Annotated in this window: 114 protein-coding genes, 1 tRNA gene and 2 pseudogenes (2 of these 117 cut by a window edge); 63 read left to right on the top strand and 54 right to left on the bottom strand. The window is 60.2% G+C overall.

Translation table 11 applies throughout. The features are described 5' to 3' along the window. Together TU82_RS14460 and TU82_RS14455 are read left to right on the top strand one after the other, a co-directional pair. On the top strand, positions 1-307 hold the 3' portion of the coding sequence (locus tag TU82_RS14460; protein ID WP_057723847.1) for an HIT domain-containing protein. It extends 119 nt beyond the left edge of the window; the window shows 307 of its 426 coding nt (coding positions 120-426); the start codon falls outside the window, past its left edge; it ends in the stop codon at positions 305-307. A gap of 3 nt (positions 308-310) precedes the next feature. Next, positions 311-517, top strand: coding sequence for a SlyX family protein (locus TU82_RS14455; RefSeq protein ID WP_057723846.1), 207 nt, complete (start codon positions 311-313; stop codon positions 515-517). A gap of 72 nt (positions 518-589) precedes the next feature. Here the strand turns inward: TU82_RS14455 and TU82_RS29360 are convergent, their stop codons facing one another. After that, complete coding sequence (locus TU82_RS29360) at positions 590-1192, bottom strand: cold-shock protein (protein ID WP_005790922.1); 603 nt, start codon at positions 1190-1192, stop codon at positions 590-592. Between the two features lie 428 nt (positions 1193-1620). On the opposite strand from TU82_RS29360, the gene TU82_RS14445 reads away from it, so the two are divergent. From TU82_RS14445 to TU82_RS14335, 23 genes are all read left to right on the top strand, one after another. Next, complete coding sequence (locus TU82_RS14445) at positions 1621-2094, top strand: Dps family protein (RefSeq protein ID WP_003193874.1); 474 nt, start codon at positions 1621-1623, stop codon at positions 2092-2094. 181 nt (positions 2095-2275) lie between these two features. After that, the gene (locus TU82_RS14440) at positions 2276-2614 is read left to right on the top strand and encodes a ribbon-helix-helix domain-containing protein (RefSeq protein WP_057723845.1); all 339 of its coding nucleotides are present in this window, start codon (positions 2276-2278) and stop codon (positions 2612-2614) included. A gap of 171 nt (positions 2615-2785) precedes the next feature. Continuing rightward, a complete protein-coding gene (locus tag TU82_RS14435; protein WP_003193872.1) occupies positions 2786-3007 on the top strand; it encodes an FmdB family zinc ribbon protein in 222 nt (73 codons plus the stop codon). Between the two features lie 108 nt (positions 3008-3115). Further along, a complete protein-coding gene (aspS, locus tag TU82_RS14430) occupies positions 3116-4891 on the top strand; it encodes an aspartate--tRNA ligase (protein WP_057723844.1) in 1776 nt (591 codons plus the stop codon). 135 nt (positions 4892-5026) lie between these two features. Continuing rightward, complete coding sequence (locus tag TU82_RS14425) at positions 5027-5773, top strand: YebC/PmpR family DNA-binding transcriptional regulator (protein ID WP_057723843.1); 747 nt, start codon at positions 5027-5029, stop codon at positions 5771-5773. Between the two features lie 156 nt (positions 5774-5929). Further along, complete coding sequence (gene ruvC / locus TU82_RS14420; RefSeq protein ID WP_057723842.1) at positions 5930-6454, top strand: crossover junction endodeoxyribonuclease RuvC; 525 nt, start codon at positions 5930-5932, stop codon at positions 6452-6454. Positions 6455-6520: 66 nt separating this feature from the next. Then, positions 6521-7132, top strand: coding sequence for a Holliday junction branch migration protein RuvA (gene ruvA, locus TU82_RS14415; RefSeq protein WP_003175802.1), 612 nt, complete (start codon positions 6521-6523; stop codon positions 7130-7132). Further along, positions 7133-8191, top strand: a complete 1059-nt coding sequence (gene ruvB, locus TU82_RS14410; RefSeq protein ID WP_003175801.1) for a Holliday junction branch migration DNA helicase RuvB — start codon at positions 7133-7135, stop codon at positions 8189-8191. It abuts the gene before it with no gap. 246 nt (positions 8192-8437) lie between these two features. Then, complete coding sequence (gene ybgC, locus TU82_RS14405; protein WP_057723841.1) at positions 8438-8893, top strand: tol-pal system-associated acyl-CoA thioesterase; 456 nt, start codon at positions 8438-8440, stop codon at positions 8891-8893. Between the two features lies 1 nt (position 8894). After that, complete coding sequence (gene tolQ / locus TU82_RS14400) at positions 8895-9590, top strand: protein TolQ (RefSeq protein ID WP_053135845.1); 696 nt, start codon at positions 8895-8897, stop codon at positions 9588-9590. A 23-nt stretch (positions 9591-9613) separates the two neighbouring features. Next, entirely contained in the window at positions 9614-10066 is a 453-nt protein-coding gene (tolR, locus tag TU82_RS14395; protein ID WP_161793227.1) for a protein TolR, read from the top strand. Beyond that, positions 10066-11139, top strand: coding sequence for a cell envelope integrity protein TolA (gene tolA, locus TU82_RS14390; RefSeq protein ID WP_057723840.1), 1074 nt, complete (start codon positions 10066-10068; stop codon positions 11137-11139). The genes tolR and tolA overlap by 1 nt, the downstream gene beginning before the upstream one ends. 17 nt (positions 11140-11156) lie before the next feature. Next, positions 11157-12437, top strand: coding sequence for a Tol-Pal system beta propeller repeat protein TolB (gene tolB / locus TU82_RS14385; RefSeq protein WP_057723839.1), 1281 nt, complete (start codon positions 11157-11159; stop codon positions 12435-12437). 55 nt (positions 12438-12492) lie between these two features. Beyond that, complete coding sequence (gene pal, locus TU82_RS14380) at positions 12493-12993, top strand: peptidoglycan-associated lipoprotein Pal (RefSeq protein WP_003193861.1); 501 nt, start codon at positions 12493-12495, stop codon at positions 12991-12993. A 6-nt stretch (positions 12994-12999) separates the two neighbouring features. Next, positions 13000-13842 carry a tol-pal system protein YbgF gene (gene ybgF / locus TU82_RS14375; RefSeq protein ID WP_057723838.1) on the top strand — a complete coding sequence of 281 codons (843 nt, stop codon included), beginning with the start codon at positions 13000-13002 and terminating at the stop codon, positions 13840-13842. A 164-nt stretch (positions 13843-14006) separates the two neighbouring features. Beyond that, positions 14007-14654, top strand: coding sequence for a 7-carboxy-7-deazaguanine synthase QueE (gene queE, locus TU82_RS14370; protein WP_034128580.1), 648 nt, complete (start codon positions 14007-14009; stop codon positions 14652-14654). Between the two features lie 133 nt (positions 14655-14787). Beyond that, positions 14788-14863 (top strand) — tRNA-Lys (locus TU82_RS14365). Positions 14864-15229: 366 nt separating this feature from the next. Further along, positions 15230-16924: a 2-isopropylmalate synthase gene (leuA, locus tag TU82_RS14360; protein WP_057723837.1), complete on the top strand. Its 1695-nt coding sequence runs from the start codon at positions 15230-15232 to the stop codon at positions 16922-16924. A gap of 1 nt (position 16925) precedes the next feature. After that, positions 16926-17666 carry an AraC family transcriptional regulator gene (locus tag TU82_RS14355; protein WP_057723836.1) on the top strand — a complete coding sequence of 247 codons (741 nt, stop codon included), beginning with the start codon at positions 16926-16928 and terminating at the stop codon, positions 17664-17666. A gap of 205 nt (positions 17667-17871) precedes the next feature. Beyond that, positions 17872-19374, top strand: coding sequence for a TolC family protein (locus TU82_RS14350; protein ID WP_057723835.1), 1503 nt, complete (start codon positions 17872-17874; stop codon positions 19372-19374). Next, on the top strand, positions 19371-20543 hold the full coding sequence (locus TU82_RS14345) for an HlyD family secretion protein (RefSeq protein ID WP_057723834.1): 1173 nt from the start codon (positions 19371-19373) through the stop codon (positions 20541-20543). Before TU82_RS14350 ends, TU82_RS14345 begins: the two co-directional genes overlap by 4 nt. After that, on the top strand, positions 20536-22080 hold the full coding sequence (locus tag TU82_RS14340) for an MDR family MFS transporter (RefSeq protein WP_057723833.1): 1545 nt from the start codon (positions 20536-20538) through the stop codon (positions 22078-22080). The genes TU82_RS14345 and TU82_RS14340 overlap by 8 nt, the downstream gene beginning before the upstream one ends. 247 nt (positions 22081-22327) lie before the next feature. Beyond that, positions 22328-22795, top strand: a complete 468-nt coding sequence (locus TU82_RS14335) for an SRPBCC family protein (RefSeq protein ID WP_057723832.1) — start codon at positions 22328-22330, stop codon at positions 22793-22795. A gap of 101 nt (positions 22796-22896) precedes the next feature. Here TU82_RS14335 and thrS read toward each other — a convergent pair whose 3' ends face one another. Next, on the bottom strand, positions 22897-24810 hold the full coding sequence (gene thrS / locus TU82_RS14330; protein ID WP_057723831.1) for a threonine--tRNA ligase: 1914 nt from the start codon (positions 24808-24810) through the stop codon (positions 22897-22899). A gap of 182 nt (positions 24811-24992) precedes the next feature. Further along, the gene (locus TU82_RS14325; protein WP_057723830.1) at positions 24993-25706 is read right to left on the bottom strand and encodes an autoinducer binding domain-containing protein; all 714 of its coding nucleotides are present in this window, start codon (positions 25704-25706) and stop codon (positions 24993-24995) included. A gap of 361 nt (positions 25707-26067) precedes the next feature. Here TU82_RS14325 and nadA point away from each other — a divergent pair, with 361 nt between their 5' ends. Next, positions 26068-27126, top strand: a complete 1059-nt coding sequence (nadA, locus tag TU82_RS14320; protein ID WP_057723829.1) for a quinolinate synthase NadA — start codon at positions 26068-26070, stop codon at positions 27124-27126. 137 nt (positions 27127-27263) lie between these two features. Here the strand turns inward: nadA and TU82_RS14315 are convergent, their stop codons facing one another. From TU82_RS14315 to arcD (TU82_RS14265), 12 genes and pseudogenes are all read right to left on the bottom strand, one after another. After that, positions 27264-27752, bottom strand: coding sequence for an RDD family protein (locus tag TU82_RS14315; RefSeq protein ID WP_057723828.1), 489 nt, complete (start codon positions 27750-27752; stop codon positions 27264-27266). A 94-nt stretch (positions 27753-27846) separates the two neighbouring features. Further along, positions 27847-28062 carry a cold-shock protein gene (locus TU82_RS14310; RefSeq protein WP_057723827.1) on the bottom strand — a complete coding sequence of 72 codons (216 nt, stop codon included), beginning with the start codon at positions 28060-28062 and terminating at the stop codon, positions 27847-27849. Positions 28063-28454: 392 nt separating this feature from the next. Then, positions 28455-29579: a glycine cleavage system aminomethyltransferase GcvT gene (gene gcvT / locus TU82_RS14305; RefSeq protein WP_057723826.1), complete on the bottom strand. Its 1125-nt coding sequence runs from the start codon at positions 29577-29579 to the stop codon at positions 28455-28457. Positions 29580-29684: 105 nt separating this feature from the next. Continuing rightward, positions 29685-29762: pseudogene (locus TU82_RS27910) on the bottom strand (serine dehydratase beta chain); the annotation flags it as partial. A gap of 155 nt (positions 29763-29917) precedes the next feature. Further along, positions 29918-32755, bottom strand: coding sequence for an aminomethyl-transferring glycine dehydrogenase (gene gcvP, locus TU82_RS14300; RefSeq protein ID WP_057723825.1), 2838 nt, complete (start codon positions 32753-32755; stop codon positions 29918-29920). Positions 32756-32765: 10 nt separating this feature from the next. Continuing rightward, positions 32766-33149 (bottom strand): glycine cleavage system protein GcvH, encoded by a 384-nt coding sequence (gene gcvH / locus TU82_RS14295; protein ID WP_005790845.1) that lies wholly within the window; start codon positions 33147-33149, stop codon positions 32766-32768. A 430-nt stretch (positions 33150-33579) separates the two neighbouring features. Beyond that, positions 33580-35088, bottom strand: coding sequence for a sigma-54-dependent transcriptional regulator (locus TU82_RS14290; RefSeq protein WP_057723824.1), 1509 nt, complete (start codon positions 35086-35088; stop codon positions 33580-33582). Between the two features lie 220 nt (positions 35089-35308). After that, positions 35309-35671: a DUF5064 family protein gene (locus tag TU82_RS14285; RefSeq protein ID WP_057723823.1), complete on the bottom strand. Its 363-nt coding sequence runs from the start codon at positions 35669-35671 to the stop codon at positions 35309-35311. An 18-nt stretch (positions 35672-35689) separates the two neighbouring features. After that, on the bottom strand, positions 35690-36619 hold the full coding sequence (arcC, locus tag TU82_RS14280; protein ID WP_057723822.1) for a carbamate kinase: 930 nt from the start codon (positions 36617-36619) through the stop codon (positions 35690-35692). Positions 36620-36790: 171 nt separating this feature from the next. After that, positions 36791-37801, bottom strand: coding sequence for an ornithine carbamoyltransferase (locus tag TU82_RS14275; protein WP_057723821.1), 1011 nt, complete (start codon positions 37799-37801; stop codon positions 36791-36793). A 12-nt stretch (positions 37802-37813) separates the two neighbouring features. Next, complete coding sequence (gene arcA, locus TU82_RS14270; RefSeq protein ID WP_057723820.1) at positions 37814-39070, bottom strand: arginine deiminase; 1257 nt, start codon at positions 39068-39070, stop codon at positions 37814-37816. A gap of 25 nt (positions 39071-39095) precedes the next feature. Then, positions 39096-40523: an arginine-ornithine antiporter gene (gene arcD, locus TU82_RS14265; RefSeq protein ID WP_057723819.1), complete on the bottom strand. Its 1428-nt coding sequence runs from the start codon at positions 40521-40523 to the stop codon at positions 39096-39098. Positions 40524-40924: 401 nt separating this feature from the next. Between arcD (TU82_RS14265) and arcD (TU82_RS14260) the strand changes: the two genes are divergently transcribed. Next, a complete protein-coding gene (gene arcD, locus TU82_RS14260; RefSeq protein ID WP_057723818.1) occupies positions 40925-42352 on the top strand; it encodes an arginine-ornithine antiporter in 1428 nt (475 codons plus the stop codon). Between the two features lie 112 nt (positions 42353-42464). On the opposite strand, the gene TU82_RS14255 is transcribed toward arcD (TU82_RS14260), so the two are convergent. The 7 genes from TU82_RS14255 to TU82_RS14225 form a co-directional block, all read right to left on the bottom strand. Next, positions 42465-43814: a CoA transferase gene (locus TU82_RS14255; protein WP_057723817.1), complete on the bottom strand. Its 1350-nt coding sequence runs from the start codon at positions 43812-43814 to the stop codon at positions 42465-42467. A 37-nt stretch (positions 43815-43851) separates the two neighbouring features. Beyond that, complete coding sequence (locus TU82_RS14250) at positions 43852-45198, bottom strand: sensor histidine kinase (RefSeq protein ID WP_057723816.1); 1347 nt, start codon at positions 45196-45198, stop codon at positions 43852-43854. 69 nt (positions 45199-45267) lie between these two features. Next, positions 45268-45735: an LTXXQ domain protein gene (locus tag TU82_RS14245; RefSeq protein ID WP_057723815.1), complete on the bottom strand. Its 468-nt coding sequence runs from the start codon at positions 45733-45735 to the stop codon at positions 45268-45270. 120 nt (positions 45736-45855) lie between these two features. After that, positions 45856-46533, bottom strand: coding sequence for a response regulator transcription factor (locus TU82_RS14240; protein WP_057723814.1), 678 nt, complete (start codon positions 46531-46533; stop codon positions 45856-45858). 7 nt (positions 46534-46540) lie between these two features. Further along, the gene (locus TU82_RS14235) at positions 46541-46948 is read right to left on the bottom strand and encodes an SH3 domain-containing protein (RefSeq protein WP_057723813.1); all 408 of its coding nucleotides are present in this window, start codon (positions 46946-46948) and stop codon (positions 46541-46543) included. A gap of 105 nt (positions 46949-47053) precedes the next feature. Beyond that, on the bottom strand, positions 47054-47353 hold the full coding sequence (locus TU82_RS14230) for a YciI family protein (RefSeq protein ID WP_015885584.1): 300 nt from the start codon (positions 47351-47353) through the stop codon (positions 47054-47056). Between the two features lies 1 nt (position 47354). Beyond that, positions 47355-47948 (bottom strand): septation protein A, encoded by a 594-nt coding sequence (locus TU82_RS14225; RefSeq protein ID WP_057723812.1) that lies wholly within the window; start codon positions 47946-47948, stop codon positions 47355-47357. 87 nt (positions 47949-48035) lie between these two features. Here TU82_RS14225 and TU82_RS14220 point away from each other — a divergent pair, with 87 nt between their 5' ends. The 6 genes from TU82_RS14220 to rluB all read left to right on the top strand — a co-directional run bounded on the left by TU82_RS14220 (position 48036) and on the right by rluB (position 52977). Continuing rightward, complete coding sequence (locus TU82_RS14220) at positions 48036-48899, top strand: PHP domain-containing protein (RefSeq protein WP_057723811.1); 864 nt, start codon at positions 48036-48038, stop codon at positions 48897-48899. Positions 48900-48912: 13 nt separating this feature from the next. Further along, positions 48913-49542 carry an L-threonylcarbamoyladenylate synthase gene (locus TU82_RS14215; protein WP_057723810.1) on the top strand — a complete coding sequence of 210 codons (630 nt, stop codon included), beginning with the start codon at positions 48913-48915 and terminating at the stop codon, positions 49540-49542. Then, positions 49543-50361, top strand: coding sequence for a segregation and condensation protein A (locus tag TU82_RS14210; protein WP_057723809.1), 819 nt, complete (start codon positions 49543-49545; stop codon positions 50359-50361). A 12-nt stretch (positions 50362-50373) separates the two neighbouring features. Beyond that, the gene (gene scpB / locus TU82_RS14205) at positions 50374-51288 is read left to right on the top strand and encodes an SMC-Scp complex subunit ScpB (protein WP_057723808.1); all 915 of its coding nucleotides are present in this window, start codon (positions 50374-50376) and stop codon (positions 51286-51288) included. Between the two features lie 141 nt (positions 51289-51429). Further along, entirely contained in the window at positions 51430-51621 is a 192-nt protein-coding gene (locus TU82_RS14200) for a DUF1289 domain-containing protein (protein WP_057723807.1), read from the top strand. A gap of 144 nt (positions 51622-51765) precedes the next feature. After that, positions 51766-52977 carry a 23S rRNA pseudouridine(2605) synthase RluB gene (rluB, locus tag TU82_RS14195; RefSeq protein ID WP_057723806.1) on the top strand — a complete coding sequence of 404 codons (1212 nt, stop codon included), beginning with the start codon at positions 51766-51768 and terminating at the stop codon, positions 52975-52977. Between the two features lie 143 nt (positions 52978-53120). Here rluB and TU82_RS14190 read toward each other — a convergent pair whose 3' ends face one another. Together TU82_RS14190 and TU82_RS28920 are read right to left on the bottom strand one after the other, a co-directional pair. Beyond that, positions 53121-54080 carry a CgnE/CgnB domain-containing protein gene (locus TU82_RS14190; protein ID WP_057723805.1) on the bottom strand — a complete coding sequence of 320 codons (960 nt, stop codon included), beginning with the start codon at positions 54078-54080 and terminating at the stop codon, positions 53121-53123. A 73-nt stretch (positions 54081-54153) separates the two neighbouring features. Further along, a complete protein-coding gene (locus TU82_RS28920) occupies positions 54154-54291 on the bottom strand; it encodes a hypothetical protein (RefSeq protein WP_003237751.1) in 138 nt (45 codons plus the stop codon). A 647-nt stretch (positions 54292-54938) separates the two neighbouring features. Between TU82_RS28920 and TU82_RS14180 the strand changes: the two genes are divergently transcribed. The 3 genes from TU82_RS14180 (at position 54939) to arfB (ending at position 58179) form a co-directional block, all read left to right on the top strand. Further along, complete coding sequence (locus TU82_RS14180; RefSeq protein ID WP_057723804.1) at positions 54939-56354, top strand: amino acid permease; 1416 nt, start codon at positions 54939-54941, stop codon at positions 56352-56354. A 181-nt stretch (positions 56355-56535) separates the two neighbouring features. Then, entirely contained in the window at positions 56536-57672 is a 1137-nt protein-coding gene (locus TU82_RS14175) for a hypothetical protein (RefSeq protein ID WP_057723803.1), read from the top strand. A 93-nt stretch (positions 57673-57765) separates the two neighbouring features. Further along, positions 57766-58179, top strand: a complete 414-nt coding sequence (gene arfB, locus TU82_RS14170; protein WP_057724080.1) for an alternative ribosome rescue aminoacyl-tRNA hydrolase ArfB — start codon at positions 57766-57768, stop codon at positions 58177-58179. On the opposite strand, the gene TU82_RS14165 is transcribed toward arfB, so the two are convergent. The 3 genes from TU82_RS14165 to TU82_RS14160 all read right to left on the bottom strand — a co-directional run bounded on the left by TU82_RS14165 (position 58176) and on the right by TU82_RS14160 (position 60279). Then, complete coding sequence (locus TU82_RS14165) at positions 58176-59372, bottom strand: MFS transporter (RefSeq protein WP_057723802.1); 1197 nt, start codon at positions 59370-59372, stop codon at positions 58176-58178. The two genes, arfB and TU82_RS14165, sit on opposite strands and share 4 nt — an antisense overlap. A gap of 105 nt (positions 59373-59477) precedes the next feature. Next, a complete protein-coding gene (locus tag TU82_RS28915; protein ID WP_164484915.1) occupies positions 59478-59648 on the bottom strand; it encodes a hypothetical protein in 171 nt (56 codons plus the stop codon). 319 nt (positions 59649-59967) lie between these two features. Beyond that, positions 59968-60279, bottom strand: a complete 312-nt coding sequence (locus tag TU82_RS14160) for an Mpo1-like protein (protein WP_057723801.1) — start codon at positions 60277-60279, stop codon at positions 59968-59970. Positions 60280-60439: 160 nt separating this feature from the next. On the opposite strand from TU82_RS14160, the gene TU82_RS14155 reads away from it, so the two are divergent. Beyond that, a complete protein-coding gene (locus tag TU82_RS14155; RefSeq protein WP_057723800.1) occupies positions 60440-61498 on the top strand; it encodes an AraC family transcriptional regulator in 1059 nt (352 codons plus the stop codon). On the opposite strand, the gene TU82_RS14150 is transcribed toward TU82_RS14155, so the two are convergent. The 6 genes from TU82_RS14150 to TU82_RS14125 form a co-directional block, all read right to left on the bottom strand. Further along, complete coding sequence (locus tag TU82_RS14150; protein ID WP_057723799.1) at positions 61455-62909, bottom strand: TrkH family potassium uptake protein; 1455 nt, start codon at positions 62907-62909, stop codon at positions 61455-61457. The genes TU82_RS14155 and TU82_RS14150 overlap by 44 nt on opposite strands. Positions 62910-63661: 752 nt before the next feature. Further along, entirely contained in the window at positions 63662-65002 is a 1341-nt protein-coding gene (locus TU82_RS14145) for an imelysin family protein (RefSeq protein WP_057723798.1), read from the bottom strand. 124 nt (positions 65003-65126) lie between these two features. After that, positions 65127-67178 (bottom strand): putative bifunctional diguanylate cyclase/phosphodiesterase, encoded by a 2052-nt coding sequence (locus TU82_RS14140; RefSeq protein WP_057723797.1) that lies wholly within the window; start codon positions 67176-67178, stop codon positions 65127-65129. 204 nt (positions 67179-67382) lie between these two features. Then, positions 67383-67568, bottom strand: coding sequence for a hypothetical protein (locus TU82_RS14135; RefSeq protein ID WP_057723796.1), 186 nt, complete (start codon positions 67566-67568; stop codon positions 67383-67385). A 155-nt stretch (positions 67569-67723) separates the two neighbouring features. Next, the gene (locus TU82_RS14130) at positions 67724-68320 is read right to left on the bottom strand and encodes a superoxide dismutase (protein WP_003175739.1); all 597 of its coding nucleotides are present in this window, start codon (positions 68318-68320) and stop codon (positions 67724-67726) included. 177 nt (positions 68321-68497) lie between these two features. After that, the gene (locus TU82_RS14125; RefSeq protein WP_057723795.1) at positions 68498-69100 is read right to left on the bottom strand and encodes a LysE/ArgO family amino acid transporter; all 603 of its coding nucleotides are present in this window, start codon (positions 69098-69100) and stop codon (positions 68498-68500) included. 101 nt (positions 69101-69201) lie between these two features. Here TU82_RS14125 and TU82_RS14120 point away from each other — a divergent pair, with 101 nt between their 5' ends. The 10 genes from TU82_RS14120 (at position 69202) to TU82_RS14075 (ending at position 80641) form a co-directional block, all read left to right on the top strand. After that, a complete protein-coding gene (locus TU82_RS14120) occupies positions 69202-70095 on the top strand; it encodes a LysR family transcriptional regulator ArgP (protein WP_057723794.1) in 894 nt (297 codons plus the stop codon). Positions 70096-70147: 52 nt separating this feature from the next. Continuing rightward, entirely contained in the window at positions 70148-71146 is a 999-nt protein-coding gene (locus TU82_RS14115) for an NAD-dependent epimerase/dehydratase family protein (protein WP_057723793.1), read from the top strand. Between the two features lie 127 nt (positions 71147-71273). After that, on the top strand, positions 71274-72098 hold the full coding sequence (locus TU82_RS14110; RefSeq protein ID WP_057723792.1) for a hypothetical protein: 825 nt from the start codon (positions 71274-71276) through the stop codon (positions 72096-72098). Between the two features lie 329 nt (positions 72099-72427). After that, positions 72428-73687, top strand: coding sequence for a D-mannose isomerase (locus TU82_RS14105; protein WP_057723791.1), 1260 nt, complete (start codon positions 72428-72430; stop codon positions 73685-73687). Between the two features lie 104 nt (positions 73688-73791). After that, positions 73792-75078 carry an ABC transporter substrate-binding protein gene (locus tag TU82_RS14100; protein WP_057723790.1) on the top strand — a complete coding sequence of 429 codons (1287 nt, stop codon included), beginning with the start codon at positions 73792-73794 and terminating at the stop codon, positions 75076-75078. 157 nt (positions 75079-75235) lie between these two features. Beyond that, a complete protein-coding gene (locus TU82_RS14095) occupies positions 75236-76144 on the top strand; it encodes a carbohydrate ABC transporter permease (RefSeq protein WP_057723789.1) in 909 nt (302 codons plus the stop codon). Then, positions 76137-76982, top strand: coding sequence for a carbohydrate ABC transporter permease (locus TU82_RS14090; RefSeq protein WP_057723788.1), 846 nt, complete (start codon positions 76137-76139; stop codon positions 76980-76982). Before TU82_RS14095 ends, TU82_RS14090 begins: the two co-directional genes overlap by 8 nt. A 2-nt stretch (positions 76983-76984) precedes the next feature. Then, positions 76985-78145, top strand: coding sequence for an ABC transporter ATP-binding protein (locus tag TU82_RS14085; RefSeq protein WP_057723787.1), 1161 nt, complete (start codon positions 76985-76987; stop codon positions 78143-78145). Positions 78146-78349: 204 nt separating this feature from the next. Beyond that, a complete protein-coding gene (locus tag TU82_RS14080; RefSeq protein WP_057723786.1) occupies positions 78350-79696 on the top strand; it encodes a carbohydrate porin in 1347 nt (448 codons plus the stop codon). Between the two features lie 99 nt (positions 79697-79795). After that, positions 79796-80641, top strand: coding sequence for a D-hexose-6-phosphate mutarotase (locus TU82_RS14075; protein ID WP_057723785.1), 846 nt, complete (start codon positions 79796-79798; stop codon positions 80639-80641). A gap of 121 nt (positions 80642-80762) precedes the next feature. On the opposite strand, the gene TU82_RS14070 is transcribed toward TU82_RS14075, so the two are convergent. Continuing rightward, positions 80763-81623, bottom strand: a complete 861-nt coding sequence (locus TU82_RS14070; protein ID WP_170039859.1) for a MurR/RpiR family transcriptional regulator — start codon at positions 81621-81623, stop codon at positions 80763-80765. 220 nt (positions 81624-81843) lie between these two features. Between TU82_RS14070 and zwf the strand changes: the two genes are divergently transcribed. The 3 genes from zwf to TU82_RS14055 are packed head-to-tail and all read left to right on the top strand — an operon-like array spanning position 81844 to position 84693. Beyond that, a complete protein-coding gene (gene zwf / locus TU82_RS14065) occupies positions 81844-83310 on the top strand; it encodes a glucose-6-phosphate dehydrogenase (RefSeq protein ID WP_057723784.1) in 1467 nt (488 codons plus the stop codon). Beyond that, the gene (pgl, locus tag TU82_RS14060; protein WP_057723783.1) at positions 83297-84010 is read left to right on the top strand and encodes a 6-phosphogluconolactonase; all 714 of its coding nucleotides are present in this window, start codon (positions 83297-83299) and stop codon (positions 84008-84010) included. Before zwf ends, pgl begins: the two co-directional genes overlap by 14 nt. Positions 84011-84027: 17 nt before the next feature. Beyond that, on the top strand, positions 84028-84693 hold the full coding sequence (locus tag TU82_RS14055; RefSeq protein WP_057723782.1) for a bifunctional 4-hydroxy-2-oxoglutarate aldolase/2-dehydro-3-deoxy-phosphogluconate aldolase: 666 nt from the start codon (positions 84028-84030) through the stop codon (positions 84691-84693). Positions 84694-84834: 141 nt separating this feature from the next. Here the strand turns inward: TU82_RS14055 and TU82_RS14050 are convergent, their stop codons facing one another. Further along, positions 84835-86010, bottom strand: a complete 1176-nt coding sequence (locus TU82_RS14050) for an aminotransferase class V-fold PLP-dependent enzyme (RefSeq protein WP_057723781.1) — start codon at positions 86008-86010, stop codon at positions 84835-84837. 14 nt (positions 86011-86024) lie between these two features. Then, a complete protein-coding gene (locus TU82_RS14045; protein ID WP_057724078.1) occupies positions 86025-86261 on the bottom strand; it encodes a DUF3820 family protein in 237 nt (78 codons plus the stop codon). 205 nt (positions 86262-86466) lie between these two features. Between TU82_RS14045 and TU82_RS14040 the strand changes: the two genes are divergently transcribed. After that, complete coding sequence (locus TU82_RS14040) at positions 86467-86934, top strand: ferritin-like domain-containing protein (RefSeq protein WP_057723780.1); 468 nt, start codon at positions 86467-86469, stop codon at positions 86932-86934. Positions 86935-87030: 96 nt separating this feature from the next. Here TU82_RS14040 and TU82_RS14035 read toward each other — a convergent pair whose 3' ends face one another. The 3 genes from TU82_RS14035 to TU82_RS14025 form a co-directional block, all read right to left on the bottom strand. After that, positions 87031-88389: a sialidase family protein gene (locus TU82_RS14035; protein ID WP_057723779.1), complete on the bottom strand. Its 1359-nt coding sequence runs from the start codon at positions 88387-88389 to the stop codon at positions 87031-87033. Between the two features lie 260 nt (positions 88390-88649). Continuing rightward, positions 88650-89120, bottom strand: a complete 471-nt coding sequence (locus TU82_RS14030; protein WP_057723778.1) for a MaoC family dehydratase — start codon at positions 89118-89120, stop codon at positions 88650-88652. A 57-nt stretch (positions 89121-89177) separates the two neighbouring features. Then, the gene (locus TU82_RS14025) at positions 89178-90122 is read right to left on the bottom strand and encodes an alpha/beta hydrolase (RefSeq protein WP_057723777.1); all 945 of its coding nucleotides are present in this window, start codon (positions 90120-90122) and stop codon (positions 89178-89180) included. 212 nt (positions 90123-90334) lie between these two features. Here TU82_RS14025 and fadD2 point away from each other — a divergent pair, with 212 nt between their 5' ends. After that, positions 90335-92023 carry a long-chain-fatty-acid--CoA ligase FadD2 gene (gene fadD2 / locus TU82_RS14020; RefSeq protein ID WP_057723776.1) on the top strand — a complete coding sequence of 563 codons (1689 nt, stop codon included), beginning with the start codon at positions 90335-90337 and terminating at the stop codon, positions 92021-92023. Between the two features lie 381 nt (positions 92024-92404). Next, a complete protein-coding gene (gene fadD1, locus TU82_RS14015) occupies positions 92405-94096 on the top strand; it encodes a long-chain-fatty-acid--CoA ligase FadD1 (protein ID WP_057723775.1) in 1692 nt (563 codons plus the stop codon). Positions 94097-94210: 114 nt separating this feature from the next. On the opposite strand, the gene TU82_RS14010 is transcribed toward fadD1, so the two are convergent. Next, positions 94211-94588, bottom strand: a complete 378-nt coding sequence (locus TU82_RS14010; RefSeq protein ID WP_057723774.1) for a hypothetical protein — start codon at positions 94586-94588, stop codon at positions 94211-94213. Positions 94589-94788: 200 nt separating this feature from the next. On the opposite strand from TU82_RS14010, the gene TU82_RS14005 reads away from it, so the two are divergent. The 3 genes from TU82_RS14005 to def all read left to right on the top strand — a co-directional run bounded on the left by TU82_RS14005 (position 94789) and on the right by def (position 96643). Next, positions 94789-94974, top strand: a complete 186-nt coding sequence (locus tag TU82_RS14005; RefSeq protein ID WP_043051227.1) for a CsbD family protein — start codon at positions 94789-94791, stop codon at positions 94972-94974. 179 nt (positions 94975-95153) lie between these two features. Continuing rightward, positions 95154-96107, top strand: a complete 954-nt coding sequence (locus TU82_RS14000; RefSeq protein ID WP_057723773.1) for a YihY/virulence factor BrkB family protein — start codon at positions 95154-95156, stop codon at positions 96105-96107. Further along, a complete protein-coding gene (gene def, locus TU82_RS13995) occupies positions 96104-96643 on the top strand; it encodes a peptide deformylase (protein ID WP_057723772.1) in 540 nt (179 codons plus the stop codon). Before TU82_RS14000 ends, def begins: the two co-directional genes overlap by 4 nt. 108 nt (positions 96644-96751) lie before the next feature. Here the strand turns inward: def and TU82_RS13990 are convergent, their stop codons facing one another. After that, on the bottom strand, positions 96752-97183 hold the full coding sequence (locus tag TU82_RS13990) for a GNAT family N-acetyltransferase (RefSeq protein ID WP_057724076.1): 432 nt from the start codon (positions 97181-97183) through the stop codon (positions 96752-96754). 183 nt (positions 97184-97366) lie between these two features. Here TU82_RS13990 and TU82_RS13985 point away from each other — a divergent pair, with 183 nt between their 5' ends. Continuing rightward, on the top strand, positions 97367-98293 hold the full coding sequence (locus TU82_RS13985; RefSeq protein ID WP_057723771.1) for an aliphatic sulfonate ABC transporter substrate-binding protein: 927 nt from the start codon (positions 97367-97369) through the stop codon (positions 98291-98293). A gap of 126 nt (positions 98294-98419) precedes the next feature. Here TU82_RS13985 and TU82_RS13980 read toward each other — a convergent pair whose 3' ends face one another. From TU82_RS13980 to gntR, 7 genes are all read right to left on the bottom strand, one after another. Beyond that, the gene (locus tag TU82_RS13980) at positions 98420-98890 is read right to left on the bottom strand and encodes a lipocalin/fatty-acid binding family protein (RefSeq protein ID WP_057723770.1); all 471 of its coding nucleotides are present in this window, start codon (positions 98888-98890) and stop codon (positions 98420-98422) included. A 133-nt stretch (positions 98891-99023) separates the two neighbouring features. Continuing rightward, positions 99024-100433 (bottom strand): MFS transporter, encoded by a 1410-nt coding sequence (locus TU82_RS13975; protein WP_057723769.1) that lies wholly within the window; start codon positions 100431-100433, stop codon positions 99024-99026. An 11-nt stretch (positions 100434-100444) separates the two neighbouring features. After that, a complete protein-coding gene (locus tag TU82_RS13970; protein WP_057723768.1) occupies positions 100445-101182 on the bottom strand; it encodes an NAD-dependent epimerase/dehydratase family protein in 738 nt (245 codons plus the stop codon). A gap of 16 nt (positions 101183-101198) precedes the next feature. After that, the gene (locus TU82_RS13965; RefSeq protein ID WP_057723767.1) at positions 101199-101831 is read right to left on the bottom strand and encodes a glutathione S-transferase family protein; all 633 of its coding nucleotides are present in this window, start codon (positions 101829-101831) and stop codon (positions 101199-101201) included. A 233-nt stretch (positions 101832-102064) separates the two neighbouring features. Then, complete coding sequence (locus tag TU82_RS13960; RefSeq protein WP_057723766.1) at positions 102065-102484, bottom strand: hypothetical protein; 420 nt, start codon at positions 102482-102484, stop codon at positions 102065-102067. A 259-nt stretch (positions 102485-102743) separates the two neighbouring features. After that, positions 102744-102974, bottom strand: a complete 231-nt coding sequence (locus TU82_RS13955) for a DUF6124 family protein (protein ID WP_420893009.1) — start codon at positions 102972-102974, stop codon at positions 102744-102746. 316 nt (positions 102975-103290) lie between these two features. Further along, complete coding sequence (gene gntR / locus TU82_RS13950) at positions 103291-104322, bottom strand: HTH-type transcriptional regulator GntR (protein ID WP_162276163.1); 1032 nt, start codon at positions 104320-104322, stop codon at positions 103291-103293. 212 nt (positions 104323-104534) lie between these two features. Between gntR and TU82_RS13945 the strand changes: the two genes are divergently transcribed. The 3 genes from TU82_RS13945 (at position 104535) to TU82_RS13935 (ending at position 106941) form a co-directional block, all read left to right on the top strand. Then, positions 104535-105068, top strand: a complete 534-nt coding sequence (locus tag TU82_RS13945; RefSeq protein ID WP_057723764.1) for a gluconokinase — start codon at positions 104535-104537, stop codon at positions 105066-105068. An 83-nt stretch (positions 105069-105151) separates the two neighbouring features. Next, positions 105152-106504, top strand: coding sequence for a GntP family permease (locus tag TU82_RS13940; protein ID WP_057723763.1), 1353 nt, complete (start codon positions 105152-105154; stop codon positions 106502-106504). A gap of 110 nt (positions 106505-106614) precedes the next feature. Further along, entirely contained in the window at positions 106615-106941 is a 327-nt protein-coding gene (locus TU82_RS13935) for a hypothetical protein (protein ID WP_057723762.1), read from the top strand. Between the two features lie 633 nt (positions 106942-107574). Here the strand turns inward: TU82_RS13935 and alaC are convergent. Next, complete coding sequence (alaC, locus tag TU82_RS13930) at positions 107575-108786, bottom strand: alanine transaminase (protein ID WP_057723761.1); 1212 nt, start codon at positions 108784-108786, stop codon at positions 107575-107577. Positions 108787-108981: 195 nt separating this feature from the next. Between alaC and TU82_RS13925 the strand changes: the two genes are divergently transcribed. Next, a complete protein-coding gene (locus TU82_RS13925; RefSeq protein WP_057723760.1) occupies positions 108982-109464 on the top strand; it encodes a GyrI-like domain-containing protein in 483 nt (160 codons plus the stop codon). A 21-nt stretch (positions 109465-109485) separates the two neighbouring features. Here the strand turns inward: TU82_RS13925 and TU82_RS27895 are convergent. The 4 genes and pseudogenes from TU82_RS27895 to TU82_RS13900 form a co-directional block, all read right to left on the bottom strand. Further along, positions 109486-110083: pseudogene (locus TU82_RS27895) on the bottom strand (HipA N-terminal domain-containing protein). Between the two features lie 42 nt (positions 110084-110125). Further along, on the bottom strand, positions 110126-110380 hold the full coding sequence (locus TU82_RS13910; RefSeq protein ID WP_057723758.1) for a helix-turn-helix domain-containing protein: 255 nt from the start codon (positions 110378-110380) through the stop codon (positions 110126-110128). A gap of 42 nt (positions 110381-110422) precedes the next feature. Next, on the bottom strand, positions 110423-110941 hold the full coding sequence (locus TU82_RS13905) for a GNAT family N-acetyltransferase (protein WP_057723757.1): 519 nt from the start codon (positions 110939-110941) through the stop codon (positions 110423-110425). A gap of 92 nt (positions 110942-111033) precedes the next feature. Next, positions 111034-111888, bottom strand: coding sequence for a LysR family transcriptional regulator (locus tag TU82_RS13900; protein ID WP_057723756.1), 855 nt, complete (start codon positions 111886-111888; stop codon positions 111034-111036). 88 nt (positions 111889-111976) lie between these two features. Here TU82_RS13900 and TU82_RS13895 point away from each other — a divergent pair, with 88 nt between their 5' ends. After that, positions 111977-112414 carry a multidrug/biocide efflux PACE transporter gene (locus TU82_RS13895; protein WP_057723755.1) on the top strand — a complete coding sequence of 146 codons (438 nt, stop codon included), beginning with the start codon at positions 111977-111979 and terminating at the stop codon, positions 112412-112414. Positions 112415-112425: 11 nt separating this feature from the next. On the opposite strand, the gene TU82_RS13890 is transcribed toward TU82_RS13895, so the two are convergent. Further along, complete coding sequence (locus tag TU82_RS13890; RefSeq protein WP_057723754.1) at positions 112426-113187, bottom strand: SDR family NAD(P)-dependent oxidoreductase; 762 nt, start codon at positions 113185-113187, stop codon at positions 112426-112428. Positions 113188-113292: 105 nt separating this feature from the next. On the opposite strand from TU82_RS13890, the gene TU82_RS13885 reads away from it, so the two are divergent. Further along, positions 113293-113590, top strand: partial view of a LysR family transcriptional regulator gene (locus TU82_RS13885; protein ID WP_057723753.1) — the 5' end (the start) only. Its footprint extends 599 nt past the window's final position; only the first 298 of its 897 coding nucleotides appear in the window; the start codon lies at positions 113293-113295; its stop codon lies beyond the right edge, outside the window.

The raw sequence follows: 113590 nt of genomic DNA, 5'->3' as shown, positions 1-113590 counted from the left end.
CAACGCTATCAGCGAAGTGTTTCAACTGGATGTCGCCGAGCAACAGAGGTTGTGGCAGGAAACGACGACCCTCGCACAGCTGCTGAACTCAGGCCTGGCCGCCGACAAGATGAACATCGGCGCGTTGGGCAACGTCGTCAGCCAGTTGCATGTGCATGTCATCGTGCGCAAGCGCGATGACGCAGCCTGGCCGGCGCCGGTCTGGGGCAGGCATCCGGCCGTTCCCTACCGCCCGGAGCAGGTGGCGGCGATCCGCAGCCGACTGCGTGAATTACTGCCTGCCGACTTCATTTTTACCCAGGACTGAACCATGGACCTGCAAGATCGCGTCACCGACCTGGAAAGCCGCCTGGCCTTCCAGGACGACACCATCGAAACCCTCAATGACATTCTGGTCGCCCAGCAGCACGCCGTGGAGCGCCTGCAACTGCAGATGAACGCATTGCTCAAGCGCCAGGAAGAGATGGGCGGCCAGTTCGAAACCTCGGAAGAAGAAGCACCGCCGCCGCACTATTGAATGAGCGCGCAATAAAAAAACCGCGATCCGGCCAACGCCGGATCGCGGTTTTTTTTGCAGCGCAGGCTGGAATCAGCGACGCGGCAGGGCAGCGATTACATCTTCAGCTTGCAGACCTTTGTCGCGGTTCATCACCGAGAACTCCACGCGCTGGCCTTCGACCAGGACGCGGTGGCCTTCACCGCGGATAGCCCGAAAGTGCACGAAGATATCGTCACCCGAGTCGCGCGAAATGAAGCCGAAGCCTTTGGAGGTGTTGAACCACTTGACGGTTCCGGTATCCCGGTTGGTCATGTCGTAGTTTTGCGACGCGGCCGCAGGGGACGAACGGTAGAAGCTGATGGCCAGGTGAAGAACGATGGCGACCACAGCAATCACCAGGCTGAGCAGGATGGCCGGATGGCCGCCCACTTCAGGCATGGGTGCCAGCAGGGTGAGGGTTTGAACGACAACGGTCAGTACCAGCAGCGCGCTGACCAGGTTTTGCAGTTGATGACGCGTGCCTTTGTTCCAGTAAGGGATTACCGGTGCCAGTGTCAGGTTGAGAAGGCCGAACAAGGCCAGGTATAGAGCGTCGTGTTGTTGCAGGTAGGGCAGGCTTTCAGGCTGCAGGCTCGGGATAAAGGACAGCAGCAACGCTGCAACGCCCGTTAGCAGGTGGACGATTTTCAACATTTTGATTAACTCACGTTAAGACGGATCACAAGGAAGAGCTGACTGGCACGGTTCGCTTCTGAACAATGGGAGGCGTTGGGCACGTGCGCGGGTATCAGCCTATGTGACGTGCCGCGGAAATGAACGGCAGCCACACGCCGCCTATTTAACAGCAAAGGCTGTGCCTACTCAAATCAAGCATTTCAGGGTGTTGCAATCGCGGCGGCATTTTCGGCTCGAAGGCTTGTCCTAGAGGGGTGCGGGTAATTTGGGCGGCTTTTCGAGCGTTTTTCCTACAGGACAACAGGCTCGCCGGCCGCTGCCTCGCAAGCGGTGCGGGGCGATTTGCCGCACATCGCCTGGTTGCGTCGGGCTGCACGCAGCCTGCACTCTTGCTAGAGTGGTCCTGCACCTGATCAATGAATGCTCATCAATTGAAGGGGAAAAACATGGCAATCGATATTGGTATCAGTGAAGAAGACCGTAAATCCATCGTCGACGGACTTTCACGGCTGCTGTCCGATACCTATGTACTGTATCTGAAGACCCACAACTTCCATTGGAACGTCACGGGGCCCATGTTTCGTACGCTGCACCTGATGTTCGAGGAGCAGTACAACGAACTGGCGCTGGCGGTGGATTCCATTGCCGAGCGTATCCGTGCCCTGGGCTTCCCGGCGCCGGGTGCCTACTCGATCTACGCCCGTCTGTCTTCGATCAAGGAAGAAGAGGGCGTGCCGAGTGCCGAGGAGATGATCAAGCAACTGGTAGCCGGCCAGGAAGCCGTCACTCGCACCGCGCGTGGCATTTTCCCATTGCTCGACAAGGTCAGCGATGAGCCGACGGCGGACCTGTTGACCCAGCGTATGCAAGTGCACGAAAAAACCGCCTGGATGCTGCGCTCGCTGCTCGAAAACCAGTAATCGTCGAACCGGGTGGCGTCTGCAGGGCGCCGCTCACTGGTTTCCCTGCGCTTCCTGGCGTTGTCCTACGACCACCATCTCCCGCGTCTTCTGGCTGCTCTTGGCTTCCTGCTGTTTTATAGGCCTACCGTCCAATGGGAGAAACCCATGGACTGCTGTTTGGCAAGGGAGTGTCAGGTGTATGTTATGTGGAGTGGGTAAGGGCGTGGAAACCGGTGGTTTTCACAAGATAAAGGTTGATCCCTTCGCTAAGGGGTTCGACATGGGGCTGGCCAAACCCTTATCGCGGTCGGTGCGGCTCAACGGGTTTTCCACATGCCTGCGGCTTGAACAGATCTATTGGAATATCCTCACGGAAATAGCCAGGATCAATACCTGCTCGGTCAGTGCGCTGTTGTCTTACGTCGACCGTGAAGTGCATTTGCGTTATGGCGGCGTGAAGAACTTCAGCGGGCTGGTGCGGGTGGTGTGCGTCGTTCACCTGTTGAAAGACCGTCTTGGCGCCTCCGGGCCAGTGTGACGGGATGGCTCCGAGGCCCGGCCCTCCGTTCTGGCGAGCCGGGCCTCGGGCAGAAAGCCGGCTGCGCTGCCTCGATTTACCAGATATAATCCCGCGCTTTGCTGCGCATGCCGGGCTTTATGCACAACGCCAGGGCGTGGCGCAGTACGATCTGATCGCCGAGACATCCCCATGCCCATGTACGACTATCAATGTGCTTCCTGTGGTCATCAGTTGGAAGCCATCCAGAAGATCAGCGCCGCGCCGTTGGTCGATTGCCCAGCCTGCCAGGCACCTGAGTTGAAAAAGATGTTGTCCATGCCGGGCTTCCGCCTGAGCGGCAGCGGCTGGTACGAGACCGATTTCAAGACCGGCGCCAAGAAGAACCTGGCGGGCGGCGACAAAGCAGACTGAGTTGAACTCTACGCGCAGGCTCCTGCATTATCCGTCCCCTGCTTTAATGTACGGTGGCGAGGCAGGCCTGCCACCGAATTTCGAATTACGAGAAGTGAAACCACGACCATGATGCGCAGCCACTATTGCGGCCAACTGAACGAGACCCTGGAAGGTCAGGAAATCACCCTTTGCGGATGGGTTCACCGTCGCCGCGACCACGGCGGGGTGATCTTCCTCGATATCCGTGATCGTGATGGTCTGGCCCAGGTAGTGTTCGATCCGGACCGCGCCGAGAGCTTCGCCGCCGCCGACCGCGTGCGCAGCGAATACGTGGTGAAGATCACCGGCAAGGTGCGTCTGCGCCCGGCCGGTGCGGTGAACAAGAACATGGCGTCCGGCGGCATCGAAGTGCTGGGCTATGAGCTGGAAGTGCTGAACGAGTCGGAAACCCCGCCGTTCCCACTCAACGAGTATTCCGACGTGGGCGAGGAAACTCGCCTGCGTTACCGCTTCCTGGACCTGCGTCGCCCGGAAATGGCCGAGAAGCTGCGCCTGCGCTCGCGCATGACCACCAGCATCCGCCGTTTCCTCGACGAGAACGGCTTCCTCGATGTTGAAACACCAATCCTCACGCGTGCAACGCCTGAAGGTGCGCGTGACTACCTGGTGCCTAGCCGTACCCACGCCGGTAGCTTCTTTGCCTTGCCGCAATCGCCGCAGCTGTTCAAGCAATTGCTGATGGTGGCCGGCTTCGACCGTTACTACCAGATCGCCAAATGCTTCCGTGACGAAGACCTGCGCGCCGACCGCCAGCCGGAATTCACCCAGATCGACATCGAGACCAGCTTCCTCGATGAAAAAGAGATCATGGGCCTCACCGAACAGATGATCCGCAACCTGTTCAAGGAAGTGCTGAACCTGGAGTTCGGCGACTTCCCGCACATGACCTTCGAAGAGGCCATGCGCCGCTACGGTTCCGACAAGCCGGACCTGCGTAACCCGCTGGAACTGGTGGACGTGGCCGATCAGCTCAAGGACGTCGACTTCAAGGTGTTCAGCGGCCCGGCCAATGACCCGAAATGCCGCATCGCCGCCCTGCGCGTGCCTGGCGGCGCGAGCATGCCGCGCAAGCAGATCGACGACTACACCAAGTTCGTCGGCATCTACGGTGCCAAGGGCCTGGCGTACATCAAGGTCAACGAGCGCGCCAACGGTGTTGACGGCCTGCAATCGCCGATCGTGAAAAACATCCCGCTGGATAACCTGAACGAAATCCTTGATCGCGTCGGTGCGGTCGATGGCGATATCGTGTTCTTCGGTGCCGACAAGGCCAAGATCGTCAGCGAAGCCCTGGGCGCGCTGCGCATCAAGCTCGGTCACGACCTGAACCTGCTGACCTGCGAATGGGCGCCGATGTGGGTTGTCGACTTCCCGATGTTCGAAGAAAACGACGACGGCAGCTTCAGCGCCTTGCACCACCCGTTCACCGCGCCGAAGTGCTCCCCGGCCGAACTGGAAGCCAACCCGGCCGGCGCGTTGTCCCGTGCCTACGACATGGTGCTCAACGGCACCGAGTTGGGTGGCGGTTCGATCCGTATCCACCGCAAGGAGATGCAGCAAGCGGTGTTCCGTCTGCTGGGCATCAACGAAGCGGAACAGGAAGAGAAGTTCGGCTTCCTGCTCGATGCGCTCAAATACGGCGCGCCACCGCACGGTGGCCTGGCGTTCGGCCTGGACCGTCTGGTGATGCTGATGACCGGCGCCCAGTCGATCCGCGAAGTGATTGCCTTCCCGAAAACCCAGAGCGCTGCGGACGTCATGACCCAGGCCCCGGGTGTGGTGGATGCCAAGGCACTGCGCGAGCTGCATATTCGCCTGCGCGAGACGCCGAAGGCTGAGTAAGGCTGCAGCGTGAAAGCGCGATAAGGTTGTACGCAGTCAAAAAGGCGCATCTTCGGATGCGCCTTTGCGTTTAAAAGAGGGAAATCTCGCCGGGGGCGGGATTGATAGGTTTCTAGAGAATTTCGGAGTTGTGTTATGGCTGGCCATTCCAAGTGGGCGAACATCAAGCACCGCAAAGAGCGTCAGGATGCCAAGAAAGGCAAGATCTTCACCAAGTGGATCCGCGAACTCACCGTCGCGGCCCGCCAGGGCGGCGGTGACCCGGGCTCCAACCCGCGTCTGCGCCTGGCGCTGGACAAGGCGCTCGGCGCCAACATGAGCCGCGACATCATCGACCGCGCCGTGGCCCGTGGTGCCGGCGCAGCCGATACCGACGACATGGTCGAATTGACCTACGAGGGCTACGGCCCCGGCGGCGTGGCGGTGATGGTCGAGTGCATGACCGACAACCGTAACCGTACCGCTGCGGCGGTGCGTCATGCGTTCAGCAAGTGCGGCGGCAACCTGGGAACCGACGGTTCGGTGGCCTACCTGTTCGAGCGCAAAGGCCAGATTACCTTTGCACCGGGCACGGATGAGGACGCGCTGATGGAAGCCGCGATGGAGGCGGACGCCGACGACGTGGTGACCAACGAAGATGGCTCCATCGACGTGTTCACCTCGTTTGCCGGTTTCTACGCGGTGCGTAACGCCCTGGAAGCCGCTGGTTTCAACGGCACCGACGCGGAAATCGTGATGCTGCCGACCACCAGCGCCGAACTGGACCTGGACGGTGCACAGAAAGTGTTGAAGCTGCTGGATATGCTCGAGGACCTGGATGATGTGCAGAATGTGTACTCCAACGCCGACATCCCCGAGTCCGTGGCTGAACAGCTAGTCTAAAAAACGATGAGGTCAAAATGTGGGAGGGGGCTTGCCCCCGATGAGGGAGTGTCAGTAGGCACATTTGTGACTGACCCACCGCCATCGGGGGCAAGCCCCCTCCCACATTGAAACTACGGTGTGTCAAAAATTGTATTTATCCAACCCGCAGGCGTTATGACTTTAATCCTAGGTATCGACCCCGGTTCGCGCATCACCGGTTTTGGCGTGGTGCAACACACCCCGCGCGGCTGCGTGTATGTTGCCTCGGGTTGCATTCGCACCGGTGCAGGCGAGCTGGCCGAACGCTTGCAGATCGTCTATCGCGGCGTGCGTGAAGTCATCCAGACCTACGGCCCGGTGACCATGGGTATCGAAAAAGTCTTCATGGCCAAGAATGCCGACTCGGCGTTGAAGCTCGGCCAGGCGCGTGGCGCGGCCATCGTGGCGGGGGCCGAGGAGGGCATGGAGATCGCCGAATACACCGCGACCCAGGTCAAGCAGGCCGTGGTCGGTACGGGCGGGGCGAATAAAGAACAGGTGCAAATGATGGTCATGCACATGCTCAAACTCACCTCCAAACCCCAGATCGACGCCTCCGACGCCCTGGCCATTGCCATTTGCCACGCCCACACCCGCTCCAGCCTGCTGCCCCATGGTCTGGGCGCGGCACGCAGTCGTGGCGGACGCCTGCGTCTCTGATAGCATCAGCGCAATCGTTATTTCCGGTCAGGCCTGCTCTGACCCCAAGCTTTAAGGATCTGAACCGTGATTGGACGCTTGCGCGGCACCCTGGCTGAGAAACAGCCGCCGCACCTGATTCTGGATGTGAATGGATTGGGTTATGAGCTGGAAGTGCCCATGACCACCTTGTACCGCTTGCCGTCGGTCGGCGAGCCGATAACTCTGCACACGCATTTAGTGGTGCGCGAAGACGCGCAACTGCTCTATGGTTTCATCGGCAAGCGCGACCGCGACTTCTTCCGCGAGCTGATTCGGCTCAATGGCGTCGGGCCCAAGCTGGCCCTGGCACTGATGTCGAGCCTGGAAGTCGACGAACTGGTGCGTGCCGTTTCAGCCCAGGACACCTCGGCCCTGACCAAGGTGCCGGGTGTGGGCAAGAAAACCGCCGAGCGCCTGCTGGTGGAACTCAAGGACCGTTTCAAGGCCTGGGAAGTGGTGCCGAGCATGTTCGCCCTGGTGCCGAACCAGCCGGACATGCCGGCCGGCCAGGTCGCCAGTGCCGAAAGCGATGCGGTCAGTGCGTTGATCTCCCTGGGCTACAAGCCGCAGGAAGCCAGCAAGGCGGTATCGGCCATCAAGGACAAGAACCTGAGCAGCGAAGACATGATCCGCCGAGCCCTGAAGGGAATGATTTAAGTGATAGAAGCTGATCGTCTGATCGCGGCCACCGGCCCGCGCGACCGTGAAGAAGTCCAGGACCGCGCCATCCGCCCCCTGAGCCTGGCCGACTACATCGGCCAGCCCACCGTGCGCGAGCAGATGGAGCTGTTTATCCAGGCCGCGCGCGGGCGCAGTGAGTCGCTGGATCACACGCTGATCTTCGGCCCGCCGGGCCTGGGCAAGACCACCCTGGCCAACATCATCGCCCAGGAAATGGGCGTGTCGATCAAATCCACCTCCGGCCCGGTGCTGGAGCGCCCCGGCGACCTGGCGGCGTTGCTGACCAATCTGGAGCCTCACGACGTCCTGTTTATCGACGAGATCCACCGGCTGTCGCCCATCGTCGAAGAGGTGCTGTACCCGGCTATGGAGGACTTCCAGCTCGACATCATGATCGGCGAAGGCCCGGCGGCCCGCTCGATCAAGCTCGACCTGCCGCCGTTCACGCTGGTGGGCGCCACAACCCGCGCGGGCATGCTGACCAACCCGTTGCGAGACCGTTTCGGCATTGTTCAACGTCTGGAGTTCTATAGCACGGCAGACCTTGCCACCATTGTCAGCCGTTCGGCGAGCATCCTCGGCTTGCCGCTGGACCCGGAAGGCGCGTTCGAAATCGCCCGGCGCGCCCGCGGTACACCGCGGATCGCCAACCGCTTGCTGCGCCGTGTGCGCGATTTTGCCGAGGTGCGGGCCAAGGGGCATATCACCAAGGCGGTCGCGGACCTGGCCTTGAACCTGCTGGATGTGGACGAACATGGCTTCGATCACCAGGACCGGCGCCTGCTGCTGACCATGATCGAGAAGTTCGACGGCGGCCCGGTGGGCGTGGACAGCCTCGCCGCTGCCATCAGCGAAGAGCGTCACACCATCGAGGATGTGCTGGAGCCGTACCTGATCCAGCAGGGCTATATCATGCGCACGCCACGGGGCAGGGTGGTGACGCGCCACGCCTACCTGCACTTCGGGCTAAATATTCCGTCACGATTGGGAGAGATGCCCGTGGTAGACGAATTCCTCGATGCGGTAGACGATTAAAAAACTGTAGGAGCGAGCTTGCTCGCGAAAAACGCCAACGATAACGCAGTGTGCCTGGTATACGCGGCGGCCTCAGGTTCTTCGCGAGCAAGCTCGCTCCTACAGGGTATTTGCCATGTGGGGTGATTTATCCGAGCTTTGTGCTGTCCCAGTGTCTGGCGTCGTCATTTGTCATTGAAGAAAGTGTCAGGAATGCAAAAACAGTTGTCCAGCCGGATTGGCAACCTGAGGAGTAAGCACTAGAGTATGCGCGCGCAAAACGGGGATCAGTCGTTCGCACATCGCTGTCGCGTTTATTACGAGGACACTGATGCCGGCGGCATCGTTTATTACGTCAATTACCTGAAATTCATGGAACGGGCTCGAACCGAGCGGCTACGGGAGCTGGGCTTTGCCCAATCCATGCTGGCAGGGGAGGACCTGTTATTCGTCGTGCATTCCAGCGAGGCGCGTTACCACGCACCGGCGCGACTGGACGATGAGTTGCTGGTCAGCGCTGAAGTCATCGAATTGAACCGTGCCAGCCTGCGATTCAAGCAGCAGGTCAGGCGGGCTACGGATGCAACGCTGCTCTGTGAGGGGCAGTTCCTGGTGGCGTGTGTACGCACCAACAGTTTGAAACCTCGGGCCATTCCCGAAACTCTACGTGCAGCCTTTGCTGCCGTGAGCGGCGCGGGTAAACAATCAAAGCAGGAGATTTAGCGTGGAACCTACCGTCGTCGACCATTCCTCGATGTGGAGCCTGGTCAGTAATGCCAGTGTCGTGGTGCAACTGGTCATGCTGACCCTGGTAGCCGCATCGGTTACCTCTTGGGTCATGATCTTTCAGCGCAGCAACCTGCTGCGTGCCGGTCGACGCGCCCTGGAGAGCTTCGAGGAGCGCTTCTGGTCGGGTATCGACCTGTCCAAGCTGTATCGCCAGGCCGGCAGCAATCCGGACCCGGACTCGGGCGTCGAGCAAATCTTCCGCGCCGGTTTCAAGGAATTCTCGCGCCTGCGCCAGCAGCCGGGCGTTGACCCCGAAGCCGTGATGGAAGGCGTGGCCCGAGCCATGCGCGTGGCCATCTCCCGTGAAGAAGAGAAGCTGGAGCAAAGCCTGCCGTTTCTGGCGACCGTCGGTTCCGTCAGCCCGTATATCGGCCTGTTCGGTACCGTTTGGGGCATCATGAACTCCTTCCGTGGTCTGGCCCAGGCTCAGCAGGCAACCCTGGCCACCGTGGCCCCGGGCATTGCCGAAGCCCTGATCGCCACCGCGATCGGCCTGTTCGCCGCTATCCCCGCAGTAATCGCCTACAACCGTTTTGCCGCTACCAGCGAAACCTTGATCAGCCGTTACTACACCTTCGCCGATGAATTCCAGGCGATCCTGCACCGTAAAGTGCACACCAGCGAAGAATAAGCAGGTAATTCCCAATGGCTTTAATCGCTCGAGCTCGCAAAAAGCGCAAGCCGGTCGCCGAGATGAACGTAGTGCCCTACATCGACGTGATGCTGGTGCTGCTGGTGATCTTCATGGTGACCGCGCCGATGCTCAACCAGGGCGTGAAGGTTGATCTGCCCAAGGTTTCCAGTGAAGCCTTGCCGCAGGACAACAACACTCAGGTCCTGACCATTTCGATCAAGGCTGACAAGACCTACTACTGGAACCTTGGCAGCGAAGTCGACACGCAGAAGCAGCAGGACAAGGCGCTGACCTTGCCGGCGATGACGGATGCCGTGACCAAGATCATTCGCTCCGGCAACGAAGGCGGCAAGCACACCCAGGTGTTCATTCGCGGTGACAAGTCGGTCGACTACGGCTCCGTCATGGGCGCCATGGGCGGGCTGCAGAAGGCCGGCGTCGGTAACGTTGGCTTGATTACCGAGGCGCCCTGATGCAGCAACAGCGAGAGCCGTCCGCCTCGGAAAGCTACTTCTGGCCTGGCGTGTGGGCAATTGCCCTGCACATCCTGGTGTTCGGCATGCTGTTCGTCAGCTTTGCCATGACCCCGGACCTGCCGCCAGCCAAGCCGATCGTGCAGGCGACCCTGTATCAGCTCAAATCGAAAAGTCAGGCCACCACCCAGACCAATCAGAAGATTGCGGGTGAGGCCCAGAAGTCGGCTGCGCGCCAGACCGAAGTCGAGCAGATGGAACAGAAGAAGGTCGAGCAGGAAGCGGTGAAGGCTGCTGCGGAACAAAAGAAAGAAGAGGCGGCTCAAAAGGCCGAGGAATCGAAAAAGGCTGACGAAGCGAAGAAGGCCGACGAGGCGAAAAAGGCTGATGAAGCCAAGAAGTCCGAGAAAGCTGCCGAAGCCAAAAAGGCCGAAGAGAAACAATTGGCTGATATAGCCAAGAAGAAATCTGAAGAAGAGGCCAAGAAAGCTGCCGAAGAAGAGGCCAAGAAAAAGGCCGCTGAGGAAGCCAAGAAAAAGATCGTCGAAGACGCGAAGAAGAAAGCCGCCGAAGACGCCAAGAAAAAAGCTGAAGCAGACGAGGCGAAGAAGAAAGTCGCCGACGACGCGAAGAAGAAAGCTGCCGCCGACGCCTCCAAGAAAAAGGCCCAGGAAGCAGCGCGTAAATCCGCCGAAGAGAAAAAGGCCCAGGCCCTGGCAGATTTGCTTTCCGACACGCCGCAGCGTCAGCAAGCCTTGGCCGATGAACGTGGCGATGAAGTCGCGGGCAGTTTCGATGACCTGATCCGGGCGCGGGCAGCGGAAGGCTGGACACGTCCACCTTCGGCACGTAAAGGCATGACAGTAGTGCTGCAGATCGGCATGTTGCCGGACGGCACGGTGACTTCGGTCAGCGTGGCCAAGTCCAGTGGTGACGGTTCGTTCGACAGTTCGGCGGTTGCCGCAGTCAAGAATATTGGCCGGTTGACCGAGATGCAGGGAATGAAACCAAGCGACTTCGCTCCCTATCGTTCATTCAAGATGACATTCACACCTGAGGATCTAGCCTTGTGAGAAACCTTCTTCGAGGAATGCTTGTCGTTATTTGCTGCATGGCAGGGATAGCGGCGGCGGATGAAAAGAACATCCTGGTTACCAGCGGCAGCGATCGGGCCACCCCGATCGCGGTAGTACCGTTCGGCTGGCAGGGCGGCAGCGTGCTGCCGGACGACATGGCCCAGATCGTCAGCGACGACCTGCGCAACTCCGGCTACTACGCACCGATTCCAAAAGGCAACATGATCAGCCAGCCCAACCAGGCCAGCGAAGTCGTGTTCCGTGACTGGAAGGCGGTGGGCGCGCAGTACCTGATGGTCGGCAACATCACGCCTGCCGGCGGTCGCCTGCAAATCACCTACACCTTGTTCAACGTGGCCACCGAGCAGCAGGTCCTGACCGGCAATGTCTCCGGCACCGCTGAACAACTGCGTGACATGGCCCACTACATTTCGGACCAGTCGTTTGAAAAACTCACCGGTATCAAGGGTGCGTTCTCCACACGCATGCTGTACGTCACCGCTGAGCGTTTCTCCGTAGACAACACCCGCTATACCCTGCAGCGCTCCGACTACGACGGTGCACGCGCGGTAACTCTGCTGCAATCGCGTGAGCCGATCCTGTCGCCGCGCTTTGCGCCGGACGGCAAGCGTATCGCCTATGTATCGTTCGAACAGAAGCGTCCGCGTATCTTCGTCCAGCACATCGACACTGGCCGTCGTGAGCAGATCACCAACTTCGAAGGCCTCAACGGTGCGCCAGCCTGGTCGCCGGATGGTTCGCGCCTGGCATTCGTACTGTCCAAGGACGGCAACCCGGACATCTACGTGATGAACATGGCTTCGCGCCAGCTCACTCGCGTGACCAGTGGTCCTGGCATCAACACCGAACCGTTCTGGGGCAAGGATGGCTCGACCATCTACTTCACCTCCGATCGCGGCGGCAAGCCACAAATCTACAAGGCGAGCGTAGGCGGTGGCGGCGCGGAGCGCGTGACCTTTATTGGTAACTACAACGCCAACCCCAAGCTTTCGGCCGATGAAAAGACGTTGGTCATGATTCACCGTCAGGATGGTTTCACTAATTTCCGGGTTGCGGCCCAGGATTTGCAGCGCGGAACCGTAAAAATCCTTACAGATACCAACCTTGATGAGTCAGCCACTGTTGCGCCCAACGGCACCATGGTAATCTACGCCACCCGCCAGCAGGGCCGGGGAGTCTTGATGCTCGTGTCCATCAACGGACGCGTAAGGCTCCCGCTTCCTACCGCACAAGGCGAAGTCAGAGAACCATCCTGGTCCCCTTACCTGAACTGACGCGGCGCTACAAAAAGAAGTACTTAACACACTGGGGTTCATTAGGAGTTTCACGATGGAAATGCTGAAGTTTGGTAAGTTTGCTGCTCTGGCTCTGGCTCTGTCCGTAGCCGTTGGTTGCTCCTCTAAAGGCGGCGACAATGCCGGTGAAGGCGCAGCTGTTGATCCAAACGCTGGTTACGGCGCCAACACTGGTGCGGTTGACGGCTCCCTGAGCGAAGAAGCTGCTCTGCGCGCTATCACCACTTTCTACTTCGAATACGACAGTTCGGACCTGAAACCAGAAGCCATGCGCGCTCTGGACGTTCACGCCAAGGACCTGAAAGCTAACGGCGCTCGCGTTGTTCTGGAAGGCAACACTGACGCCCGTGGTACTCGTGAGTACAACATGGCTCTGGGCGAGCGTCGTGCGAAAGCCGTTCAGCGCTACCTGGTACTGCAAGGTGTTGCTCCAGGCCAACTGGAACTGGTTTCCTACGGTAAAGAGCGTCCAGTTGCAACTGGCAACGACGAACAGTCGTGGGCTCAGAACCGTCGCGTCGAACTGCGTAAGTAATTCGTCATGCGAACGTGCCGTCGTGCTCTGACTGTATTGGCTCTCAGCCTCGCACCGCTTGCGGTGTGGGCTGCGGTTCCTGTAACGGATAGCAACTCTGGCTATAACAATAGCGGCAGCAGTTATCCGCCAGCAGGTTATGGCACGAACGGCGCCTATGCTGGGGGGGCGGCTACGGCCGCGCCCTCGGCACAGGGCGAGCTGTTCAACCAGCTGCAACGCATGCAGGATCAATTGGCCCAGCAACAGGGCGCCATTGAAGTTCTGCAGAATCAAGTGAACCAGCTCAAGCAAGAAGGGCTGGAGCGTTACCAGGATCTTGATCGACGTATTGGAGCCGGTGTTGCACCTGCCGCTACTCCTGATAATTCTTCTGCCGGTGGCGCGCCCAGTGCCGCTATCGGTGGCGCCGCCGGCGGCGCAGCAGCGGGGGCCGCAGCGGTCGCCCCTGCCGCAAGCAGCGAACCGGGCGATCCGGCGAAGGAAAAACTGTATTACGATGCAGCCTTCGACCTGATCAAGGCCAAGGACTTCGATAAGGCCAGCCAGGCCTTTACCGCATTCCTGCGCAAATACCCGAACAGCCAGTACGCGGGCAATGCCCAGTACTGGTTGGGTGAAGTCAACCTGGCAAAAGGTGATTTGCAGGGGGCGGGCCAGGCGTTTGCCAAGGTCAGCCAGCTGTATCCCAAGCATGCCAAGGTGCCGGACTCGCTGTACAAGCTGGCTGACGTAGAACGCCGCCTGGGTCATACCGACAAGGTCAAGGGCATTCTGCAGCAGGTGGTTGCCCAGTATCCGGGTACCTCCGCTGCGCAGTTGGCCCAGCGCGATCTGCAACGCTTGTAGGCAATGCAGCCCGTTTAGAAGAAACCCGCGCCTGGCGCGGGTTTTTTCGTTAGAATCCACGCCCTTTTATGAAACACGCTTCCCGGGGTTGACGCGTTGGCGCAATCCCCTGAAGTGCCTGACGGAGGCGGACAGCCTGTTTAGCTGTTACGCCCGTGGCGACTATGCAAGACACATTACGTATTACCGAAGTCTTTTACTCGTTGCAGGGTGAAACGCGCACTGCCGGCCTGCCCACCGTATTCGTACGGCTGACCGGCTGTCCATTGCGTTGCCAATACTGCGACAGCGCCTACGCCTTCAGCGGCGGCACCGTGCGCACCCTCGACGACATCCTGGAGCAGGTTGCCGGCTACCGGCCGCGCTACGTCTGCGTGACAGGCGGTGAGCCATTGGCGCAACCCAATGCCATCCCCTTGCTCAAGCAGCTGTGTGATGCCGGTTACGAGGTCTCGCTGGAAACCAGCGGCGCCTTGGACATCTCTGCGGTAGACCCACGTGTGAGCCGAGTGGTCGACCTCAAGACCCCCGATTCCAAGGAAGCCCACCGCAATCGCTACGAGAACATGGACTTGCTGACGGCCAACGATCAGGTCAAGTTCGTCATTTGCTCCCGCGACGATTATGACTGGGCGACTTCCAAGCTGATCCAGTATGGCCTTGAACGGCGAGCAGGGGAGGTGCTGTTCTCCCCGAGTCATCACGACCTCAACGCGCGCGATCTGGCGGACTGGGTAGTGGCGGATAACCTGCCGGTGCGCCTGCAGTTGCAGCTGCACAAGTACCTGTGGAATGACGAGCCGGGTCGCTGATACGGCGGTTCGAACAGTTCTGAACGGCGCCCAAACCGACCGTTTTTTGATGCCAATGCGTTTTTTCTGATTTATTTCAAATAAGGTGTTGAATAATCCTTAGAAATCAGTATTATACGCGCCACCACACAGCGGGTCGTTAGCTCAGTTGGTAGAGCAGTTGGCTTTTAACCAATTGGTCGTAGGTTCGAATCCCACACGACCCACCATTTTTGGCGGTTTAGAAAATCCGGAAGGCCCACGCAAGTGAGGATTTCCGGGTTTTTTTTTGCCTGCCATTCGGCATCTCAAATCGACACGCAGTGCGCCGTGATCGATTCATCTCGCACGATACACATTCCTTTTCTCCGCCTGCACTCGATACTCGTCAAATTTTATTGCTCTTGAAATAACTATGTTGAAAGCATCCACCAATATTCTTAGGAATATTGGATTTTTATGTATTTTTTTCATGTCGTCGACCCAAATACGCAATTCATGCCAAGCTGTCTTTATTTAGTATTGGATCCAATGTCGAATGCGTTCAGCCAGGCTGTCCCGGCAACCGACGATCAGTTCTAAAAAGGAGAAGCCACATGATGCTCAAGGACCCTTCCAGCAAATACCGCCATTTCACCACCGTGGATCTGCCGGACCGCCAATGGCCCAGTGTCGTGCAGGCTGCGGCGCCGACCTGGTGCAGTGTCGATATGCGTGATGGCAACCAGGCGTTGATCGAACCCATGAATGCCGAGCGCAAGCGTCGCTTCTTCGATCTGCTGGTCAAGGTGGGTTTCAAGGAAATCGAGGTGGGGTTTCCCGCCGCGTCCCAGACCGATTTCGATTACGTGCGTGAACTGATCGACAGCGGCGCGATTCCCGACGATGTGACGATTCAGGTAATGACGCAGGCGCGCAGTCATTTGATCGAGCGTACCTTTGAAGCCTTGAAGGGCGCCCCGCGAGCGATCGTGCACGTATACAACGCCACCGCGCCGGTGTTTCGCGAAGTGGTGTTCGGCGTCGACCGCGCCGGCTGCATTGACATCGCCACCCAGGCGACGCGTGAGATCAAGCGTCACATGGACAATAATCCAGGTACGCAGTGGACGTTCCAGTACTCTCCCGAAACCTTCTGCTTTACCGAACTGGACTTCGCGCTGGAGGTTTGCGAAGCGGTGACGGATGCCTTCGGGCCGACCCCGTCGAACAAAATGATCCTGAATCTGCCGACCACGGTGGAAGTCTCCACGGCCAATGTCTTCGCCGACCAGATCGAGTGGTTTTGCCGGCATTTCAGCCGACGCGACAGCGTGGTCATCAGTGTTCACCCGCATAACGATCGCGGTACCGGGGTGGCGACGGCCGAGCAGGCTTGCCTGGCCGGCGCCGAGCGTGTCGAGGGCACCTTGTTCGGCAACGGTGAGCGCACCGGCAATGTGGATATCCTGACGCTGGCAATGAACCTCTACACCAGTGGCATCGATCCGCAACTGGATTTCTCCGACATCATCCACGTGCAGCGCGAAGTCGAGTTCTGCAACCAATTGCCTACACATCCGCGCCATCCCTACGCCGGAGAGCTGGTGTTCACGGCGTTCTCGGGTTCGCACCAGGACGCGATAAAAAAAGGTTTCGCGGCCCGTCAGGCCAATCCCGACGGACGTTGGGAAGTGCCGTACCTGCCCATCGACCCGGCCGACATGGGGCGCAGCTATGAGGCGGTGATTCGTGTCAACAGCCAGTCGGGCAAAGGCGGCGTGGCGTATCTGCTGGAACAACATGGCATCGTCATGCCACGCCGGTTGCAGATGGAATTCAGTAGCCTGGTCCAGCAGGAAGCTGACGCTTCCGGCCAGGAAGTCAGCGGCGAGATGATCCTGGCCTGCTTTACCCGGTACTACCTGGATCAGGGCAACCCTTACACCTTGTTGCAGCCCAAGTTGGTCAGCGAAGGCAACGTGACTTATCTGGAAGGCACACTGACAGGCGGCGCGAGGGACATCGAACTGAGCGGCGAAGGCAACGGCCCACTCGCGGCGCTGGTCGACGCATTCGCTCAGCGCGGCGTCCACTTTGACATCGCCGATTACCATGAGCACGCCACCCGTGACGGTGCCCAGGCCGAAGCGCTGGCCTACGTGGAGATCCGTGTGAACAACCAGTTGCTGTTTGGTGCCGCCCGCGACGGCAGTATCCTGCTGGCGTCCCTCAAGGCGGTGACGAGTGCCGTCAACCGCGCATCGCGCCTGGGCCTGCTCAGCGTGGCAAGTGCTGCGGTGCCTTCCTGAGATGAATGCACATACCGCATTGGCGGCGCTCACCGGTAACTATGGTCACGGTGACATCGTTGCTTCGCATCGACATGAAGAAGGCCAGTTGGTGTATGCCATCAACGGCGTGATGCTGGTATCGGTGGCCGGCACCACCTGGGTGGTGCCCTCTGGCCACGCGCTATGGGTCCCTCCGGGGCAGGAGCATCAGGTCCGCATGACCGGCGAGGTGCGCATGCGCACGTTGCTGATCACCCCCGGCGCCCACCGCGCCTTGACCGAGGAGTGCCACGTCATCCGCGTATCGCCATTGCTGCGCGAGTTGATCATCGCCGCGGCCGAGGTGCCTGACAGCGAGCCGGCCGTGATGCGTCATGTGCAGATTGTCGACCTGGTCTTCTCCGAACTCGACAGGGCGCAAAGGGTCTTGGCCCATGTGCCGATTCCGGACGAGCCGCGGCTCAAGTCGCTGTGTGCCGACTTTATCGACAACCCTTCCCAGGAGTCGAAACTGGAGAGCTGGGCGGTGCAACTCAACATGAGTTCGCGCACCCTGGCTCGGCTGTTCCAGAAAGAGCTGGGCATGAGTTATGGCGAGTGGCGCAAGCGCACACGGCTGCTGCTGAGCATGCAGCGCCTGGCCTGTGGCGTGTCCATCCTGGAAGTGGCGCTGGAGCATGGCTACCAAAGCCCGAGCGCTTTTACCGCCATGTTCAAACGCACCATGGGCTACACACCCAGCCACTGCCGCCTGGTCTGATCCGGCCCGGCGCTCACACTCATCCCCCCGGTCATGGCCCGCTTGCGCAGGGCCATGCGTGCTTGCGCCTGGCCGGTGGACGCTGAGCGTCCAGCCGCAGCAGCCAGGTTGTCCCAATCGCAACGACGGTTGTCTGGAACTCGGGAGATGGGCGGCGGGCTGCTCTCTTAACCTGCATCTCTACTTAGCACTCTGGATTTATGCGATGGGTTCGCCTTCTTTTTCCGCGCGGCACTGCCGTCTTTCGCTCCTGGGCGTGGCGGTTGTCTGGTTGGCGGGGTGTTCTTCCTGGATCGCCCATACGCCGGCGCAATCCCATCCCCAGCGCATCGATGCCTTGAGCCGCCTGCCGCAAGGCGTATCGGCCCGGGCGCTGCCCGATCATTGGTGGCAGCTGTACAACGACCCCAAGCTCGATGCGCTGGTGCAGCAGGCGTTGGAACACAATCGCGATCTGGCGGCGGCGCAGGCCCATGTGCAGTCGATGCTGGCCGGAATCATGCAGGCCGACGCCGAGCGCTGGCCGTCCACGCAGGCCTCACTGGGCGCCGTTTACGGCAAGACGGCCGACGATCAGACCCTGGCCAAGGCTACCGACAGCCACGCACCGTCGCAGTGGTCCTTCAACCCAGGCTTCGAATTGGCTTACCAGGTGGATGTGTGGGGTCAGGTCCAGCGCAGCATTGAACGAGCGCAGGTGCAGGCGGCGGCGGCTCAGGACGCCGAAGACCTGCTGCGCATCACCGTCGCCGCGCAAACCACGCGTGCCTACGTGAATGCCTGCGCCCTGGGCGCGCGCGCCAAGGTGCAGCGCCATTCGCTGGAAGTGGTCGGGCACAGCCTGGCGCTGACCGATCGCCAGCGTCAGGCTGGCGTGGTGACCGATCTTGAATACAGCCGCATGCAGGCACTGCAGGGCGAAACCCTGGCCTTGCTGCCGATGCTGGAGGCGCGTCGCCAGGCCGCTTTGTACGAGCTGGCGATGCTGACCGGCGTGGCGGACCTGGAGCAGGGCTCCGGCGCGGCGACCTGCGAAGTGGTGCCGCAACTCACTGCCGCACTGCCGGTAGGGGACGGCTGGCAATTACTGGCGCGCCGCCCCGATATCCGCCAGGCCGAGCGGGCATTGCAGGCGGCCACGTTGCAAGTGGATATCGTCCAGGCCGACCTGTACCCCAAGGTCACCTTTGGCGCATCGGTTTCCTCCTCGGCCAGCAAAACCCATGAGCTGGGTGATAGCAGCGCGGTGATGTTCGGCATCGGTCCGTTGATTACCTGGCAGTTTCCCAACTGGCGCGCCAATCGGGCACGGGTCAACCAGGCCAGGGCGCTTGAGCAGATGCAGGTCGCGCAATTCGAGGCCAGCGTGCTCAACGCCCTCAAGAACGTGCGCCAGGCCCTGGCGTTGTACGACGGCGAGCGCCAACGCCACGCCGCCCTGAGCCAGGCGCTGGAGAGCAGTCGGCATGCCTACAAGCTCGCGCAGTTCAATTACAACGCCGGCTCCATCGACTTTCTCGACGTGCTCGACAGCGAGCGTGAGCTGATCCGCCTGCAAGCCACGCGCGCCGACGCCGATGGGCAGCTATTGCAGCGCCAGATCAGTTTGTTTCGCGCTCTGGGCGGCGGTTGGCAGTCCGCTGCCACCCCAGCCCCGACCGCTGCGCTCACCCACGCTTCCGTCAATTCTTTCGGTACCCGGCCATGAATATCGCTGTTGATGAAAAAAACACTGTGCAGGATGAGCAGGAGCATGTGCTCGAGCAACTCATGCACGACCGCAAGCAACGGCGCAAACGCAACCTGATCCTGCTCGGTGGTGCTGCGTTATTGATCGCGGCAGTGGTGTTCGGCGTGTATTGGATGACCATCGGACGTTATCTCGAACAGACCGATGATGCCTACGTGCGTGCCGACTGGATTCCCATCAGCCCGCGAGTATCCGGCTACGTCGCCGAAGTGCTGGTGGAGGACGACCAGCCCGTCAAGGCCGGCGATGTACTGGTGCGTATCGAGGACCGTGACTACCAGGCGCGGCTGGCCCAGGCCCGTGCGGAGTTGGCCGAAACGCAAGCCTCGATTGCTGCCCAGCGGGCCAACCTGCAAGTCACTGACAGCCTGATCGCACAGCAAAAGGCCGGCGTAGCCCAGGCCGAGGCGCATACGCGCAGCGTGGGGGCGGAGTTGCGCCGCGCCAGTCTGGATCAGCGTCGCTATGAAGGTCTGGTCCGCGAGCATGCCGCCAGCGCCCAGCGTCTGGAAAGCGCAGCCGCCAGTTACACCCAGGCCAGCGCCGCGGTGGAAATTGCCCGGGCGATGCAGCGCCAGCAGGAAACCCGGCTCAATGTCGCCATTACCCGCCGTCAACTGGCCGATGCCTCGTTGCAGCAGCAAATAGCGCGGCGCGACCAGGCCGAGGCGCAGTTGAACCTGGCGACCCATGCGCTCGAAGACACCTTGATCCGCGCGCCGATCGACGGGGTGGTCGGGCAGCGCAAAGTGCGCACGCGCCAGTATGTCGCGCCGGGCCTGCCGCTGCTGGCGGTGGTGCCCTTGCACCAGGCCTATGTGGTGGCCAACTACAAGGAAACCCAATTGCGCGACATGCGTGCCGGGCAGGCGGTGGATATCAGCGTCGACAGCTATTCGGGGCGCAAGCTCAAGGGGCATGTGGTGAGTTTTTCGCCGGGCTCGGGGGCGGTGTTCGCGCTGCTGCCGTCGGACAACGCGACCGGCAACTTCACCAAAATCGTGCAGCGTTTTCCGGTGAAGATCGTGATCGATCAGCACGATGAGGGCGGCCCCATTCTGCCGGGCATGTCGGTGATTACCACGGTAGATACCCGCCCCGCCAACCAGGACGCCGAGCATGACTGAGGCTGGCGAGAAAACCGTCTCCTTTCGCGCCTGGGTAGCTGTGATCGGCGGACTGTTCGGTTGTTTCATGGCCGGCATGAACGTGCACGTGACCAGCGCCGCGCTGCCTGAAATCGAAGGCTCGCTGGGGGCGACCTTCGAGGAGGGCTCGTGGATTTCCACGGCTTACCTGGTGGCGGAGATCGTGATGATCCCCCTGACCGCCTGGCTGGTGCAGGTGTTCTCCCTGCGCCGGGTGATGCTGGTGGGCTCGTTTGTATTTCTGGTGGCCTCGATTGCCTGCTCCTGGGCGCCCAACCTGGAAGTGATGATCATCATTCGGGTGATCCAAGGCGCCGCCGGCGCGGTGCTGATCCCGTTATCGTTCCAACTGATCATCACTGAACTGCCGCCCAGCAAGATCGCCATGGGCATGGCCCTGTTCGCCCTGTCCAACAGCGTGGCCCAGGCCGCCGGCCCGTCCATCGGCGGCTGGCTGACCGATGCGTATTCCTGGCGCTGGATTTTCTACCTGCAACTGGCCCCTGGCATTCTGCTGTTGCTGGCGGTGGCGTGGTCCATCGATGCCAAGCCCATGCAACTGAGCCTGCTCAAACGCGGCGACTGGGGCGGTATTTTCGCCATGATCGTTGGCCTCGGCGGTTTGCAGATCGTGCTCGAAGAAGGCGGACGCAAGGACTGGTTCGGCTCCGATTTCATTGTGTGGATGTCGTTGATCGCCGGCGTCGCCCTGGTGTATTTCGTGCTGTCACAGCTGTACGGCAGCCGCTCCTTCATCAACCTGCGCTTGCTCAAAAGCTACAACTTCGGCGTGGCGAGCGCGGCGATGTTCATTTTTGGCGGGGCCACGTTCGGCCTGGTCTTCCTGGTACCCAATTACCTGTCCCAGTTGCAGGGCTACAACGCCCGCGAAATCGGGATCAGCCTGATTGCCTACGGCGTGGTGCAACTGGTGCTGGCACCGTTCATGCCGCGCCTGATGAAGTGGCTCAACCCGAAGCTGATGGTTGCCAGCGGGTTTTTCATCATGGCCCTGGGATGCTATCTCGGAGCGCATCTGGACGTGGACAGCGCCGCCAACGTGATCATCCCGTCCACCGTGGTACGGGGCATCGGGCAGCCATTGATCATGGTGGCGCTGTCGGTGTTGGCGGTGTCCGGGTTGGCCAAGGATGAAGCCGGTTCGGCCTCTGCCCTGTTCTCCATGCTGCGCAACCTGGGTGGCGCCGTGGGCACTGCCGGCTTGACGCAGATCGTCGCGATGCGCGAGCGCTTTCATTCCGAGCGCGTCGGCGAGTCGATCACCCTGTTTTCCCCGTCATTGCAGGAGCGCCTGCGCGCCGGTATGGCAGACAGTGAAGCATTCATTTTCAACGAGCTGATGCCCGCCCAACAGCAAGTCCTTGAAGGCCTGGTCCACACGGTGCGTCGCGAAGCCTACTTGATGGCCTATAGCGATGCGTTCTACGTGTCCTGTGTCGCCTTGATCCTGTGTGGTGTGGCGGCATTGGCGTTACGTCAACAAGCGAAGCATTGAATGCACGCAGCTCGCAATATTCGCAACGGCTACAACCCTTCCAACCGGATGACAGAGCGCATCACCTGGTGGTGTTTCGCACCACTGGTCACGATTTCCAGTGGGAGCAGGTGACACAATGGTGGCGGCACCTGTCGACGATCGACGGTGACAATGCGTTATTCGTTGTCTGTCGGCGTCTCCCCAAGGATGTTGAGGCAGGCATCGGCGATATCGCTCTCATCCAAGCTAAAAAAAGGAGCTGTTCATGCTACATCTGGAACCCGATACCCTGGTGCGCAATCCCGTGGGCAACCCGGTGGTCGCCAGCGTTACCGTCAACGCCGATGCGCGCAGCGTATGGAATATCGTCGGAGACTTTTCCGGCTTCGCCAAATTCATCCCGGCGTTGTCCCACATCGAAATGACCGGAGAGGGTGTGCGCTCGGTACGCAAGAAGCTGTTCAAGGACGGCAATGTGGTGATCGAGCAACTTAACAGCCATGACGACGAAGGCATGACCATGACCTGGTCGCTGATTTACACCTCGCTGAATATCGGCAACCTGTGGGCCGTTATGCAAGTGGAGCCGCAAGGTGCGAATCAAAGCCAGGCGACCTGGACCATCATTGGTCAGCCTTACACCGGCGGCCCGGAGGACGTGCCGGCGTTCGAGGCGTTCCTGCAAGGGTTTGCCGATGATGCGATGAAGAACGTGCAGGCGCTGTTCAACTGATGAACAACAGGTGACGGGGCGCCCAACGCCCCGGCACCGCCGGGATTGTAAAATGCAAAAGGCCATTCGCATGAATGGCCTTTTTTTGTACGAGCCTATAATCAGCCTCCCGCTGATTGCTCGTTCAACAGGAAGGCGTGCAGCGCCTCCATCGTCATGCTTCCCAAGTCTTCGCCTGCGCGCGAGCGAACGGTGACGGTACCGTTTTCTTTCTCTCGCTCACCGACCACGAGCAAGTAAGGCACGCGTTGAATAGTGCTTTCGCGAATCTTGTAGCCGATTTTCTCATTGCGCAGATCAGCTTCCACCCTGAACCCCAGTTGGACCAGGTCATTGCGTGTCTGGTCGGCATAATCGTTCTGTGCATCGGTGACCGTCACGACGATGGCCTGCACCGGCGCAAGCCAGAGCGGGAACTGACCGGCATGGTGTTCGATGAGAATGCCAAGAAACCGCTCCAGAGAACCCACGATTGCGCGGTGCAGCATGACCGGCTTGCGTCGTTGCGAATGCTCGTCGACGTATTCGGCGCCCAGACGATCCGGCATGTGATAGTCGACCTGCATCGTGCCTACCTGCCATTCACGGCCGATGGCATCGCGCAGGTGATATTCGATCTTGGGGCTGTAGAACGCGCCTTCGCCCGGCAGCTCTTCCCACTCCACATCACACTCGGACAGGGCCTCACGTAACAGGTTTTCGGCCTTGTCCCACACTTCGTCGCTGCCCAGGCGCTTGCCTGGCTCAGGGCGCAGTGCGATTTTGACCGCAATGTCAGTGAAGCCGAAGTCGGCATACACCTTGACTGCCTGGTAGTGGAACGCCTTGATCTCGGCCGCGATTTGCTCTTCAGTGCAGAAAATGTGCCCGTCATCCTGAGTGAATGCGCGTACCCGCATGATGCCGTGCAAAGCGCCCGAAGGCTCGTTGCGGTGGCAGCCGCCGAACTCGCCGTAACGGATCGGCAGTTCACGGTGGCTGCGCAGGCCATGCTTGAAGATTTGGATGTGGCCGGGGCAGTTCATCGGCTTGAGTGCGTACTGGCGGTTTTCGGACTCAGTGACAAACATGTTTTCTTTGTAGTTGTCCCAGTGTCCTGATTTCTTCCACAAGGTACTGTCGAGCACTTGCGGCGACTTGACTTCACGGTAGCCGCCATCGCGGTAAACCCGGCGCATGTACTGTTCGACCGTCTGCCACAACGACCAGCCCTTGGGGTGCCAAAAGACCATGCCTGGCGCTTCTTCTTGTTGGTGAAACAAGTCGAACTGTTTGGCCAGTTTGCGGTGATCACGCTTTTCAGCTTCTTGAAGTTGGTTCAAGTAGGCCTTGAGCTCTTTTTCGTTGCCCCAGGCAGTGCCGTAGATACGGCTGAGCATGATGTTGTTGGAGTCGCCGCGCCAGTAAGCGCCAGCCACTTTCATCAGTTTGAAAGCGCCAAGCTTTGCTGTGTTGGGGACATGTGGCCCACGGCACAGGTCGGTGAACTCGCCCTGGGTATAAAGCGAGAGGATTTCTCCGGCGGGTATGGAGTCGATGATTTGGGTCTTGTAGCTTTCGCCCAGTTGTTCAAAAAACGCCAGTGCTTCATCCCGTGGTAATTGCGTACGGGTAACCGGTAGTTGTTCTTTGACGATCCTGGTCATTTCGGCTTCGATGAGCGGCAGATCGTCCATTGTGAAGGGACGAGGTGCCACGAAGTCGTAATAGAAGCCATTGTCAATAACCGGGCCTATCGTTACTTGTGTGCCGGGGTACAGGCGTTGAACCGCCTGTGCCATCAAGTGAGCCGTCGAATGGCGTATCAGCTCCAGCGCTTGCGGACTTTTGGTCGTGACAATCTCTACGGTGGCGTCTGTGTCCAGAAGGTAGCTGGCATCGACCAGCGTGCCGTCGACCTTGCCGCCAATAGTCGCGGCAGCAAGGCCTGCGCCGATGGATTGGGCCAGTTGTTGCACAGTCAATGCTTCTGGAAAATCTCTGCGACTGCCGTCCGGTAGAGCGATAGTGACCATAGGTAGGGGGACTCGAAATAGAAAGAACAGCTAATGCGTGGGTGCGTGATGTGCAGGCCTATCGGCAATGAGGTGCGCTTTAAGCTCACAATCGGCCGCCAAGCAATTAGATATAAAAAATAGTTATAGGCCACCTCCTATAAATCGTAGTGGTCTGCCTTAGTGCAATAGGGTAACGAGCGTCATGTGAGTAGGCCCAGCATGGCGGCACGGACAACCGCAGCGGTTTTATTGCAGGCTTTTAGTTTGTGCACGGCATTTTTAATGTGAAAGTCTATGGTGTGTTTAGTGACGACAAGAATCTCGGAAATTTCACTCGCCGATTTCCCATCGGCTGTCCACTTTAGAACTTCCATTTCACGAGGGGTCAGGCAGGGATCTTGTTCTTTTCGATGCCGATGAGTGATAGCTCTGGACAATGATGAATGGGCAATGGACACCAGCCAGATAAGTTTGCTTTCAATGTCCGCCCGTTCTGAAGGACTCAATTTTTGTGCGGATCTGGATACGCTGAGCATACCGCTGGCACCGACCAAGTCGATGTGCGACTGCGACCAGCCGACATTGATGCCGTAAGCATTTGCCTCCTCCCATAGCTCAGGAGCGTGACAAAAACTCGACGCGCTCCAAATCAGTGGGGCTTGCGTGCGGCGCCCGTGCAGGACAGCGGGGTCATGTTTCACATACTGGGCCGCGCTGTAACGGTCCCTCCAGGCATCTGGGTAGTTGTCGAGAATGACTACCTTGGGCGCTGTCAGTGGCAGGGGCAGTTGCAGGCCATAAGCACAGTAATCAAAGCCGAGTTGCTGCGCTGCGGCGGTTATTTTTTTGAAGATGCTGTGTTCGCACATGTTGAGCTCGAAAATGCTCCACATATCGTTTTTCCAGGTGTCCATGAGACCTCCTTGTCCGGTCAGCCCCGCTTTTCCAACAGCGTCTCAACGATGCAGATTCGAACTGACAGTGGTGCAGGCTCCAAATATTTTGAAACGTCATGGCGAAGATACTATCAACGAGTTGCGCGCACGAGTGAAACTGCGAGGCGCAGCTCTGTCGGCTCACCTGTGCTTGAGTCCGCCCGACGCGCCTTCACTTGGCAGATTAGCCTTTTGAATCCATTCGATATTCTGTAGCCTTGCGCAGCTTCAGCTTTACCCGTGCTTGATGAATACACACTTCGTCCGGCGGCGCCCGAAGGGCTCCAGAGCCGGTGGTACACTCGACTTTCGCGCTACTGCGCCTGCAGGTCTTGCGAACATGACCCACATTTCCGAACGCCTACTGGTTCAAGCCCACTTAGACGCCAAGCAGCCCAAGGCCCTCAGCGCCGATGAAGAGGCGAGCCTGCGGGCCGCCATCGCCGCCGAGCTTAAAGCCCAGGACGCGGTGCTGGTCGCCCACTTCTATTGCGACCCGGTGATTCAGGCCCTGGCCGAAGAGACCGGCGGCTGTGTTTCCGACTCCCTGGAAATGGCGCGCTTCGGCGCTGCCCACCCAGCCAGGACCGTGCTGGTGGCGGGTGTGCGGTTCATGGGCGAAACCGCGAAAATCCTGACCCCTGAAAAACGTATCCTGATGCCGACCCTGGAAGCCACCTGCTCCCTGGACCTGGGTTGCCCGGTGGATGAATTTTCCGCGTTCTGTGACCAGCACCCCGAGCGCACGGTGGTGGTCTACGCGAACACCTCGGCGGCGGTCAAAGCCCGTGCCGACTGGGTGGTGACGTCCAGTTGCGCACTGGAAATCGTCGAAAGCCTGATGGACAACGGCGAGACGATTATCTGGGGCCCGGACAAACACCTGGGCACCTATATCCAGCGTCAGACCGGGGCCGATATGCTGCTGTGGGACGGTGCGTGCATCGTCCACGAAGAGTTCAAGTCCAAGCAGCTCGAAGACATGAAGGCGCTGTACCCGGATGCCGCGATCCTGGTACACCCGGAATCGCCGACCTCGGTGATCGAACTGGCGGACGCTGTCGGTTCCACCAGCCAGTTGATTGCGGCGGCGCAGCGTTTGCCGAACAAAACGTTCATCGTCGCCACCGATCGCGGCATCTTCTACAAGATGCAGCAGCTGTGCCCGGACAAGGTCTTCATCGAAGCGCCCACCGCCGGCAACGGCGCCGCGTGCCGCAGTTGCGCGCACTGTCCGTGGATGGCGATGAATACGCTGGAGCGTACGTTGCAGTGCCTGCGCGAGGGCAGTAACGAGATATTCGTCGAGCCGTCGGTGATTCCGCAGGCGGTGCGGCCGCTCAAGCGTATGTTGGATTTCACCCAGGCTGCGCGACTCAAACTCGCCGGCAACGCCTGACCTGAGGCCAACTGGGTAAAAAATGTGGGAGGGGGCTTGCCCCCGATAGCGGTGGATCAGTCAAGATATTGGGTGACTGTCACACAGCCATCGGGGGCAAGCCCCCTCCCACATTTTGATCTTCACTTGGCTGGTAATTACTTCTTTTGCTTGGGGATCCGCACCAGTTGCGTGTCCGAATAGATGTCATGCCAGCTACGCTTTTGCTTGTCGAACAGCGACCAGATAAACCCCAGCCCCACGCACAACCACGACGCAATCGACACCACGAAACGCAACAGCGCCTGCCACAGGCTGATACGCGTGCCGTCGGCGTTCTGCACGCGTACGCTCCACACCTGCATGCCCAGGGTCTGCCCGGAATGGGTCCAGAACTTGGCGAAAAAACCGAACAGTACAAACAGCAGAATCGTTGACAGTAACGGATCGCCATCCAGTGCGCCGGATTCGGTAAGTGTGCGCATCTTCGCCTCACCCACGAAGGCGATCCACACCAGCTTGTAGATAAAGGCGGTGACGATCAGCAGCGCAGTGCACAACAGCAAATCATAGAACATCGCTGCCAGGCGGCGGCCCAGGCCAACGGCGGGGAACTCGCCCTGGGGGCGCAACAGGGGTTTGGACATGGCAGGGCTCTCTGCTGAAAACCTGCAGTTTACGCAATGACGCCCATAAAAAAGCCCCTGATGTCATATCAGGGGCTTTTTGTCGCAGGAAGGATCAGGTGTTCTCTGCCTGGACTTCGTCAGCCTGCATGCCTTTCTGGCCTTGCACGGCAACGAATGACACTTTTTGGCCTTCTTTCAGGCTCTTGAAGCCGTTGCCCTGGATAGCGCGGAAATGCACGAACAGATCCGGGCCGCTTTCTGGAGTGATGAAACCAAACCCTTTCTCGTCGTTAAACCACTTGACGGTACCGCTCTGACGTTCAGCCATTTTCTTCTTTCCTTTGACGCTAAAAATTAATGACAGCCCCTTTCACATGAAAGAGTACTGGGCTGGGTTGCAGGAAAGTAAGAGACGTCGAACGGGTTGTAGCGTTACTACTTCAGCTACTGCCCAGGTCCAGGTTCCAAGCGACCCATGCAAACACAGTGGGGAAACTCTACGCCAACTAATAGTAAAAAAACAAGCCCTGCCGGAAAGCCAGAGTTTGCTCGGGCTGATGACAGTTTTTTGAATAAAATGGCGCTGGCTTATTCGATAGATAGACTCACTTGTTATAGGAGGAATCCCATATAAAGACTATCGCTTGTGCACTGTTATATAGCGATCGCGTTACAGTTTAGTGCACGCAACGCAATCGCGTTACTTATGGAAACAGTCAGTCAGCCACGATAGTAACGTTGCGGCACAAATGGCATTTTACTTACACGTAACGGCACCTTTTTCCCACGCACCAGCGCAGAAACCTCGGTATCCAATGCCACAAATGCACTGTCCAGGTAACCCATGGCTAACGGGGCGCCCAAGGTTGGACCAAACCCTCCACTGCACACGCTACCGATCACGGTGCCGTGCTCGTCGACAATCTCTGCACCTTCACGCACCGGCGTACGTTCCTGGGGCAGCAAGCCGACGCGTTTGCGGCTCACGCCGGTTTGTTGCTGGATGAAGATCCGGTCTGCGCCGGGGAAGCCGCCGGCACGCGCGCCATCGGCACGGCGCGCCTTGGAGATCGCCCATAGCAGGCTGGCTTCGATCGGGGTGGTGCCGGTGTCCATGTCATGACCGTACAGGCACAGGCCGGCTTCCAGGCGCAGGGAGTCGCGAGCGCCCAGGCCGATCGCCTGCACTTCGGCCTCGGCCAGCAGGCTGCGGGCCAGGCTTTCGGCATGTTCAGCCGGCACGGAGATTTCAAAGCCGTCTTCCCCGGTATAGCCGGAGCGGCTGACGTAGCAGTCCACGCCCAGCAGGCGCAGGGTGGCAAATTGCATGAAGGTCATCTGGGTGACTTGCGGTGCCAGGCGCGCCAGCACCTTCACCGCGGCCGGGCCTTGCAGGGCCAGCAGGGCGCGTTCTTCGAACAGTGGCTCGATGCTGCACTGGTCGCCGATGTGTCGACGCAGGTGCGCCAGGTCCTGGTCCTTGCACGCAGCATTGACCACCAGGAACAGCTCGTCGTTGCCCAGGTTGGCCACCATCAGGTCGTCGAGAATGCCGCCCTGCTCGTTGGTGAACATCGCGTAGCGCTGCATGCCCACCGGCAGGTCGATGATGTCCACCGGTACCAGGGTTTCCAGGGCCTTGGCGGCATGGGCGCCGGTCAGGCGGATCTGGCCCATGTGCGACACATCGAACAGCCCGGCCTGTTCACGGGTGTGCAGGTGTTCCTTCATTACGCCCAGCGGGTATTGCACCGGCATGTCGTAGCCGGCGAAGGGCACCATGCGTGCGCCCAGCTCGAGGTGCAGGGCGTGCAAAGGGGTATTCAACAGGGTTTCGGTGGACATGTTCAGCTCCTGAAAAACGTGCCGGCGCGCTTGTAGGCGTCAGCACTCGATAATGTTGACCGCCAAACCGCCACGGACGGTTTCCTTGTATTTGCTTTTCATGTCGGCGCGCATCGGGCCGACGGTGTGGGAACTGGAGGGGCCGATGAGAATCTTGAACAGGTCGAACACGCTTAACGACATGAGTTGTTCCCCGGTTTCTTATTATTGAGGTGGTCAAAATGTGGGAGGGGGCTTGCCCCCGATGACGGAGTGTCAGTTGATAGATAGGGTGGCTGACACACCGCTATCGGGGGCAAGCCCCCTCCCACATTTTTGACCGCGTCCAGCCAGACGGGTTATGCGTAGCTCTCGATCGACGGGCACGCACACACCAGGTTGCGATCACCAAACACGTTGTCGACCCGACCCACCGGCGGCCAGTACTTGCTTTCGATCAGCGAAGCAACCGGATACACAGCCTGTTCGCGACTGTAGGGGTGGCTCCATTCGCCCACCAGTTCCGCCGCGGTATGCGGGGCGTTCTTGAGCGGGTTGTCGTCCTTGTCCAGGGTGCCGTTTTCCACCGCGCGAATCTCTTCGCGGATGGCGATCATGGCATCGCAGAAACGGTCCAGTTCTTCCCTGGACTCACTTTCGGTCGGCTCGATCATCAAGGTGCCCGCCACCGGGAACGACATGGTCGGCGCATGGAAGCCAAAATCGATCAGGCGCTTGGCCACGTCGTCCACGCTGATGCCGCTGCTGTCCTTGAGCGGGCGCAGGTCCAGGATGCACTCATGCGCCACCAGGCCGTTGCTGCCGGTGTAGAGCACCGGGTAGTGCTCTTCCAGGCGACGGGAAATGTAGTTGGCATTCAGGATCGCCAACTGCGAAGCGCGCTTGAGGCCCGCGCCGCCCATCATGCTGATGTACATCCAGGTGATCGGCAAAATGCTCGCGCTGCCGAACGGCGCGGCGCACACCGCGCCTTCCTTGCGCGCCATGGCCGCGTGACCGGGCAGGAAGGGCGTGAGGTGCGACTTGACGCCAATCGGGCCGACGCCCGGGCCGCCACCGCCGTGGGGAATGCAGAAGGTTTTGTGCAGGTTCAGGTGGGACACGTCGCCGCCGAACTTGCCCGGTGCGCACAGGCCCACCATCGCGTTCATGTTGGCGCCGTCGATGTACACCTGGCCGCCGTTGTCATGGATGATCGCGCAGATGTCGCGGATACCTTCCTCGAACACGCCGTGGGTGGACGGGTAGGTGATCATCAGCGCGGCGAGGTGCTCGCGGTGCTCGATGGCCTTGGCGCGCAGGTCCTCGATATCCACGTTGCCCCGTGCGTCGCAGGCGGTGACCACCACGCGCATGCCGGCCATGTTGGCGGTCGCCGGGTTGGTGCCGTGGGCCGACGATGGGATCAGGCAGATGTCGCGACGCGCTTCGCCACGGCTCTGGTGATAGGCGCGGATGGCCAGCAGGCCGGCGTATTCACCCTGGGAACCGGCGTTCGGTTGCAGGGAGATGGCGTCGTAACCGGTGGCCGCGCAGAGCATGGCCTCCAGTTCGCTGGTCAGTTGCTGGTAGCCGGCGCTTTGCGCCGCCGGGGCGAACGGATGCAGGGCACCGAATTCGGCCCAGGTCACCGGGATCATTTCGCTGGCGGCGTTGAGTTTCATGGTGCACGAACCCAGCGGGATCATGGTGCGGTCCAGGGCCAGGTCCTTGTCGGCCAGCTTGCGCAGGTAGCGCATCAGCTCGGTTTCCGAGTGATAACGGTTGAACACCGGGTGGCTGAGGATCGGCGACTGGCGCAGCAGGGCGCTCGGCAAGGTGCTTTCGGTGGCGGCGAAGGCGGGCAGGGCCTTGCCCTCGGCGAAGATCGCCCACAAGGCTTCGATATCGGCCTGTGTGGTGGTTTCGTCGACCGACAGGCCGACACGCTCGGCGTCCACTGCGCGCAGGTTGATGCGCTGGTCGTGCGCCTTATCGTGCAGGGCGGCGGTGTTGGTACCGGTGTGGAGGGTGATGGTGTCGAAGAAGTGTTCCTGCTCGACCGTCACGCCCAGGGCGCTCAGGCCCTTGGCCAGGATCGCGGTCAGCTGATGAATACGCTGGGCGATCCGGGTCAGGCCTTCAGGGCCGTGGTACACAGCGTACATGCTGGCGATGTTGGCCAGCAGCACTTGCGCGGTGCAGATGTTGCTGGTGGCTTTCTCGCGGCGGATATGTTGCTCGCGGGTCTGCATGGCCAGGCGCAGGGCCGGCTTGCCGAAACGGTCCACCGAGACACCGACCAGACGGCCCGGCATGTCGCGCTTGAACGCATCCTTGGTAGAGAAGTACGCCGCGTGTGGGCCACCAAAGCCCAGCGGCACGCCGAAGCGTTGCGCGCTGCCGATGGCCACGTCGGCGCCGAACTCGCCTGGCGGCGTCAGCAAGGTCAGGGCGAGCAGGTCGGCGGCAACAGCGACCAGCGCGTTGGCTGCGTGGAAACGCTCGGTCAGTTCACGGTAGTCAAACACGTCACCGTTGCTGGCCGGGTATTGCAGCAGGGCGCCGAAGAACGGGCTGGCGTCGGTCAGTTCGCCCTCATCGCCCACGACCACCTCGATACCCAGGGGCTCGGCACGGGTACGCAGTACGTCGAGGGTTTGCGGGTGGCTGTGGATCGAAGCGAAGAAGGCGTTGCTGCCCTTGTTCTTGCTCAGGCGCTTGCAGAACGTCATGGCTTCGGCGGCGGCGGTGGCTTCGTCGAGCAGGGAGGCGTTGGCGATCGGCAGGCCGGTGAGGTCGCTGATCAGGGTCTGGAAATTCAGCAGCGCTTCCAGGCGGCCCTGGGAAATCTCTGGCTGGTACGGGGTGTAGGCGGTGTACCAGGCGGGGTTTTCCAGCAGGTTGCGCAGGATTGGCGACGGCGTATGGCAGTTGTAGTAGCCCTGGCCGATGTAGGTCTTGAACAGTTGGTTGTGGCTGGCGATGGCCTTGATTCTGGCCAGGGCCTCGGCTTCGCTCAAGCCGTCTTCCAGGCCGAGCACGCTGGTGCCCTTGATGCTTTCCGGGATCACGCTGGCGCTCAGGGCTTCGAGTGAGTCAAAGCCCAGGCTGGCGAGCATCTGTTGCTCGTCTTCCTGGCTCGGGCCGATGTGGCGGGCGATGAATTCGTTGGCGGTGGTCAGATTAACGGTCATGGCGCGCTCCTCAGGCTTCAGCGTTGGCTTTGATCAGGCGGTCGTACGCATCCTGATCCAACAGCTTAGCCACTGCATCGGCGTCGGCTGGTTTAAAGCGGAAGAACCAGCCTTCGCCCATCGGGTCTTCGTTGACCAGTTCGGGGCTGCCATCGAGTTTGTCATTCACTTCGAGGACTTCACCGTCCAGAGGCATGTACACACCGCTGGCGGCCTTGACCGATTCCACGGTGGACGCTTCGGCGCCCTTGTCGTAGGCCTGCAGCTCAGGCAGTTGCACGAAAACCACATCACCCAGCGCGTTCTGCGCAAAAGCGGTAATGCCCACGGTGACGCTGCCATCGGCTTCGGCGCGCAGCCATTCGTGATCTTCAGTGAAACGCAACTCGCTCATGGAAACTCCTCAGGGCCAGATTCGTCTGGTGGACGGGATTGGAATAATGGGGAGTTGCTTAGCAATATCGCGGCCAAGGTTATTAAAGTGTTATAAAACAATAAGTTGCTGAAGAAGCAGAGAACACGGCGGGTTTTCGCTGTAGCGATTTCGCTACAGTTGGACGTGAGAAAAAAAGACTATGTGGATCAAAGCCTTGCATGGCGCGCAAAAAGCAGGGTTGTAGCGATATCGTTACGCTGTAGCGATTTCAGGACGGCGGACGTCGTTCTCAGACCAAAACCTGGAATGCATTTCAAATGTGGGAGGGGGCTTGCCCCCGATAGCGGTGGGTCAGTGAAAGATAAGTTGGCTGACACACCGCAATCGGGGGCAAGCCCCCTCCCACATGGGTTTGTATTCCACATTTTAAATCTGCTGACTTTTGGTGTCAGGGCTTGTTGGGAATGCCGTACTTGCGCAGACGATGGGCAATCGCGGTGTGGGAGGTCTGCAGCCGGCTGGCCAGTTGGCGAGTCGAGGGGTAGCTGGTGTAGAGCTTCTCCAGCAGGTCGCGCTCGAAGTCTTCCACCGCCTGTTCCAGGCTGTCGATTTCGCCGTCGCTCTGGCGGGCGACGGACGTGCCGGCGATGTCGAGGTCGCCGATGTCCACCAGGCTGCTTTCACAGATGGCGGCGGCGCGGAAGATCACGTTTTGCAACTGGCGCACGTTGCCCGGCCAACGGTTGCCCAGCAGCGCCGGGTAGGTGCCGGGCGCCAGGCGGCAGACGGGGCGCTGGATCTGCGCACAGGCCTGCTGCATGAAGTAGCGCGCCAACAACAGGATGTCCTGGCCGCGTGCACGCAACGGGGGTACTTCAACGTTAAGCACATTGAGGCGGTAGAACAGGTCTTCGCGGAAGGTGCCTTCGCTGACCATCTTTTCCAGGTCGCGGTGGGTGGCGCTGAGGATGCGCACATTGACCTTCACTTCGCGGTCCCCGCCCACCCGGCGAAAGCTGCCGTCGTTGAGAAAGCGCAGCAACTTGGCCTGCAGGTACGGCGACATTTCGCCGATCTCATCGAGGAACACCGTGCCCTGGTTGGCCAGCTCCATCAGCCCCGGTTTGCCCCCGCGTTGCGCACCGGTAAAGGCACCCGGGGCATAACCGAACAGTTCGCTCTCGGCGAGATTCTCCGGCAGCGCGGCGCAGTTCAATGCCAGGAACGGCGCGCTATGGCGTGCGCTGGTCGCATGGCAGGCGCGCGCCACCAATTCTTTGCCGGTGCCGGTTTCGCCCTGGATCAGCAGCGGGGCGTCCAGCGCGGCCACGCGTTGCGCCCGCGCCTTCAAGGTGCGGATCACCGGGGATTCGCCCAACAGCGCGTCGAAACCTTCGGCATGGTCGTGGTGCAGCGCCGACAGTTGCTCGCCGATGCGGTTGGGCGGGTAGAGGGTGAGCAGGGCGCCGGCATCAGTGATCGGCGTGGCGTCCAGCAACAGGGTCTGGCCGTTGACGCTGATCTCGCGCAACGGCAGGCGAAAGCCATGTTCCAGCAAGGTGTCCAGCAGCCCTGGGTCATTGAACAGCGCGGCGATGCTTTCGCCGGCCGGTTCGCGCCCGTAGAGGGCGATCAACGCCGGGTTGGCCAACAGGATCGTGCCCGCGCTGTCCAGGGCCAGCACCGGGTCGGTCATGGCCGCCAGCAGCGCGTCGAGTTGCAGGTGGCGGCGCTGGCCGGGGAGGATGTCGACCACCGTCACCGCCTGCACGCCGTGCACGCTGAACAGCGCATCGCGCAGTTCCTCGAGCACCTCGGCACTCAAGGTCGGTGCGTCGATATAGACGTTGGGCGGCACCATCTCCACCGCATCCAGGTTGAGATTGCGCCCACCGAGCAGGGCCAGGACTTCCTGGGTGATGCCGACGCGGTCGATGAAGCTGACGTGGATACGCATGGGGCGAATGCAATTCTGGGGAGCAGAGGCGGCAAGTATGCCTTGGCGCGGGGCGCAGGTGAAATCTGACAACTGATGGAGATCAAATGTGGGAGGGGCGGTGCGACGATTCGACTTGCCCCCGATAGCAGTGTGTCAGCCAAAAATCTGTTACTGAGCCACCGCCATCGGGGGCAAGCCCCCTCCCACATGGTGCACCGTAGTGTGTCAGTGAAAGGGGTTATTGCAGGTGTTCGGGTTTGACCGGATCGCCTGATTTCACATCCAGTTGATGCCGCACATCCTCGAACATCAAGTCGTACTGCTTGTGCATCGAGCCGTTCAACACGGCCATCTTCGGCATGCCGTATTTTTGCGCGATGTTCATCGCATGCCGGGCAAAGTCGAATGCCTGGTCCTTGGGCAGGAAGAATTCTTCCTTGAGGTCCTTGCCCTGCACCGAACCGTGCAGCTTGAACAGCATGCCCTTGCCTTCCTTGGGGTCCTGGCTGACTTCGTAGTCGATGTGCAGGTTGTAGCTGTAGTCATGCTCGTTGAGCGCATGGCGTTCAACGTGCAAGTGTCCCGGTTCAAAGGTAGCCATAGGCGAATCTCCTCTACTTCACAGATAGGTGATGCCAGGTGTCGCCGTGCTGATGCGCGTGCCGGCGTGGCCCTGGACGATGGCTTCGATGTCCGAGAGTGAACCGATCACCGCGGTTTTGCCAGTCTGGCGGGCGAACTCGCAGGCCGCTTGCACCTTGGGCCCCATGGAACCGGCGGCGAAGCCCAGTTGTTCCATGGCGTCTGGATGAGCTTGGCTGATGGCCTTCTGGGTGGGCTTGCCGAAGTCGACGAATGCGGCGTTGACATCGGTGGCGATCACCAGCAGGTCGGCGTCCAGTTGCGCAGCGAGCAGGGAGGAACACAGGTCCTTGTCGATCACCGCTTCAATGCCTTTGAGCTTGCCGTCTTCGTCATACATGGTCGGGATGCCGCCGCCGCCGGCGCAGATCACGATGGCCTTTTTTTCCAGCAGCCATTTGATCGGGCGGATTTCGAAGATGCGTTTCGGGCGTGGGCTGGCCACGACACGGCGGTATTTGTCGCCATCCGGGGCAATGGCCCAGCCTTTTTCAGCGGCGAGTTTCTCCGCTTCGGCCTTGGCGTACACCGGGCCGATGGGCTTGGTGGGGTTCTGGAAGGCCGGGTCCTTGGCGTCCACTTCGACCTGGGTAAGCAGGGTGGCGAAGGGCACTTCGAAGTCCAGCAGGTTGCCCAGTTCCTGTTCGATGATGTAGCCGATCATGCCTTCGGTTTCGGCGCCCAGCACGTCCAGCGGGTAAGGCGAAACGCTGGTATAGGCCGCCGCCTGCAACGACAGCAGGCCGACCTGCGGGCCGTTGCCATGGGCGATCACCAGCTCGTTGCCAGCGTGGATCTTGGCGATCTGTTCGGTGGCGATGCGGATATTGGCGCGTTGGTTGTCCGCGGTCATGGGTTCACCACGGCGCAGGAGGGCGTTGCCGCCCAGGGCTACGACGATGCGCATAGAAAATGTCCTTCTGAAATCCATCGTTGTGAACACTGGTCTGAATGTGGGAGGGGGCTTGCCCCCGATAGCAGTGTGTCAGTCGAAAAATCTGTCCCTGAGGCACCGCCATCGGGGGCAAGCCCCCTCCCACATTTTGACCCTGTTCCTACCGTAGAAGCTGTGTAGAAATCAGATATCCGCCAACGCCGACACCAGGATCGCCTTGATGGTATGCATGCGGTTTTCCGCCTGCTCAAAGGCAATGTTGGCCGGCGATTCGAAGACTTCCTCGGTCACTTCCACGCCATTGGCCAGGTGCGGATAGCGCGCGGCGATGTCCTTGCCGACCTTGGTTTCGCTGTTGTGGAACGCCGGCAGGCAGTGCATGAACTTCACCCGCGGGTTGCCCGAGGCCTTCATCATTCTGGCGTTGACCTGGTACGGCAGCAGTTGCTCGATACGCTCGTCCCAGGCTTCCACCGGTTCGCCCATGGACACCCAGATATCGGTGTGGATGAAGTCCACGCCCTTGACCGCCTCGGCAGGATCTTCGGTGATGGTGATGCGGGCGCCGCTTTCTTCAGCGAAGGCCTGGCACTGTTTGATGAAATCGTCATGGGGCCACAGCGCTTTTGGCGCGCCGATGCGCACGTCCATGCCCAGCTTGGCGCCGATCATCAGCAACGAGTTGCCCATGTTGTAGCGCGCGTCCCCAAGGTAGGCGTAGCTGATGTCATGCAGCGGCTTGTCGCTGTGTTCGCGCATGGTCAGGGTGTCGGCGATCATTTGCGTGGGGTGGAATTCGGCGGTGAGGCCGTTGAACACCGGCACGCCGGCGAACTTGGCCAGCTCTTCGACGATTTCCTGCGCAAAGCCACGGTACTCGATGGCGTCGAACATGCGGCCCAGTACGCGGGCGGTGTCTTTCATGCTCTCTTTGTGGCCGATCTGCGATGACACCGGGTCGATGTAGGTGACGTGGGCGCCCTGGTCATGAGCCGCCACTTCGAACGCGCAACGGGTGCGGGTCGAGGTTTTTTCAAAGATCAGCGCGATGTTCTTGCCTTTGAGGTGCGCACGCTCAGTGCCGGTGTACTTGGCGCGCTTGAGGTCGCGGGACAGGTCCAGCAGGTAGTTCAGCTCGCGGGTGGTGTGGTGCATCAGCGACAGCAGGCTGCGGTTGCGCATATTGAAAGCCATGATGAAGTCTCCTTAATAGTCGATAGGGTCGCGGATGATCGGGCAGGTCATGCAGTGGCCGCCGCCACGGCCTCGGCCGAGTTCACCGGCACTGATGGTGATGACTTCCACCCCGGCCTTGCGCAGCAAGGTGTTGGTGTAGGTGTTGCGGTCGTAGCCGATTACCACGCCCGGTTCCACGGCCACCACGTTGTTGCCGTCGTCCCACTGCTCGCGTTCGGCGGCGAAGCTGTTGCCACCGGTCTCGACCACGCGCAGCGCCTTGAGGTTGAGCGCTGCGGCGACGGTGTCGAGAAAGTGGGTGGTCTCGCGTTGAATGTCGATACCGTGGGGCTTGCTCTCGTCAGGGCGCAGGGTGAAGGGCACGATCTGGTTGACCACTTCGGGGAAGACGGTGACCAGATCGCGGTCGCAGAAGCTGAACACGGTATCCAGGTGCATCGCCGCGCGGGATTTGGGCAGGCCGGCCACGATGACCTTCTCGACTGCCTTGTTCTTGAACAGGTTGCGCGCCAGTTGGCCGATGGCCTGGTGCGACGAGCGCTCGCCCATGCCGATCAACACCACGCCGTTGCCAATCGGCATCACGTCGCCGCCTTCGAGCGTGGCAGCGCCGTGTTCCTGGTCGGGATCGCCGTACCAGATCTGGAAGTCGGCGTTGGTGAACTCCGGGTGGAATTTATAGATGGCGCTGGTCAGCAGGGTTTCCTGGCGTCGCGCCGGCCAATACATCGGGTTGAGCGTCACGCCGCCGTAAATCCAGCAGGTGGTATCGCGGGTGAACTGGGTGTTCGGCAGCGGTGGCAGGATAAAACTGGCATGGCCGAGAAACTCGCGGAACATCTCGATGGTCCTGCCGCCGAAGCTGCTCGGCAGGTCATCGGCCGACACGCCACCGATCAGGAACTCGGTGATCTTGCGCGGCTCCAGGCTGCGCAGCCATGAGCTGACTTCATCGGCGAGGCCGACGCCCACCGTATTGGCGGTGATCTTGCGCTGCAGGATCCAGTCCAGGGCTTCGGGGATGGCGACGATGTCAGTCAGCAGGTTGTGCATTTCCAGCACATCAATGTCCCGCTCGCGCATCTTGGTGACGAAGTCGAAGTGGTCGCGCTTGGCCTGGGCCACCCAGAGCACGTCATCGAACAGCAGTTCGTCGCAGTTGTTGGGGGTCAGCCGCTGGTGGGCCAAGCCTGGGGAGCACACCATGACTTTGCGCAGTTTGCCGGCTTCGGAATGGACGCCGTACTTAGCTTTTTCCGTGGTCATTACAGATCCTCCAGTGAACATGCAGTTACAGAGTCAGGAAGCCGTCGTAGAGCCCATAGGCCGCCACCAGGGCGCCAATGACCACTGCGGCGAATATCAGCTTCTCGACGTTGGTGAATATCGGTTTGCCCAGTTCACGCTTGGCCTTGGCGAACAGGATCGCGCCGGGGGCGTAGAGCAGGGCGGACAGCAGCAGGTATTTGGTGCCGCCGGCGTAGAGCAGCCAGATCGCATAGATCAGGGCAATGGCGCCGATGAACAGGTCCTTCTTGCGTTCTTTGAGGGCGTTTTCATAGGTTTCGCCGCGTACCGCCAGCAGCAGGGCGTAGGCCGCCGACCACAGGTAGGGCACCAGGATCATCGAGGTGGCAAGGTAAATCAGCGACAGGTAGGTGCTTGCGGAAAACAGCGTGATCACCAGGAACAGTTGCACCATCGCGTTGGTCAGCCACAGGGCGTTGACCGGCACGTGGTTGGCGTTCTCCTTGCGCAGGAACTCCGGCATGGTGTGGTCCTTGGCGGCGGCGAACATGATCTCCGCGCACAGCAGCACCCACGACAGCAATGCACCCAGCAGCGAGATGATCAAGCCGACGCTGATCAGCACCGCGCCCCAGTGGCCCACCACATGCTCCAGCACGGCGGCCATCGACGGGTTCTGCAGCTTGGCCAGTTCCGGTTGGGTCATGATCCCCAGGGACAGCACGTTCACCAGCATCAGGAACAGCAGCACGGTGATAAAACCGATCACGGTGGCCTTGCCCACGTCGCTGCGTTTCTGCGCACGGGACGAGAAGATGCTGGCGCCCTCGATACCGATGAACACCCACACGGTGACCAGCATCATGTTGCGCACCTGGTTCATCACACTGCCCAGGTCCGGGTTTTTCACGCCCCAGATGTCAGCGGTGAAGATGTCCAGCTTGAACGCGAACAGTGCGATCAACACGAACAGCACCAATGGCACCACTTTGGCGACGGTGGTCACCAGGTTGATGAACGCCGCTTCCTTGATCCCGCGCAGCACCAGAAAATGCACGGCCCACAGCAACACTGACGCGCCAATCACGGCGGCCGGGGTATTGCCTTCGCCAAAGATCGGGAAAAAGTAACCGAGGGTGCTGAACAGCAACACGAAGTAACCGACGTTGCCCAGCCAGGCACTGATCCAATAACCCCAGGCGGACGAGAACCCCATGTAGTCGCCGAACCCGGCCTTGGCGTAGGCGTAGACACCGCCGTCCAGGTTCGGCTTGCGGTTGGCGAGGGTCTGGAACACGAAGGCGAGGGTCAACATGCCGATGGCGGTAATCACCCAGCCAATCAATACCGCGCCCACGTCGGCACTGGCGGCCATGTTTTGCGGCAATGAGAAGATTCCGCCGCCGATCATTGAGCCTACGACCAGTGCAACCAGCGCACCAAGCCTTAGTTTTCCGGGTGAATCAGACATTGCATGACTCCAATGCAGGAGAGAGAGATCACAGAATAATTCCGTGCGCCGATCAAACAGCTGACTCAGATCACTTCATTGGCACATTCCATTGTAAATTAATGGCTTGGAAGGGAAGTTCGTGGGACGATGAAAATCCCGAAGAAGCGCTTTGCAGAGCGCTTGCTCCCTCCTGATTAATCATTCGGTTTGGCGTGGCTGTATGACGCTAGTTCTTATTCGAGAATGTGCAAACTTTTTAATTAATGTTTGACGATTGCGTCATGCCGCCTTATTTAAATTCTAAATAGGCCTAAACTTCCTTTGTTTACATGTCTATATGTTATTAAGCACTGCGCTTATTAAGTGAATTAATAGTGCGCCCCAGTGTCAGCTGAAAAAATTTATTCCGAGGAACTTCAATGTCCCAGCCCGCACAGAAACTTCGGCTCAGTGCCCTGATCGCCCTGGTGGTGGGTTCGATGATCGGCGGTGGGATCTTTTCCCTGCCGCAGAACATGGCCGCACGCGCGGGCGTAGGTGCGGTGCTGATCGGTTGGGCCATCACGGCGGTGGGCATGCTGACCCTGGCCTTTGTGTTCCAGACCCTGGCCAACCGCAAGCCCGAGCTGGATTCCGGGGTGTATGCCTACGCCAAGGCCGGGTTTGGCGACTACATGGGGTTCTCGTCCGCCTGGGGTTACTGGATCAGCGCATGGATGGGCAATGTCGGGTACTTCGTCTTGCTGTTCAGCACCCTCGGCTACTTTTTTCCGGTGTTCGGCCAAGGCAATACGCCCTTGGCCATCGGTTGTGCGTCGGTGTTGCTGTGGGCGGTGCATTTTCTGGTGCTGCGCGGGATCAAGGAGGCGGCGTTCATCAACCAGATCACCACGGTGGCGAAGATTGTGCCGCTGCTGATGTTTATCGTGATTGCGGCGGTGGCGTTCAAGGCCGATATCTTCAGCCGCGATATCTGGGGCCTGGGCAACCCGCAAATGGGCAGTGTGACGGACCAGGTGCGGCACATGATGCTGGTCACGGTGTTTGTGTTCATCGGCATTGAAGGCGCCAGCGTCTACTCGGCGCGGGCCGAGAAACGCGCGGACGTGGGCCGGGCCACCGTGATCGGGTTTCTCGGCGTGCTGGCGCTGCTGGTGCTGGTGAATGTGCTGTCCCTGGGGATCATGAGCCAGCCGGAACTGGCGCAATTGCAAAACCCCTCCCTGGCCGGGGTGCTGGAACATATCGTCGGGCCCTGGGGGGCGATATTGATCAGCCTCGGCCTGGCGGTTTCGTTGCTGGGGGCGCTGCTTTCGTGGGCGTTGCTGTGTGCCGAAATCCTCTACGCCACCGCCCGGGACAAGACCATGCCGGCGTTCCTGAAGAAGGAAAATGCCAATCAGGTGCCGGTCAACGCGCTGTGGCTGACCAACGTGATGATCCAGGTTTTCCTGGTCATCACGCTGTTTTCAGCCAGTACCTACACCACCCTGATTTACCTGGCATCGTCGATGATTCTGGTGCCGTACCTGTGGTCGGCGGCCTATGCGGTGCTGTTGAGCGGGCGTGGGGAAACCTACGAAGGCGCCCAGCGTCGGCGCATGAAGGACTTGCTGGTGGGCCTGATTGCCCTGGCTTACGCGGTGTGGCTGTTGTATGCGGGCGGCCTGAAATACCTGCTGCTGTCGGCGCTGTTGTATGCCCCGGGTGTGATTCTGTTCGCCCAGGCCAGGCGCGAGCAGGGCCAGGCGTTGTTTACCCCGGTGGAAAAAGGCATTTTCGCGTGCGTGGTCGCGGGTGCCGGGTTGGCGGCCTATGGGCTGTACAGTGGGGTGTTGTCGTTGTGACATGATTGATAGTGACTGCACTGGCCTCATCGGGGGCAAGCCCCCTCCCACATTTGATTTGTGAACACATTCAAAAGTGGGAGGGGGCTTGCCCCCGATAGCGGTTTTGAGGTCACCACTGAGGCCGGTGCGACCCCAATTCCCCAGCCGGCAGATCCCATTGCAACGGCGTGCCGCTGATCGTCAGCGGCGCCAGCAGCCGATGCGCCTGGCCCCAGGCGGTCTGCTCCACCACCAGGCCTTGATCACCCGCTTCTTCGGCCCGCAACGCCGGCTGCTCCGGCACCTGCCCCGCGTCCACCAGTAACTTTGCCGTACGCGCCAGCGACAAGCGCGCCGAGCCACCCCGCCCGGATTTGAAGCGTTCGCCCAACGCCCGGATCGCGCTCGCCGCCATCAAATACCCGGTCGCGTGGTCCAGCGCCTGCACCGGCAGGGGCGATGGCCTGTCCGCCCGCTTCCAGACCATCCCGGCCTCGGCAATCCCGCTGCTCATCTGCACCAGGCTGTCAAAGCCGCGTCGGTTGCGCCACGGGCCGCTCCAGCCGTAGGCATTGAGGCTGACGTCGATCAGGCCCGGCGCGATGCGTTGCAGTGCGTCGCCCGCATAGCCCAATTGTTCCAACGCATCGGCACGGTAACCATGGAATAGAATGTCGGCATCTGCGAGCAACGTTTCGAAGACCTGCCGCCCTTCAGCGCTTTTCAGGTCAAGACGCGCGCAGCGCTTGCCCAGGGTCATTTCCGGCACCACGCCGGGTTCGTCCCAGGTGGGCGAGTCGATGCGCAATACGTTCGCGCCCAGGCCCGCGAGGAAACGACTGGCGACGGGGCCGGCCAGGACGCGGGTCAAATCCAGCACCTTGATACCGGCCAGCGGGCGGGCTGCGCTGCCGAGCCAGGGTTTGTCGCCGGCGCTGGCGAAGGCCTGCCGCTGGACCAGTGGCTCGGCATTCACCGCCAGGCCTTGCGGGTGACTTTGCCAGGCTTGCCAGTTACGCATTTGCGCCGCACACCCACCTTCGTCGACAACAGCCTGCTCCAGTTCGGCGGCGCTCCACTTGGCGACCTGATGCGCCATTTGCGTGCGGTCGGTCACCTTGCCCAGCACCCGTTCAGCGGCGGCGCGGTGATGGGGCGCATTGGTGTGCAGGCGAATCCAGCCGTCGGCGCTGGCGTAGTCACCGGCTATGGGGTCCCACAGCGGCGGCACCTGCCAGCCCAGCGGGCGAATCGATGAGGAGAACCACAACGAGGCGAGGCGGCGGTCTACGCTGATACCGGGCAAGCGCCCGCTCAGTTGCTGGATCAACTCGGCAACGGCCTGGCCGGCGACGCCGATACTGGCGGCGGCCAGGTCAGTCACGGCGAACGCCGAGGGCAGGGCGCCGGGCTCGTTCAGGGTCAGCGGGGTGTGCGGTAGATCGAGTGCGGCTTGGATGGGTGTCAGCAGGTCAGTCATCGAAGGCCCTCCATAAGAGAAGGGGCACTATAGAAGATCATCCGGCCGGTGTGACAACCCCAGGGGCCAATGGCAGTTCGATACTGGCAATAAAGCCGCCGCCTGGGTGATTGGCCAGGATCAGGTGGCCGCCATGGCGTTCGGCGGCGCGCCGTGCAATCGCCAGGCCCAGGCCGTGGCCTTGGGCGGTCTGGCCGGGTGCGCGGTAGAACGGCTCGCCCAGTTGGGTCAGGTGCTCGGCTTCGACGCCGGGGCCGTGATCGCGCACGCTGATCAGGATCCGCTCGCCGTGCCGCTGCGCGTGCAACTCGATGGGTTGGCCGGCCGGGTTGAAGCGCTGGGCATTGCGCAGCAGGTTATCCACGGCGCGCTCGATCATGGTCGGCCAGCCCTTGAGGCGCAGGTCGGGCTCGGCCGTCAGTTGCACCTCTTGCTCCGGCGCGCTGAGTTGGGCGTCCTTTTGCAGCGTCTTGAGCAGCGGGTTGAGGTCGATCTCTTCGGCGCTGGCGTTGTCGGCGTCCACCCGGGCCAGTACCAGAATCTCACTGATCAGGGCTTCCAGGCGGTCGCATTCGCGGGTCAGGCGCGGCCAGAGCTTTTCCCGTTCTTCGGGGCTGGCGCGCTCGGCCAGGGCCAGAGCGATACGCAAGCGGGCCAGGGGCGAGCGCAGTTCGTGGGAGACGTCGCGCAGCAGTTGGCGCTGGCTGCCGATCAGGCTTTGCAGGCGGGCGCCCATGCGGTTGAAGTCGGTGGCCAGCACGCCGAATTCATCGCGGCGGTTGGCCAGTTGCGCCAGGCTGTTCTGCTGGTACGTGGCCTGGCCCAGGTCATGCACCGCGCCGCGCAGTCGGCTTAAGGGGCGGGTGATGGACAGGGTCACCAACAGGCTGAACAGCGTCAGCACCACCAGGGCAATGGCCAGGGCGCTGAACGGCCACAACAGGCTGCTGCGGTGCCAGGCGTCCAGCTCCGGATGGGGAATGCGATAAATCAGCAGGTAGGTGTCACCGGTTTTCTCGCTGGTGTATTCGGCGGTCAGGCGCCGCCAGGGCAGATGGCCGTCCTGGCTGTCATTCTGCCGGGCTTCGAAGGCGGCTGCGCGGCGCGGGAAGGTGCCGCGTACCACCGGCTCGCCGCCTTCGTTGAGCACTTGCACGTCGATGTGGTACTGGCGTTTGCGTTGCTGCAGCAACGCCTGGGCCGCCTCTTCACCCTGGGCTTCGTAGAGTTGCGTCCACTCCTGCGCCAGGTTGTTGAGGCCCGGATGGCGGCTGAGAATCCAGGCGTCCTGGTTCAGCATATGCCCGAGCAGGATCGACAACCCGGCAACCAGGGCGATGGCCAGCCAGAAACTCGCCAGGATGCGCCAGAACAATGACCGCACAGGAAACCCTCAAACAGGAAAAGCCCAGCGGCGGGGGGCCACTGGGCTGGGAGCATTAACGCTGGGGCATTATTGCGCTTTTTGCGGCTGTTGCGCTTTCCAGGCCTGGAATTCCTTCCACTCGGCACGGCGCTGCTCTTGTTGCTTGACGATCTCGTCGAACTTCTTCTGCTGGTCCGGATTCAGTACGGCGCGGATGCCGGCCTGGGTTTTCTGCTTGCCGGCGGCGATCTCGTCCTGCATGGCTTTCTGGTCAGCGGCCGGCAGTTTGTCCAGGTACTTCTGGGTCAGGTCTTTGCGAGCGTGCCATTGGTCACCCATCAGCTTGCGAATCTGCTCGCGTTGTTCCTTGCTCAAATCCAGCTGGCTGAACGGGCCGCCTTTACCACGCGGGCCGTGTTCACCGTGACCCGGGCCACCCATCATGTGGCCTTCCGGGCCGCCCATCGGACCTGGGCCTGGGCCTTCCGGCAGGGCGGCCATGGCGACGGCAGGCAGTGCAGCGGCGAACATCAAAGCGATAAGGGTCTTGCGCATGGTGATTCTCCTGTCTCTGTTCCGGTGAGTCCGGATGTGAGTAGGTTACCCAGAGCAAGGTCAGCCGCCGTCAGGGGAGCGTAAAGGTTTGGTAAGGGTGAGGCGGCTGTCTATGATCGTTCAAGGCGCGTAGTAGTAACCGCGACTGCGCAGCGCCACGATCCGCGGCCGACCGTCCGGGTGCGGGCCGATTTTCTTGCGCAGGTTGCTCACGTGCATGTCCAGGCTGCGGTCGTACAGGGTCAACTTGCGGCCCAGGGCGATCTGCGCCAGTTCCTGTTTATCCAGGGGTTCGCCGGGTTGGCGCAGCAGCGCTTCGAGCAGGCGGCTTTCGGAGACGGTCAGGGTAAATTCCTGTTGGTCGATGCTGACCACCCCGCGCACCGGGCTGAAGCACAGATCGCCCAGTTCCAGTTGGGTCGACACGGCAGCCGGGTGACTGCGCCGCAGCACGGCGCGCAGGCGCGCGGTGAGTTCGCGCGGATCGCAGGGCTTGGCCAGGTAATCGTCGGCGCCCAGTTCCAGGCCGAGGATGCGGTCCAGGGGTTCGCCCCGGGCCGAGAGCATCAGCACCGGCAACTCCGGATGGTCGTTGCGCAATTGCTTGAGCAACTCCAGGCCGCTGCCGTCGGGCAGCATCACGTCGAGCACCACCGCCGCCGGAGCGGCTTCGGCCAAGGCCTTGCGGGCGCTGGAGCCGTCATGGCAGGCGCGCACCTGGAAACCTTCCTGGCTCAGCCAACTGGTCAGCAGCTCACAGAGCTCCTGGTCATCATCTATCAGTAACAGCTCGCTCATGACTCACTCAATTTAGCCATTGTCGACGACGACGGTGCCCACCGCTGGCAAAGATACCGCACAGCAAGGCGATCAGTGCGACGGCCGCGCCGATGACAAACCATTGCTGCTGCTCGGTCAGCCATCGGGTCAAGGCGCCGCCCTGTGTCTCTTTGAGTTGCTGGGCCAGGCGTTGGTTCTCCTGGCGCAAGCGACTCAGTTGCGCGCTTTCCTGGCTCGATTGCGCGCCTTGCAGCTGCTTGCTCAATGCTTCGCGTAGCCCTTCGCTTTCTTTCAAGCGTTGCTGCAATTCGGTGATCTGGCTGCCGGCACTCAAGGACAGCGGCGTGGAGCTGCCACCATTGGAGAGCTCTTCAGCCTGGGCCGTCGCCCCGATCATTAACACTGTCAACAGACACCACTGACGTAAGCGCATCGGAACTCCTGATTCCACACGAATATTCAGAATGTTGTCGGCAGGTTACCGGGAATAATGAGCCATCGGGTTGCGCCGAACCGTTCAGGTTCGGCGCAACCGGACTCAGGGCAGGACTTGCTTGAACGGCTTGATCACGACATCGGCGTAGACGCCCGCCGCCACATAAGGATCAGCCTTGGCCCACGCCTGGGCATCGGCCAGGGACGCGAACTCGGCGACGATCAGGCTGCCGGTGAAACCCGCGTCGCCCGGGTCGTTGCTGTCGACGGCCGGGTGCGGGCCGGCCAGTACGATGCGGCCTTCGGCTTGCAGCTGCTTGAGGCGCTCGACATGGGCCGGGCGTACGCTCAGGCGTTTTTCCAGCGAGTTGGCAACATCGGTGGCAATGATGGCGTAGAGCATGTCAGTCCTCGGTTTTCGGCGTGGTGGCAGTGTCATGCAGGTGGCGCGACAGGTAGATACCCTGGCCGACCAGGAACAGCAGGGTCATGGCCAGGCTGCCGAACACCTTGAAGTCGACCCAGTAATCTTGAAAGGTAAAGGCCACGAACAGGTTGGCGGCACCGCAGAAGAGGAAAAACACGATCCAGGCCACGTTCAAGCGTACCCAGATCGGCTCCGGCAAGGTCAGCGCGTGGCCCATGATCCGCTTGATCAGCAGGCGATCACCAATGAAGTGGCTGCCGATGAAGACCAGGGCGAACAGCCAGTTGACTACCGGGGCTTTCCATTTGAGGAAGGTTTCGCTGTGGAAGGCCAGGGTCAGGCCGCCGAACACCAGGCAGGCGACGAGGGTCAGCCACTGGCTTTTTTCCAGTTTGCGCTGGGAGATGAAAATGGCGCCGTAGACCACGATGGAGCTGATGATCAGCACGGCGGTGGCGCTGTAGATGCCGCCGAACGCCAGTTCGTGGCCGGCGATTTCGATGACCCTGGGGTCGAGCTTGGTAACGATGAAAAACAGCAACAGCGGGATGAAGTCGATGAATTGTTTCACAGTAAGAGCCAGAAGCTGGATGTGGCGGCATAATAACAAACATCCTTGGTTGCGATAGCGCCAGCTGACTTGAGGTTACACACTCCCGTGAATGTTGATTTGCACTGCCACAGCACGGCCTCCGACGGCGCCCTGGCGCCCGCGGTACTGGTTGCGCGTGCGTTTGAAAAAGGCGTGCGAGTCCTGTCGCTGACCGACCACGACACCCTCGAAGGCCTCGATGAGGCCCGCGCGGCGGCCCATGCCTTGGGTATGCAATTGGTCAACGGCGTGGAATTGTCCTGCACCTGGGGCGGCGCCACCATTCATGTGCTCGGCTACGGTTTCGAGCAGAACGCCCCCGCCCTGGTGGCCGCCATCGCCCAATTGCACGATGGCCGCTGGCTGCGGTCCGAAGAAATAAGCCGCAAGCTCAGCCTTAAAGGCATGCCCGGCGCCCTTGACGGCGCCCGCGCGGTCCAGCAGGAACTGGGTGACAGCGGCAATGCACCGGCCCGGCCGCACTTTGCCGACTGGATGGTGCGTGAAGGGTTCGTCAAGGACCGCGCCGAAGCCTTCCGTAAATGGTTGGGCGCGGGCAAGCTGGGCGATGTGAAGCAACATTGGCCGACCCTGGAAGACACCGTCGGCACCCTGCGGGCCGCCGGGGCCTGGGTCAGCATGGCGCATCCCTGGCATTACGATTTCACCCGCAGCAAGCGCCGCAAGCTGATCGGCGACTATATTGGGGCGGGTGGTCACGCGATCGAAGTGGTCAACGGGCATCAACCCGCCGAGCAGGTCGGCAGCCTGGCGATCCTGGCGCGAGAATTTGGTCTGCTGGTCAGTGCCGGCAGTGATTTCCATGGCCCGGGCGGCTGGTCCGAGATCGGCGAGTATCGCCAGGTCCCGGAAGATCTGCCGCTGTTGTGGGGGCGATTCAAGCATGACCCCATTATTGCCACCGTCTGAACAGGTAGAACACGTGAGTCAATTCTTCCAGATTCACCCGGAAAACCCCCAGGCGCGCCTGATCAAGCAGGCCGTCGAGATCATTCGCGCCGGCGGCGTGGTGATCTATCCAACTGATTCGTCCTACGCCATTGGTTGCCAGATCGGCGACAAGGGCGCGGTCGAGCGGGTCAGACGCCTGCGTGAGCTGGACAAGAATCATAACTTCGCGCTGATCTGCAGCGACTTGTCGCAGTTGGGGCTGTTCGCCAAGGTCGACACGGGCACCTTCCGCCTGCTCAAGGCGCACACGCCAGGGCCCTACACCTTCATTCTCAACGCCACTCGCGAAGTGCCGCGCCTGCTGCTGCACCCGAAGAAGCGCACCATTGGCCTGCGGGTGCCGGAACACCCGATTGCCCTGGCGCTGCTGGCCGAGCTGGGCGAGCCGCTGATGAGCGTGTCGTTGATCATGCCCGGCGATACCGAGCCGCTGGAAGATCCCTATGAAATGCGCCAGTTGCTGGAAAAACATGTCGACCTGATCATCGACGGCGGCTTCGGCGGCGGCAAGGCCTCTACCGTGATCAACCTGGCCGACGGCGAACCCGAAGTGATCCGCGTCGGTTGCGGCGACCCGACGCCGTTCATGGTCGAGGCCTGAATGTCGGTCGTGGAAACCGTCGATCCCCAGGCGGGCGCCCAGCAGGAGCTGCCATTTGCCATGGTCTATGGCCAGGCAGTCATGGAAATGCCGCTGGACCTGTACATCCCCCCGGACGCCCTGGAAGTCTTTCTCGAGGCCTTCGAAGGCCCGCTGGACTTGCTGCTGTACCTGATCCGCAAACAGAACATCAACATCCTCGATATTCCCGTGGCGGAAATCACCCGGCAGTACATGGGCTATGTCGAATTGATGCAGACGGTGCGCCTGGAGCTGGCCGCCGAATACCTGGTGATGGCCGCCATGCTCGCCGAGATCAAGTCGCGCATGCTGCTGCCGCGCTCGGAGACGGTCGAGGCCGAAGAAGATGACCCGCGCGCCGAACTGATCCGTCGCTTGCAGGAATACGAGCGCTTCAAGGCGGCTGCCGAAGGTATCGACGGCTTGAGCCGCGTAGGCCGCGATGTGGTGGTGCCCAAGCTGGATGCGCCCGAAGCCCGCGCGCGCAAGCTGTTGCCTGACGTCAGCCTGGAAGAATTGCTGATGTCCATGGCCGAGGTGCTGCGCCGTGGCGACATGTTTGAAAGCCACCAGGTCAGCCGCGAAGCCCTGTCCACCCGCGAGCGCATGAGCGATGTGCTGGAGCGCCTCAAGGGCGGCGGGTTTGTGCCGTTTGTCGAGCTGTTCACCGCAGAAGAAGGGCGCCTGGGCGTGGTGGTGACCTTCATGGCGATCCTGGAGCTGGTCAAGGAGTCCTTGGTCGAGTTGGTCCAGAACGAGCCGTTTGCGGCTATCCATGTGCGGGCGCGAGCCGAATAACGAGCTGAATCGATGAATCTGACTGAACCCCGCGAACTGGCGCCCTTGCTGGAAGCGTTTCTCCTGGCCTCGGGCAAGCCGCAATCCCTGGAGCGCCTGTTCGAACTCTTTGAAGAGGCCGAACGTCCCGAACCGCCTGTGTTCAAGAAGGCGCTGGAGATCCTGCGCAAGTCCTGTGACGGTCGCGCCTTTGAATTGCGTGAGGTGGCATCGGGCTATCGCCTGCAGATCCGCGAGAAGTTTTCCCCTTGGGTGGGACGCTTGTGGGAAGAACGTCCGCAGCGTTATTCACGGGCGATGCTGGAAACCATGGCGCTGATCGCCTATCGCCAGCCGATCACCCGGGGCGAGATCGAAGATGTGCGCGGCGTGGCGGTCAACAGTCATATCGTCAAGACCTTGCTGGAACGCGAGTGGATCCGCATCGTCGGCTACCGTGACGTGCCCGGCAAACCGGCAATGTTCGCCACCACCAAAGTGTTCCTCGACCACTTCAACCTGAAAAACCTCGACGACCTGCCGCCGCTGGCTGAGCTGCGCGAGATGGAAGCCGAGCCGGTGCTGGATTTCGACGACGCGCCCGTCCCGGCTGGCCTTCAGGAGCTGGCCGACGCCAGCGCCGAGCCGGAAGAACCGAAGGACGAGACCAGTTTCCATACGCTGTTGCTGGAACTGGACGACATGGAGCAAGGGATCAAGACCGACTTTGATGACTTATTGCGCGATGCTGCCGACGAGTCGCAGACCGAGGTGAGCGTTGAACCCGCGCCCGACGTCGAAGAAGACATCCTCGGCGTCGCCGATGCCCGCGAAAAACTGCTGGCCGCCGTCGCCGCTCTTGAACAGCCGCCGCTGAGCGATGAGGAAGACGAAGCCCGAGCCCTGGCCGAGGCCATCGAAAACGAACGCCGCCAACTCGAAGACTGATGTGATCCAATGTGGGAGGGGGCTTGCCCCCGATAGCAGGGTGTCAGTCAGCACAACCATCACTGATACACCGCAATCGGGGGCAAGCCCCCTCCCACATTTGATCTCCTGCATTTTTGATCTTCATTGTCTGGGGCAAACATGACTTCTACCAAAGATCCCTGCATCAGCATCTGCAAGTTCAACGACGACATCTGCGTCGGCTGCGGCCGCAGCAAGCGCGAAATCCGCGCCTGGAAGAAACTCGACAAAGTCGACAAACGCACGGTGCTGGCCGAAGCCGAGCTGCGCTTGCTGGCCCTGGGCGCCACCGGTCGGCGGAAAAGCAAATGACTTGGGTGTTATCGACTACTCTCTGATGCGCAACACGCGGCATGCGCGTATGATTCGCGACCCTTTGCCGACCTATTCGGCCAAAGCCCCGCTTTCAACACTCTTCAGGCCACGCCTGAATCGACCCACCGGGAGGTGCTTAAGATGAACGACAAAGACCAGAACGACAGCCAGGAAATTGGCCCAGCAGGCGAAAAACTGCAAAAGGTGCTGGCGCGTATCGGCGTGGGCTCGCGCCGCGACGTCGAAGCCTGGATCACCCAGAAGCGCATCAAGGTCAACGGCGTCGAGGCTACTCTCGGCCAGCGCGTCGACCTGCACGATGCAATCACCATTGATGGCAAGGTCATCAAGCGTGAAGAGGCCGCCGAATCGGTGCGCCGCGTCATCATGTACAACAAGCCCGATGGCGAGATCTGCACCCGTGACGACCCTGAAGGCCGTCCAACCGTGTTCGACAAGATGCCCAAGCCCAAGGAAGGCCGCTGGATCAACATCGGTCGTCTCGACATCAACACCACGGGCTTGCTGATGTTCACCACCGACGGTGAGCTGGCCAACCGCCTGATGCACCCCTCCTACGAGATGGACCGCGAATACGCCGTGCGTGTGCGTGGCGAAGTCGATGACGAGATGATCGAGCGCTTGAAAGCCGGTGTTGTCCTCGAAGACGGCCCGGCCAAGTTCACCGACATCAAGCAGGCCCCGGGTGGCGAAGGTTTCAACCACTGGTACCACTGCGTGGTGATGGAAGGCCGCAACCGTGAAGTGCGTCGCCTGTGGGAATCCCAGGGCCTGGTGGTCAGCCGCCTGAAGCGCGTGCGTTTCGGTCCGGTGTTCCTGAACTCCGATTTGCCGATGGGCCGCTGGCGCGAAATGAGCCAGTACGAAGTCGACATCCTCAGCGCCGAAGTTGGCCTGGCCCCGGTGGCGATGCCGCAGATGAACGCCAAGAGCAAAGACAAGCTTGAGCGTATGCAGCGTAAATCGTCGCGTCCCGTGCCGCGTACCGAGCGGGTTGCCCGCACCCTGCGCCCGGCATTGAATGCGCCGGCAACCGGCGGTCGTATCTCCCGTGAGCCGCAGATCGAGGGTGAGCGCCGCCCAACCTCGCCATCGCGCCAGGAAGGCGAGCGTGCTCCACGCACGCCGCGTCCTGCCCCGGCGGGTGGTCGCAGCAACCGTGGTGAAACCGATCGCCCCGCCGACAACGCCAGCACCAAGCGTCCGGCCAAGCCTTCGGCGAACAAGCGTCCTGGCCCGAAACTGGTGGCTGACGAGCCGTCGGGCAAGCGCCGTGGCGCACCGGCTGGTTCCGGTCAGCGCCCGGGGTTTGGTCGCAAGAAGCCGCAGTGATCTAAGGCTGCAATGCAATCAATTGTGGGAGGGGGCTTGCCCCCGATGGCGGTGTATCAGCTTGCATAGGCATTGCTGAACCACTGCCATCGGGGGCAAGCCCCCTCCCACATTTGAACTTCATTTGATTCAAAACTGGGTGTTCAGAAGGCAAACGTCCCATCAAACACCGGCTTGTCATCCAGTGCCAACACCCCGCTGGCAAAGATCAGGTCCAGGTGATGACTGCCTTTCTGCCCGCCGCCCAAGCCCAGATGTAACCCGCAATGGCGCTCTTCAAAGCCGGCATTGCGCGCATACAAATCCTTCACGCCTTCATTGGTGCCAATGCCCAGCTCTTCCACACGGCGGTTGGACGGGTTGGCATTGAGGTACTTGTTGAAATCATCCGCCAGCCCCGGCACGTCGCTGGCCACGCTGCAGATGGTGGAGTTCTCGATCCACAGTTCCAGCGGTGACGCCAGCACGCCGTATTTACGTGCAAAGGGGATGGTGCTGAGGAACGTCCCGACAAACCGCACCTGCCCGTTGATGGCTTCGCTATGGGTGGCGATTTCGCCGGGTGCCAGGTCGTGGTTGCCGACACCGTTGATATTGGTCCACTTCTTGATGCTGCTCATCGGCGCTTCAAGGCGCGAGCCGTGCTTGTCGGTGAAGCTCAGCACGGTGGCCTCGGACATGCGCCGGATCAAGGTGGCGTTGAGGTCGGCAATGCGCTGCGGTTCGACGCTGAAGGTGTCGTAGAAGTAATCGCCGTAGTCCTTGAACAACAGCGACTTCTTCCAGTGTTCGGCCATCACGCCCTGCAGCGCGCGGATAAAATCCGGGCCTTCGGCACGCGGGTTGGGCAGGGTCGAGGAGTCATAGAGAAACAGGTACAGGTCGCAGGCTTCGATGGCCTGGGCCAGGGATTCGCTGGCGCTCAGGTCCAGGCGCTGCACCTGGAAATTGAAACGGGCGGCGCTGCCGTGGGTAATTGCCTGGGCGATGGCGTCGTAGCGTTCGGTATGGCCCAGCAACACGGTAGGGCGGCTCAGGCCCTGGAGGGCCGGGTGGTGAGCGAGGTAGTAGAGAAAGTGTTCGACGGCGCGGGCCTTGTCCATGACGGTTGTCCTTCGGTGCCTTGGGTAAGGAGGCAGGTGCCGTGCACGGCACCTGCCGGATGCCTGCCGGGTGTTAGAACGGCCACATCGCGGTGCCAAATGGCACAACGGCATCGGCTTGCATCATTTCAACGGCGGCCTCATGGGTCGGCGCTTCAAACCAATCGTCGAGTTGCAGTTCGGTTTCCAGGTCTTTTTCCAGTGCTTGCATGGTGTATCTCCTAGAGGACGTTGTTTGAGAACGGCTTGCCAGCGGGCTTCGCGGGCAAGTGCAGAGAACCTAGGAGAGAGTGTTTCAAAATGCAAAATATTTATTGACACGGTCTCATTTGGATTTTTTCTTCGATTTTTTTAAGGATATTTTTTATTGAAGAAAAACAGATGATTGGCTGAACCGATTCTTCAGTCAGGCCTGATCGACAATTTTCCGTAAACTGCCATTTGAGCCTGACCGTAAAGCCAGCTTTCCGGCTTGTAACGTCAGCTTTACGCTGTTGGCCTGACAGTTCTGGGTAGAAAACCCCTGTAAGGAATACCTGACAGTTTGTCGAGTGTGCCCTCGTGGTGCGTGCCGAACCTGTCGAGCGGTGTACAATGCGCCGCGTTTTACTGTGACCCCCTTGCGTATCCGCGCAAAGGCCAAGACCTCAGGGGTTCAATCGCCCTGATCACTCCGCCCGGTCACGAGCCAGGCGGGTTCGATTTCGTCACAGATAAAAACAAACAGGTGACGCATGACCGCTAGAAAGACGCTGTACTCCTGGTGCCTGCGCTGGGGTTTGAGCGGCGCTGCTTGAGACGGTATTCAAGGCAGCAACCTGCATTCAACCTCTTCAAACCTTGCGTGAGATCCTTTTCATGAGTGAACCCCATTGCTCTTCAGGCGAGCTGAAACGCGGCCTGAAAAATCGACATATCCAGTTGATCGCCCTCGGCGGCGCCATCGGCACCGGTCTGTTCCTCGGCTCGGCCGGGGTACTCAAGTCCGCCGGCCCTTCGATGATCCTTGGCTATGCCATTTGCGGCTTTATTGCGTTCATGATCATGCGCCAGCTCGGCGAAATGATCGTCGAAGAACCGGTCGCCGGCTCCTTCAGCCATTTTGCCCACAAGTACTGGGGCGGTTTCGCCGGTTTCCTGTCGGGCTGGAACTGCTGGATCCTGTACATTCTGGTGGGCATGTCGGAGCTGACCGCCGTCGGCAAATACGTGCACTACTGGTGGCCGGAGATTCCGACCTGGGTCTCGGCGGCGGCGTTCTTTGTGCTGATCAACCTGATCAACCTGGCCAACGTCAAAGTCTTTGGTGAGGCCGAGTTCTGGTTCGCGATTATCAAGGTGGTGGCGATTGTCGGCATGATCGCCCTGGGCAGCTACCTGCTGGTCAGCGGCAGCGGCGGGCCACAGGCTTCGGTGACCAACCTGTGGGACCATGGCGGCTTCTTCCCCCATGGCGTGGGTGGATTGGTGATGGCCATGGCGATCATCATGTTCTCCTTCGGCGGCCTGGAAATGCTCGGCTTCACCGCTGCCGAAGCGGACCAGCCGCGCACCGTGATCCCCAAGGCGATCAATCAGGTGATCTACCGCATCCTGATTTTCTACATCGGCGCATTGGTGGTGCTGTTGTCGTTGACCCCGTGGGACAGCCTGCTGGTTAGCCTTAACGCCTCTGGCGATCCCTACAGTGGCAGCCCATTCGTACAGGTGTTCTCAATGCTGGGCAGTAAAACTGCCGCGCATATCCTCAACTTCGTGGTGTTGACCGCAGCGTTGTCGGTGTACAACAGCGGCACCTATTGTAACAGTCGTATGTTGCTGGGCATGGCCGAACAGGGCGATGCGCCGAAGGCCCTGGCGAAGATCGACAAGCGCGGCGTACCGGTGCGTTCGATCCTGGCGTCAGCGGCGGTCACGCTGGTGGCGGTGCTGATGAACTACTTCATCCCGCAGCATGCGCTGGAGTTGTTGATGTCGCTGGTGGTGGCCACGTTGGTGATCAACTGGGCGATGATCAGCTTTTCCCACTTCAAGTTCCGCCAGCACATGAACCGTACCGGCCAGGTACCGTTGTTCAAGGCGCTGTGGTATCCGTATGGGAATTTCATCTGCCTGGCGTTCGTGGTGTTTATCCTGGTGATCATGCTGATGATTCCGGGGATCCAGGTCTCGGTGTATGCGATTCCGGTATGGGTGGCGTTTATGGCCCTGTGCTATTGGCTGAAAAACAAGCGTAAGGCACAAGCCGCATTGGGCACGCCTTTACTGGAGTAGGCCTGCTTCCCTTGCCCACAGAACCCGGCACATTGCCGGGTTTTTTTCGGCCCCCGTAAGGCCAGGCGATCTTGATGTTGTTACACAGTGGCGGCGATATCGAGGAACTTCAGATGGAAGCTGACCACTTGAAGGAGAAGTCATAGCGCTTTTTACAGTCTTTGATCTTCAGGAGTACGTCATGCCCGATTTCGCCGCGATATCCAATCCAAAGCAGTCGATGCCCGTTGATGTCGTTTCTATCGACGCCAAGCCTCAAATCAACACCTCGCCGCATACAGGCGTTTCCGTGGCAGGTGAAAACTATACGCCTGCGGACAAGCAGTCGCTGGTCCATGCCTTTGTAAAAGATACCTTGCAGAACTCCAACTACGAGAACACAGAGAGCCTGGAGCGTCGCGCAAAGAATTTCTTCAAGCACATAGAGTCTGAAATGGCAATTGGTCTGGGCGTTGAAAAAGACTTGGAGCGGGATGACTCGCCGGCATCGCAGCTGTCTTCGCATATGGTGCATCTGGTTCGAGGGTTGTGGACCCATTCGCAAAGTGATCCTGCGTTCCGTGATCAATTACATAAAGAGTTATTGGCGCCGAGCAACGCCCCAGGCAATGTCCTGCTGGCGGGCGAAGGCAAAGGTGGCCTGTATCTGGGCATGAAAAAGCTCCACGCCATGCTGGTCAATAAAGAGCAGGGGCCGCTCACCCGTGATCAATCCCTGCAAGGGGCGGAAGCCGCATTTGGAATCAAGGCCCTCGCTGAAGCCTTGAAAAATCAGGAGCCGATGCTCGCTGATGTCGACGCTTACACGGTCCAGAACCGGGTTGGGTCCAATCGAGTGGTTGACGGCAAAAAGACCCACCACTTCACCAGCCTTCACGGCACTGATCTGCGCAACGATCCGGGCACCCGGGTGCGCGATGAATTAGGCGTTCCCGTCATGCTGGGCACCTCGGGCGGAGCATCGGACGTTGCCTCGACCCTGCGCTTCGCCGCGCAATCGCAAGATCAATCAATGTGGCCGTCGGGCATAAGTGCAAAGGAGGGTAGGCAAGCCTTGATGGGTCTGGTGTTTCACTTGATGCGTAACCAGGTCACGGACAACGCCCAAGCGTTCTACGATAAAATGCGCAATGATTTGCATGGATTGGCGCCAAAACACGTCGATCCTGCGCTGATTTTCTCTCACTCCTATCCCGAAGTGGTGTCGGGCGTGGAGATGACGTTGAACGATGAAAAACCCACCGACCGTGAAGCCATGATCAGGTCGACGCGCTTGGCCCAAACGCTGTTGGATAACGCGTTCGCCAACCGCCAATAAACGGTGCGCGCATTGCCCCAGGTCGCACGATGCCGATTCGACGAAGGCGCATGTTCGCGTATGCTGTTCGGCCTGAATCACGGACCTGTCGCAATGCTGGTAATTTCCAATACGGTGCAGTTGCCCGATGCCGACATCGAGCTGACCGCCATTCGCGCCCAGGGCGCCGGTGGGCAGAACGTCAATAAGGTGTCGAGTGCGGTGCACCTGCGCTTTGATATTCCGGCGTCGTCGTTGCCGGAATTCTACAAGGAGCGGCTGTTGGCATTACGCGACAGCCGTATCACCAGTGATGGCGTGCTGGTGCTCAAGGCCCAGCAATACCGCACCCAGGAACAGAATCGCGCCGATGCGCTCGAGCGCCTGGTGGAGTTGATCCTCAGCGCCACTAAGGTGGAGAAGACGCGCCGTCCGACCAAGCCGACCCTGGGCTCGAAAAAGCGTCGTCTCGAATCCAAGACCAAGCGCGGCAGCATCAAGGCCGGGCGCGGCAAGGTCGACTTCTAGTCCTGGCGTGCTTCGCGGGCCTTGGGCGCCTGGCGATACAGGTACACACTCAGCAGCAAACCACCCAGCGCGGCGAGGGCGGCGAACAGGAAGATCGACGCAAAGCCGAAGCCTGCCGCCACTGCCCCGGCCAATGGCCCGGTGATACCCAGGGACAGATCAATAAACAGCGAATAGGCCCCCACCGCCGAACCGCGGCTGGCGGCGGGCACCAGGTTGACCGCTTCCACCCCCAGCGCCGGAAAGACCAGGGAAAAGCCAAACCCGCTCAATGCCGCGCCCGCCAGGGCCAGGTTGGCGTCCGGCGCCAGCCACAGCAACAGCAGCCCAAGGATTTCCACCGACAGGCAGGCAATTGCCACGCGAAACCCGCCGATTCGGTTGATCAGGTTACCGAACAGCAGGCGCGCACCGATAAAACTGGCACCAAACAAGCTCAATGCCCACACCGCGTTGTTCCAGTGCTGGGTGGTGTAATACAGCGTGATAAAGGTCGCGATGGTGCCGAAGCCGATGGAACCCAACGCCAGCGCACAGCCATGGGGCAATACCCGGCCCAGTACATTCATGAACGGCAGGCGCACGCCGCTGACGATTGGCGCGGCGACTTTGTTCCAGGCCAGCAACAGGCCGACTGCCGCCAGCAGGACAATGCTGACGCCCATGCTCCACAGTCCGAAATGCCTGACCAGCACTACGCCCAGCGGCGCGCCGACTGCCAGGGCGCCATAGCTGGCGATGCCGTTCCAGGAAATGACTTTGGCGGTATTCGCCGCACCGACCCGGCCGATGCCCCACCCAATGGCGCCCGAGCCCACCAGGCTTTCCGCACTGCCCAATATCAGGCGACCGATCAGCAGGCTGCCCAGGCTCAAGGCCGGCAGGCTTGAAAACCACGCGGCGAGGAGCATGAACACACCGCTCAAGCCACACCCTGCCAAGCCGATCAAAACCGCGCGCTTGCTGCCCAGGTTATCGATGATTTTGCCCGCGTACGGGCGACTCAGCAGGGTGGCCAGGTATTGCACGCTGATCACCAGGCCGGCAACCACCGCGCCGTAGCCCAGCTCGCTGTGGACATAGCCTGGCAATACGGCCAGGGGGATGCCGATATTCAGGTAGCCGATAAAGGTGAACAGCACGATGGAAACAACTTGCAGCGTGACCGCCATGGGGCGCTGGGTATCTGGCATGAGGAGAGGTCCACTGTCGCAGCAGGTAAAGATAGGCTGCTAATGATACCGGTGGATTGGCTCGCGCTGGGCGTTAAAGCGCAAAAACCTCAGCTCAGGAACGCTTCAGGCCTGCGCGGGGGCCAGCAATTGGGTGGTGACCAGGGCGGCCAGGGCATTTTCCTGGGTGCCGAAGCGCTTGAGCAGCATGGCTTGTTTGTCCGCGCTGAGGCGGTTCCAGACCTCGACCATCTGCAGGGCAGCGTCGAGCACGGCGGTATCCGGGGTATCGGTCATTTTTGCAGGGGTCTCGAATGATTCAGGCAGTGTGGAAAGCGCTCAAAGCTGCGCTTTCCACACGGTCTGGTACGGCGTCAGTCCTGGCTTTCGCGGTCGACTGGTTTTGCTTCTTTGGCCTCGGGCCGCGTGTCGCTGGCCTGCTGCGGTGTTGGCTGCTCTGTAGGGTGCAGGCTTGGGAAGGGGAGATTAGGTATCTCGTGCATCGTCGTCGCTCCTCGCAAGGTCTGTTTTCAATCGCAGGTGATTGCGCGCTCTCAAAAAGCCTTGGCAGGATACAGCACTGTAAATGACAAATAGACTTTTATATCGACGAAGACTAGAACGGCACCTTGCCCAGAATCATGTCGCGGTACATCACGAAATCACCGAGCAGGCTGTAAAACGGGTGCTTAAAGGTGGCTGGACGGTTCTTTTCAAAGAAGAAATGCCCGATCCAGGCAAAGCTGTAGCCGGCGATCGGCACGGCCAGTAATAGGCCCAGCGAGCCTCGGCCGATGGCATAGGCCAGAATGCCGATCACCAGGGTCGTGCCGATAAAATGCAGGCGCCGGCAGGTGCTGTTGCCGTGCTCCGCCAGGTAGTACGGATAAAACTCGGCGAAGCTGTTGAATCGCTTGACGTTTTCCACGGTGGCAGGTCCTTTGATGGTGTGCCGCCTGACAGATGCTCGGCGGGGAGCCTGTTTGAGTCTAGAGTGATCGGTGGTCACAGCCAGTGACAATAGATGCCACTTTAGTATCCTTGGCTTGCCGGTTGCCATTTTGGCCCGCTTCATTCAAGAAGATGCCATGAGCGAACGAACAACGTCTGCGAGCTGGGCGATGGGGATAGTCAAGGCCCTGGAAATGGACGGCCTGGACTGCCCGGCCCTGTTCAAGCAACTGGGGCTGGACTACGCCGCCCTCAGTGACCCCGACGCGCGTTTTCCGCAAGACGCCATGACCCGCTTGTGGCAGCGCGCGGTGGAGGTGTCGGGTAACCCGGCGATTGGCCTGAACATGGGCAAAGTGGCGCGCCCGGCATCGTTTCATGTCGCCGGTTATGCCTTGATGTCCAGCAATACCCTGGCCGAAGGTTTCAGGCGCCTGGTGCGTTACCAGCGCATCATCGCCGAAAGCTCCGACTTGAGTTTTCGCCTGTCACCCGAGGGCTATGCGCTGATCCTGACCGTGCACGGCGATCACCTGCCGCCCACCCGGCAAAGCGCCGAGGCCTCACTGGCCAGCGCGTTGGCGCTGTGCGGCTGGCTCACCGGGCGTACCCTGCAACCGCATAAGGTGCTGCTGCAGGGCGATCAACCGGCCGATCTGGCACCTTACAAGGAGGTTTTCCATGCGCCGCTGCAATTCAATGCGCCGTATGACGCGCTGATTTTCGAGCAGGCCGACATGGATGCGCCCTTGCCCACGGCCAATGAGGCCATGGCGAAGCTGCACGATCGGTTTGCCGGCGAATACCTGGCGCGCTTTTCCGAAAGCCGTGTGACCCACAACGCACGGCAGGTGCTATGCCGCCTGCTGCCCCAGGGCGAACCCAAGCGCGAAGTGGTGGCGCAGACGTTGCACCTGTCCCAGCGCACCTTGCAGCGGCGGTTGCAGGAGGAGGGCACCAGCTTCCAGACCCTGCTCGACGACACCCGCCGTGAGCTGGCCGAGCAATACCTGGCGCGGCCGAGCATGACCTTGCTGGAAATTGCCTATTTGCTGGGGTTCGCCGACCCCAGCAACTTCTTTCGCGCGTTTCGCCGCTGGTTCGACGCCACGCCCGGCGAATACCGGGCGCGATTGCTGCAGGCGTCGACCGTCAGTGACGCCAGAACGCCGGAATACAGAGCACAAACACCGTAATGATTTCCAGCCGTCCCAGCAGCATGCCCAGCGACAGAATCCACTTGGCCGCATCCGGCAGGCTGGCGAAGTTGCCGGCCGGGCCGATGGTTTCACCCAGGCCGGGGCCGACGCCGGATACGGTGCTGGCCGCGCCGGTCAGTGCGGTCATCCAGTCCAGGCCCAGCAGTGACAGGGCCAGCGCGATGGCGCAAATGGTGATGGCGAAGAAAAACGAAAAGGTCAGGATCGAGCGTACGATTTCCTCGTCGAGACGGTGGCCGTTGTACTTCTGTTTGATCACCGCGCGCGGGTGAATCAACTGGTTAAGGTTGGCCTTGAGCAGGATATAGGCGACCTGGAAGCGGAAGATCTTGATCCCGCCGGCGGTAGAGCCCGAACAGCCGCCGATAAAGCCCAGGTAGAAAAACAGCATCAGTGAAAAGTTGCCCCAGAGGCTGTAGTCCCCCAGCGCGAAACCGGTGGTGGTCACCACCGAGGTGACGTTCAGCGCCACATGGCGCAGGGCGTCCAGCCAGTGCAGGTTGGTGGTCCACCAATACCAGGTGCCGAGCACCAGCCAGGTCACCACCAGCAAGCCGAGCAAACCCTGCACCTGCTGATCCTTGATCAGTGCCCGACGGTTGCCGCGCAAGGTCGCCACGTACAGGGTGAACGGCAGGCTGCCCAGGATCATCACCACTACCGCTACCCAGTGCACCGCCGGTTGCTTCCAGTGCGCCAGGGATTCATCCGAGGTGGAAAACCCACCGGTGGAAATCGCTGACATGGCGTGGTTGATCGCGTCGAACAGCCCCATCCCGGCCCACCAGAACGCCAGGCTACCGAGGATGGTGATACCCACATACGCCGCCACGATCAGCCGCGCGACCATATGGGAACGCGGCATGACCTTTTCCGAACGGTCTGACGATTCGGTCTGGAACAGGCGCATGCCACCGATGCGCAGCAGCGGCAGGATCGCCACCGCCATGCCGATAAAGCCGATGCCGCCGAGCCAGTGCAACAGCGAACGCCACATCAGGATGCCCGGCGACATGCTGTCCAGCCCACTCAGTACCGTGGACCCGGTGGCCGTAATGCCGGACATGCTTTCAAAAAACGAGTCTGTGTAGCTGATGTGCTGAGTCAGCAGGAACGGCAGCGCCGCGAAGATGCACACCACCACCCAACTGGTGACGGTCAGCAGGTACATGTCCCGCGGGCGCAGGTGCACATGTTCCGGGCGCCCGGGTATGACCAGGGCCAGGCCGGCGATAAAGGTGATCATGCTGGCCCACAGGAACGAAGGCAGGTCGCTGGTGCGGTCGAAGATCACCAGGGTAGCCATGGGCACGACCATGGCGATCGCAAGCGTGATCAGGAAGATGCCGATGATGAAACCGATGATGCGCAGGGTCGGCAACGCCATGAAGTTCGCTCGGGTGGTGTGGGCAGAGGCGCCATTCTACCTGCGGTGCAGGTCTTGTAAACCGAGGGTTGGAGCAACATGTGGGAGGGGGCTTGCCCCCAATGGCGACCTCAGGACCGACCAGGATGTTGGATCGATCCCGGTTCAAATGTGGGAGGGGGCTTGCCCCCGATGGCGGCCTCAGGACCGACACAGAATGTTGGATCAGACCGAGTACATATCCGTTTCTGCGGTAACGGCCGCTTAGGGTTCCGCTTTTACAGCGGCTCACTTTTGAAAAGCCGGAATGCCGGCCCAGTCAAAAGTAAGCAAAACGCTCTTGCCCCACCACTCGGCACCTCGCCCAGGCTCGGTGTGCCCGAACGCAGGCTTGAATCCGTGGGCCGCCGCAATGGGCCATCCATGGCCCAGTGCGGCTAACCCGGCGTCCTGCCGGGTTACCCACGGATTCAAGCCTGCGTTCGGCCAGCGTGGTTTAACGGGGCGCCTGAGATCAAAAGCAGATCAAGATCAAGAGCGGCTCGCTTCGCATAGTGGTTACGTTGGGCGCTGCAGAGTTGTGTAGATACCTATGTTTCGTTCGCTTAACTGACAGGCATTAGGGCTTGCTCCCGATGGTGTCGGGTCAGCCAATACATAGTTCACTGACATACCGCTATCGGGGGCAAGCCCCCTCCCACATAAGATCTGCGGTGTTTGAAACAGGTATAAAAAAGGCGACCCGAAGGTCGCCTCGTTCAACTGCGCCTTGATCAGAACTCGTGATCAGCGCTGTCCGGGTTCAGGTCGCTGATGCCCAGCTTGCCTGCGGCGGCTTCGATCGAACCGGTCTGCTTGACCAGCGCAGCGATGGCGTCACGTACGATCTGGTTACCCGCATCGTTACCGGCTGCGATCAACTGGTCGTAGTGCTCGCCCTTGTTGGCATGGTCGACCATCACCTGGATCTTCGCTTCGGTCGCCGCCAGGTCAGCCTTGAGGGCTGCATCGGCCGCCGGGTCGGCTTTCGCCACCAGGGACGACAGGCTCGGGCCGGTCAGCTTGTTGCCGTCGACGCGGGTGTACTCGCCCAGGTAGACGTTGCGGATGCCCTTGGCGTCATAGAAGTGCGAGTAATGGGTGTTGTCGCTGAAGCAGTCCTGCTCGTCTTCCGGCGAGTTGGCTTCCAGGGACACTTTCATGCGTTCGCCAGCCAGCTCGCCGAGGGACAGGCTGCCCATGCCGAACAGCATTTTGCGCAGGCCGTCGGTAGCCGGTTCCGATTCAAGGGTGGCGCGGTAGTTGTCTTCGACGTTGGGCTTCCAGTTGCCGACCATTTCCTGCAGGTCGCTGACCAGCAGCTGGGTCACGGCGCGCAGGTAGGTGCGACGACGCTCGTTATGGCCGCCGGTTGCACCGTCACCGGTCATGTAGTCAGAGGCCGGACGGTTGCCCGCGCCTGGGCCTGTGCCATTGAGGTCCTGGCCCCAGAGCAGGAACTCGATGGCGTGATAGCCGGTGGCGACGTTCGCTTCGGAACCGCCCAGCTCATTGAGGCTGGCGAGTTTTTCCGGGGTGATTTCCTTGACGTCGACCTTGTCTTCGCCGACCTGGATTTCGGTGTTGGCGATGATGTTGGCGTTGGCGCCCGGGTTACCCAGTGCGTGTTCGTAGGATTTGTCGACGTAGTCGATCAGCCCCTCGTCCAGGGGCCAGGCGTTCACCTGGCCTTCCCAGTCGTCGATGATGGTGTTGCCGAAGCGGAACACTTCACTCTGCAGGTAAGGCACGCGCGCGGCGATCCAGGCGGTACGGGCGGCCTTGAGCGTGTCGTCGTTGGGATTGGCCAGGAAGGTGTCGATGGCGGTCTGCAGGGTTTTCGCGGTGGACTCGGCGTCGCTGTACACCGCAAACACCATATCGGCGTAATGCGCGACCACGGCCTTGGCCGCCGCCTCGTCGACCTGGCCGGCAGGCGTGGCAGCCGCTGGGGCGGTAGTGCTGGCAGCGGCAGGCGCCTGAGGCGCGGCGGCCTTGTCTTTACCTTCGCCGCAACCGGCGAGAGAAATAGCAATGGCCAGCAGACTGGCGGTGGCCAGGGGCATACGAATCATGGCGAACATCCTGCTTCGGTTGTTGATGGGGCGCGCGCGGGCGCAAAACTGCGACATAATGCGAAAGATTTGCATTTTGTGTAAAGGCTTATACGCGGGAAATATTTGGTATCGTTGTGCCCGCTCAAATAATCGCCGCGTTATCGCGTTCCGATTGCTTCAGGAAAGCCGCCAACTCCCGGGCCTGCAGCGGTTTGCTGTAGTGGTAGCCCTGGCCTTCATGGCAACCCTCGGAAATGATGTAGGCCTCCTGCTCGGCGGTCTCCACGCCCTCGGCAATCACCTGCATGCCCAGGCTTTTGCCCAGTTGGATGATTGCGCGCACGATGGTCGCATCGTCGTCGTCGTCCAGCAGGTCCTGGACGAAGCTCTTGTCGATCTTGATCTTGTCCAGTGGCAGGCTTTTGAGGTAACTGAGGGATGAGTAACCGGTGCCGAAGTCATCAATGGCGATCAACGCCCCCGAACGGCGCAGGCTCAACAGGTGCTGGGCGGCGGTGCTGATGTCTTCCATCAGGCCGGTTTCGGTGACTTCCAGCTCCAGGCTGCGCGGCGGCAGGCGGTAGATCTGCATCAGGTTGTTGACCACCCGTGGCAACTCGGTGTGGTGCAGCTGCACGGTGGACAGGTTGACCGCCATGCGCAGTTCGGTGAAGCCCAGGTCATGCCATTCGCGCAGCTGGCGGCACGCCTGGTCCAGCACCCATTCGCCGATGGGAATGATGGTGCCATTCTGTTCCGCCAGCGGGATGAACAGGTCCGGCGGCACCAGGCCGTGTTCCGGGTGCTGCCAGCGAAGCAGCGCTTCTACACCGACCACGCGGTGGTCGCGGTAACTGATCTGCGGTTGGTACACCAGGTGAAACTGGTCGCGGCTCAAGGCATCGCGCAGGTCTTTCTCCAGCTCGCGGCGCCGACGCATTTCGCTGTCGACGCTGGCGATGTAGAACTGATAGCGATTGCGCGAGCGGCTTTTGGCCAGGGTCATGGTCTGTTCGGCTTTTTGCAGCAATTTCTCCGTGCTGTCGCCGTCTTCCGGGAACAAGGTGATGCCGATGGTGGCGCGCAGGCGAATCTGGTCCTGATCGAGAGCAAACTCCGCCTCCAGGTCGTCCAGGATACTTTGCGCCAGCTCGGCGGCTTCGTAGGGCTGGTCGATATCGGCTTGCACCAGGGCGAACTGGTCGCCACCCAGGCGGGCGAGCGCACCCAGGCGGCCGCTGTGGGCGCGCAAGCGATCGGCCAGGGCCAGCAGCAGTTTGTCGCCATTCTGATAGGTGAACTGCTCGTTGACGCTCTTGAAATCATCCAGCCCCACGCACAATACCGCTACGCGGCGCTGGCGCCGGCCGGCGTCGGTCAGGATCCGGTCCAGTTGCTCCTGCAATTTCTGGCGGTTCGGCAGGCCGGTGAGAAAATCATACTGGGCCATGCGCAACAGGCTGGACTCGGCCTCATGGCGCAGGTGGGTATTGCGTTCGATGGATTCGAGCAACTGGTTGGCCGTATTTATCCACAGTCCCAACTCGTTGCGCTCATGCCCCTTGAGCTGCGGGATCTTGTGCTCGCTGGGCCGGTCCGGGTTGATCGACGTCAGGTGCTCGATAATCCGCGACAGCGGTTTGGTCAGCAGCCAGTGATACACCAGGTAGAGCACCAGGCCCATGGCCAGGGCGCGCAGCACCCCGGAAATAAAGATGATCACCGAGCTGACGAGGAAGCCTTCGCCGTAGGTGGCGGTGTCGAGGGTAATGCTCAGGTCGCCGTAATACTCGCTGTAGGGGCCCTTGCCCACCAGCGGGGTGGTAAAGGTGCGTTCCTGTCCAAGAATCAGGTCGGTCAGCCAGCGGCTGGAAGAGGGCTGCAGGGCGCGGCTTTTTTCCGCGAGCATGGTTTCGTTGGGATGACCGATGGAGGCGACGCGCACGGCGTCATCCTGAAACAGCCCTTCGATCACCTGCATGCCCATTTCGCGGTCCAGGCTGTAGACGGCCTGGGTCGAGGGGTCGCGAAACATATCGAGGATACGTTGGGCATCTCCCGCCACGGCCTGGCGCGTCTTGTAGGCATCGAAAACGATCTGCGCCACGCTCAGTGCCACGCCCACGATCAATGCCGAGAGCAAGACAACCCGTAGCAACTTCACCGACAAGCTGTTTTTGAGTTCCAGCTTCAAAGGGGCATTCCTTGTCTCATGCGGGTGGCCTTCAATATGCCATGAGTATTGGCAATCTGGTGAGGGCAGTCAAAGGAACATTGGAGCGGCAGGTGTCTTCAAGCCTGCTCAGGAGCAAAAAACAAAAACGGCGGATTCGCTCCGCCGTCTTGCTGTTCGATTAATGCGCTGAGTGTCAACGGTTGTCTGGCATCAGTGCATTGGTCAGCTGACTGAAAAGTCAATCTTCGGCGGCGGTGGCGGCATGTTGTCTTCACCGGGACGGCTCGGTGCGCTTGCGCCACCCCCTTCATCGCCTCCACCACCGCCACCACCCCCGGCGAGACCTTTCATAAGGCCGCTGATGAGTTGCATCGCCATCTGCCCGCCTGCTTGTCCGATTGCTTCCATTTTTTTTCTCCAGAAGAGCGCGAGAGGGTTATTCCTCTCACTCCCTGCGTGGCAAATTCCCTTTTGCGAGTTCCACCATTCCATACAGCTTGTCGCGGTTTGGCGCCCACAAAAAAGCCCGGCAATCGCCGGGCTCTTTCTACTGCAAACGTTGCTTAGGCAGTGAAGGTCTTGCCTTCGAACTGCTCAGCCACGAACTTCCAGTTGACCAGGTTCCAGAACGCTTCCACATACTTTGGACGCACGTTGCGGTAGTCGATGTAGTAGGCGTGTTCCCAGACATCGCAGGTCAGCAGCGGCGTGTCGCCGTTGGTCAGCGGGTTGCCGGCGCCGATGGTGCTGGCCAGAGCCAGGGAACCGTCAGCCTTTTTTACCAGCCAGCCCCAACCGGAACCGAAGGTGCCGACCGACGTCTTGGTGAACTCTTCCTTGAACTTGTCGAACGAACCGAACGCGGCATTGATGGCTTCAGCCAATGCGCCGGTAGGTTGACCACCGGCGTTTGGCGCCAGGCAGTTCCAGTAGAACGTGTGGTTCCAGACCTGAGCGGCGTTGTTGAAGATGCCGCCCGAAGAAGACTTGACGATTTCTTCCAGGGTCTTGCCTTCGAACTCGGTGCCTGGCACCAGGTTGTTCAGGTTCACGACATAGGTGTTGTGGTGCTTGTCGTGGTGATACTCCAGGGTTTCCTTGGAGATGTGCGGCTGCAGGGCATCGTGTGCGTAGGGCAGCGGCGGCAATTCGAAAGCCATGATGATTCTCCTAATCAGGTCAGTTGCGGTGAGCGCAAGGCCGATCACGGGCGGCCAAACAAGCGCCGGCGAGTCTGTACTCTTTGCGGCGCAAGTTCGGGATCATAGCACCGGGGGTGCGGCAAAACCACGCAACAACTGTGTGGGATAGAGGTTCCAGAGCCTTTTGGAATAAGTTCATGGCGAGCTTATTAGTTGGTAGGCCACGCCGAACATCATCACGGCCACCAACAGGTCCAGCAGGCGCCAGGTAGCCGGGCGCGCCAGCCACGGCGCCAACCACGCCGCGCCGAGGGCCAGGGTGGTAAACCACAGGAACGACGCGCTGGCCGCGCCGGCCACGTAAGCCCCCGGCTCCGTTTGTTGCGCGCCCAGGGAGCCGATCAGCAGAACGGTGTCCAGATAAACGTGGGGGTTGAGCAGGGTCACCGCCAGCGCGCTCAACAGCACGGCGCGCAATGAGCGGGTCTTGAGGCTGGCGTTCTGGTCCAGGCTTTGTGTCGAACAGGCCCTGCGCAGCGCGCACGCGCCGTACCACAGCAGAAACGCCGCTCCGCCCCAGCGTGCTACCGCCAGCAATATCGGGCTCTGCGCCAGCACAGTGGCCAACCCGAACACTCCGGCCGCCACCAGCAGTGCATCGCAGATTACACACAGGGCTGCGACCGGCAAGTGATGCTCGCGGCGCAGGCCCTGCGCCAGAACGAACGCATTCTGCGTGCCGATCGCCATGATCAGCCCCAGGGCTACCAGCAACCCGTTCATATAGCTTTGCCACATAGCGAAAAATCCTTAAGTCATGCTCAAACGTTGCTGGCTATGGTGCCGGTCGGGCCTGTATAAGAAAAACCAATATTGCTGATCGCTCATTAGGAAAACTGATGTTCGACTATAAGTTGCTTTCCGCCCTGGCGGCCGTGGTGGAACAGGCTGGCTTCGAGCGCGGCGCGCAGGTGCTGGGGCTTTCGCAGTCGGCCGTGTCCCAGCGCATCAAGTTGCTGGAGGCGCGCGTCGGCCAGCCGGTACTGGTGCGGGCGACACCACCGACCCCCACCGATATTGGCCGACGCTTGCTCAACCATGTGCAACAGGTGCGCCTGCTGGAGCGTGACCTGCAAAGCCAGGTGCCGGCATTGGACGAAGAGGGCATGCCCGAGCGCCTGCGCATTGCACTGAATGCCGACAGCCTGGCCACCTGGTGGGCGCTGGCGGTCAGCGATTTCTGCGGCGAACAGCGCCTGCTGCTGGACCTGGTGGTGGAAGATCAGACCGTGGGCCTCAAACGCATGCGTGCCGGTGAAGTGGCGGCCTGTATCTGCGCCAGCGAGCGTCCGGTTGCCGGCGCCCGTAGCCTGGCACTCGGCGCCATGCGTTACCGCGCATTCGCCAGCCCGGCGTTCATAGCGCGGCATTTCCCGGCCGGCGTGCAAGCCGACCAATTGGCCGGTACGCCGGCGCTGGTGTTCGGGCCGGATGATTTCCTGCAACACCGTTACCTGGCTTCGCTCGGGGTGAACGGCGGTTTCGAGCACCATTTATGCCCGTCATCCGAAGGCTTTATCCGCCTGATGGAAGCTGGGCTGGGCTGGGGCCTGGTGCCTGAATTGCAGGTGCGCGCCCCACTGGAAAAAGGTCTGCTGGTCGAATTGCTGCCAGATAAGCCCATCGATGTGCCGCTGTACTGGCATCATTGGCGCAGTGGCGGGCAACTGTTGGGCCTGTTGACCGAGCACCTGGCACGGGTCTGCGGGCAATGGTTGGTGCCGTTGAAGTGATGGCGCGCGTCAAGGCAACAGTGATGAAAAACGAAAGAACATGGGGTAGTGCATGAAAATTCTGGTCACCGGCGCAAGCGGCTTCATCGGCGGGCGCTTTGCGCGTTTCGCCCTGGAGCAGGGCCTGGACGTGCGGGTCAACGGGCGACGCGCCGAGGGTGTGGAACACCTGGTACGCCGCGGTGCCGAGTTTATCCAGGGTGATCTGACCGATGCCGACCTTGTGCGCGACCTGTGCCGTGACGTCGAGGCCGTGGTGCACTGTGCCGGTGCGGTCGGGCTATGGGGCAAGTATCAGGATTTCCATCAGGGCAATGTGCTGGTCACCGAGAACGTCGTCGAAGCGTGCCTCAAGCAGCGGGTCGGGCGGTTGGTGCATCTGTCGTCGCCCTCCATCTATTTCGATGGGCGCGACCACTTGGGGCTGACCGAAGAGCAGGTACCCAAGCGCTTCAAGCATCCCTATGCCGCGACCAAATACCTGGCCGAGCAGAAGGTGTTCGGCGCCCAGGAATTCGGTCTGGAGGTGCTGGCCCTGCGCCCGCGTTTCGTCACCGGTGCCGGTGACATGAGCATCTTCCCGCGCCTGTTGAAGATGCAGCGCAAGAACCGCCTGGCGATCGTCGGTGACGGCCTTAACAAGGTCGATTTCACCAGCGTGCACAACCTTAACGAGGCGCTGCTTAGCAGCTTGCTGGCTCCCGGTTCCGCGCTGGGCAGGGCCTACAACATCAGTAATGGCGCGCCGGTGCCGGTGTGGGATGTGGTCAACTACGTGATGCGACAAATGGACCTGCCTCAGGTCACGCGTTACCGCTCCTATGGCGTGTCCTACAGTGTGGCGGCGTTGAACGAGGCGTTTTGTGCGATGTGGCCGGGCCGGCCGGAGCCGTCGTTGTCGCGCCTGGGCATGCAGGTCATGAACAAGGATTTCACCCTCGACATCAGCCGGGCGCGGCATTATCTCGATTACGAGCCCAAGGTCAGCCTGTGGAGCGCCCTCGACGAGTTCTGCCTGTGGTGGAAGGCCCAGGCGCCGGGACACTCATAGGCTTACAACCAGCAACACATCGGGAACCGAACGGCGGACCGCAGGTCGACCCATGCGCCGCAAGCACGGTTTATACTGCCGCCGCGCGGCTCCTCAGCCGGCCATCTTATTGATTCAGGATAGATTCATGCGTAACGATGCTAAAGACGATTTCGACAACGTTCCCAGCCTGCGGGCAGATACCGGGGATGATGATGATTTCGTGCCGACAGCCGCCACCTCGGTGCGCTCGCGCACGACGCCTGTGGTCAAGGTTAAGAGAGCCAGCACCGGCCCGCTGTGGGCGCTGGTCGGCGCCTTGCTGATCGCCTTCGCGGGCCTGGCCTGGTGGAGCTTCCAGCAGATCTCCCTGATGGGCCAGCAACTGGTCGCCACCCAGGAAAGCTTCGCGCGTATCAGCGAAGAAGCGGCGGGGCGCCTGCAGGATATTTCCGGCAAGGTCGTGGCCAGCGAAGCCAATGTGAACAACGGCAGCGAAGCCCTGAAATTGCAGATCAAGCAGCTGGAAACCCAGTTGCTCGAGCAGGGCAAGCAACAAGTGGGCGTAGCCGGCCAGGCCACCGAGCTGGACCAGCGCCTGGCGCAGATGAGCGCCAGCACCGCCGAGCTGACCAGTGCCAATGCCAGGTTGCAGGGCCAAGTGCAGGCCCTGACCGATGCCGTCGCCACGCTCAAGGCGGCGCAGGGCGAGATCAAGGAGCTGGCCAATGATGTGGCGGCCTTGAAGAAACAAGGCAATCCGACTGCCGCCATCGCCCGTCTTGAACAGGACGTGCTGGTGCTCAAGAGCGCACAGGAAAACCAGCCCGCCAACACGGATGCGCCGACCAATAAAGAGTTCGACGTGTTCCGCATCCAGACCACGCGCAATATCACGACGCTGCAGAGCCAGGTGCAGAATTTGAACCAGCGCCTCAATGCGCCGGCGGCTGCTACGCCTCTGGGTCAATGACCTGTGAACGAGATCCAAATGTGGGAGGGGGCTTGCCCTACCTAATTGTAGGAGCGAGCTTGCTCGCGAAAAACGTCAACGATAACGCATGCTTTCTGAATGAGCGCGGTGCCTGTGAGTTTTTCGCGAGCAAGCTCGCTCCTACAGACGGCGGTGTACGCTTAACTGACTGGCATTAGGGCTTGCCCACTCCCACATTAGTCAAGGAAATCGCTGTTGCTCGCAGCTTTGTCACCGCCCGGTGACATTTCTTTTCCCCTTCGTTACGTGCCCCTCGCATACCCTTGTTTAAACTCCGGTCACCCGACAAAAAACAACAAGGGCCACCCATGACCACGCAACCACTGCCTGCCAGCAGTTGGCTGAACGCACCTGCCCATCACGCCTGGCTTGCGGCCGAAGGCCAGCGCCTTTTGGCCTTTGCCAAGGCGTCACGCTTGCCGGACGGCTTCGGCAATCTGGATGAAAGGGGCCAACTGCCGGCCGACGCCCGCGCCGAAACCATGAACACCGCCCGCATGACCCACAGCTTCGCCATGGCCCATGCCATGGGTTTGCCGGGCTATGCCGATTTAGTCGCGCACGGCGTGGCGGCCCTGAGTGGCCCGTTGCACGATAGCGAACACGGCGGCTGGTTCGCCGCGCCCGATGCCGTTGACGGCAATACCGGCAAGGCCGCTTACCTGCATGCCTTTGTGGCCCTGGCCGCGAGTTCTGCCGTAGTGGCCGGTGCACCCGGCGCGCAAACCCTGCTGAACGATGCGATGCATATCATCGACCAGTTCTTTTGGAGCGAAGAGGAGGGCGCCATGCTCGAATCTTTCGCCCGGGACTGGAGCGGCGTCGAAGCCTATCGCGGCGCCAACAGCAACATGCACGCCACCGAAGCGTTCCTGGCCCTGGCCGATGTGACGGGCGACACACGCTGGCTGGACCGCGCATTGCGTATCGTCGAACGTGTCATCCATGCCCACGCCGCCGGTAACCGCTTCATGGTGATCGAACATTTCGACGTCCAGTGGAATCCATTGCTCGCTTACAACGAAGACAACCCCGCCGACGGTTTCCGTCCCTATGGCATCACCCCCGGCCACGGTTTCGAATGGGCGCGGCTGGTGCTGCACCTGGAGGCGGCGCGCCTGCAAGCCGGGCTGGCTACGCCGGACTGGTTGGTGAGCGATGCTCAAGGGCTGTTTGCCAGTGCCTGCGACTACGCCTGGGCGGTGGATGGCGCTCCGGGCATTGTCTACACCCTGGACTGGAACCAGCGCCCGGTTGTGCGCGAGCGCCTGCACTGGACCCATGCCGAAGCCAGCGCTGCCGCCCAGGCGCTGCTCAAGCGTACCGGCCAGTTGCATTACGAGACCTGGTACCGGCGGTTCTGGGAGTTTTGCGACACCCACTTCATCGACCGACTCCATGGCAGCTGGCACCACGAGCTCAGCCCGCACAACCAACCCAGCAGCCGGATCTGGGGTGGCAAGCCGGACCTGTACCATGCGTGGCAAGCCGTGTTGCTGCCGGCATTACCCTTGGCACCCAGCCTGGCCAGCGCATTGGGCAGCGGACTTTATGTCACCAAGTGGTGACATTTGTACGTCCCTTTGTTACCTGCGCCTGGAAAATCCCTGTTTAAACTCCGTGCAGCGCAAGCTCTAGACTTGCATGCATAACAACAAGAAAAGGTACTCAGATGAACGCGATTAATCGCCTCGCCGTTGCTATTTCCATTGCCTCGTTGTTTCCCCTCAGTGCAGTTGCCGCCGACTCCAAAGGTACGGTTGAAGTGGTGCATTGGTGGACCTCGGGCGGTGAAAAGGCGGCTGTGGATGTCCTGAAGGCCCAAGTTGAGAAAGACGGCTTCACCTGGAAAGACGGTGCGGTTGCAGGTGGCGGTGGCGCTACGGCCATGACCGTGCTGAAAAGCCGCGCGGTCGCCGGCAACCCGCCAGGCGTTGCCCAGATCAAAGGCCCCGACATCCAGGAATGGGCGTCCACCGGCCTGCTCGACACCGACGTGCTCAAAGACGTCGCCAAAGAAGAAAAGTGGGACTCCCTGCTCGACAAGAAAGTCTCCGACACCGTGAAGTACGACGGTGACTACGTTGCCGTTCCGGTCAACATCCACCGCGTCAACTGGCTGTGGATCAACCCGGAAGTCTTCAAGAAAGCCGGCATCACCAAGAACCCGACCACCCTCGAAGAATTCTATGCCGCTGGCGACAAGCTCAAAGCGGCGGGCTTCATTGCGCTCGCTCACGGCGGCCAGCCTTGGCAGGACAGCACCGTGTTTGAAGCGGTGGTGCTCTCGGTGATGGGGGCCGACGGCTACAAGAAAGCCCTGGTCGACCTGGATAACGCTGCGCTGACCGGCCCGGAAATGGTCAAGTCGCTGACTGAGCTGAAAAAAGTCGCGACCTATATGGACGTCGACGGCAAAGGCCAGGACTGGAACCTGGAAGCGGGCAAGGTCATCAACGGCAAGGCCGGCATGCAGATCATGGGTGACTGGGCCAAGTCCGAATGGACGGCGGCCAAGAAAGTCGCCGGCAAGGACTACGAGTGCGTAGCTTTCCCGGGCACCGACAAGGCCTTCACCTACAACATCGACTCCCTGGCGGTATTCAAGCAGAAAGACAAAGGCACCGCTGCCGGTCAGCAGGACATTGCCAAAGTCGTGCTGGGTGAAAATTTTCAGAAAGTCTTCAGCATCAACAAGGGTTCGATCCCTGTGCGCACCGACATGCTCACTCAAATGGACAAGCTGGGCTTCGACTCCTGTGCTCAGACAGCCGCCAAAGACTTCCTGACCGACGCCAAGACCGGCGGCCTGCAGCCAAGCATGGCGCACAACATGGCCACCACCCTTGCGGTACAGGGTGCGTTCTTTGACGTGGTGACCAACTACATCAATGACCCGAAAGCCGACCCGGCCGACACTGCCAAGAAGCTTGGCGCTGCGATCAAGTCGGCCAAGTAACGCTGCTATCTGTAGGAGCGAGCTCGCTCGCGAAAAGCTCAAGGTCACCGCGTTCATCCCGTATGCACGCGCTATCGTTGAAGTCCTTCGCGAGCAAGCTCGCTCCTACAGGGTTCGGTTCAGCTGTCAGTCCTTTTTCCCTGTACTGGATTTTCCCATGAGTTCTGTTGCTGTGTTCAGCAAGGCCTCGCCGTTCGATGCATTGCAGCGCTGGCTTCCCAAACTGGTGCTGGCGCCGAGCATGTTCATCGTGCTGGTGGGCTTCTACGGCTACATCCTGTGGACGTTCGTGCTGTCGTTCACCACCTCCACGTTCCTGCCCAGCTACAAGTGGGCGGGCCTGGCTCAATACGAGCGGTTGTTCGACAACGACCGTTGGTGGGTGGCGAGCAAGAACCTGGCCGTGTTCGGTGGCATGTTCATTGGTATCACCTTGGTGATCGGTGTGACGCTGGCGATTTTCCTCGACCAGAAAATCCGTCGCGAAGGCTTCATTCGCACCATTTACCTGTACCCGATGGCGCTCTCGATGATCGTCACCGGTACTGCGTGGAAATGGCTGCTCAACCCGGGCATGGGCCTGGACAAATTATTGCGCGACTGGGGCTGGGAAGGCTTCCGTCTCGACTGGCTGATCGACCCCGACCGCGTGATCTACTGCCTGGTGATCGCCGCCGTGTGGCAAGCCTCGGGCTTTATCATGGCAATGTTCCTCGCCGGCCTGCGCGGCGTTGATCAGTCGATCATCCGCGCCGCGCAGATCGACGGCGCGAGCCTGCCGCGCATCTACTGGAGCGTGGTGCTGCCAAGCCTGCGCCCGGTGTTCTTCAGTGCGGTGATGATCCTGGCGCACATTGCGATCAAGAGCTTCGACCTGGTGGCGGCGATGACGGCCGGCGGCCCGGGCTATTCGTCCGACCTGCCTGCCATGTTCATGTACTCGTTCACCTTCAGCCGTGGCCAGATGGGCATGGGCTCGGCCAGTGCAATCCTGATGCTCGGTGCGATCCTCGCGATCATCGTGCCGTACCTGTATTCCGAGCTGAGGACCAAGCGTAATGACTAGTCTCGCCGCTAAACCTGCCATCAGCCTGAGTCGTATCGCGATCTACGCGGTGCTGATCCTCGCGGTGCTGCTGTATCTGGTGCCGCTGGTGGTGATGCTGCTCACCAGTTTCAAGACGCCGGAAGATATCAGCACCGGCAACCTGCTGAGCTGGCCGAGCGTGGTCACCGGCATCGGCTGGGTCAAGGCCTGGACCACCGTGGATGGCTACTTCTGGAACTCGATCAAGATCACCGTGCCCGCTGTGCTGATCTCCACGGCCATCGGCGCGTTGAACGGCTACGTGCTGTCGTTCTGGCGCTTCCGTGGTTCGCAACTGTTTTTTGGTTTGCTGTTGTTCGGCTGCTTCCTGCCGTTCCAGACCGTGTTGCTGCCCGCGTCGTTCACCCTCGGCAAGATGGGCCTGGCCAACACCACCACCGGGCTGGTGTTCGTGCATGTGGTCTACGGCCTGGCGTTCACCACGCTGTTCTTCCGTAACTACTACGTGAGCATTCCGGATGCGCTGATCAAGGCGGCCCGCCTGGACGGTGCGGGTTTCTTCACCATCTTCCGTCAGATCATTCTGCCGATGTCGACGCCGATCATCATGGTCTGCCTGATCTGGCAGTTCACCCAGATCTGGAACGACTTCCTGTTCGGCGTGGTGTTTTCCAGCGGCGACTCCCAGCCCATCACGGTGGCGCTGAACAACCTGGTCAACACCAGCACCGGGGCCAAGGAATATAACGTGGATATGGCGGCGGCGATGATCGCCGGGCTGCCGACCCTGCTGGTCTATGTGATCGCAGGCAAGTATTTCGTGCGCGGCCTCACGGCCGGCGCGGTCAAGGGGTAATCATGGCTACGCTTGAACTTCGCAATGTAAACAAGACCTATGGCGCCGGCCTGCCCGACACCTTGAAGAACATCGAGCTGTCGATCAAGGAAGGCGAATTCCTGATCCTGGTCGGCCCTTCGGGTTGCGGCAAGTCCACCTTGATGAACTGCATCGCCGGCCTTGAAACCATCTCCGGCGGCGCGATCATGATCGGTGATCAGGATGTGAGCGGCATGAGCCCCAAGGATCGCGACATCGCCATGGTGTTTCAGTCCTACGCGCTGTACCCGACCATGAGCGTGCGCGAGAACATCGAGTTCGGCCTGAAGATTCGCAAGATGCCCCAGGCCGACATCGACGCCGAAGTGGCGCGCGTGGCCAAGCTGCTGCAGATCGAGCACCTGCTCAACCGCAAGCCGGGCCAGCTCTCCGGCGGCCAGCAACAGCGCGTGGCCATGGGCCGGGCATTGGCGCGTCGGCCGAAGATCTACCTGTTCGACGAGCCGCTGTCGAACCTCGACGCCAAGCTGCGCGTCGAAATGCGCACCGAAATGAAGCTGATGCACCAGCGCCTGAAAACCACCACTGTCTACGTGACCCACGATCAGATTGAAGCGATGACCCTGGGCGATAAAGTGGCGGTGATGAAGGATGGCATCATCCAGCAATTCGGCACGCCGAAAGAAATTTACAACGACCCTGCTAACCTATTTGTGGCAAGCTTTATCGGTTCACCACCGATGAACTTCGTTCCCATGCGCCTAAAACGCCAGGACGGTGGTCTGGTGGCGGTGCTCGACAGCGGTCAGGCCCGTTGCGAACTGGCGCTGAACATGAATGACGCAGGTCTGGAAGACCGCGATGTGATTCTGGGCCTGCGCCCGGAGCAGATCGTGCTGGCGGCGGGCGAGGGCAACGGTTCTTCGAGCATTCGTGCCGAAGTCCAGGTGACCGAGCCGACCGGCCCGGACACCCTGGTGTTCGTGCAACTCAACGACACCAAGGTCTGCTGCCGTTTGGCGCCGGACGTGGCACCGCAGGTAGGCGAGACCCTGACCCTGCAATTCGACCCGGCCAAGGTGTTGCTGTTCGACGCCAAGACCGGTGAGCGATTGGGCACGGTTGCTTCATTGCCGGCACAGGGGCATGCCGGCAACGTGACCCAGTTCAAGGGCCGCTGAGGCATCGTGTAGGAGCGAGCTTGCTCGCGAAGGCCGTTAACGATAACGCGGCCATCCTGAATGAACGCAGTGAGCTTGAGTTTTTCGCGAGCAAGCTCGCTCCTACAGCGATTAGGTTAGGATTTAAGTTGTTGTTTTAGTTAAAAAAATGTAACCCGCGTTAGATAAAAACAGTTTAATAACAATAAAGACGAGGATGTAGGGATGAAAAAGCAACACAACAACACTCGGCTGTTCTGCCAACTGTCAGCAGCAGCAGCCCTTGTATTGTCCGCCAATGCGATGGCGGCCGATGCATTCAGTGCCGATTCCAAGTGGATGACCGGCGATTGGGGCGGCGAGCGTACCAAGCTGATCGAGCAAGGTATCGACATCAAGGCCGATTACGTCGGGGAAATGGGCTACAACGCCCACGGTGGCTACAGCGACGACAAGACCGGTCGTTACTCCGACCAGTTCGGTCTGGGCGTGGCACTGGACCTGCAAAAGCTGTGGGGCTGGGATAACACCCAGGCCAAGATCCAGTTCACCAACCGTAATGGCCAGAACATCTCCAATGACCGTATCGGCGACCCGCGTGCCGGCACCTTGAGTTCGTCTCAGGAAGTGTATGGCCGTGGCCACATGGTGCGTCTGACCCAGTTCTGGGTTCAGCACCAGATGTTCGACAACAAGCTCGACGTGAAGCTCGGCTATTTCGGTGAAGGCGAAGACTTCAACACCTTCCCGTGCGACTTCCAGAACCTGTCGTTCTGTGGCTCCCAGGTCGGTAACTACGTAAACACCTGGTACAACTGGCCGGTCAGCCAGGCCGCTATCCGCGTGAAGTACAACATCACGCCTGAGCTGTATGCGCAAATCGGCGCCTACAACCAGAACCCGTCGCAGCTGGAGCACGGCAACGGCTTCAAGCTCAGCGGCAGCGGTACCAAAGGCACCGTGATTCCGGTGGAATTGGTCTGGTCGCCGAAGGTCAACAACCTTCCGGGCGAATACCGCGTGGGTTACTACAAAAGCGCGGCCGATGCTCCGGATGTACGTGAAGACGTCAACGGCAACGATGCGGTTCTCACTGGCGCAAGCTTCCGTACCCGCAGCAGCAAAAAAGGCTACTGGTTCGTTGCCCAACAGCAACTCACCACGCACAACGGCGACGCGACCCGTGGTCTGAACATCGCCGCCAACGCGACCTTCCACGACAAGGAAACCAACCTGGTCGACAACTACCAGTCGTTGATGCTGGTGTACAAGGGCCCATTTGACGCGCGTCCAAAAGACGACGTCGGCATTGGCGTCGCTCGTCTGCACGTCAACGATGACGTGAAGAAGAACTCGGAGCTGCTCAATGCCGCCAATGGCGTCAGCGACTACGACAACCCACTGTACACGCCGATTCGCGAGACCGAATACAACGTCGAACTGAACTACGGTTTCCACGTCACCAACTGGCTGACCGTGCGTCCGAACCTGCAGTACGTTGTCCAGCCGGGTGGCGTGGACAAAGTCGACAACGCGCTGGTAGCGGGCCTGAAAATTCAGTCTACGTTCTAACGCTGTTGCGATAAGCTCCTCTCTCTGTGCGCATTTTGCGGATAGCCATGGCTATCCGCTTTTTTTTGCGTGGCACTGTGATATTCAGGACTGTGGCACATGCATGAGCAACCGCTGCAACGCTTTTTCAAGTCCCTGCGCGAGCGTCCGGTGTTCGCCTGGGAGCGCTTTCAGATGCGCGATGTGCTGGTGATCGACCATCCGCTGTGCCAGGCGGTATTCAGCCGCCAAGGCGCGCAATTGCTGCACTTTCAGCCCGCCGGCCAGAAACCCTGGCTGTGGTGTGCGGCCAAATGGCCGCAAGTCGGCGCCATCCGCGGTGGCGTGCCGGTGTGCTGGCCGTGGTATGGCCGTCACCCCAGCGAAAACGCCTGGCCTTCCCATGGCTGGGCACGCTTGATCGACTGGAAACTGCTCGACAGCAGCACCGATGACGATGGCGTGCGCCTGCATTGGCAGTTGCAGTTGTGCGACTGGCAGGTGGACCTGCACGCACATTTGGGCGAAACCCTGGAGCTGCGCCTGAGCACCGAGCATCAGGACGAGCTGCCGTGCCAGTTGAGCCATGCTTTGCACGCTTACTGGCGTATTGGTCACGTTGACGAGGTAGCGCTGTCTGGGCTCGACGGGGCGCAAGGTTATGACCAGCTCAACCGTCAGGTTTGCCAGCAGGAAGGTGAACTGCGGGTCGATGGAGGATGCCAGCGGGTGTTCCAGCATGAGGGCGAATTACAGCTCAAGGACCACGCCTGGCAGCGTGAACTGTGCATCGATACCGGCGACAGCGCCGACACGGTGGTGTGGCATCCCGGCAGCCGACCGTTGCTGGGCGTGAGTTTCAATGAGGCATCAGGGTTTGTGTGCGTGGAGTCGGCGATGGCCGGGGCGAGCCTGGCGCCGGGGGAGCGGGCGCATCTAAGTCTTCAGGCCAGGGCAGGCGCCTAGCTGTGTGGCTGATGGCCTCATCGGGGGCAAGCCCCCTCCCACATTTTGATTTGTGAACCCATTCAAAAGTGGGAGGGGGCTTGCCCCCGATGAGGCCAGTCAAGTCAACACAGATGCTGAATCAGTTGAATTCATCCCCCACCGGATACCGGCTGTCATTCAAGCTCTCTTTGATCTTGCGCAAATGCGGCTGGAAATCCACGCCACGGCGCAGTGTCATCCCGGTCGCCAGCACATCCAGTACCGTCAGCTGAATGATCCGCGACGTCATCGGCATGTAGATATCGGTGTCTTCCGGCAGCGGAATGTTCAGGCTCACGGTACTGGCCTTGGCCAGCGGCGAGTTCTCGGCCGTCACGCCCAGCACCGATGCGCCGTTTTCCCGCGCGATACGCGCCACTTCCACCAGCTCACGGGTACGCCCGGTGTAGGAAATGATCACGAACAATTCACCCGTATGCGCCACCGAGGCGATCATGCGTTGCATCAGCACGTCGGCGTGGGCAGTCACCGCCAGGTTGAAACGGAAGAACTTGTGCAGCGCGTCCATCGCCACCGGTGCCGAGGCGCCCAGGCCGAAAAAGTGGATCTGCCGCGCCTGGATCAACAAATCCACGGCCTTGCTGATCAGGGCCGGGTCCAGGGCCTGGCAGGCGCTGTCCAGGGAGGCAATGGCGCTGCCAAAGATCTTCTGGGTGTAGGCCTCGGGGTTATCATCGGCTTCCACGGCGCGGCTGACATACGCCGCGCCACTGGCCAGACTTTGCGCCAGCTGCAATTTAAGTTCAGGGTAGCCGCTGACGCCGAACGAACGGCAGAAACGGTTGACCGTCGGTTCGCTGACCGAGGCGGCCTGGGCAAGGGCGGCGATCGAGAAGCGGGTGGCCTGCTGCGGGTTGAGCAGGATGACCTCGGCGACTTTTTTCTCGGCCTTGTTCAATTCTTCGAGGCGGTTCCGGATTTGTTCCAGAAGATTTCGCACGCGGTCCATTCAGTCTTTCCTTCGGGCGACGATGCAAATAAGGAGGCGGTAACCAATCGATGAGTGGCTTTTCGCGGTGGCCTATCCTACTGAGGGTAGCCGAACACCACCACACGCAATGCGTATTTGCGGAAAATGTTGTGGTTATTACTACATTTTTCCTTGAGTGATGCCTTGAAAAAAGGTATTTGTAGCTTAACTTGATAAAAGAACAAACATCATGCCTTCGATAACCGTGGAACCCTGCACCTTTGCCCTGTTTGGCGCGTTGGGTGATCTGGCGCTGCGCAAGTTATTTCCTGCTCTCTATCAACTCGATGGCGCCGGCCTCCTGCACGATGACACGCGCATCCTGGCCCTGGCCCGCGAAGCCGGCTCCGAGCAGCAGCACCTGGCCCATATCGAAAAAGAACTGCGCAAGTACGTCGGCAAGGAACTTGACGAAGCCGTGGCCCAGCGTTTCCTGGCGCGCCTGGCGTATGTGCATGTCGACTTCATGAAGGCCGACGACTACGTCGGGCTTGCCGAAAAAGCCGGCAGCGAACAGCGCCTCATCGCCTACTTCGCCACCCCGGCCGCCGTATATGGCGCGATCTGCGAAAACCTGTCCAAGGTCGGCCTGGCAGAAAACACTCGCGTGGTGCTGGAAAAACCGATCGGTTCGGACCTGGAATCCTCGCGCAAGGTCAACGATGCGGTCGCGCAGTTTTTCCCGGAAAACCGCACCTACCGCATCGACCACTACCTGGGCAAGGAAACCGTCCAGAACCTGATCGCCCTGCGTTTCGCCAACAGCCTGTTCGAAACCCAGTGGAACCAGCACTACATTTCCCACGTGGAAATCACCGTGGCCGAGCAGGTTGGCATCGAAGGCCGTTGGGGCTACTTCGACAAGGCCGGCCAACTGCGCGACATGATCCAGAACCACCTGCTGCAGCTGCTGTGCCTGATCGCCATGGACCCGCCGGCCGACCTGTCCGCCGACAGCATCCGTGACGAGAAGGTCAAGGTGCTCAAGGCCCTGGCGCCGATCAGCCCGGAAGGCCTGACCACCCAGGTGGTGCGCGGCCAGTACATCGCCGGCTACAGCGCCGGTAAAGCCGTGCCGGGGTACCTGGAAGAAGAGAACTCCAACACCCAGAGCGACACCGAGACCTTCGTCGCCCTGCGCGCCGATATCCGTAACTGGCGTTGGGCCGGGGTGCCGTTCTACCTGCGTACCGGCAAGCGCATGCCGCAAAAGCTGTCGCAGATCGTCATCCACTTCAAGGAACCGTCCCACTATATCTTCGCCCCCGAGCAGCGCTTGCAGATCAGCAACAAGTTGATCATCCGCCTGCAGCCGGACGAAGGTATTTCCTTGCGCGTGATGACCAAGGAGCAGGGCCTGGACAAGGGCATGCAACTGCGCAGCGGTCCGCTGCAACTGAATTTTTCCGACACCTATCGCAGCGCACGCATCCCCGATGCCTACGAGCGTTTGCTGTTGGAAGTGATGCGCGGCAATCAGAACCTGTTTGTTCGCAAAGATGAAATCGAAGCCGCGTGGAAGTGGTGTGACCAGTTGATCGCCGGGTGGAAAAAATCCGGTGATGCGCCCAAGCCGTACGCGGCGGGTTCCTGGGGGCCGATGAGCTCGATTGCACTGATCACGCGGGATGGGAGGTCGTGGTATGGCGATATCTGAATTGAAACTGCCTCAGGGCGTTACTGCCCATGAGTACCGCACGCCCGTGCTGTTGGCGGACGGCCTGGCCAATGACGTGGCCGAACAATTGCGTGCGGCCATCAGCGCCCGTGGCGGGGCGACCCTGGTCGTGTCCGGCGGCCGCAGCCCCGTGGCGTTTTTCCAGAACCTGGCCGGGCAGGCCCTGGACTGGTCCAAGGTCACCGTCACCCTGGCCGATGAGCGTTGGGTGCCGGTGGAACACGCCGACAGCAATGCCGGTTTGTTGAAGCAGCACCTGTTGCAAGGCCCGGCGGCCAAGGCCAGGTTCCTCAGCCTGTACAGCGCCGCCGCCAACCTTGAAGACGCCGCCGAGCAGGCCGATCGCCTGCTGGCCGAACTGCCAGCCATTGACGTGCTGGTGCTAGGCATGGGTGATGACGGCCACACCGCCTCGCTGTTTCCCGACAGCCCGAACCTGGCTGAAGCCTTGCAGGCCGACGGTACCCGCCGTTGCTGGCCGATGCTGGCGCCGACCGTTCCGCACCAGCGCCTGACCATGAGCCGCGCATTACTGGCGACGGCCCACTACACCGTGCTGTCGATTTCCGGCAGTTCCAAATTGACCACCTTGAGCGCCGCGCTGGCCGGTGACGACGTCGCCGCCATGCCGATTCGCGCGTTTTTGCAACCTACATTAGAGATTTACTGGTGCCCATGAGCCAAGGATCAGCCGCTATGAAAAGCCCTCAATCGACCGTGTCCATGGCGGATAAAGTTGCCCTGATCGACAGCCTCTGCGCCAAGGCGCGGATCCTGCCGGTGATCACCATCGCCCGCGAACAGGACATCCTGCCGCTGGCCGATGCCCTGGCAGCCGGTGGCCTGACCGCATTGGAAGTGACCCTGCGTTCCGAGTTCGGTCTCAAGGCCATCCAGGTGCTGCGCGAGCAGCGCCCTGAACTGTGCACCGGCGCAGGCACCGTGCTGGACCGTCATATGCTCGAGGCGGCTGAAGTGGCCGGCTCGCAATTTATCGTCACCCCCGGCATTACCCGCGACCTGCTGGAAGCCTCGGTGCACAGCCCGATCCCGCTGCTGCCCGGCATCAGCAATGCCTCCGGCATCATGGAAGGCTATGGCCTGGGCTATCGCCGCTTCAAGCTGTTCCCGGCCGAGGTCAGCGGCGGCGTGGCTGCGATCAAGGCCTTGGGCGGCCCGTTCGGCGAAGTGAAATTCTGCCCGACCGGTGGCGTCGGCCCGGCCAACATCAAAAGCTACATGGCGTTGAAAAACGTGATGTGCGTGGGCGGTAGCTGGATGCTTGATCCCGAGTGGGTCAGGAATGGCGACTGGGCACGCATCCAGGAAGTCACCGCCGAGGCGCTGGCGCTGCTGGATTGACCTGATTTACCGAATCGTTGTTGCTGTGCTTAACGGCATTTTTGCGGTGCACTTGGTCGGTGTACCGCTTTTTTTTGCCTGTAGAAAACCGCGAGAACGCCACAAAACCAGTGTGGGAGGGGGCAAGCCCCCTGCCACATTTTAATCTGTGTTTAGTTGGGTAATTGCGTGGACCAACATATCGATCTCCGCAGCGGAAGTCACCAACCCCGGCGTCACTCGAATACAGGTTCCAAACGCCGCGCCTGAGCGGGTTGTGGTGAATACGTCATACTCCTTGAGCAACCTGTCAACCATCACCTGCTGATCGCGCCCAGTGAACTTGAACGCGGTAATCCCGCAATACACCCTCGGATCATCCGGCGTCAGCACCTCAATCCCCGGCAACTTACGCACCTGGCTCACCCACATGTCCCGCAGGTAGTTGACCCGCGCACCTTTGGCCGCTGCGCCACCCAGTTGCCGATGCTCTTCAAGCACCAATGGCAGGCTCATCAGTGCCGGAAAGTTCGGCGTGCTGTAGGACGTACGTGCCCGTACATCCGTGGCGGGGTAGTGGAATTCGCCCATGTCCGGGTCGATATCCGGCAGGCGTTCGGGGGCAATGTAGAGAAAGCCCAGGGTCAGCGGTGCGCCGATCCATTTGTGCAGGTTGAAGCCGGCGAACTGAATGCCCAGTTCGCCAAGGTTGAAATCGATCTGGCCCAGGGCGTGCGCGCCGTCGAGGATCATGTCGACTCCATGTTCACGCGCCGCCCTGGCAATCGCGGCCACCGGCATCACCAGGCCGGTACGGTGGGTGACATGGGTCAGCGCCATCAGCTTCAGACGCGGGTATTGATTGAAGGTATCGCGATAAGTCTGCACCAGGCTGTCGAAACTGGCCGGATGCGTATGGGAAATTTCGATTACCTCGACACCGCGCACGCCGGCCAGCCAGCGCATCGCGCCTTTGACCGTGTCGTACTCCAGATCACTGATCAGCACCTGATCGCCCGGCTGCAGGCGGTTGTAGTTGCGGATCAGCGACTGCAAGGCTTCGGTGGCGTTGCGGGTGAAGGCCACCGAGTCGGGGTCTGCGTCGATCAGCGCGGCCAGTTGGCGGCGAATCTCGACAGCTTCCCCTTGCTCGAAGCGCTGGCGTACATGCACCGAGTTGCTGCGGTTGATAAACGCCACGTGTTCCAGGTACTGCGCCTGGACTGCACGGCTCATGCGCCCGAAGTAACCGTTTTCCAGATTGACCCGGCCCGGCTCCAGCTCGTAGCGCTGGGCGATGGCCTGCCAGTGAGGTTCGTTGTTCGCATTCCTTGGCATGGCGTGGCTCTCAGTTAATGGCGAGGGGCGGGTTTACCGTGTTTAACGCGCAGCGGCTCAAGCAAGTCGGCCAGGCCGTTGTGGTCGATTTCCTGCATCAAGGCCAGCAAACCGCCGAGTTCTCCGTGGGGGAAACCCTCGCGGGCGAACCAGTTCAGGTAGGGGCCGGGCAGGTCGGCGATGATCCGGCCTTTGTATTTGCCAAAAGGCATTTCGCGGGTGATCAGCAATTCGAGTTTTTCGGGGTTCATGGTTTTGAGCAGTGAAGGCGAGGCTTTCGAAAATACAGGCATTCTGCATGAAGGCCAAATGACAGATCATGCAAATAACATACATACAGATGGTTCAATTATTATTAAGTCATTGAATTTAAAGATAAAAGTTATTATTCAAAACCTGGCACGGGCGCTGCAATCATTAAGGCAACCTTCATCAATCCACACAAGGAATTGAAAAATGACTGACATCAACAAAGAATCGATCTCCGTACTGAATGACCTGATCGAAACCAGCATCGATGGCCAGAAAGGTTTCAAAGAGTGCGCTGAAGACATCAAGCACCCTGAACTCAAAGCCCTGTTCGCCAAGCGCTCCGCCGATTGCGCCACTGCTGCCGCCGAGCTGAAAACCGCCGTGCGTGCCCTGGGTGGCGATCCGGAAGATTCCGGCAGCATGGCCGGTGCGCTGCATCGCGGTTGGGTTGACGTGAAATCGATGATCACCGGTAAGGACGAAGAGTCCGTGCTGAACGAAGCCGAGCGCGGTGAAGACCACGCACTGAAGGCTTACCGTGAAGCGATCGAGAAGATCAACAAGCACAACCTGCTGGGTATTCGTGACCTGGTTGAGCGTCAGTACCACGGCGTACAACGTAACCACGATCAGGTCAAAGCCCTGCGTAACCAGGCACGTGCTCAGTCCTGATTCGAGCGTTGTACGGTTGCAGGCGCGTTGATTGATCTGTAACGCGCCATAAAAATCCGAGGTCCCCTTTGGGCCTCGGATTTTTTTCGCCTACCCTTAGCTCCTGTATTTTTTATAGGCATACACAGGATAAAAGTCTTTGGAGATCTGGTCGATTGGCGAGGGAAGCGTGGCGGTGCTGATGGGTTTGAGCCGAAACTTGTTCCTGTTTTGAAACTTCTCCCGCTCCTTATCATCCGGTGCAAATAAAAATACCATGCCCTCAATGTCGAGTACTCGGCCTATTTCATCTGCGACGCGTTCGGTAATAGGCGCCCCCATTAAGGTAATGATTTTAACTTGCTCGCAGGCTATGGGGAAATCGGGGTCCTCGTAAGTAGCAACCGGCATGATATTCGGAATTGCACTGTGACGGTTGATACCGTTGGAAACGGGCTGTCGGTATAGATTCAGATTAACCGCTGCGTCGAAACCGGATATCAAGTTACCTGCGTGGATGCGTCCTTCCCCCCAGACATCAAGTAGCGGGATGGCGCGGTTAAGGGTTTGATAATGTTGGAAAGCGTACGACAGTGTGTGGTCATTGTTTCGATAGAAGCAATAAAGAAGCCCTTCATGCTCTACCAGGCACGGACTGTTCGAGATGCCGTCGTTCACCACCGTCTTATCAGGGCACCACGTTCCGTTATCCAGATAATTTATACAAAGGCTGGCATGTTCGGACGTGACGGTACGTGCGCTGAAGAGGCTGTCATTATAAGTGTAAAGGGAAGGACTTTCCGAAACATTGGCAGACAGACTCAGTTCATGAGACCACTGCATACCGTCAAATTTAATGCACCAGGCGGTTTTGGTGCTCGCCTTGTGATAGGCGCAATAAAGTTCGCCCTTGTACACGGCGAGGGAGGGTGATTCTGTTATTTCAAGGCCATGGATGCGCTGATCTTCATCCCAGTCAGCACCATTGAACGTCGAATACCACAGGGTGCCACGGTCTTCCTCCCAACCCTGGTGGAAGCAATATAATTTATCCTGGTAAACCGCCAGGGAGGGGGAGGTCAAGATACCTTTCTTCGTAGTGATGACGCTTGACCATGTGCTCCCGTCAAAGGTGGTGTACGTTAACTTTTGCGAATCACCACCAGGCCGAAACGCGCAATAGATTTTATTATCGTATACCGCGACTGCGGGCGTGCCGGTGACATATATATGTGGAATGGTGTGTTTGACAGTATTCTTCAATTGACCCGAGGGCATGCGCTGGAAGATCAGGTAATCGACCTTGCCATTATCGAGGCTGCCGTAATGTTGAATAAATACATACAGGTCGCCTTTGAAGACCACCGCGCTGATACTGGCCGATGATCGATCGGGCAGGTGTGTACCGCTGAACCAAGTCCCCGATTCCTTGAACGTGTTGTTTTCATAAATCACATTGTCGAGTGGGTTCTTCATTTTTATAGTTTCCTGGCGTGTTCTAGATACGTTGTCAGTCGTAAAGTTGAGAGGGCGACTGAATAGGCAACCGGCAATTCATAGTTGAAGCCGGTTGATTTTTATCGAACGTACAGGATCAGGCCAGTCCGTATTGCGGGCGCTGGGCGTGGGACAACGCCCTGTTCAATGAGCGTCGTTGAGGTGCATGTGTATTACTTTAGTTACTTTGTCGATCAGGACGGCCACTGGGCGACCGTCCTATTACTCAAAGCGATGAATCAACCAATACTGATCGGCGGCAGTTCGGTCAGCGTGACAATCTGCTGCTTACGCGGCGCAAGAATCTCCGCCTCGCCATCCACTACCAACTCATCACGCTGGTTGAAAACGCGCGTGGCAATGCGAACGCGAAATTTGGGCAGCTTCTCCAGGATTTCCAGGCGCACGGTTAACGTATCGCCGATCTTCACCGGCTTCTGAAAGCTCATCTGCTGGCCGATATAGATCGTGCCCGGCCCAGGCAATTCACAGGCTACGGCCGCACTGATCAGCGCACCGCTGAACATGCCATGGGCGATACGCTCTTTGAACATGGTCGCCTTGGCATATTCGGCATCCAGGTGCACCGGGTTGTGATCGCCGGACATGGCGGCGAACAACTGGATATCGCGCTCTTCGACGGTCTTGCTGAAGCTGGCGGTCTGGCCGACTTCGAGGGCTTCGTAGGGTGTGTTGGTTACCTGGGTCATCTAAACGTGCATCCTGTGGCTAATCGATAATTTAATTGGCTGATTTTAAACGCAAAGTCATTCGCAGCGGGTGGGCCTGCGCAATGTCAGGGTGTGCTCGAGCCACGCCAGTACATCCGCGGTGACGTCGTCGCGGTTGGTTTCGTTGAACACTTCATGACGCGCCTGCGGGTAGATCGTCAATTGCAGGTGCTGGCAACCGGCCTCACGCAGGGCATGGGCCAGGCTTTTGAGACGCTTGCCTTCACTGACCGGATCACATTCACCGCCGATCACCAGAATCGGCAGGCCCGGATCGATCTGCGCGAGATTGGACGCTTTGCTGATGTGCTGCAAGCCGCCGAGCAGGTCGACCCAGAGTTGATTGGTGCAGCGAAAACCGCACAGCGGGTCATGAATGTACTTGTCGACTTCAACCGGGTCGCGGCTGAGCCAGTCGAAGGCGGTGCGATTGGGTTTGAATGCCTTGTTGAATGAACCGAACGACAGGAAGTCAATCAACGCACTGCGCCCGCGCAAGCCCTGGCGCGCGCGTTCGATACGTGCAATCAGCCGCGCTGCGCGATACAGCGCCACCGGCTGGAAATTGGAACCGCTCAGAATGGCGCCGTGCAGGCTGGCGCTGTGATGCAGCATGTACGCCTGCGCGATATAGCTGCCCATGCTGTGGCCCAGCAAAATAATCGGCACCCCCGGGTGCTGCTGGCCGATGTGCTGGTTGAGACTGGCCAGATCGCCCACCACCTTATTCCAACCATCGCTCTCGGCAAAAAGCCCCAGGGTGCCCTCATCGGCGGTACGGCCATGCCCGCGCTGGTCCAGCGCATATAAACCATAGCCGGCGCCGCACAATGCCTGGGCCAGGCGTGCATAGCGGCCGCTGTGCTCGGCCATGCCGTGGGACAGCATCACCAGGGCCTTGGGTGCAACGTCGGGCATCCATTGATTGACGTACAGGCGGCTGTGGTCATTCGCGGTCAGCCAGACAGTGCGGTGGTTCATGGCGGTTCCTTTGCTCAGGGTCGTTGCAGTGTATAGCTCATCTGCTGCAGGGCGGGGTATCTGCCTACGCCTCAGCGACAAGATTCATACAATCAATGACACAGTTCAGCGTATTTGCCTGTTTGGCCATTACTGCTACCGTCCTCCAAGCTCCGCTCTTTATAGCTGCATCGAAAAGCGGCCGGACCTGTTCAGGTAAGAGGACAAGAATAATGCAACCTGATTTCTGGAATGACAAACGCGCCGCTGGCGTTCCCAACACCATCGACCTCACCAGTTACGCGTCGGTGATCGAAGTCTTCGAGCGCTCTTGCAAGACCTTTGCCGACCGTCCGGCCTTCAGCAGCATGGGCATCACCCTGACCTACGCCGAGCTTGAGCGCCACAGCGCGGCGTTCGCCGGTTACCTGCAGCAGCACACCGACCTCAAGCCCGGCGAGCGCATCGCGGTGCAGATGCCCAATGTGCTGCATTACCCGATTGCCGTGTTTGGCGCACTGCGCGCAGGGCTGATCGTGGTCAATACCAACCCGTTATACACCCCGCGTGAAATGCGTCACCAGTTCAAGGACGCCGGCGTGCGGGCGCTGGTCTACCTCAACCTGTTCGGTTCGCGGGTTCAGGAGGTGTGCACCGACACCGAGATCGACTACCTGATCGAAGCCAGGATGGGCGACTTCATGCCCGCCGCCAAGGGCTGGCTGGTCAACACACTGGTCGACAAGGTGAAGAAGATGGTCCCGGCCTACCATCTGCCGCGCGCGGTATCGTTCAAGCGCGCCCTGGGCATGGGCGCCGGCCTGGGCGTGACCCGCCATCCGGTGACCCTCGACGACATCGCTGTGCTGCAATACACCGGAGGCACCACCGGCCTGGCCAAGGGCGCGATGCTCACTCACGGCAACCTGGTGGCGAATATGCAGCAGGTGCGGGCGTGCATGTCCCAGACCGGCGACGATGGTCACCCGTTGATCAAGGAAGGGCAGGAGGTGATGATTGCGCCGCTGCCGCTGTACCACATCTATGCGTTCACAGCGAACTGCATGTGCATGATGGTATCCGGCAACCACAACGTGCTGATCACCAACCCTCGGGACATTGGCGGGTTCATCAAGGAGCTGAAGAAGTGGCGTTTCACCGGGTTGCTGGGGCTTAACACGCTGTTTGTGGCGCTGATGGACCATCCGGATTTCAAGAGCCTGGACTTCTCCCATCTCAAGCTGACCAACTCCGGCGGCACCGCGTTGATCAAGGCCACCGCCGAGCGCTGGCAGCACATCACCGGTTGTGCGATCGGCGAGGGCTACGGCCTGACCGAAACCTCGCCGGTGGCCAGCACCAACCCTTATGGCGATAAGTCCCGGCTGGGTACGGTCGGCATTCCGGTGCCGGCCACGGCCATGAAAGTGATCGATGACGAGGGCATCGAGCTGCCGTTGGGCGAGCGCGGCGAACTGTGCATCAAGGGCCCGCAGGTGATGAAAGGCTATTGGCAGCAACCGCAGGCCACCGCCGAAGCGCTGGACGCCGAAGGCTGGCTCAAGACCGGCGATATCGCTGTGATCGATGCCGATGGCTTTATCCGTATTGTCGATCGCAAGAAAGACCTGATCATCGTGTCGGGCTTCAATGTGTACCCCAACGAAATCGAAGACGTGGTGATGGCCCATCCGGCGGTGGCCAACTGTGCGGTGATCGGCGTCCCGGACGAGCGTACCGGGGAGGCGGTGAAACTGTTTGTGGTGGCGCGTGCCCAAGGGGTGACCCTTGAGGAGTTGAAGGCGTACTGCAAGACCAACCTCACCGGGTACAAGGTGCCCAAGCATATCGTGCTCAGGGATTCGCTGCCGATGACGCCGGTGGGCAAGATTCTGCGCCGGGAGCTGCGCGACATCGCCTGAATTGAAATGAGGTTGAAATGTGGGAGGGGGCTTGCCCCCCGATAGCAGTAGTTCAGTCAATGCATTGGTGACTGACACACCGCCATCGGGGGCAAGCCCCCTCCCACATTTGTCATATGTTGCCCGGTAAGCCTCATTCCAGAGCGGATTTCAGTGATATAGAATCTTTGCTCTAAAAATGACCATTGGATATTCTTGAGTCATGTTTATGACTGTAGGGCCCTCTTTTGGCTCTAGGCGGGCCTTGGCAAAGCTGCTACTCTCGGCGCGCTTTGTGACGTCTAGGCCTGCTTGAAAGCGCCAGATTCACCTTGAAACACACACCAATAATAATCGCATCAAATGCGATGATGAATTCGCGTCGCTGAGGAGTGGGCTTCCATGAACGAAGACTTTTGGAAGGATAAGTACCCCGCCGGGATTGCTGCACAAATCAATCCGGACGAGTATCCGAATATTCAGGCGGTACTGAAGCAGTCCTGCCAGCGCTTCGCCAACAAACCGGCTTTCAGCAACCTGGGCAAGACCATCACCTACGGTGAACTGTACGAATTGTCCGGCGCATTTGCCGCCTACCTGCAACAGCATACCGACTTGAAGCCCGGCGATCGAATCGCTGTGCAACTGCCCAACGTCCTGCAGTACCCGGTCGCCGTATTCGGCGCCATCCGCGCCGGGCTGATCGTAGTCAACACCAACCCGCTGTACACCGCGCGGGAAATGGAACATCAATTCAACGACTCCGGGGCCAAGGCCCTGGTCTGCCTGGCGAACATGGCGCACCTGGCTGAAAAAGTCGTGCCCAAGACCGCCGTCAAGCATGTGATCGTGACCGAAGTGGCCGACCTGCTGTCGCCGTTCAAGCGCCTGTTGATCAACAGCGTGATCAAGTACGTGAAGAAAATGGTCCCGGCGTATCACTTGCCGCAGGCGATCAAGTTCAATGACGTGCTGGCCAAGGGGCAGGGCCAACCGGTCAGCGATGCCAACCCGGCCAGCGGCGATGTGGCGGTGCTGCAATACACCGGCGGCACCACCGGCGTGGCCAAGGGCGCGATGCTCACCCATCGCAACCTGGTCGCCAACATGCTGCAATGCAAGGCGCTGATGGGTTCCAACCTCAATGAAGGGTGCGAAATCCTGATCACGCCGCTGCCGCTGTACCACATCTACGCGTTCACCTTTCATTGCATGGCGATGATGCTGATCGGCAACCACAACATCCTGATCAGCAACCCGCGCGACCTGCCGGCGATGGTCAAGGAACTGTCGAAGTGGAAGTTCAGCGGCTTTGTCGGCCTCAATACCTTGTTCGTGGCGCTGTGCAACAACGAAGGTTTCCGCAAGCTGGATTTCTCCGCGCTCAAGGTCACCCTGTCAGGGGGCATGGCGCTGCAACTGGCGGCGGCCGAACGCTGGAAGGCCGTGACCGGCTGTGCCATCTGCGAGGGCTACGGCATGACCGAAACCAGCCCGGTGGCCACCGTGAACCCGATCCAGCATATCCAGATCGGTACCATCGGCATCCCGGTGCCTTCGACCGTGTGCAAGGTGATCGCTGACGACGGCACCGAGCTGGCGCTGGGCGAAACCGGCGAGCTGTGCGTCAAAGGCCCGCAAGTGATGAAGGGCTACTGGCAGCGCGAAGACGCCACCGCCGAAATGCTCGACAGCGAAGGCTGGCTGAAGACCGGCGACATCGCGATCATCCAGCCCGACGGCTACATGCGTATTGTCGACCGCAAGAAGGACATGATCCTGGTCTCGGGTTTCAACGTGTACCCCAACGAACTGGAAGACGTGCTGGCGGGCCTGCCGGGCGTGTTGCAGTGTGCGGCCATCGGCGTACCGGATGAAAAGTCGGGTGAGCACATCAAGCTGTTCATCGTGGTCAAGCCAGGGGCGACCCTGACCAAGGAACAGGTGATGGAACATATGCGCGCCAACGTCACCGGCTACAAGGTGCCCAAGGCCGTTGAGTTTCGTGATGCATTGCCGACTACCAACGTGGGCAAGATTTTGCGGCGTGAATTGCGTGATGAAGAACTGAAGAAGCTCGGCCTTAAGAAGTAACGCAAACCAAATGTGGGAGGGGGCTTGCCCCCGATAGCAGGGTGTCAGTCCATATCAATGGAACTGACCCACCGCTATCGGGGGCAAGCCCCCTCCCACATTTGGATCACGCGCTTACAGGGCGAACTGCGCAAAACTCACGCCCGCACCGGCAGGCCGCACGTCCTTGAGGAACGAGTCCTTGTCCGCGCTCAGCTCCAGGGTAATTTCCGGCTTGCGCTTGCCCGCATTGCGCACCACCAGCCCTTCGAGGTTTTCGCGCAGGAACAGGGTCGGCACCTTCAGGTGCAGCAACTGGTCGGTGTCGGCGTTGTGCATCAACAGGTGGATCCACTCGTACTGGCCCACGCCGATCCGCACCACGGGCAGGTCGAACCACCAGATGTTGCGTTTGCGGTCCAGGTCGGTGAAATGACAGTTGTTGACGCCGAGTACGGCACCCCCCAGTTCCTGGTTTCTACGGGCGATGGCCTGTGCTTTATCGAGTTTCATAACCTTCCTACGGGATCTGTTATTCAGCGTGTGAGCCTGAATGTGCCGGGCATTCTCATGGGTTGGCTGCAAAACATAAAGGCAAACCTGCCCCTTTCGATGAAATGCCCGCTGAAAATAATTGAAACTCTGGCGCCTGGCTTCCAGTCAACCGCAGCGTAGTGACCAAAAACCATTTGATTGTTATCAGGAGTAATACCATGGGCAGCACTTCCGATAAGGTAAAAGGCATGGCCAACGAAGCCGTCGGTAACGTCAAGCAAGGCGTCGGCAAGGCTACGGATAACGACAAACTGCGTGCTGAAGGCGTGGTCCAGGAAAAGAAAGGCGAAGCGCAGCAGGCCGTTGGCAAGACCAAGGATGCAGTGAAAAAAGCCACCGAGTAAGCCGGCTTGGCTGGCTCCTTCCTGCAGCCCGACGGCCATCCACGGATGGCCGTTTTTGTGGGTGCTGGTGCAACTAAAGTTTAGAAATTGTTTCAAAGTCGCCAAATGGGCTACTTTGATGTAGAAAACGGCCCCTGAGTCGCCCACGACGTCAACTCTTTGCGGCGAAAGGAGACGCTATGATCTTTCCGGTACTTAATGGTCTCAAGCTGCACAAGGTGCTGGTGCGCACCGTCACTGAATTCGTCGACGACGAGATGCCCACCTACGCCTCGGCACTGGCCTACCAGATGCTGTTCTCGCTGTTTCCCTTCCTGCTGTTCCTGATTGCCCTGATCGGCTTTCTGCATCTGCCGGATTTCTTCACCTGGCTGCGCCTGCAGTCGGAGCTGGTATTGCCGCCCCAGGCCCTGGAGCAGGTCAACCCGGTGATCGACCAACTGCAGCAATCCAAGGGCGGGCTGCTGTCGGTGGGTATCGTGATCGCCCTGTGGACCGCCTCCGCCGGCGTGCGCCTGATGATGAGCGCGATGAACGCCGCGTATGACGTGGTGGAGGGGCGGCCGATCTGGAAGCGCTTTCCGCTGTCGATTTTCTACACCGTCGGCATCGCCGGCATGCTGCTGGCCGCCGCCGCGCTGATGGTGCTTGGCCCCCAGGTGATGGAGTGGCTGGCCGGGCAGATCGGCATGCAGGAATTCGTGGTCACGCTGTGGACCATCCTGCGCTGGCCGCTGATCGTGATCCTGCTGATGTTTGCCGTGGCCCTGATGTACTACGTGATGCCGGACGTCGAGCAGGAGTTTCGCTTTATCACCCCGGGGTCCGTATTGGCGGTGGTGGTGTGGATCGTCGCTTCCCTGGGCTTTGGCTACTACGTCAAGACCTTCGCCGACTACAACGCCATGTATGGCAGTATCGGTGCGATCATTGTCCTGCTGCTGTACTTCTATATTTCCGCCGCCGTGCTGCTGCTCGGCGCGGAGATGAACGCCGTGATCGAACACATGTCCGCCGAAGGCAAGGACCCCGGCGAGAAGGAAATCGACGGACCCGGCCATACGCCTGAAAAACAGCATGTCTCAGGCCTGGGCCGAGACCACTCCAAGCCCATCACCGAGCCTGATCAATGATCCGTGAAATCCTCAAAATGGGCGATGAACGTCTGCTGCGCATCGCCTCGCCGGTGCCGCCGGAAATGTTCGACAGCCCCGAGCTGTGGCAACTGATCGATGACATGTTCCAGACCATGGAGCACGTAGGCGGCGTCGGCTTGGCCGCGCCGCAGATCGGCGTGGACCTGCAACTGGTGATCTTCGGTTTCGAGGCCAGCGAACGCTACCCGGAGGCGCCGCCGGTGCCGCAGACCATCCTGATCAATCCGTTGATCACCCCGCTCAGCCCGGTGCTGGAAGAGGGCTACGAGGGTTGCCTGTCGGTTCCCGGCCTGCGCGGCGCCGTGGACCGTTACCAGCAGATCCGCTACGAAGGTTTCGACCCCAAGGGCGAGCCGATCGTACGTTTTGCCGACGGCTTCCATGCGCGGGTGGTGCAGCATGAGTGCGACCACCTGATCGGTCGCTTGTACCCATCGCGGATTACCGACTTCAGTAAGTTCGGATTTATCGAAGTGATGTTCCCCGACATGGACCCAACCGCCGACGAATGACCTGCAGGCCCTCTGTAGGAGCGAGCTTGCTCGCGAAAAACGTCAACGATAACGCGTGCTTCGTGAATGAACGCGGTGCCTGTGAATTTTTCGCGAGCAAGCTCGCTCCTACACACTGCTATCGGGGGCAAGCCATCCAGGTGATTTAAGTCCCATCGCGATCATCGGTTTGTTGCGCTTGTAACGCACCAACCGCTCACTGAGCGATTGCGGCAACACCGTGTCTTGAGAAAACCCCATGCGCTGGTACAGCGTTTCAAGGTCCGGATGGCACAGCAGCCAGACCGTGCCGTCCACACCCGCCACTGCCTGTTGAACCAATCGCGCCGCCAGCCCCTGGCCGCGATAGGCTGGATCAACGAACACCCCTGTCAGCCACTGCCCACCGACCACGGGTGTCAGGCACAACCCGGCCACAATCTCGCCGTCTCTTGCCACCCACAACTGCCCACCCTTGAGCGCCTTCATCGACGAGTTGTGGCTGCGGTAAAACTTGTTCAGCAACGGCCATAGCGGCGCTGCCAGCCGTTTGATATGCATGGTCAAACCAGTTGAAAGGGCGAGGCGGGCATTGTAACCGGTGCCGGAGGAGCGCAAGCAGTGGCCGCTCTTATCTTGTGTAAAGTTATAAGCAGATGAATTTTAAATATTATTAAAGAATAAGAGGGCTTGTTAGGATCGCTCCCAACCCGCACCCGCCGCCAAGGCCAAGGAAGCGCTCTTATGCTGAAAATGATGGTTGTCGCTGTTCTTTCACTGGTCGCCGCCAACGTGCTGGCCGCCGATCCGTCCACCCTGCGCATTGGTTATCAGAAGAGCTCGGTGAGCATGGTGCTCGCTCGTGAGCACAAGCTCTTCGAGGCCGCATTGCCCGGCACCCAGGTGCAGTGGACCGAGTTCCTCGGTGGCCCGCCGCTGATCGAGGCGCTGAACGCCGGTAGCCTGGACATCGGCAATATCGGTGACATCCCGCCCATTTTCGCCCAGGCCGCCGGCATCGAGTTGCAGTACATCGCCGTCGAGCCTAATGACGGCAAGACCGAAGCCGTGCTCGTGCCCAAGGCCAGCACGATTCAGAACGTGGCCGAACTCAAGGGTAAGCGCGTGGCGCTGCTCAAGGGCTCCAGTGCGCACAACCTGTTCCTCAAGAGCCTGCTGCGCGCCGGCTTGCAGTGGAAGGATGTCAACGTGGTGTACCTGTCGCCGTCCGACGGCCGCGCCGCATTCGAGCAAGGCAAGGTGGACGCCTGGGTCGTGTGGGACCCGTATTACTCCGCCGCCGTGGTCGACGGTGCCGCCCGCGTGCTGGGCACCGGTGAAGGCCTGAATCCTGCCGGCAGTTTCTTCGTGGCCAGCGGCGCGTTCGCCCGGCAAAACCCCCAGGCGATCGCCACCATTATCCAGACCCTCGGCAAGGCGCAGCGTCTGTCGCTCGATGAGCCCGAGGCCAGCATCGCACTGATGGCCAAGACCCTGGGCCTGCAACCGGCCGTGGTCAAAAGCTACTTCGAACACCGCTCGCCGGCGCCGATCCGGCCGCTGCAGGCGGTCGACATCGCCACTCAGCAAGGCACCGCCGACCTGTTTTTTGCCAATGGCCTGATTCCGAGAAAGATCGATGTGCAGCAGGTTGTGTTCAAAGGTCCATGAGCCCACGTTGAGTTCAAAATGTGGGAGGGGGCTTGCCCCCGATGCGGTGGATCAGCCAAAGATTCATTGCCTGATCCACCGCCATCGGGGGCAAGCCCTCCCACATTTGTTGTTCAGCGGTGTGGCTTAGATGGCTGCCAGGGTGTCTTTCAGTGCCTGGGTTTGTGGAGCAGCCGTCTTCGCCGCTACCTGCTGCTGTTGCTGCTCCTTCAAGCGTTCAGCCACTTGCCTGGCAATTGCGTCTTGCCTTTCCTGCGGCAAGGCCTGCACTTGCTCCTCGGTCAAACCCTGCTCCTTGAGCATCTGCTCACGAATGCGTTCGGCCGGGGATTTGCTCATGTAGTCGGTGAGTTCAGCCCGCGCCCCTGAAGTCGACGTTGTGGCCTGCAGTTGCACGCGAGTCTTGGCGAACGCCTCGTCGATGCGGTCGCCCGCCTTGTCCAGCTCCTTCTGCGCGGCCGGCATCGCCGTACCTTGCTGCGCAGCCTGCAGCGCGCCGCTGTACAACGCGCTGGCGGCGGCATTGGCCGGGTCCATGTCGGACCGCTTGATCTGTTGAACAGTCGAAGCGGCTTGGGTAGTGGTGTTAACCAGCATGATCGGTCACCTGTGCAAATATGCGGTGCAACAGCTGGAGCAATTAGCATGCCGGGCACACGGTGCGCGTGTTTACTGGGGTGCAAGCAACCGTCGCGGCAAACACTGGCCCGTCGACGGCCAACCCTTGCCGTCAGCGGGCGATATGCTCCAATGCCAGGTTACGCGTACGCGGCCCGAACCAACTGATGGTAATCATCACGATCAGCATGCTGCTGGCAATAAACGCCAGCACGCCCGGCGTGCCCAGGTGCTCGAGGATAAAACCGATCAGCAGGCTGCTGAACACCGTGGACAAGCGGCTGAACGAATAACAGAACCCCACCGCTCGCGCACGGATATTGGTGGGGAACAATTCGCTCTGGTACGAGTGATAGCTGAAGCTCAGCCAGGCATTGCAGAAGGTGATCATTACCCCGCAGAAAATCAGCCCCACCGCCGTGGTCTGCAGGGCGAACAGGCTGCCGAAGATCACCGCACCCATGGCCGAGCCGACGATCTGCCACTTGTTTTCGAAACGGTTGGCGACCTTCACGAACAGCAGCGGGCCTAGCGGGTAGGCGAGGGTGATGATAAAGGCGTAGAGCAGGCTGTGGGTCACACTGACGCCCTGGCCCGACAGCAAGGCCGGCAGCCAGTTGCCAAAGCCGAAGAAACCGATGGCCTGGAACACGTGGAACACGATCAGCATCAAGGCGCGGCGACGGTAGGGCGGCTGCCAGATATCGGCGAAACGGCCGCTGCCCTGCACGCTGACAGCCTCCGGTTGCGGTGCATCCAGAGGCTGGCCGTGATCCTTCAGGCAGCGCGCTTCCAGGGTGTTCATGATCGCGCCGGCCTCCTCGAAACGACCCTTCTGCGCCAGCCAGCGCGGTGATTCCGGCAGGCGCTTGCGCAGTTGCCAGATAAACAGTGCAAACACCGCACTGCTGAGCACCACCCAGCGCCAACCGGAGATGCCGAACGGCGCCTGGGGCACCAGCCACCAGGACATCAGCGCCACCGCCGGCACCGACAGGAACTGGATGAAAAACGCAAAGGCAAACGCCGAACTGCGCATGCGCTTGGGCACCAGTTCCGACAGATAGGCGTCGATGGTCACCAGCTCAATGCCCAGGCCAATGCCCACCAGAAAGCGCATGCAGATAATGCCCAGGGCCGACGTCTGAATGCCCATCAACACCGTGGCGACGGTGTACCAGATCAACGCAAAGGTGAAGATCGCCCGGCGTCCGAAACGGTCGGCGAAGGGGCTGAGCAGGCTGGCACCGAGGAACAGGCCGAGGAACGTGGCCGAGGCGAATGCGGCCTGGTCAGAGAAGCCAAACGCGCCCGCGTTGCCGGTGTGGAAGATCCCGTCGCTGATCAGACCGGGGCTGATATAGGCCGTTTGGAACAGGTCATACAGCTCGAAAAAACCGCCGATCGATAGCAACGCCACCAGGCGCCAGATGCTGGCGACTGCTGGCAGGCGGTCGATGCGCGCGCTGATGTGGGCGGCGCGGGTCGGGTTGATGCCGTCGGTGGCAGATAATGAAGGCATGGCAGCAGAACTCAGTAAGTAATGGGGATCGCAAACGTCTGGAACGCATCATCCACGGGGTGGTAGCCCAACACCCGCGTGGTTTCGCTCAGGTCCAGGCGCTTGAAGCGGTTATTGGAAATGCCATGGGCGATCAAGTGTTTCACACCCTCGGCCTCTACCGAACGCTGCAACAATTGCACGGCATCGCGGGGGCTGAGCCAGGCGCTGAGGTCGCGGGCGTTGTTGAGGTCGTGGGTTTCGGGGAATTCAAAGGCGCCGATGCGCAGGGCGATGGTCGACAGCGATGTCTTGGCTGCGTAGTAACCACACAGCGCCTCGCCGTAGCACTTGCTTACGCCATACAGGTTGGCGGGCATCACCGGCATGCCAGGCGTGATCTGGCGATCCACCGGGTAGCCTTCGATGGTTTGCGCGCTGCTGGCGAATACCAGGCGCTGCACGCCGGCGTTCACGGCGGCTTCGAACAGGTAGGTGGTGGCGAGGATATTGTTGGGCAGCAGTTCGTCGAACGACGCGCTGGCATCGGGGATGCCCGACAGGTGCACGATCACGTCGATGCCTTCGAGCAGGGCTGCGAGGCTGGATTTATCACTGAGGTCAGCGTGTATGAAGCGGTGTCCAGCCAAATCGAAATCCGGCGCGATGCGGTCAGTGAGGGTGAAACGGTAGCGATCTTTCGACGCCTGGAAAAATGTCTTGCCGATTCTGCCGCAGGCGCCGGTGAGGAGTACGTTGAGTCCGTTCAAGAAGTTGTCCCTGTATTTAGTTGTGGCCGTCGAGGGCGAAGGTCTTGAAACCGGCGTGCTGGCTGAGCCGCTGGTAATAGGCGGCGATGGCCGGGTAGGGCGGACGCTGCATGGGCGTCACCTGCCAGCGGTGTACCGAGAGGCCGATGAGGATATCGGCGAGGGTGAACTCATCGCCGGCCACATACGCACCGGTCCGGGCCAACTGTTGTTCGAGAATGCCCATCTTGTCGTTCCACACCTGCACGGCGGCGTTAATCTGCGCCGCGTCCAGCCCATCGGGATTGTTACGCACCAGCGCGGTGAACGCGTCGCCCCAGGCGCGGTTGAGTTCGGTGGCTTGCCAGTCGATCCATTGCTCGATGCGGGCCCTTGGCGCGGGCTCCAAGGGCAGCAGGTCAGTGCGTTGATACAGGCCGACGAGGTAGCGGCAGATGGTATTGGACTCCCACAGCACGCCGTGGTCGTCGATCAGCACCGGCACCTGGGCGTTGGGATTCAGGGCCATGAACTCGGCGGATTGGGTGGGCTTGAAGCCGATGCCCCAGTCCTCACGCACGTAGTCGATGCCCAATTCCTGGCAGGTCCAGAGTACTTTGCGCACGTTGATGGACGAGGTGCGACCCAAGATTTTCAGTGAGTGTCCCATGGTGCTTCCCTGGCGATTCAAAGCAACCAATCTAGCAGGGGATGAGAGGGGGGAGGTAGCGTCGGCGTTCATGACAAACGGGGTGCTGGTCGGGTGGCTTGTATTCGGGGGCTCGCAGGGTCAATACAGACACTTGTGATGATACGAGGTAAGTGAAATAGCCGAGTAAAGCCCGCAAGAGCCTTTCAATGTCTGCCGGCTCTTGTCGGGTCAAGTTATGTAACGTGATGGGGTCATGTTTTTTTAGTGCCGTTGAGGTTGATAACCCCGTCCGTTACATCCAGCTTGTCGTCGCGTTTGAAGTGGAATGTCGCATCGATTTCATTGTTCGCCAGGTCGATGCTTTTCACATATAACTTGCCACTGCAGGCTTGGAAGTAAAACGGTTTGCCCTCAATTTCGCCGGAACAAGAGGCGCGCACTCCAATGTCGCCTTCTTTGATATCGTGCTCGCCAACGGCAAGACCGTGTTTAAGATAAAGAACGACTGAGTGGGCGTTGTCGTCGAAGGTCTCGATTAGCTGTTCGTCGCCTGAGTCCCTTGACTCAATAGTCGTTGCTTTAAACTGGATGGAAGGAGATGATCCGACGGTTAGTTCGCAGGTGAAATTTCCTGCGACGGAAACAAGTTCAATTGGCGCTGGAGTACTCATCTTGAAAATCCTCTTGAATGAATATTTGAATACGCCGACGGCGCAGTCAGCGTGTCCAGTTATAGGCATCGGCTGAACGAGCGTCTACTGTCAAGGTTGACAGGTACGGAGTTGGCCTTGGTCAGGAACTCCAAAGTGGGCACGATTAAAAATGTGGGAGGGGGCTTTCCCCCGATGGCGGTGGGGCAGTCAACTTATCTGTGACAGACCCACTGCCATCGGGGGCAAGCCCCCTCCCACATTTTGACCGAGTAGGGACTTAAGCGCGTGGTGTGTGCTGGTCCATGGCCTTGCCTACCAGCAATACACTCAGCTCGCTCAGTTGGTGGATGGCCAGGGCTACATCACGGTGCTTGCCAGTGAGGTCATCGGACAGGTCGAGCAGCAAGGTGCTGACGGAGCATACGGTTTCGTAGGTATTGGTCAGCAGGGCTTCGGTGGAAGTGTCGGGGATAACGGTGAAGAGCGTATGCGTGGGGATGCTTTGCATTATTGAAGTACCTGATCTGGGCTGATACCTCATCGCTACTAAACGAGGGTGGCAGCTGTACGCAGGTTAGTAGACCGGTATCCCACACAAACCCGGCGCACCCGAAGGCGCCCTGCGCACAGCCACCATCAAGCATCGATAGGCTCATGCATCTTGCGTGGGAAAGCTCGGGCTACTAAACCCGATCACCGAGAAATTCAGCGACCGGCAAACCTTAAAGACCGCCACCCAGGCGCACAAGCCGGCGAATTCTGACGTAAGCGTAGGTAACGGAGCAAGGCGCTTGGCCTAATGTCAGCCACTTCCTACAGGCGTCCTACGTACTCTCCCGCACCTGCAACTCAAACCCCATATCCACCACCGGCTTGGCGATCCTGTTGCCCGCCATGATCGTCAACAAATGCTCCGCCGCGCGCCGGCCGATGGCTTCCCTTGGTGTGCTGATGCTGCTCAGGCGCGGCACCATGAACGAGGAGGCGGGCAGGTCGTTAAAGCCCAGCACCGCCACGCGCTCTGGCACTTTGATGCCGTGGCGCATGGCTTCCAACAAGGCGCCCTGGGCCAGGTCGTCGTTGCCGAAGAAAATCGCATCCACGTCCGGATGCGCCGCCAGCAATTGCAGGAACAACTCGCCACCCAGGCCCACGGAAGAGGGGCGGGGCGTCAGCAATTCCAGTGCCGGGTCGTACATGCCGGCCTGCTGCAAAGCGCGGCGAAAGCCTTCGCCGCGCAACAAGGTGCGCTGGTCCAACTGCGCGCCGATATAGGCCAGGCGCTTGCGGCCGCGCGCGAGCAGATGCGCCGCTGCCGTTTCACCGGCGGCCAGTTGCGAAAAGCCCACGCAGTTGACCCCGGCGTTGGGGTCCAGGTCCATCATGTACACGCAAGGCACATTGCTGGCCTCGACCATCCGTCGCGCGCTTTCGGTGCGGTCGAACCCGGTCAGCAGCAAGCCCCGTGGTTGGTAAGCCATGTAGTTGCGCAGCAGGTTCTCTTCTTCGTCGCGGGAATAGTGGGAGTTGCCGATCAGCACTTCAAAGCCCTTGGGCCGCAGCACCTGGTGAATGGCTTCGAGGGTTTCGATAAACAGCAGGTTGGACAATGACGGTACCAGTACCACCACCGAATGGCTCTGGGCCGACGCCAGGGCGCGGGCGGCGGGGTTGACCACGTAGCTGAGTTCGGCGGCGGCCTGCTGCACTTTTTCCACCAGTTCGGTGGCGACCGTGCTGATACCGCGCAGGGCGCGGGAGGCGGTGATCGGGCTGACGCCGGCCAGACGGGCAACTTCATTCAAGGTGGGGCGACCGGTGGTGCGGGTATTTTTATCGTTCTTGGAGGTCATCAGGCGGCTTGCCAAACAAAAATCGAGGCACTAAGGTAGCGCTGTCTCCAAACGGCTGCAAATGCTTGAACGTTGGGTTGCCTGATCCCGTTCGAATGATTGGAGCGGATGCACGCGTCACTCCATAAAAAAAGACAAGACGGCGCGGGAAAAGCCTGTTTTTGCACTAGCCTTAGGCTGTGCAAAGGTAGCGCTATCTGCGTCCTGAGGTGTTTATGAGTCAACCTGTTACTGCCCTGGTCATCATGGGTGTTGCCGGCTGTGGCAAAACCAGCGTCAGCGAGGCCCTGTGCCGTCTGAACGGCGCCACTGCCATTGAAGGCGACAGCTTCCACCCCGCCGCGAACATCGAAAAGATGAGCGCCGGCCACCCCCTCAACGACGACGATCGCGCCGGCTGGCTCGACATCCTCTGCGATGAACTGCGCCGTTCGCTGAAGGCCGGGGAACATCCGGTGCTCACCTGTTCGGCCCTGAAAAGGAAATATCGCGACCATCTGCGCGAAGCCGCCCCGGGCCTGGGCTTTGTATTCCTGGAGCTGACCCGTGAAGTGGCCGCCGACCGCGTGTCCCATCGCCCCGGACATTTCATGCCGGCCAGCCTGATCGACAGTCAGTTCGCCACCCTTGAATCGCCCAAGGGCGAGCCGCTGACCCTGGCCCTCAACGCCAGCGAAGACAGCGTCGAGGAACTGGCCGAGCAGACCAATGCCTGGTGGCGCGAGCACGGCTTTGAACCAATCCATTAATTTTTTGCCGGAAAGATAGCGCTATCCCCGGCAGGAAGTTCATCACCCGCTTTAATAACAACAACAAACAGGAGAGACCCCCCATGTTTGGCATGTCCCATGAGTCGTACCTGCTGCTGGACGCAGTCGTCACTATCATCGGGTTGATCGTACTGATCACCAAGTTCAAGGTGCACCCGTTCATCGCACTGATCATCGCGGCCGGCTTCCTCGGCCTGACCTCGGGCATGCCCGTGGACAAGATCATCAAGGCATTCCAGGACGGCTTCGGCGGGGTGCTCGGCTTTGTCGGCATCATCCTCGCGCTGGGTACCATGCTCGGCAAGATGATGGCCGAGTCCGGCGGTGCCGATCAGATCGCCCAGACCCTGATCCGCGCCTTTGGCAAGGAAAAGGTCCAGTGGGCCATGATGTTCGCCGCGTTCCTGGTGGGCATCCCGCTGTTCTTCGAGATCGGCTTTGTGCTGCTGATCCCGCTGGTGTTCATTGTTGCGCGGCGTACCGGCGTGTCGCTGATCAAGATCGGCATCCCGCTGCTGGCCGGCCTGTCGGCGGTACACGGTCTGGTGCCGCCGCACCCGGGCCCGCTGCTGGCCATTGGCGTGTTTGGCGCGGACATCGGCAAGACCATCCTGTATGGCCTGATCGTCGCACTGCCGACCGCCATCATCGCCGGCCCGATCTTCGGTACGTTTATCGCCAAGTACATCCCGGGCAATCCGTCCCAGGAGCTGGTGGATCAACTGGCCCGCGAGACCGATAACAAGTCGCTGCCCAGCTTCGCCATCACCCTGGTCACCGTGCTGTTGCCGGTGTTCCTGATGCTGCTCAAGACCTTTGCCGACATCGCCTTTGCCGAAGGCAACGTGGTGCGCAACTGGATGGACATGATCGGTCACCCGATCACCGCGCTGCTGCTGGCGTTGCTGCTGTCGCTGTACACCTTCGGTCATCGCCAGGGCATCCATTCCAAGCAGATTCTCAAGCTGCTCGACGCCAGCCTTGCGCCGACCGCCGCGATCATCCTGATCATCGGTGCCGGTGGCGGCTTCAAGCAGATGCTGGTGACCAGCGGCGTGGGCGATGTGATCGGCCATATGGCGGTGAACGCACAGATCAACCCGATCCTGCTGGCGTGGCTGGTGGCGGCGGTGATTCGGATCGCCACCGGTTCCGCGACCGTGGCGACCATTACCGGTGCGGGCATCGTGGTGCCGGTGGTCGGCATGATCCCAGGGGTTAACCGCGAGCTGCTGGTGCTGGCGACGGGCGCCGGGTCGTTGATCCTGTCTCACGTCAACGATGCGGGGTTCTGGCTGGTCAAGCAGTACTTCAACATGACCGTGGCCGAGACGTTCAAGACCTGGACGGCGATGGAAACCATTTTGTCGGTGGTGGCATTGATCTTCATCATGCTGCTGTCGTTGGTGGTGTAGGCCTCAACCACCTGTCGCAACCGGTAGTTTTCACAGTAGCGAGTGATCACGAAGACTCTTAAAACAACTCCGAAGCTCGTCATTTTTTGACGAGCATTGGAGGAAAAATCATGGAAAACGACAGTTCGAAGCCAGAAAGTGACTCAATAGTCTTAGTGCCGACGCCTCTTATTCAAAACCTGAAGGAGGGGGACAAGGTCGCCGCTGATTTCGTGATAAGAGGGTGGGCTTCTCCTTACGGAGCGGTAGTTGTGGTGGAAAATAGCAACGCGCCCTATCAACAATTTGGTACTGCGCCGGTTACGTCTCCGACTGAGTGGGAGTTTTCCTTGAGCAAGCATTCCATGGGGCCGGGGTCGTACAAGATCAGTGCTTATACGCATTCTGGACCGCAGATTTCCCATCCAACGAACCCCCTGTCATTTGAAGTGATTTGAACGGGCGTTCATACGGCTACTCTTTAATCTGTCAGGCCCGCGCCAGTAAGGGCCTGACAGAACCCTCATTGCGTCATTTACCCGCCTGCTTTTTTAACTAATCCATCCGCCCTGAACATCCCCCGAATCCCGCGCACCGCCTGGCGAATCCTGGCCCAGCCACACATCGACGCTTTGGGATTCTCCACCACTGTCGTTGGTGGTGTAGGCCGCACCGCAGCATTCCATGTGGTCATCCAGTCAAATGTGGGAGGGGGCTTGATCCGATAGCGGAGTGTCAGTCACTGTATCTGGTGACTGAACCACTGCCATCGGGGGCAAGCCCCCTCCCACATGTTGACCGAGCCAGGCGCTGGCTTTCGGTGCTAAGCCATCGGCCCTGAACATCCCGCAAATCCCTCGCACTGCCTGGCGAATCCTGGCCCAGCCACACATCGACGCTTTGGGATTCTCCACCACTGTCGGTGGTGGTGTAGGCCGCACCGCAGCTTCCTATGTGGCCACCCAATCAAATGTGGGAGGGGGCTTGCCCCCGATAGCAGAGTGTCAGTCACTGCATCTGGTGACTGAACCACTGCCATCGGGGGCAAGCCCCCTCCCACATTTTGACCACATTTCGTCAGATGGATCGGCTCAGGCTTTCTGGACCAGCCCATCGGCCCTGAACATCCCCCGAATGCCCCGCACCGCCTGGCGAATCCGGTCCTGGTTCTCGATCAGCGCAAAGCGCACATGATCATCGCCATACTCCCCAAAGCCGATCCCCGGCGACACACACACCTTGGCTTCCAGCAGCAGTTTTTTGGCAAACTCCAGCGAGCCCATGGCGGCATACTGTTCGGGGATTTTCGCCCAGACGTACATCGACGCCTTCGGATTTTCTACCATCCAACCCAGCTCATGCAGGCCTTTGACCAGCACATTGCGGCGCTGGCGATACTGCTCGGCGATGTCTTTGACGCACTGCTGGTCGCCTTCCAGCGCGGCAATCGCGGCCACCTGCAACGGGGTGAAGGTGCCGTAGTCGTGGTAGCTCTTGATCCGCGCCAGGGCGTTGACCAGTTCCGGGTTGCCCACCATGAAACCGATGCGCCAGCCGGCCATGTTGTAGCTCTTGGACAGAGTGAAAAACTCCACCGCAATGTCCTTGGCGCCGGGCACCTGCATGATCGACGGGGCTTTCCAGCCGTCGTAGACGATGTCGGCGTAGGCCAGGTCGTGCACCACCAGCACGTCGTACTGCTTGGCCAGGGCGATCACGCGTTCGAAGAAATCCAGCTCCACGCACTGTGCGGTGGGGTTGGACGGGAAACCGAGGATCATCATCTTCGGCTTGGGGATCGAGCCGCGAATCGCCCGTTCCAGCTCGGCGAAGAAATCCACGCCGGGAATCAGCGGCACCGAGCGCACCTGGGCGCCGGCAATCACGGCACCGTAGATGTGGATCGGGTAGCTGGGGTTGGGCACCAGTACGGTGTCACCCTGGTCGAGGGTGGCCAGCATCAGATGCGCCAGGCCTTCTTTGGAGCCGATGGTGACAATGGCTTCCGACTCGGGGTCGATATCCACGTCATAACGGTCCTTGTACCAGCGCGAAATCGCACGGCGCAGGCGCGGAATGCCTTTGGACGTGGAGTAGCCGTGGGTGTCTTCGCGCTGGGCGACGGTGACCATTTTCTCCACGATGTGCGGTGGCGTGGCGCCGTCTGGGTTACCCATGCTCAAGTCGATGATGTCTTCGCCGCGCCGACGCGCAGCCATCTTCAGCTCGGCAGTGATATTGAACACGTAGGGGGGGAGTCGATCTATGCGCGCAAAGCGGCGCGGCGAACCTGGGTTTGCCATTGTTGCCTCGAGGTACGTAAGCGCCCGGAACCGTCCGAGCGACGTCGGCCACTGCGGTGGCCTGCGGGGCAGACAATACGGTCGATGATGGCAAGTTGTCCAGATGCGTAGGAAAAATTTCTACATGGAGTACGGCGCGGATATGCCCCTATACTCGATGCGGGTTTGTTCCCTCATAAGAAGGAGACTGTTCGTATGGATCAGCAGACAAGACAACCGTTGGAACCCCGCATGGAAGCCGGCAAGGCCCTGGTGATCGCAGGCGTCCAGGGGCGTTATTCGAAAGCCACCGTGGGTGATATTCCACAGCTATGGGAATTGTTCAACAGCTGTATCAAGGACATCAAGAAGCGCGTCGGCGGCGTGACCTATGGTGTTTGCCATAATCCCAGGCAGGGCGAATTCGACTACATGGCCGGTGTTGAAGTCCCCAGCAAAAGCGATGTACCGAGCAATTTCCAGTTCATCGAAATTCCGCCCCTGAACTATGCCGTATTCCCTCATCACGGGCCGGTGCAAGCGCTTGAGCAAACCTACGAGCGCATCATGTTCGAGTGGCTGCCGCACTCGGGCTACAAAGTGATGGGGGCGGATTTCGAGCGCTACAGTGCCGATTTTGATGGAAGGAAGGGCACCGGGACGGTGGAGATCTGGTTGCCGATTGGCGAGAAGGGCTGAACGCCAAATCAGGGGGGCGATTCAGCCCCCGAAGCTAGTTTGAAAACCCTGAGCGGATTGACGTATAGCGCCCGCTACCTCAGGCGCCAACCGGCAGTAGTCGTCTTCGCGCTTGAGCACCACTTCAAGGGTCTGGAGCAGCGCCTGAATACGCTTTTCGGGACGTTCGACTTCGCAGGTCCTGGCGAAGTCGAGAATGCCCAGGCGCGAGGCGAATAACGATCTATTTCCGCCCAGGTCCAAGGCCAGTGAGTCGTCGCGGATGTAAGCGGTGGTGTTCACAATGTCGTAAGTGGGTGCCAGCCGCGTATCTGATTTAAGCGGATCGCTATAGAGGGATCAGATTATTCACTTGTTCTGAAGACGCGAAAACCCGACCAATTGGCGCGCTGCTTCCCGAGAGCGCCAGCAGTAACATCGGGTCTACCCTGACCGTTTTGGCGAGGCGATTGCGCAATTGTTCAAGCACATAGCCCTCCGGCAAATTCATCTGAAAGATGGGATGCAAGTCCCGACGCCGGTATTCGTCCGCGCGGACTGGCATCGACAGGCTGATTGCGCTGGCGGCCTTCGCCTCATCGCTATAGCGAAACAGATAATCGTCAGCGCCGACCCGCACGCTGCCGCTGTCCCCTTGAGGCGTGTGAACGCGTAACGTGGGCTATTCATTGAATAAGTCCTCCAGTTCCTCCAGGGTCGGCAAGGTCACGGGCACCAGCTTGAATTCGCTGCCCAAGGCGGCTAAAACACGGGCGTAGGCATTCATCGAGACCGAGAGACTGCCTTTTTCGATTTCGATCAGTTTTTGCCGAGTAATCCCGGCCACCTTCGCCAGATCCGCTTGTTTATAGCCGCGATTCGAGCGCATGGTGCGCAGCTGCACGCCGAGACGTTGGGTGATTACGGTAGGGTCCATGTCTTATATACGTTACTTTTAATTTATTAAGTTATGTATACGTTACATCTCGATGCTGTCAATACTATGCTGATCAAGCGCGTGTCTCAATCTGCGCTCATACCCAATCCGTCCCTTGTACGCCTCACCGCTGTCCACCCAACCCGCGCCCAGATACAACCCCGTCGCCGCTGCGTTATCCGCATCCACCGACAATTCCAGCGCCTTGATCTGCGGCCACGCCTGTAGCGCCGCTGCGGGCAGCGCCTGCAGACACGCTTTGCCGAAGCCGCGGCCTTGCTGGTGCCTGTCCACCTGCAAGGCATGCAAGGTGGCGCTGTGTTCATCCGCCCAATGGGGCAGGCACGGCGGGCGTTTGAGCAGCAGGAACGCCACGGGCAGGTCGTCGGCGAGCAGGGCAAAGCCCTTGACGCTGTCGGGATTGGGATTGACCAGCAGGCTGTTCAGCGCGCAGTAGATATCACCGGAATACGCCAGTTGTTCTGGATTGACTTCCAGACCGTCCAAATGCTGTTTTTGCAGCGCGTTCAACATTTCATAGGGGACGAGGCGGGTTTCCATAAGCGGCATATCCTAAATCCTACGTAGAGGCCGGAATTCTACCTCATCCGCTTACAGCGCTTGTGCTCCTTGCATACGTCGGTTCTCATTGCTCACTCAAGCATCTTTGCCAGCAACCAACTTCCCGCCGGGCCCGGTGGTTGTTGCCGCGACCACAGCGCATCCACCGCCACCGAGCGTGGCCAACCGCGCACCTTGAGCTCGACCAACTGCTCGCCGCCGAAGCGTTCCACCAACCAGCGCGGTATGGGTGCCCAGCCAAAGCCCAGTTGCGCCATCTCCATCAGCATCAGGTAGCTTGGTGCTGACCACACGCGTTGGGCGCCACGGTTTTCGTCAGGGTTGATGATGCTTGCCAGGCGCAGCTCACGGTGTTGTTGCAGGGTGTGCGAATCAAGCCTGGGCAGGCTCGCCAGCGGATGTGCGGGCGAGACGAACAAGGCGATCTCGGTGCGTTCCTCAACCGCCGAGCAACTGAGGTCCGGGGGGTAGACCTCCTGCTGTTCGATAAACGCGATGTGCGCCCGGCCACTTTGCACCAGGGCGATCAGGTCTTCGCATTCGGCGATCAGGCATTCCAGCTCAAGGTCCGGGTAGCGTTGTTCAAAGGCGCTGAGGGCAACTTCGAAACGGTCGGACTGGTAGGTATCGGACATGGCGATACTCAGCTTGGGCTCCAATCCCTGGGCCAATTGACTGGCCGCCAGCTCCAGACGGCTGCTGGCCTCCAGCACCTGCTGCGCATGCTGCCGCAACACCTGGCCGGCCGGGGTCAGCGTGGGCTTGCGGCTGCTGCGATCGAACAACACTACATCCAGGTCGATTTCCAGGCTCGCCACCGCAGCGCTGACCGTGGACTGGCTCTTGCCCAGCTTGCGTGCGGCGGCGGAAAACGAACCCTCGCTAGCGGCGTGGACAAACGCTTGGAGCACTTCATGGGAGGCCATGACTATCGCCTTGATCGATGGTTATTGGTTATGAAGTATCGGTCTGGGGCGTGATCATGGCAACCATCGTTACTCACGGAGCTTGGCCATGATCCCTACCAAATCAATGACAGAACGCGTTTTCCAGGCCTTGGGGTTTGAAGGCTTGGCCTTATTGATCTGTACGCCTTTGCTGGTCTGGGTGACCGGTCGACCGGCGTTGGAAATGGGCGCGGTGACCTTGGGCATCAGCGTGCTGGCGCTGAGCTGGAACGTCATGTTCAACAGCCTGTTCGACCGCCTTAAAGTGCGCCTGCAACTGTCCAACAGTGGCCGGACGCGGGTGCTGCACGCGCTGCTGTTCGAGGGCGGGTTGATCGTGCTGGCGGTGCCGCTGATTGCCGCATTGATGAAGATCAGCCTGTTGGAAGCCTTCCTCCTCGACATCGGCGTGCTGCTGTTCTTCCTGCCATACACCTATGTCTACCACTGGGCGTATGACGTGATTCGGGACAAAGTCACCCGCAACACGCCAATCGCCCTGTAGTCGCTGGCCGCTTACAGAAACATACCGCCCGAGGCCTCGATCCGCTGACCGGTGATCCATTGACCACCCTCGGCCAGCAACAGCGCGATGGCCCCGCCAATATCGTCGGGCAAACCGGCGCGGCCCAGGGCGGTGTTGTTGGCGACCATGGCGTTGAGGTTGGCGTTGTCGCGCACCGCACCGCCGCCGAAGTCGGTTTCAATCGCGCCAGGGGCGAGGATATTCACACTGATGCCGCGCGCGCCCAACTCCTTGGCCTGGTAGCGGGTCAGCACTTCCATCGCGCCTTTCATTGATGCGTAGGCCGCGTAGCCCGGCAGGCTGAAGCGCGCCAGACCGCTGGAAACATTGAGAATGCGGCCACCGTCGCGAATCAACGGCAACAGCTGCTGGGTCAGGAAAAACGGTCCCTTGAATTGAATCGCCACCAATTGGTCGAACTGGGCTTCGGTGGTTTCGGCAAAGCTTGCGTGAATGCCGATACCGGCGTTGTTGATCAGAAAATCAAACTGGTTCTGTGCGAACACATCCTGGAGCGCGTCAGTCACTTGAGCGGCGAAACCTGCGAATGTCGCGCTCTGGCTCACATCCAGTTGCAGCATGGCCGCGCGGCCGCCCAGTTGCTCGATCTGCGCCACTAACGCCTGCGCCTCATCGGCCTTGCTGTGGTAAGTGCCGATGATATCCACGCCCTGGGCGGCAAGGTGCAGTGCTGCGCTTTTGCCCAAACCGCGGCTGGCGCCAGTGATCAGTGCGATTTTACGTGGGGTCATGGTGCAGTCCTCTTGAGTGATTGTGGGACTGAGTGTATTTGTGCGCCCGTTACGTGATAAACAGCGCTATACCGGAATCACTGGTCGGACAGGACGAACAATCCCATGAATAAACTTGAGCTGCTGCGCACCTTCGTGCGCGTGACCGAACTGTCGAGTTTTACCCAGGCTGGTGAAAGCCTTGGCCTGCCGCGCTCCACCGTGTCCGAACAGGTGCGGGCGCTTGAAGAACTGCTCGGTGCGCGTCTGTTGCAACGCACCACGCGCAAGGTGCAGGCCACCCAGGACGGCCAGGTGTTGTATGAGCGCAGCAAGGATTTGCTGGCGCACATGGAGGAACTCGAAGGACTGTTTCGACAGGACGAAACCCAGTTGGCCGGGCGTATCCGCGTGGACATGCCCA

The organism is Pseudomonas orientalis (assembly GCF_001439815.1).
Taxonomy (GTDB): domain Bacteria; phylum Pseudomonadota; class Gammaproteobacteria; order Pseudomonadales; family Pseudomonadaceae; genus Aquipseudomonas; species Aquipseudomonas orientalis.
Note: the sequence above shows the minus strand (reverse complement) of the source record. Positions and strands in the feature narration are given on the sequence as shown.

Coding starts and splice junctions, on each gene's coding strand:
- TU82_RS14455 (WP_057723846.1), top strand. CDS start 311: ATGGACCTGCAAGATCGCGTCACCGACCTGGAAAGCCGCCTGGCCTTC.
- TU82_RS29360 (WP_005790922.1), bottom strand. CDS start 1,192: ATGTTGAAAATCGTCCACCTGCTAACGGGCGTTGCAGCGTTGCTGCTG.
- TU82_RS14445 (WP_003193874.1), top strand. CDS start 1,621: ATGGCAATCGATATTGGTATCAGTGAAGAAGACCGTAAATCCATCGTC.
- TU82_RS14440 (WP_057723845.1), top strand. CDS start 2,276: ATGTTATGTGGAGTGGGTAAGGGCGTGGAAACCGGTGGTTTTCACAAG.
- TU82_RS14435 (WP_003193872.1), top strand. CDS start 2,786: ATGCCCATGTACGACTATCAATGTGCTTCCTGTGGTCATCAGTTGGAA.
- aspS (WP_057723844.1), top strand. CDS start 3,116: ATGATGCGCAGCCACTATTGCGGCCAACTGAACGAGACCCTGGAAGGT.
- TU82_RS14425 (WP_057723843.1), top strand. CDS start 5,027: ATGGCTGGCCATTCCAAGTGGGCGAACATCAAGCACCGCAAAGAGCGT.
- ruvC (WP_057723842.1), top strand. CDS start 5,930: ATGACTTTAATCCTAGGTATCGACCCCGGTTCGCGCATCACCGGTTTT.
- ybgC (WP_057723841.1), top strand. CDS start 8,438: ATGCGCGCGCAAAACGGGGATCAGTCGTTCGCACATCGCTGTCGCGTT.
- tolA (WP_057723840.1), top strand. CDS start 10,066: ATGCAGCAACAGCGAGAGCCGTCCGCCTCGGAAAGCTACTTCTGGCCT.
- tolB (WP_057723839.1), top strand. CDS start 11,157: ATGCTTGTCGTTATTTGCTGCATGGCAGGGATAGCGGCGGCGGATGAA.
- pal (WP_003193861.1), top strand. CDS start 12,493: ATGGAAATGCTGAAGTTTGGTAAGTTTGCTGCTCTGGCTCTGGCTCTG.
- ybgF (WP_057723838.1), top strand. CDS start 13,000: ATGCGAACGTGCCGTCGTGCTCTGACTGTATTGGCTCTCAGCCTCGCA.
- queE (WP_034128580.1), top strand. CDS start 14,007: ATGCAAGACACATTACGTATTACCGAAGTCTTTTACTCGTTGCAGGGT.
- leuA (WP_057723837.1), top strand. CDS start 15,230: ATGATGCTCAAGGACCCTTCCAGCAAATACCGCCATTTCACCACCGTG.
- TU82_RS14355 (WP_057723836.1), top strand. CDS start 16,926: ATGAATGCACATACCGCATTGGCGGCGCTCACCGGTAACTATGGTCAC.
- TU82_RS14350 (WP_057723835.1), top strand. CDS start 17,872: ATGGGTTCGCCTTCTTTTTCCGCGCGGCACTGCCGTCTTTCGCTCCTG.
- TU82_RS14345 (WP_057723834.1), top strand. CDS start 19,371: ATGAATATCGCTGTTGATGAAAAAAACACTGTGCAGGATGAGCAGGAG.
- TU82_RS14340 (WP_057723833.1), top strand. CDS start 20,536: ATGACTGAGGCTGGCGAGAAAACCGTCTCCTTTCGCGCCTGGGTAGCT.
- TU82_RS14335 (WP_057723832.1), top strand. CDS start 22,328: ATGCTACATCTGGAACCCGATACCCTGGTGCGCAATCCCGTGGGCAAC.
- thrS (WP_057723831.1), bottom strand. CDS start 24,810: ATGGTCACTATCGCTCTACCGGACGGCAGTCGCAGAGATTTTCCAGAA.
- TU82_RS14325 (WP_057723830.1), bottom strand. CDS start 25,706: ATGGACACCTGGAAAAACGATATGTGGAGCATTTTCGAGCTCAACATG.
- nadA (WP_057723829.1), top strand. CDS start 26,068: ATGACCCACATTTCCGAACGCCTACTGGTTCAAGCCCACTTAGACGCC.
- TU82_RS14315 (WP_057723828.1), bottom strand. CDS start 27,752: ATGTCCAAACCCCTGTTGCGCCCCCAGGGCGAGTTCCCCGCCGTTGGC.
- TU82_RS14310 (WP_057723827.1), bottom strand. CDS start 28,062: ATGGCTGAACGTCAGAGCGGTACCGTCAAGTGGTTTAACGACGAGAAA.
- gcvT (WP_057723826.1), bottom strand. CDS start 29,579: ATGTCCACCGAAACCCTGTTGAATACCCCTTTGCACGCCCTGCACCTC.
- gcvP (WP_057723825.1), bottom strand. CDS start 32,755: ATGACCGTTAATCTGACCACCGCCAACGAATTCATCGCCCGCCACATC.
- gcvH (WP_005790845.1), bottom strand. CDS start 33,149: ATGAGCGAGTTGCGTTTCACTGAAGATCACGAATGGCTGCGCGCCGAA.
- TU82_RS14290 (WP_057723824.1), bottom strand. CDS start 35,088: ATGCGTATCCACGTCAGCTTCATCGACCGCGTCGGCATCACCCAGGAA.
- TU82_RS14285 (WP_057723823.1), bottom strand. CDS start 35,671: ATGGCTACCTTTGAACCGGGACACTTGCACGTTGAACGCCATGCGCTC.
- arcC (WP_057723822.1), bottom strand. CDS start 36,619: ATGCGCATCGTCGTAGCCCTGGGCGGCAACGCCCTCCTGCGCCGTGGT.
- TU82_RS14275 (WP_057723821.1), bottom strand. CDS start 37,801: ATGGCTTTCAATATGCGCAACCGCAGCCTGCTGTCGCTGATGCACCAC.
- arcA (WP_057723820.1), bottom strand. CDS start 39,070: ATGACCACGGAAAAAGCTAAGTACGGCGTCCATTCCGAAGCCGGCAAA.
- arcD (WP_057723819.1), bottom strand. CDS start 40,523: ATGTCTGATTCACCCGGAAAACTAAGGCTTGGTGCGCTGGTTGCACTG.
- arcD (WP_057723818.1), top strand. CDS start 40,925: ATGTCCCAGCCCGCACAGAAACTTCGGCTCAGTGCCCTGATCGCCCTG.
- TU82_RS14255 (WP_057723817.1), bottom strand. CDS start 43,814: ATGACTGACCTGCTGACACCCATCCAAGCCGCACTCGATCTACCGCAC.
- TU82_RS14245 (WP_057723815.1), bottom strand. CDS start 45,735: ATGCGCAAGACCCTTATCGCTTTGATGTTCGCCGCTGCACTGCCTGCC.
- TU82_RS14240 (WP_057723814.1), bottom strand. CDS start 46,533: ATGAGCGAGCTGTTACTGATAGATGATGACCAGGAGCTCTGTGAGCTG.
- TU82_RS14235 (WP_057723813.1), bottom strand. CDS start 46,948: ATGCGCTTACGTCAGTGGTGTCTGTTGACAGTGTTAATGATCGGGGCG.
- TU82_RS14230 (WP_015885584.1), bottom strand. CDS start 47,353: ATGCTCTACGCCATCATTGCCACCGATGTTGCCAACTCGCTGGAAAAA.
- TU82_RS14210 (WP_057723809.1), top strand. CDS start 49,543: ATGTCGGTCGTGGAAACCGTCGATCCCCAGGCGGGCGCCCAGCAGGAG.
- scpB (WP_057723808.1), top strand. CDS start 50,374: ATGAATCTGACTGAACCCCGCGAACTGGCGCCCTTGCTGGAAGCGTTT.
- TU82_RS14200 (WP_057723807.1), top strand. CDS start 51,430: ATGACTTCTACCAAAGATCCCTGCATCAGCATCTGCAAGTTCAACGAC.
- rluB (WP_057723806.1), top strand. CDS start 51,766: ATGAACGACAAAGACCAGAACGACAGCCAGGAAATTGGCCCAGCAGGC.
- TU82_RS14190 (WP_057723805.1), bottom strand. CDS start 54,080: ATGGACAAGGCCCGCGCCGTCGAACACTTTCTCTACTACCTCGCTCAC.
- TU82_RS28920 (WP_003237751.1), bottom strand. CDS start 54,291: ATGCAAGCACTGGAAAAAGACCTGGAAACCGAACTGCAACTCGACGAT.
- TU82_RS14180 (WP_057723804.1), top strand. CDS start 54,939: ATGAGTGAACCCCATTGCTCTTCAGGCGAGCTGAAACGCGGCCTGAAA.
- TU82_RS14175 (WP_057723803.1), top strand. CDS start 56,536: ATGCCCGATTTCGCCGCGATATCCAATCCAAAGCAGTCGATGCCCGTT.
- arfB (WP_057724080.1), top strand. CDS start 57,766: ATGCTGGTAATTTCCAATACGGTGCAGTTGCCCGATGCCGACATCGAG.
- TU82_RS14165 (WP_057723802.1), bottom strand. CDS start 59,372: ATGCCAGATACCCAGCGCCCCATGGCGGTCACGCTGCAAGTTGTTTCC.
- TU82_RS28915 (WP_164484915.1), bottom strand. CDS start 59,648: ATGACCGATACCCCGGATACCGCCGTGCTCGACGCTGCCCTGCAGATG.
- TU82_RS14155 (WP_057723800.1), top strand. CDS start 60,440: ATGAGCGAACGAACAACGTCTGCGAGCTGGGCGATGGGGATAGTCAAG.
- TU82_RS14150 (WP_057723799.1), bottom strand. CDS start 62,909: ATGGCGTTGCCGACCCTGCGCATCATCGGTTTCATCATCGGCATCTTC.
- TU82_RS14145 (WP_057723798.1), bottom strand. CDS start 65,002: ATGATTCGTATGCCCCTGGCCACCGCCAGTCTGCTGGCCATTGCTATT.
- TU82_RS14135 (WP_057723796.1), bottom strand. CDS start 67,568: ATGGAAGCAATCGGACAAGCAGGCGGGCAGATGGCGATGCAACTCATC.
- TU82_RS14130 (WP_003175739.1), bottom strand. CDS start 68,320: ATGGCTTTCGAATTGCCGCCGCTGCCCTACGCACACGATGCCCTGCAG.
- TU82_RS14125 (WP_057723795.1), bottom strand. CDS start 69,100: ATGTGGCAAAGCTATATGAACGGGTTGCTGGTAGCCCTGGGGCTGATC.
- TU82_RS14120 (WP_057723794.1), top strand. CDS start 69,202: ATGTTCGACTATAAGTTGCTTTCCGCCCTGGCGGCCGTGGTGGAACAG.
- TU82_RS14115 (WP_057723793.1), top strand. CDS start 70,148: ATGAAAATTCTGGTCACCGGCGCAAGCGGCTTCATCGGCGGGCGCTTT.
- TU82_RS14110 (WP_057723792.1), top strand. CDS start 71,274: ATGCGTAACGATGCTAAAGACGATTTCGACAACGTTCCCAGCCTGCGG.
- TU82_RS14105 (WP_057723791.1), top strand. CDS start 72,428: ATGACCACGCAACCACTGCCTGCCAGCAGTTGGCTGAACGCACCTGCC.
- TU82_RS14100 (WP_057723790.1), top strand. CDS start 73,792: ATGAACGCGATTAATCGCCTCGCCGTTGCTATTTCCATTGCCTCGTTG.
- TU82_RS14095 (WP_057723789.1), top strand. CDS start 75,236: ATGAGTTCTGTTGCTGTGTTCAGCAAGGCCTCGCCGTTCGATGCATTG.
- TU82_RS14090 (WP_057723788.1), top strand. CDS start 76,137: ATGACTAGTCTCGCCGCTAAACCTGCCATCAGCCTGAGTCGTATCGCG.
- TU82_RS14085 (WP_057723787.1), top strand. CDS start 76,985: ATGGCTACGCTTGAACTTCGCAATGTAAACAAGACCTATGGCGCCGGC.
- TU82_RS14080 (WP_057723786.1), top strand. CDS start 78,350: ATGAAAAAGCAACACAACAACACTCGGCTGTTCTGCCAACTGTCAGCA.
- TU82_RS14075 (WP_057723785.1), top strand. CDS start 79,796: ATGCATGAGCAACCGCTGCAACGCTTTTTCAAGTCCCTGCGCGAGCGT.
- zwf (WP_057723784.1), top strand. CDS start 81,844: ATGCCTTCGATAACCGTGGAACCCTGCACCTTTGCCCTGTTTGGCGCG.
- pgl (WP_057723783.1), top strand. CDS start 83,297: ATGGCGATATCTGAATTGAAACTGCCTCAGGGCGTTACTGCCCATGAG.
- TU82_RS14055 (WP_057723782.1), top strand. CDS start 84,028: ATGAAAAGCCCTCAATCGACCGTGTCCATGGCGGATAAAGTTGCCCTG.
- TU82_RS14050 (WP_057723781.1), bottom strand. CDS start 86,010: ATGCCAAGGAATGCGAACAACGAACCTCACTGGCAGGCCATCGCCCAG.
- TU82_RS14045 (WP_057724078.1), bottom strand. CDS start 86,261: ATGAACCCCGAAAAACTCGAATTGCTGATCACCCGCGAAATGCCTTTT.
- TU82_RS14040 (WP_057723780.1), top strand. CDS start 86,467: ATGACTGACATCAACAAAGAATCGATCTCCGTACTGAATGACCTGATC.
- TU82_RS14035 (WP_057723779.1), bottom strand. CDS start 88,389: ATGAAGAACCCACTCGACAATGTGATTTATGAAAACAACACGTTCAAG.
- TU82_RS14030 (WP_057723778.1), bottom strand. CDS start 89,120: ATGACCCAGGTAACCAACACACCCTACGAAGCCCTCGAAGTCGGCCAG.
- TU82_RS14025 (WP_057723777.1), bottom strand. CDS start 90,122: ATGAACCACCGCACTGTCTGGCTGACCGCGAATGACCACAGCCGCCTG.
- fadD2 (WP_057723776.1), top strand. CDS start 90,335: ATGCAACCTGATTTCTGGAATGACAAACGCGCCGCTGGCGTTCCCAAC.
- fadD1 (WP_057723775.1), top strand. CDS start 92,405: ATGAACGAAGACTTTTGGAAGGATAAGTACCCCGCCGGGATTGCTGCA.
- TU82_RS14010 (WP_057723774.1), bottom strand. CDS start 94,588: ATGAAACTCGATAAAGCACAGGCCATCGCCCGTAGAAACCAGGAACTG.
- TU82_RS14005 (WP_043051227.1), top strand. CDS start 94,789: ATGGGCAGCACTTCCGATAAGGTAAAAGGCATGGCCAACGAAGCCGTC.
- TU82_RS14000 (WP_057723773.1), top strand. CDS start 95,154: ATGATCTTTCCGGTACTTAATGGTCTCAAGCTGCACAAGGTGCTGGTG.
- def (WP_057723772.1), top strand. CDS start 96,104: ATGATCCGTGAAATCCTCAAAATGGGCGATGAACGTCTGCTGCGCATC.
- TU82_RS13990 (WP_057724076.1), bottom strand. CDS start 97,183: ATGCATATCAAACGGCTGGCAGCGCCGCTATGGCCGTTGCTGAACAAG.
- TU82_RS13985 (WP_057723771.1), top strand. CDS start 97,367: ATGCTGAAAATGATGGTTGTCGCTGTTCTTTCACTGGTCGCCGCCAAC.
- TU82_RS13980 (WP_057723770.1), bottom strand. CDS start 98,890: ATGCTGGTTAACACCACTACCCAAGCCGCTTCGACTGTTCAACAGATC.
- TU82_RS13975 (WP_057723769.1), bottom strand. CDS start 100,433: ATGCCTTCATTATCTGCCACCGACGGCATCAACCCGACCCGCGCCGCC.
- TU82_RS13965 (WP_057723767.1), bottom strand. CDS start 101,831: ATGGGACACTCACTGAAAATCTTGGGTCGCACCTCGTCCATCAACGTG.
- TU82_RS13960 (WP_057723766.1), bottom strand. CDS start 102,484: ATGAGTACTCCAGCGCCAATTGAACTTGTTTCCGTCGCAGGAAATTTC.
- TU82_RS13955 (WP_420893009.1), bottom strand. CDS start 102,974: ATGCAAAGCATCCCCACGCATACGCTCTTCACCGTTATCCCCGACACT.
- TU82_RS13945 (WP_057723764.1), top strand. CDS start 104,535: ATGAGTCAACCTGTTACTGCCCTGGTCATCATGGGTGTTGCCGGCTGT.
- TU82_RS13940 (WP_057723763.1), top strand. CDS start 105,152: ATGTTTGGCATGTCCCATGAGTCGTACCTGCTGCTGGACGCAGTCGTC.
- TU82_RS13935 (WP_057723762.1), top strand. CDS start 106,615: ATGGAAAACGACAGTTCGAAGCCAGAAAGTGACTCAATAGTCTTAGTG.
- alaC (WP_057723761.1), bottom strand. CDS start 108,786: ATGGCAAACCCAGGTTCGCCGCGCCGCTTTGCGCGCATAGATCGACTC.
- TU82_RS13925 (WP_057723760.1), top strand. CDS start 108,982: ATGGATCAGCAGACAAGACAACCGTTGGAACCCCGCATGGAAGCCGGC.
- TU82_RS13910 (WP_057723758.1), bottom strand. CDS start 110,380: ATGGACCCTACCGTAATCACCCAACGTCTCGGCGTGCAGCTGCGCACC.
- TU82_RS13905 (WP_057723757.1), bottom strand. CDS start 110,941: ATGGAAACCCGCCTCGTCCCCTATGAAATGTTGAACGCGCTGCAAAAA.
- TU82_RS13900 (WP_057723756.1), bottom strand. CDS start 111,888: ATGGCCTCCCATGAAGTGCTCCAAGCGTTTGTCCACGCCGCTAGCGAG.
- TU82_RS13895 (WP_057723755.1), top strand. CDS start 111,977: ATGATCCCTACCAAATCAATGACAGAACGCGTTTTCCAGGCCTTGGGG.
- TU82_RS13890 (WP_057723754.1), bottom strand. CDS start 113,187: ATGACCCCACGTAAAATCGCACTGATCACTGGCGCCAGCCGCGGTTTG.